The 98979-nt window shown below is 68.2% G+C and carries 88 protein-coding genes and 4 tRNA genes (1 of these 92 only partly in view); 57 read left to right on the top strand and 35 right to left on the bottom strand.

Annotated features, from left to right (window positions below):
* Positions 1-123: 123 nt before the first annotated feature.
* On the bottom strand, positions 124-756 hold the full coding sequence (locus AC5Y36_RS01600) for a hypothetical protein (protein ID WP_500039104.1): 633 nt from the start codon (positions 754-756) through the stop codon (positions 124-126).
* 54 nt (positions 757-810) lie between these two features.
* Here AC5Y36_RS01600 and AC5Y36_RS01595 point away from each other — a divergent pair, with 54 nt between their 5' ends.
* Both AC5Y36_RS01595 and AC5Y36_RS01590 read left to right on the top strand, forming a co-directional pair.
* Complete coding sequence (locus AC5Y36_RS01595; RefSeq protein WP_500039103.1) at positions 811-1701, top strand: phosphoribosylaminoimidazolesuccinocarboxamide synthase; 891 nt, start codon at positions 811-813, stop codon at positions 1699-1701.
* Positions 1698-3851, top strand: coding sequence for a S9 family peptidase (locus AC5Y36_RS01590; protein WP_500039102.1), 2154 nt, complete (start codon positions 1698-1700; stop codon positions 3849-3851). The genes AC5Y36_RS01595 and AC5Y36_RS01590 overlap by 4 nt, the downstream gene beginning before the upstream one ends.
* On the opposite strand, the gene AC5Y36_RS01585 is transcribed toward AC5Y36_RS01590, so the two are convergent.
* Together AC5Y36_RS01585 and AC5Y36_RS01580 are read right to left on the bottom strand one after the other, a co-directional pair.
* Positions 3780-4226: a DoxX family protein gene (locus AC5Y36_RS01585; RefSeq protein ID WP_500039101.1), complete on the bottom strand. Its 447-nt coding sequence runs from the start codon at positions 4224-4226 to the stop codon at positions 3780-3782. The two genes, AC5Y36_RS01590 and AC5Y36_RS01585, sit on opposite strands and share 72 nt — an antisense overlap.
* Positions 4227-4441: 215 nt before the next feature.
* Positions 4442-5989, bottom strand: a complete 1548-nt coding sequence (locus AC5Y36_RS01580; protein ID WP_500039100.1) for a DHA2 family efflux MFS transporter permease subunit — start codon at positions 5987-5989, stop codon at positions 4442-4444.
* Positions 5990-6075: 86 nt separating this feature from the next.
* Here AC5Y36_RS01580 and AC5Y36_RS01575 point away from each other — a divergent pair, with 86 nt between their 5' ends.
* Genes AC5Y36_RS01575 through AC5Y36_RS01565 form a run of 3 tightly spaced genes read left to right on the top strand, consistent with a single transcriptional unit; the run spans position 6076 to position 9006 of the window.
* The gene (locus AC5Y36_RS01575) at positions 6076-6573 is read left to right on the top strand and encodes a glutathione peroxidase (RefSeq protein ID WP_500039099.1); all 498 of its coding nucleotides are present in this window, start codon (positions 6076-6078) and stop codon (positions 6571-6573) included.
* Between the two features lie 59 nt (positions 6574-6632).
* Positions 6633-7337 carry a DUF2334 domain-containing protein gene (locus tag AC5Y36_RS01570; RefSeq protein WP_500039098.1) on the top strand — a complete coding sequence of 235 codons (705 nt, stop codon included), beginning with the start codon at positions 6633-6635 and terminating at the stop codon, positions 7335-7337.
* Between the two features lie 25 nt (positions 7338-7362).
* Positions 7363-9006, top strand: a complete 1644-nt coding sequence (locus AC5Y36_RS01565; protein WP_500039097.1) for an FAD-binding dehydrogenase — start codon at positions 7363-7365, stop codon at positions 9004-9006.
* A gap of 75 nt (positions 9007-9081) precedes the next feature.
* Here the strand turns inward: AC5Y36_RS01565 and AC5Y36_RS01560 are convergent, their stop codons facing one another.
* Entirely contained in the window at positions 9082-9720 is a 639-nt protein-coding gene (locus AC5Y36_RS01560; RefSeq protein ID WP_500039096.1) for an MBL fold metallo-hydrolase, read from the bottom strand.
* 29 nt (positions 9721-9749) lie between these two features.
* On the opposite strand from AC5Y36_RS01560, the gene AC5Y36_RS01555 reads away from it, so the two are divergent.
* The 5 genes from AC5Y36_RS01555 (at position 9750) to AC5Y36_RS01535 (ending at position 26988) form a co-directional block, all read left to right on the top strand.
* Positions 9750-10412, top strand: coding sequence for an ATPase (locus AC5Y36_RS01555; protein WP_500039095.1), 663 nt, complete (start codon positions 9750-9752; stop codon positions 10410-10412).
* Positions 10413-10454: 42 nt separating this feature from the next.
* Complete coding sequence (gene purS, locus AC5Y36_RS01550; RefSeq protein WP_500039094.1) at positions 10455-10694, top strand: phosphoribosylformylglycinamidine synthase subunit PurS; 240 nt, start codon at positions 10455-10457, stop codon at positions 10692-10694.
* On the top strand, positions 10691-11365 hold the full coding sequence (gene purQ, locus AC5Y36_RS01545) for a phosphoribosylformylglycinamidine synthase subunit PurQ (RefSeq protein ID WP_500039093.1): 675 nt from the start codon (positions 10691-10693) through the stop codon (positions 11363-11365). Before purS ends, purQ begins: the two co-directional genes overlap by 4 nt.
* Before the next feature lie 226 nt (positions 11366-11591).
* A complete protein-coding gene (locus AC5Y36_RS01540; RefSeq protein ID WP_500039092.1) occupies positions 11592-22598 on the top strand; it encodes a hypothetical protein in 11007 nt (3668 codons plus the stop codon).
* A 436-nt stretch (positions 22599-23034) separates the two neighbouring features.
* The gene (locus AC5Y36_RS01535) at positions 23035-26988 is read left to right on the top strand and encodes a PE family protein (RefSeq protein ID WP_500039091.1); all 3954 of its coding nucleotides are present in this window, start codon (positions 23035-23037) and stop codon (positions 26986-26988) included.
* Between the two features lie 17 nt (positions 26989-27005).
* Here AC5Y36_RS01535 and AC5Y36_RS01530 read toward each other — a convergent pair whose 3' ends face one another.
* The 4 genes from AC5Y36_RS01530 to AC5Y36_RS01515 are packed head-to-tail and all read right to left on the bottom strand — an operon-like array spanning position 27006 to position 31252.
* Positions 27006-27947 carry a catalase family peroxidase gene (locus AC5Y36_RS01530; protein WP_500039090.1) on the bottom strand — a complete coding sequence of 314 codons (942 nt, stop codon included), beginning with the start codon at positions 27945-27947 and terminating at the stop codon, positions 27006-27008.
* A 21-nt stretch (positions 27948-27968) separates the two neighbouring features.
* On the bottom strand, positions 27969-29429 hold the full coding sequence (locus tag AC5Y36_RS01525; RefSeq protein WP_500039089.1) for a dihydrolipoyl dehydrogenase family protein: 1461 nt from the start codon (positions 29427-29429) through the stop codon (positions 27969-27971).
* Positions 29430-29438: 9 nt separating this feature from the next.
* Positions 29439-30236, bottom strand: a complete 798-nt coding sequence (locus AC5Y36_RS01520) for a family 1 encapsulin nanocompartment shell protein (RefSeq protein WP_500039088.1) — start codon at positions 30234-30236, stop codon at positions 29439-29441.
* Positions 30233-31252 carry a Dyp-type peroxidase gene (locus AC5Y36_RS01515; protein WP_500039087.1) on the bottom strand — a complete coding sequence of 340 codons (1020 nt, stop codon included), beginning with the start codon at positions 31250-31252 and terminating at the stop codon, positions 30233-30235. Before AC5Y36_RS01515 ends, AC5Y36_RS01520 begins: the two co-directional genes overlap by 4 nt.
* Before the next feature lie 50 nt (positions 31253-31302).
* Here AC5Y36_RS01515 and AC5Y36_RS01510 point away from each other — a divergent pair, with 50 nt between their 5' ends.
* The 7 genes from AC5Y36_RS01510 to purM all read left to right on the top strand — a co-directional run bounded on the left by AC5Y36_RS01510 (position 31303) and on the right by purM (position 41239).
* Positions 31303-32550 (top strand): M18 family aminopeptidase, encoded by a 1248-nt coding sequence (locus tag AC5Y36_RS01510; RefSeq protein ID WP_500039086.1) that lies wholly within the window; start codon positions 31303-31305, stop codon positions 32548-32550.
* Between the two features lie 44 nt (positions 32551-32594).
* The gene (gene purL, locus AC5Y36_RS01505) at positions 32595-34865 is read left to right on the top strand and encodes a phosphoribosylformylglycinamidine synthase subunit PurL (RefSeq protein ID WP_500039130.1); all 2271 of its coding nucleotides are present in this window, start codon (positions 32595-32597) and stop codon (positions 34863-34865) included.
* On the top strand, positions 34862-36583 hold the full coding sequence (locus AC5Y36_RS01500; RefSeq protein WP_500039085.1) for an alpha/beta hydrolase: 1722 nt from the start codon (positions 34862-34864) through the stop codon (positions 36581-36583). The genes purL and AC5Y36_RS01500 overlap by 4 nt, the downstream gene beginning before the upstream one ends.
* Complete coding sequence (locus tag AC5Y36_RS01495; RefSeq protein ID WP_500039084.1) at positions 36580-36969, top strand: sterol carrier family protein; 390 nt, start codon at positions 36580-36582, stop codon at positions 36967-36969. Before AC5Y36_RS01500 ends, AC5Y36_RS01495 begins: the two co-directional genes overlap by 4 nt.
* Positions 36970-37047: 78 nt before the next feature.
* Positions 37048-38484 (top strand): HNH endonuclease signature motif containing protein, encoded by a 1437-nt coding sequence (locus AC5Y36_RS01490; RefSeq protein WP_500039083.1) that lies wholly within the window; start codon positions 37048-37050, stop codon positions 38482-38484.
* 108 nt (positions 38485-38592) lie between these two features.
* Positions 38593-40098, top strand: a complete 1506-nt coding sequence (purF, locus tag AC5Y36_RS01485; RefSeq protein WP_500039129.1) for an amidophosphoribosyltransferase — start codon at positions 38593-38595, stop codon at positions 40096-40098.
* A gap of 55 nt (positions 40099-40153) precedes the next feature.
* Positions 40154-41239: a phosphoribosylformylglycinamidine cyclo-ligase gene (gene purM / locus AC5Y36_RS01480; RefSeq protein ID WP_500039082.1), complete on the top strand. Its 1086-nt coding sequence runs from the start codon at positions 40154-40156 to the stop codon at positions 41237-41239.
* Between the two features lie 69 nt (positions 41240-41308).
* On the opposite strand, the gene AC5Y36_RS01475 is transcribed toward purM, so the two are convergent.
* The 4 genes from AC5Y36_RS01475 to AC5Y36_RS01460 all read right to left on the bottom strand — a co-directional run bounded on the left by AC5Y36_RS01475 (position 41309) and on the right by AC5Y36_RS01460 (position 45629).
* A complete protein-coding gene (locus AC5Y36_RS01475; RefSeq protein WP_500039081.1) occupies positions 41309-41491 on the bottom strand; it encodes a DUF3073 domain-containing protein in 183 nt (60 codons plus the stop codon).
* A gap of 146 nt (positions 41492-41637) precedes the next feature.
* Positions 41638-42735: a CAF17-like 4Fe-4S cluster assembly/insertion protein YgfZ gene (ygfZ, locus tag AC5Y36_RS01470; protein WP_500039080.1), complete on the bottom strand. Its 1098-nt coding sequence runs from the start codon at positions 42733-42735 to the stop codon at positions 41638-41640.
* Positions 42736-42814: 79 nt separating this feature from the next.
* On the bottom strand, positions 42815-44194 hold the full coding sequence (locus AC5Y36_RS01465) for a WS/DGAT/MGAT family O-acyltransferase (protein ID WP_500039079.1): 1380 nt from the start codon (positions 44192-44194) through the stop codon (positions 42815-42817).
* 181 nt (positions 44195-44375) lie between these two features.
* Positions 44376-45629, bottom strand: coding sequence for a PucR family transcriptional regulator (locus AC5Y36_RS01460; RefSeq protein WP_500039128.1), 1254 nt, complete (start codon positions 45627-45629; stop codon positions 44376-44378).
* 205 nt (positions 45630-45834) lie between these two features.
* Here AC5Y36_RS01460 and AC5Y36_RS01455 point away from each other — a divergent pair, with 205 nt between their 5' ends.
* The 6 genes from AC5Y36_RS01455 to AC5Y36_RS01430 all read left to right on the top strand — a co-directional run bounded on the left by AC5Y36_RS01455 (position 45835) and on the right by AC5Y36_RS01430 (position 53382).
* Positions 45835-47805, top strand: a complete 1971-nt coding sequence (locus tag AC5Y36_RS01455; RefSeq protein ID WP_500039078.1) for a hypothetical protein — start codon at positions 45835-45837, stop codon at positions 47803-47805.
* Between the two features lie 44 nt (positions 47806-47849).
* A complete protein-coding gene (locus AC5Y36_RS01450; RefSeq protein ID WP_500039077.1) occupies positions 47850-49346 on the top strand; it encodes a flavin-containing monooxygenase in 1497 nt (498 codons plus the stop codon).
* Between the two features lie 13 nt (positions 49347-49359).
* The gene (locus AC5Y36_RS01445) at positions 49360-50274 is read left to right on the top strand and encodes an alpha/beta hydrolase (protein ID WP_500039076.1); all 915 of its coding nucleotides are present in this window, start codon (positions 49360-49362) and stop codon (positions 50272-50274) included.
* Between the two features lie 47 nt (positions 50275-50321).
* Positions 50322-51365: an alcohol dehydrogenase catalytic domain-containing protein gene (locus AC5Y36_RS01440; protein ID WP_500039075.1), complete on the top strand. Its 1044-nt coding sequence runs from the start codon at positions 50322-50324 to the stop codon at positions 51363-51365.
* Positions 51366-51960: 595 nt separating this feature from the next.
* Positions 51961-52116: a hypothetical protein gene (locus AC5Y36_RS01435; RefSeq protein ID WP_500039074.1), complete on the top strand. Its 156-nt coding sequence runs from the start codon at positions 51961-51963 to the stop codon at positions 52114-52116.
* A gap of 405 nt (positions 52117-52521) precedes the next feature.
* Positions 52522-53382 (top strand): aminodeoxychorismate lyase, encoded by an 861-nt coding sequence (locus tag AC5Y36_RS01430; protein ID WP_500039127.1) that lies wholly within the window; start codon positions 52522-52524, stop codon positions 53380-53382.
* Positions 53383-53458: 76 nt separating this feature from the next.
* Here AC5Y36_RS01430 and AC5Y36_RS01425 read toward each other — a convergent pair whose 3' ends face one another.
* From AC5Y36_RS01425 to lmeA, 7 genes are all read right to left on the bottom strand, one after another.
* Positions 53459-54052, bottom strand: a complete 594-nt coding sequence (locus tag AC5Y36_RS01425) for a heme-binding beta-barrel domain-containing protein (RefSeq protein ID WP_500039073.1) — start codon at positions 54050-54052, stop codon at positions 53459-53461.
* A gap of 183 nt (positions 54053-54235) precedes the next feature.
* Complete coding sequence (locus AC5Y36_RS01420; protein ID WP_500039072.1) at positions 54236-54538, bottom strand: DUF1416 domain-containing protein; 303 nt, start codon at positions 54536-54538, stop codon at positions 54236-54238.
* 2 nt (positions 54539-54540) lie between these two features.
* Positions 54541-55374, bottom strand: a complete 834-nt coding sequence (locus AC5Y36_RS01415) for a sulfurtransferase (RefSeq protein ID WP_500039071.1) — start codon at positions 55372-55374, stop codon at positions 54541-54543.
* 40 nt (positions 55375-55414) lie between these two features.
* Entirely contained in the window at positions 55415-55870 is a 456-nt protein-coding gene (locus AC5Y36_RS01410) for a DUF4395 domain-containing protein (RefSeq protein ID WP_500039070.1), read from the bottom strand.
* A 113-nt stretch (positions 55871-55983) separates the two neighbouring features.
* A complete protein-coding gene (locus AC5Y36_RS01405; RefSeq protein ID WP_500039126.1) occupies positions 55984-56052 on the bottom strand; it encodes a putative leader peptide in 69 nt (22 codons plus the stop codon).
* Positions 56053-56102: 50 nt separating this feature from the next.
* Positions 56103-56513 (bottom strand): thioredoxin family protein, encoded by a 411-nt coding sequence (locus AC5Y36_RS01400; RefSeq protein ID WP_500039069.1) that lies wholly within the window; start codon positions 56511-56513, stop codon positions 56103-56105.
* A complete protein-coding gene (lmeA, locus tag AC5Y36_RS01395; RefSeq protein ID WP_500039125.1) occupies positions 56510-57313 on the bottom strand; it encodes a mannan chain length control protein LmeA in 804 nt (267 codons plus the stop codon). The genes AC5Y36_RS01400 and lmeA overlap by 4 nt, the downstream gene beginning before the upstream one ends.
* A 132-nt stretch (positions 57314-57445) precedes the next feature.
* Between lmeA and AC5Y36_RS01390 the strand changes: the two genes are divergently transcribed.
* Genes AC5Y36_RS01390 through pstB form a run of 3 tightly spaced genes read left to right on the top strand, consistent with a single transcriptional unit; the run spans position 57446 to position 59949 of the window.
* The gene (locus tag AC5Y36_RS01390; protein ID WP_500039068.1) at positions 57446-58228 is read left to right on the top strand and encodes a winged helix-turn-helix transcriptional regulator; all 783 of its coding nucleotides are present in this window, start codon (positions 57446-57448) and stop codon (positions 58226-58228) included.
* Positions 58225-59127, top strand: a complete 903-nt coding sequence (gene mshD / locus AC5Y36_RS01385; protein WP_500039067.1) for a mycothiol synthase — start codon at positions 58225-58227, stop codon at positions 59125-59127. Before AC5Y36_RS01390 ends, mshD begins: the two co-directional genes overlap by 4 nt.
* A gap of 45 nt (positions 59128-59172) precedes the next feature.
* Positions 59173-59949 carry a phosphate ABC transporter ATP-binding protein PstB gene (pstB, locus tag AC5Y36_RS01380; protein ID WP_500039066.1) on the top strand — a complete coding sequence of 259 codons (777 nt, stop codon included), beginning with the start codon at positions 59173-59175 and terminating at the stop codon, positions 59947-59949.
* Between the two features lie 111 nt (positions 59950-60060).
* Here the strand turns inward: pstB and phoU are convergent, their stop codons facing one another.
* The 5 genes from phoU to AC5Y36_RS01355 form a co-directional block, all read right to left on the bottom strand.
* Complete coding sequence (gene phoU, locus AC5Y36_RS01375) at positions 60061-60726, bottom strand: phosphate signaling complex protein PhoU (protein ID WP_500039065.1); 666 nt, start codon at positions 60724-60726, stop codon at positions 60061-60063.
* Positions 60727-60756: 30 nt separating this feature from the next.
* A complete protein-coding gene (locus AC5Y36_RS01370; protein ID WP_500039064.1) occupies positions 60757-62799 on the bottom strand; it encodes an LCP family protein in 2043 nt (680 codons plus the stop codon).
* Positions 62800-62994: 195 nt separating this feature from the next.
* Positions 62995-64158, bottom strand: coding sequence for a tRNA dihydrouridine synthase DusB (dusB, locus tag AC5Y36_RS01365; protein ID WP_500039124.1), 1164 nt, complete (start codon positions 64156-64158; stop codon positions 62995-62997).
* Positions 64155-65156, bottom strand: coding sequence for an acyl-ACP desaturase (locus AC5Y36_RS01360; RefSeq protein WP_500039063.1), 1002 nt, complete (start codon positions 65154-65156; stop codon positions 64155-64157). The genes dusB and AC5Y36_RS01360 overlap by 4 nt, the downstream gene beginning before the upstream one ends.
* A 62-nt stretch (positions 65157-65218) precedes the next feature.
* Positions 65219-65833 (bottom strand): TetR/AcrR family transcriptional regulator, encoded by a 615-nt coding sequence (locus AC5Y36_RS01355; protein WP_500039062.1) that lies wholly within the window; start codon positions 65831-65833, stop codon positions 65219-65221.
* A gap of 70 nt (positions 65834-65903) precedes the next feature.
* On the opposite strand from AC5Y36_RS01355, the gene AC5Y36_RS01350 reads away from it, so the two are divergent.
* Entirely contained in the window at positions 65904-66920 is a 1017-nt protein-coding gene (locus tag AC5Y36_RS01350) for an oxygenase MpaB family protein (protein ID WP_500039061.1), read from the top strand.
* 94 nt (positions 66921-67014) lie between these two features.
* Here the strand turns inward: AC5Y36_RS01350 and AC5Y36_RS01345 are convergent, their stop codons facing one another.
* Both AC5Y36_RS01345 and AC5Y36_RS01340 read right to left on the bottom strand, forming a co-directional pair.
* Positions 67015-67221 (bottom strand): zinc transporter Slc39a7, encoded by a 207-nt coding sequence (locus AC5Y36_RS01345; protein ID WP_500039060.1) that lies wholly within the window; start codon positions 67219-67221, stop codon positions 67015-67017.
* 5 nt (positions 67222-67226) lie between these two features.
* Positions 67227-67613 (bottom strand): ArsR/SmtB family transcription factor, encoded by a 387-nt coding sequence (locus AC5Y36_RS01340; RefSeq protein WP_500039059.1) that lies wholly within the window; start codon positions 67611-67613, stop codon positions 67227-67229.
* Positions 67614-67825: 212 nt separating this feature from the next.
* On the opposite strand from AC5Y36_RS01340, the gene AC5Y36_RS01335 reads away from it, so the two are divergent.
* Positions 67826-68026 (top strand): excalibur calcium-binding domain-containing protein, encoded by a 201-nt coding sequence (locus tag AC5Y36_RS01335; RefSeq protein WP_500039058.1) that lies wholly within the window; start codon positions 67826-67828, stop codon positions 68024-68026.
* A gap of 95 nt (positions 68027-68121) precedes the next feature.
* On the opposite strand, the gene AC5Y36_RS01330 is transcribed toward AC5Y36_RS01335, so the two are convergent.
* Positions 68122-68197: transfer RNA gene (locus AC5Y36_RS01330), tRNA-Lys, on the bottom strand.
* A 125-nt stretch (positions 68198-68322) separates the two neighbouring features.
* Here AC5Y36_RS01330 and AC5Y36_RS01325 point away from each other — a divergent pair.
* The 3 genes from AC5Y36_RS01325 (at position 68323) to AC5Y36_RS01315 (ending at position 68611) form a co-directional block, all read left to right on the top strand.
* Positions 68323-68395 (top strand) — tRNA-Glu (locus tag AC5Y36_RS01325).
* A 35-nt stretch (positions 68396-68430) separates the two neighbouring features.
* Positions 68431-68507 (top strand) — tRNA-Asp (locus AC5Y36_RS01320).
* 27 nt (positions 68508-68534) lie between these two features.
* Positions 68535-68611 (top strand) — tRNA-Phe (locus tag AC5Y36_RS01315).
* A 48-nt stretch (positions 68612-68659) separates the two neighbouring features.
* Here the strand turns inward: AC5Y36_RS01315 and AC5Y36_RS01310 are convergent.
* From AC5Y36_RS01310 to AC5Y36_RS01300, 3 genes are read right to left on the bottom strand one after another with little or no spacing between them, the layout of a single operon-like run.
* Entirely contained in the window at positions 68660-69094 is a 435-nt protein-coding gene (locus tag AC5Y36_RS01310) for a type II toxin-antitoxin system VapC family toxin (RefSeq protein ID WP_500039057.1), read from the bottom strand.
* Entirely contained in the window at positions 69091-69345 is a 255-nt protein-coding gene (locus tag AC5Y36_RS01305; protein WP_500039056.1) for an antitoxin, read from the bottom strand. The genes AC5Y36_RS01310 and AC5Y36_RS01305 overlap by 4 nt, the downstream gene beginning before the upstream one ends.
* A gap of 36 nt (positions 69346-69381) precedes the next feature.
* Complete coding sequence (locus AC5Y36_RS01300) at positions 69382-69804, bottom strand: WhiB family transcriptional regulator (protein WP_500039055.1); 423 nt, start codon at positions 69802-69804, stop codon at positions 69382-69384.
* A gap of 143 nt (positions 69805-69947) precedes the next feature.
* On the opposite strand from AC5Y36_RS01300, the gene AC5Y36_RS01295 reads away from it, so the two are divergent.
* The 6 genes from AC5Y36_RS01295 to AC5Y36_RS01270 all read left to right on the top strand — a co-directional run bounded on the left by AC5Y36_RS01295 (position 69948) and on the right by AC5Y36_RS01270 (position 74068).
* The gene (locus AC5Y36_RS01295; protein WP_500039054.1) at positions 69948-70709 is read left to right on the top strand and encodes a helix-turn-helix domain-containing protein; all 762 of its coding nucleotides are present in this window, start codon (positions 69948-69950) and stop codon (positions 70707-70709) included.
* Positions 70699-71523, top strand: a complete 825-nt coding sequence (locus AC5Y36_RS01290) for a C40 family peptidase (RefSeq protein WP_500039053.1) — start codon at positions 70699-70701, stop codon at positions 71521-71523. Before AC5Y36_RS01295 ends, AC5Y36_RS01290 begins: the two co-directional genes overlap by 11 nt.
* Positions 71524-71564: 41 nt before the next feature.
* Positions 71565-71912, top strand: a complete 348-nt coding sequence (locus tag AC5Y36_RS01285; RefSeq protein WP_500039052.1) for a DUF4226 domain-containing protein — start codon at positions 71565-71567, stop codon at positions 71910-71912.
* A gap of 78 nt (positions 71913-71990) precedes the next feature.
* A complete protein-coding gene (locus AC5Y36_RS01280; RefSeq protein ID WP_500039051.1) occupies positions 71991-73391 on the top strand; it encodes a DUF4226 domain-containing protein in 1401 nt (466 codons plus the stop codon).
* A 51-nt stretch (positions 73392-73442) separates the two neighbouring features.
* Positions 73443-73760: an ESX-1 secretion-associated protein gene (locus tag AC5Y36_RS01275; protein WP_500039050.1), complete on the top strand. Its 318-nt coding sequence runs from the start codon at positions 73443-73445 to the stop codon at positions 73758-73760.
* Positions 73757-74068, top strand: a complete 312-nt coding sequence (locus AC5Y36_RS01270; protein ID WP_500039049.1) for a DUF2694 family protein — start codon at positions 73757-73759, stop codon at positions 74066-74068. The genes AC5Y36_RS01275 and AC5Y36_RS01270 overlap by 4 nt, the downstream gene beginning before the upstream one ends.
* Positions 74069-74078: 10 nt before the next feature.
* Here the strand turns inward: AC5Y36_RS01270 and AC5Y36_RS01265 are convergent, their stop codons facing one another.
* Positions 74079-74222: a hypothetical protein gene (locus tag AC5Y36_RS01265; RefSeq protein ID WP_500039048.1), complete on the bottom strand. Its 144-nt coding sequence runs from the start codon at positions 74220-74222 to the stop codon at positions 74079-74081.
* A 376-nt stretch (positions 74223-74598) separates the two neighbouring features.
* Here AC5Y36_RS01265 and AC5Y36_RS01260 point away from each other — a divergent pair, with 376 nt between their 5' ends.
* The 7 genes from AC5Y36_RS01260 to AC5Y36_RS01230 all read left to right on the top strand — a co-directional run bounded on the left by AC5Y36_RS01260 (position 74599) and on the right by AC5Y36_RS01230 (position 84141).
* A complete protein-coding gene (locus tag AC5Y36_RS01260; protein WP_500039047.1) occupies positions 74599-75654 on the top strand; it encodes a DUF5631 domain-containing protein in 1056 nt (351 codons plus the stop codon).
* Between the two features lie 93 nt (positions 75655-75747).
* On the top strand, positions 75748-76068 hold the full coding sequence (locus AC5Y36_RS01255; RefSeq protein ID WP_500039046.1) for a DUF2710 family protein: 321 nt from the start codon (positions 75748-75750) through the stop codon (positions 76066-76068).
* Complete coding sequence (locus AC5Y36_RS01250) at positions 76068-76997, top strand: transglycosylase SLT domain-containing protein (RefSeq protein WP_500039045.1); 930 nt, start codon at positions 76068-76070, stop codon at positions 76995-76997. Before AC5Y36_RS01255 ends, AC5Y36_RS01250 begins: the two co-directional genes overlap by 1 nt.
* A gap of 2 nt (positions 76998-76999) precedes the next feature.
* The gene (gene eccB / locus AC5Y36_RS01245; RefSeq protein ID WP_500039044.1) at positions 77000-78481 is read left to right on the top strand and encodes a type VII secretion protein EccB; all 1482 of its coding nucleotides are present in this window, start codon (positions 77000-77002) and stop codon (positions 78479-78481) included.
* Positions 78482-78483: 2 nt separating this feature from the next.
* On the top strand, positions 78484-82560 hold the full coding sequence (gene eccCa / locus AC5Y36_RS01240; protein WP_500039043.1) for a type VII secretion protein EccCa: 4077 nt from the start codon (positions 78484-78486) through the stop codon (positions 82558-82560).
* Between the two features lie 99 nt (positions 82561-82659).
* Complete coding sequence (locus AC5Y36_RS01235) at positions 82660-82971, top strand: PE domain-containing protein (RefSeq protein WP_500039042.1); 312 nt, start codon at positions 82660-82662, stop codon at positions 82969-82971.
* Positions 82972-82980: 9 nt separating this feature from the next.
* The gene (locus AC5Y36_RS01230; RefSeq protein ID WP_500039041.1) at positions 82981-84141 is read left to right on the top strand and encodes a PPE domain-containing protein; all 1161 of its coding nucleotides are present in this window, start codon (positions 82981-82983) and stop codon (positions 84139-84141) included.
* A 63-nt stretch (positions 84142-84204) separates the two neighbouring features.
* Here AC5Y36_RS01230 and AC5Y36_RS01225 read toward each other — a convergent pair whose 3' ends face one another.
* Positions 84205-85035 carry an SDR family oxidoreductase gene (locus AC5Y36_RS01225; protein ID WP_500039040.1) on the bottom strand — a complete coding sequence of 277 codons (831 nt, stop codon included), beginning with the start codon at positions 85033-85035 and terminating at the stop codon, positions 84205-84207.
* A gap of 75 nt (positions 85036-85110) precedes the next feature.
* Here AC5Y36_RS01225 and AC5Y36_RS01220 point away from each other — a divergent pair, with 75 nt between their 5' ends.
* Positions 85111-86073, top strand: coding sequence for an LLM class F420-dependent oxidoreductase (locus AC5Y36_RS01220; protein ID WP_500039039.1), 963 nt, complete (start codon positions 85111-85113; stop codon positions 86071-86073).
* Positions 86074-86137: 64 nt separating this feature from the next.
* Here the strand turns inward: AC5Y36_RS01220 and AC5Y36_RS01215 are convergent, their stop codons facing one another.
* A complete protein-coding gene (locus tag AC5Y36_RS01215; protein WP_500039038.1) occupies positions 86138-87151 on the bottom strand; it encodes a 2Fe-2S iron-sulfur cluster-binding protein in 1014 nt (337 codons plus the stop codon).
* 75 nt (positions 87152-87226) lie between these two features.
* On the opposite strand from AC5Y36_RS01215, the gene AC5Y36_RS01210 reads away from it, so the two are divergent.
* The 10 genes from AC5Y36_RS01210 to AC5Y36_RS01165 all read left to right on the top strand — a co-directional run bounded on the left by AC5Y36_RS01210 (position 87227) and on the right by AC5Y36_RS01165 (position 94667).
* The gene (locus AC5Y36_RS01210; protein WP_500039037.1) at positions 87227-88648 is read left to right on the top strand and encodes a class I adenylate-forming enzyme family protein; all 1422 of its coding nucleotides are present in this window, start codon (positions 87227-87229) and stop codon (positions 88646-88648) included.
* Complete coding sequence (locus AC5Y36_RS01205) at positions 88626-89531, top strand: acyl-CoA dehydrogenase family protein (RefSeq protein WP_500039036.1); 906 nt, start codon at positions 88626-88628, stop codon at positions 89529-89531. The genes AC5Y36_RS01210 and AC5Y36_RS01205 overlap by 23 nt, the downstream gene beginning before the upstream one ends.
* Positions 89518-90609 (top strand): acyl-CoA dehydrogenase family protein, encoded by a 1092-nt coding sequence (locus AC5Y36_RS01200; protein WP_500039035.1) that lies wholly within the window; start codon positions 89518-89520, stop codon positions 90607-90609. The genes AC5Y36_RS01205 and AC5Y36_RS01200 overlap by 14 nt, the downstream gene beginning before the upstream one ends.
* Positions 90606-90827, top strand: a complete 222-nt coding sequence (locus AC5Y36_RS01195; protein WP_500039034.1) for a hypothetical protein — start codon at positions 90606-90608, stop codon at positions 90825-90827. The genes AC5Y36_RS01200 and AC5Y36_RS01195 overlap by 4 nt, the downstream gene beginning before the upstream one ends.
* 1 nt (position 90828) lies before the next feature.
* Positions 90829-91596 (top strand): enoyl-CoA hydratase/isomerase family protein, encoded by a 768-nt coding sequence (locus tag AC5Y36_RS01190; protein ID WP_500039033.1) that lies wholly within the window; start codon positions 90829-90831, stop codon positions 91594-91596.
* 56 nt (positions 91597-91652) lie between these two features.
* Positions 91653-92246, top strand: coding sequence for a TetR/AcrR family transcriptional regulator (locus tag AC5Y36_RS01185; RefSeq protein WP_500039032.1), 594 nt, complete (start codon positions 91653-91655; stop codon positions 92244-92246).
* 64 nt (positions 92247-92310) lie between these two features.
* On the top strand, positions 92311-93024 hold the full coding sequence (locus AC5Y36_RS01180) for a hypothetical protein (protein WP_500039031.1): 714 nt from the start codon (positions 92311-92313) through the stop codon (positions 93022-93024).
* Positions 93021-93806, top strand: a complete 786-nt coding sequence (locus tag AC5Y36_RS01175) for a hypothetical protein (RefSeq protein ID WP_500039030.1) — start codon at positions 93021-93023, stop codon at positions 93804-93806. Before AC5Y36_RS01180 ends, AC5Y36_RS01175 begins: the two co-directional genes overlap by 4 nt.
* A 38-nt stretch (positions 93807-93844) precedes the next feature.
* Positions 93845-94366, top strand: coding sequence for a cytochrome c oxidase subunit 3 (locus tag AC5Y36_RS01170; RefSeq protein WP_500039123.1), 522 nt, complete (start codon positions 93845-93847; stop codon positions 94364-94366).
* A 40-nt stretch (positions 94367-94406) separates the two neighbouring features.
* Entirely contained in the window at positions 94407-94667 is a 261-nt protein-coding gene (locus AC5Y36_RS01165; protein ID WP_500039122.1) for a cytochrome C oxidase subunit IV family protein, read from the top strand.
* Positions 94668-94753: 86 nt separating this feature from the next.
* Here AC5Y36_RS01165 and AC5Y36_RS01160 read toward each other — a convergent pair whose 3' ends face one another.
* Positions 94754-96349: an FAD-dependent oxidoreductase gene (locus AC5Y36_RS01160; protein ID WP_500039029.1), complete on the bottom strand. Its 1596-nt coding sequence runs from the start codon at positions 96347-96349 to the stop codon at positions 94754-94756.
* A 15-nt stretch (positions 96350-96364) separates the two neighbouring features.
* Complete coding sequence (locus AC5Y36_RS01155; protein WP_500039028.1) at positions 96365-97030, bottom strand: IclR family transcriptional regulator; 666 nt, start codon at positions 97028-97030, stop codon at positions 96365-96367.
* A gap of 143 nt (positions 97031-97173) precedes the next feature.
* On the opposite strand from AC5Y36_RS01155, the gene AC5Y36_RS01150 reads away from it, so the two are divergent.
* Together AC5Y36_RS01150 and AC5Y36_RS01145 are read left to right on the top strand one after the other, a co-directional pair.
* Positions 97174-98037: an alpha/beta fold hydrolase gene (locus AC5Y36_RS01150; RefSeq protein WP_500039027.1), complete on the top strand. Its 864-nt coding sequence runs from the start codon at positions 97174-97176 to the stop codon at positions 98035-98037.
* Positions 98037-98979, top strand: partial view of a bifunctional 3-(3-hydroxy-phenyl)propionate/3-hydroxycinnamic acid hydroxylase gene (locus AC5Y36_RS01145; RefSeq protein ID WP_500039026.1) — the 5' portion only. 743 nt of this gene lie beyond the right edge of the window; 943 of the gene's 1686 nt are visible here — the first part of the coding sequence; it begins with the start codon at positions 98037-98039; the stop codon falls past the right edge of the window. Before AC5Y36_RS01150 ends, AC5Y36_RS01145 begins: the two co-directional genes overlap by 1 nt.

The raw sequence follows: 98979 nt of genomic DNA, 5'->3' as shown, positions 1-98979 counted from the left end.
GGCTCGAACCGATAACGGCGGCATTGCCACACCGGCAGCTGATGCAGGACCGGGCGTTGCCCTGGGTCAGTGACGGGGTGCCCAAACGAAGTGACCTCCATCAGGCCAATGCGCAGACAGGCACTAGCCGGCGGCAGCGCGCCGAAAGCGCTGGATCCCGGCCGAGCGCAACTCCAGGGCGGCCAGTCCGCGGATCGTGGCGGGATCCTGGTGCCGCCACGCCCCGACCGGGTCGGGGTTGACGGCCGCGAGCCTACGCAGCGGCCGGTTCGTCAATGCCCGCAGGGCCAGCAACTCCTCGCCGGCCGGGGTGGCGGCCAGTGCGAGCACCATGCGCTTGCGGCGGAAGAAGCGCAGCCGCAGCACCAGCCACGGCATCGCGACCGCGGCGATCGGGGGAGCGGCCACCGCGATCGCCAGCACCACCGCCAGCCAGCTGGCCGTGGTGTCCAGGGTGTGGCCGGCCCCGGCAATGTCGAGGGCAGCCGAACTGGCCGCGGTCAGTGGTTTGGCGAGGGCGTCACCCACCAGTGGGATGTGGTCTGCGCTGTTGCCGGCCGACTCCAGATTCTCCGCGACGCCATCCGCGCCGCTTTTGACCTGGCTGCCGACGTCGGCGATGGTGGCGATGGCGCTGTGCACCGCCAACCCCACCAGCACCCACACAAAGCTCCACACCGCGACGGCGACATCGCTGAACAGTTGGGCCAGCAGCCGGCCCGGTGAGGTGGAGTAGGGCAAGAACCGCGATCTCATGTCCTTGATCCCAGCACACGGGAGGCCGTTCGGCTGGCCCGATAGGCTGGCCCGATGCCACGTCCCGCATTGTCTGACTACGAGCACATGGCCAGCGGCAAAGTACGTGAGCTCTATCGGGTCGATGACCAGCATCTTCTGTTCGTCGCCAGTGACCGGATCTCGGCGTACGACTACGTGCTGGACAGCCAGATTCCGGACAAGGGCCGCATCCTGACCGCGATGAGCGTGTTCTTCTTCGACCTCATCGACGCCCCGAACCATTTGGCCGGGCCACCGAACGACCCGCGGATCCCCGCCGATGTGCTGGGCCGCGCGCTGTTGGTGCGGCGCCTGGACATGCTGCCGGTCGAATGCGTAGCCCGTGGCTATTTGACCGGATCGGGTCTGCTGGACTACCAGGCCAGTGGCGCGGTGTGCGGTATCGGTCTGCCGCCCGGGCTGGTTGAGGCCAGCAAGTTCGATGCCCCGCTGTTCACCCCGGCCACCAAAGCAGATCTCGGCGACCACGACGAGAACATCTCCTTTGACCGGGTGGTCGAGTTGGTTGGCGCCACGCGGGCCGAGGAACTTCGCGAGCACACCCTGCGGACCTATGCGCAGGCCGCCGACCACGCATTGACGAAGGGAATCATCATCGCCGATACCAAATTCGAGTTCGGGATCGATCGAGCGGGCAACCTGGTGCTGGCCGATGAGATCTTCACCCCCGACTCGTCGCGGTACTGGCCTGCTGACGACTACCGGGAGGGGGTGGTGCAGAAGAGTTTCGACAAGCAGTTCGTCCGAAACTGGCTCACCAGTGCTGAATCCGGATGGGACCGTTCCGGCCCGGTGCCGCCACCGCCACTGCCGGCCGACGTCATCGAGGCGACCCGGGCCCGCTATATCGAGGCCTACGAACGGATTTCCGGTAAGCGTTTCGCAGACTGGATCGGCGCATGACGGACATCGCGGGCACGCCGCCGGCGGCCAAACGGGTCGACAGCGTCCGCACTCATCACGGCGACGCCTTCGTGGACCCGTACGAGTGGCTGCGCGACAAGTCCGACCCCGAGGTGATCGGATACCTGGAGGCCGAGAACACCTACGCCGATGCCGCTACGGCGCATCTGGAGCCGCTGCGCCAGAAGATCTTCGACGAGATCAAGTCGCGGACCAAGGAGACCGACCTGTCGGTGCCGACCCGCCGCGGCGACTGGTGGTACTACGGGCGCTCCTTCGAGGGCAAACAGTACGGGGTGCACTGCCGATGCCCGGTGGGTGACCCCGCCGACTGGAATCCGCCCGTCCTCGACGAACACACCGCCATTTCGGGCGAACAGGTGCTGCTCGACGAGAACGTGGAGGCCGACGGGCACGAGTTCTTCTCGCTCGGCGCGGCCAGTGTCAGCCCCGACGGGACGGTATTGGCCTACTCGGTCGACGTCGTGGGCGATGAACGGTACACCCTGCGGTTCAAAGACTTACGTACCGGTGACCGTTATGCCGATGAGATCGTCGGCATCGGCGCCGGAGTGACCTGGGCGACCGACAACCGCACGGTGTACTACCTGACCGTCGACGCGGCGTGGCGGCCGGACACGGTGTGGCGGCATCGTCTCGGCGCCGGACTGCCCGCGGAGAAGGTTCATCACGAAGCCGATGAGCGGTTCTGGCTGTCGGTGGGCCGCACCCGCAGCGACGCCTACGTGATGATCGCGGCGGGCTCGGCGATCACCACCGAGGTCCGATACGGTGATGCGGCCGACCCGGCGGCGCAATTCACCACGGTGTGGCCGCGTCGCGACGGCATCGAATACTCGGTGGAGCACGCCGTCGTCGGCGGCGAAGACCGGTTTCTGATCCTGCACAACGACGGTGCGGTGAACTTCACCCTGGTGGAGACGCCGGTCAGCGATCCGCTGCAGCAACGTACCCTGATCGCGCACCGCGATGACGTGCGCCTCGACGGTGTGGACGCCTTCGCCCGCCAACTGGTCATCAGCTACCGGGGTGAGGCGCTACCACGAATCCAGTTGTGGCCCATCGGCCCCGACGGCCGGTACGGCGCACCCGAGGAGTTGTCGTTCGACTCCGAGCTGATGTCCTCCGGCTTGGGCGCCAACCCGACCTGGGATGCGCCCAAACTGCGGATCGGTGCGACGTCGTTCATCACCCCGGTCCGGATCTACGACTTGGATCCGGTCACCGGGACACGCACCCTGCTGCGCGAGCAGCCGGTGCTGGGCGACTATCGGCGCGACGACTACGTCGAACGACGAGACTGGGCCCAGGCCGCCGACGGCACCCGCATCCCGATCTCGATCGTGCACCGCGCCGGCATCGAATTCCCTGCCCCGGCACTGCTGTACGGATACGGCGCCTACGAGATATGTCAGGATCCCCAGTTCTCCATCGCGCGACTCTCACTGTTGGACCGGGGCATGGTGTTCGCCATCGCACACGTACGCGGCGGTGGCGAGATGGGCCGGCTGTGGTACGAGAACGGCAAACTGCTGGAGAAGAAGAACTCGTTCACCGACTTCGTCGCGGTGGGGCAACATCTGATTGACACAGGGGTTTCCGGGTCAAAACAGCTGGTGGCCCTCGGCGGAAGCGCCGGCGGACTCTTGATGGGTGCGGTGGCCAACCTGGCTCCGGAGCTGTTCGCCGGGATCCTGGCACAGGTGCCGTTCGTCGACCCATTGACCACCATCCTGGATCCGTCGCTGCCGCTGACGGTGACCGAATGGGACGAGTGGGGAAACCCGTTGGCCGACAAAGAGGTGTACGACTACATGAAGTCGTACTCGCCCTATGAGAACGTCGCGGCTCGCGAGTACCCGCCGATTCTCGCTATGACATCGCTGAACGACACCCGGGTCTACTACGTTGAGCCGGCGAAATGGGTTGCCGCGCTGCGGCACATCAAAACCGACACGCATCCTGTGCTGTTGAAAACCCAGATGAGCGCGGGCCACGGCGGAATCAGCGGGCGCTACGAGCGTTGGAAGGAGACCGCCTTCCAGTACTCCTGGCTGCTAGCCGCCGCCGACGGCAACCACGACGGTCGCAGCCAGCAAGACGACCTCGATGGCGGTGCGCAGCCCTAGGTCCGTGGTCATCGAGTCGGGCGGGTTGGGCATCCGGCTCGCATAGACGTTGGCCGGGAACATCGACAGCATCAGCACCAGCAGGCACACCGCGGCCGCCACGCGGGTGGGCGGCAGCAGCAGTCCGACGGCGCCGAGGAGTTCCAGCATCCCGGTGACGGTGACCAGCAGCCCTGGGGCGGGCAGCGTCGGCGGCACGATCGCGACCAGGTCGGCCCGCAATGGCGGGGCGAAATGAGCCACCCCGGTGACGGCGAACATGACGGCCAATCCGACAGCGATCGCCGTGGTCCAGCCGTCGACGTAGTCGACGCCCAACCGGCCGGCGATCCACGCGGCGAGGCTGCCGACCAGCAGTGCGATCAGCGGAGCCATGGCACCCCCCATCTAGTCAGTGGCACGTTCTGCAGAGGAACGCTACGCCCGCGGCCGCACACCTGGTCGCCGAACGCGGCGTCGACCGGGGTGTGTCGCTGCGCGAACCGGCGCGCGAGCAGGGGTGTCGCATGCGGCTCCGGCGCATCACGTCACCGCGCGCCGCGCGATGATTTTAGCAGCTCATTGCCGCTGATACCGCTGCGGACGTGGAGCTAGCCGGCCGAGTTAGCACCCTGAACGACGCGCACGCGCTGGCCGACGCCGCCGGCGCCGAGTTGGCGGCCTGCTCGCTGGTGCGCGGATTTGCCATGCCCTGGCTCAGCGCCGCGGTCGCCCCGCGCGTCACGGCCGATGTTCCGACCCGGATGGCCGCGACGCCGTTCGACGGCAAGGTGAGCGGGCGACACCGCGACAGGTGTCCTCGGCAGGAGCATGGCGGGCAGACAGGCCAACGCCATCAGCGCCGCCGCCGCCGCGTACACCACCGGGTAAGCGTGGGAGACGTTGGCGATCACCGACATCAGGGCGGCGCCCAGGGAAGCGGCCACCTGCAGGTTGACGTTGAGCAGGGTTGCGCCGCGGGCCACCTGGTCGGGTCGCAGCGCCTGCATCGCTGCCGCCGGCAACGGCACCAGCGTGCAGCCGACGCCCATACCCATGATCAGCAGTGCGCTCAGCAGGGTCGGCTGGTAGGCCAGGTGGTTGGCCAGCCCGTAGCTCAACAGGCCCATGCCGAAGGTGGTCAACGCAATACCGATCAGCACCACCTTGGCCGGACTGCTCTTGTCGATAAGGTGTCCGGCGATCGGTACCACCAGCATTGCGCCCAGCCCCTGCGGAACCACGTGCAGCCCCGACTCCCCGGGCGTCTGGTGCAGCAGCTGCTGAAAACAGGTCGGTAGCAGCATGATCGCACCGAAGACAGCCGCCTCCGAAACCAGCATCGCTGAATTGGCCAGCACCACCACGCGGTTGGAGAACAGCCGAAGGTCGATCAACGGATACGCCGAGCCGGACAGCGCGTGGTGCACAAAGCCGGCGATCAGCACCAGGCCGACAGCCGCGGGCAGGTAGACCCGTGGGGTCGTCACCGTCCCGCACCCAGGAATCGACGAAGCCCCGAACAGGAACGCCGCCAAACCCGGTGACAACAGCAGCATTCCGGTGACATCCAGGGATCGGGGTTGGGCCGGGCGGTCGGTGGGGAACGCGATCGCCGCCAACGCGAACACCGCTACCCCGATCGGCACGTTGACCAAAAAGATCCACTGCCAACCCGCAGAATCAATCAGCCAGCCGCCGAAGACCGGTCCGCAGATCGGTCCGAGCAGCGCCGGTACGGCCAGTGCGCCCAGCATCCGGCCCAGCCGCTGCGGTCCGGCGGTGCGCGTCAGGATCGTGTGCTTGAGCGGCAACAGCATGCCGCCGCCCAGGCCCTCAATGACACGGAACACGATGAGCAGTGCGATATTCGGCGACATTGCGCACAGCAACGAGCCCACCGAGAAGCACATCGCAGAAGCCATGAAGACGCGTTTGGTGCCGAAACGCTCGGCTGCCCAACCGGCCATCGGGATGACGGTGGCCAGCGCCAGCGTGTAACCGGTCATGCTCCAGGCGGCAACCGCCAGGGTGGTGTGGAACGTTTCGACGAACGTGCGCTGGGCCACCGCCACGACAGCGATATCCAGGACCACCATCAGGCGGGCCAGCGCGCACACCCCGGTGATCCGCAGCAGATCGCCAGCACGCCGCGCCACACCGTCAGGCTAGGGATCGCTTCTGAGAGAAGGCCTTGAAGCCGTGCCCAGGTTGCTGGATGTTCATGCCCAGGTAACCTCGCGCTATGACCGACTCGCCGCTGACCACCATTCCGCTGACCACCCTGGACGGCACCGCGACCTCGCTGGCCGATTACGCCGACCGTGCCGTGCTGGTGGTCAACGTCGCTTCGAAATGTGGATTGACCCCTCAATACAGCGCCCTGGAACAGTTGGCGCAGGACTACGGCACCCGCGGACTGACGGTTATCGGAGTGCCGTGTAACCAGTTCATGGGACAAGAGCCCGGCACTGCCGATGAAATCGCAACCTTCTGCTCCACGACCTACGGCGTGACGTTTCCGCTGCTGGCCAAAACCGAGGTCAACGGTGACGGTCGTCACCCGTTGTACGCCGAGCTGACTCAAACCCAGGACGCGGACGGGCAAGCCGGCGACGTGCAGTGGAACTTCGAGAAGTTCCTGATCGCGCCGGGGGGAACGGTGGTGAACCGATTCCGGCCGACTACGGTGCCCGACGCGCCCGAGGTGGTCGCGGCGATCGAGGCGGTTCTGCCCAACTAGCCGCCCGCCGTCCGCCTGTACGTCACCATCTGGACATATGTGCTGATCAGACTGGTGTCGTGAGTGGACAACTGATCGTGTCGGTATCCGGGATCGGTGCGCGGACCTGCGCCGATGTGGATGACTTCTGCGCGCAGATGGATGCCCGGGGCGTCCCGGTGTCGCTGCTGGTCGCGCCGCGACTCAAAGGGGACTACCGGCTGGAGAGCGACCCGCGCACGGTGGCGTGGCTGAGCGGACGCCGCGCCGGCGGGGACGCGATCGTGTTGCACGGCTACGACGAAGCCGCCACCAAGAACCGCCGAAGCGAATTCGCGACGCTGCCCGCGCACGAAGCCAACCTGCGGCTGATCGGCGCCGACCGGGCGCTGGAACGCCTGGGGTTGCGCACCCGGCTGTTCGCGGCTCCCGGCTGGGCGGTCTCGCCGGGGACCGTCGATGCGTTGCCGCGTAACGGCTTCCGACTGCTGGCCGGGCTGCACGGCATCACCGACCTGGTGGCAGGCCGCACCGTTCGTGCCCGGGTCCTCGGCATCGGAGAAGGCTTCCTGACCGAACCCTGGTGGTGCCGGATGCTGGTGCGCTCGGCGGAACGCACCGCGCACCGCGGCGGGGTGGTGCGGGTCGCGGTCGCGGCGCCGCAACTTCGCAAACCCGGCCCGGTGCAGGCGATGCTGGACGCCGTGGACCTGGCGCTGCTGCACGGGTGTGAGCCGACCGTCTACCAATGGCGTTCCGGACCGGCGGCTCGCTCCGCGGCATAAATGGGGCTCGTTACTCTATGGCGTCATGGATGCTGACGCCATCATCGTCGGAGCCGGGCTGGCCGGCCTGGTGGCCGCGTGCGAACTGGTGGACCGGGGCAAGCGGGTACTGATCGTCGACCAGGAGAACGCCGCCAACCTGGGTGGGCAGGCGTTCTGGTCGTTCGGTGGGCTGTTCTTCGTCGACAGCCCGGAACAACGTCGGCTCGGGGTGCGCGACAGTCACGAACTCGCCCTGCAGGACTGGCTGGGCACCGCGGCGTTCGACCGACCCGAGGACCACTGGCCGCGCCAGTGGGCACACGCCTACGTCGACTTCGCGGCAGGGGAGAAGCGTAGCTGGCTGCGTGCCCGGGGGCTGAAGATCTTCCCGCTGGTCGGCTGGGCGGAACGCGGCGGCTATGACGCGCGCGGGCACGGCAACTCGGTGCCGCGGTTCCACATCACCTGGGGTACCGGACCGGCGCTGGTGGAAATCTTTGCGCGCCGGCTGCGGGGGCAGTCCAAGGTCCGTTTCGCGCACCGCCATCAGGTCGACGAGCTGATCCTCGAGGCGGGTGCGGTGACCGGCGTACGCGGCAGCCTGCTGGAGCCGTCAACCGAACCGCGTGGGGTGGCGTCGACGCGAAACATCGTTGGACAGTTCGAGTTCCGTGCCGCCGCGGTGATCGTGACCAGCGGCGGAATCGGTGGAAACCCGGATCTGGTGCGCAAGAACTGGCCCCAGCGGATGGGGCGGGTGCCCGAGCAGTTGCTGGTCGGAGTGCCCGCCCACGTCGACGGTCGGATGATCGGTATCGCCGAAAGCGCTGGCGCGCAGGTGATCAACCGGGACCGGATGTGGCACTACACCGAAGGCATCACCAACTACGATCCGATCTGGCCGAGCCACGGCATCCGGATCATCCCGGGCCCGTCGTCGCTGTGGCTGGATGCTGCCGGTGCCCGGCTGCCCGGCCCGCTGTATCCCGGCTTCGACACGCTGGGGACGTTGGAACATATCGCCCGCTCGGGCCATGACTACACCTGGTTCATCCTCAACGAGAGAATCATCGAGAAGGAGTTCGCGCTATCGGGTCAGGAGCAGAATCCCGACCTGACCGGACGCAGTCTGCGGCAGCTGGCGTCGTCGCGGGTGAAGTCCGGTCCGACGCCTCCGGTGCGGGCCTTCATCGACCGCGGCGTCGATTTCGTCTCCGCGAATTCGTTGCGCGAGCTGGTGACCGCGATGAATGGCTTGCCCGGCGTGGTGCCGCTGGATTACGCGACCGTGCAGGAGGAGGTCACCGCGCGTGACCGGGAGGTGGTTAATCGGTTCAGCAAGGACGGTCAGATCACCGCGATCCACGGCGCCCGCGCGTATCTGGGTGACCGGCTGGGCCGGGTGGTGGCGCCGCATCGGCTGACCGATCCCAAGGCCGGGCCGTTGATTGCGGTCAAGCTGCACATCCTGACCCGAAAAACGTTAGGCGGCTTGCATACCGATTTGGAGTCCCGGGTGCTCAAAGCCGACGGCACCGCATTTGCGGGGCTGTATGCGGCCGGTGAGGTCGCGGGGTTCGGGGGCGGCGGAGTGCACGGCTACCGCGCCCTGGAGGGCACCTTCCTGGGTGGCTGCATCTTCTCGGGCCGTGCAGCCGGTCGCGGTGCGGCCGCTGACATCGCCTAGCAGTGCTGTGGCGAACGTGAAGTTAGTTTCGTGTTCGTCGCCCGGTGTGAACCTACCTTCACGTTCGGCGGGTGCTCAGAAGGCGACCGAACTTTCCTGCGGCAGCACCCGGAAGTCGGTGTCGGTCATCTCGGCCAGTCGACCGTGGTAGATGCCGCGCGCGTCGGGGGCGATGATGCCCTGGTGGATGGGTACCGCGCTGCGCGGGGCCACCGCCCGCAGATAGTCGACCGCCTCGGAAATCTTCATCCACGGTGCCGCGGCCGGCGTGGCCAGCACATCGACCGCTTCGTCTGGAACGAACAGCGCGTCGCCGGGATGCATCAAACGGGCCGGGTGTTCGTTGTCACCCACCAGGTAGGAGATGTTGTCGATCAGCGGGATCTCCGGATGGATGACGGCGTGCCGACCGCCGACCCCGCGCACCCGCAGCCCACCGATACCGAACTCGTCGCCGGCGTGCACCGGCTGCCAGGGCGCACCCAGTTGTGCGGCGGTCTGCGGGTCGCAGTACAGCGCCGCACCCGGGTTGGCCTCCAGCAACGCCGGCAGCCGCGCGGTATCCACGTGATCAGGGTGCTGGTGGGTGATCAGGATCGCGGCCAGGCCGCTGATGCCCTCGAAGCCGTGGGAGAAATTGCCGGGATCAAAAAGCACGGTCGTGTCGTCGAAATCGGCAAGGATGCAGGAATGGCCGAAGTGCGTCAGTTGCATGCCTACGATTGTGCGCCCGGGGAGCGCGGATGCGGCTGACCATGGTGGCGGTGCTGGTCGCGGCGGGGTTGGCAGCGGCCGGGGCCGCGCACGCCGACCCGGAGACCTGCCCGACGACGTGCGATCGGATCCCCAACTCGGCCTGGATCGACCCGTCGGCCATACCGCTGAACGCGGCATACAACTGGCCGGCACCGGCGACGGTCGCCAGTGCGCTGACCGGATCGGCGGCACGGTTCCGGTTCGAGTCGTTGTGCGCAAGCCCGCCGACACCGCAGGATCCACGTGACTCCGCGCTTGCCGCGCGGGCCACCGTCACCAAGCCCGAAGGCCAGTGGCAGTTGCAGGTTCAGGTGCTGCATTGGCGCGGGGACGCCTGGCGCGGCGGCCAACTGGCCGCAACCGTGCTCGAGGCGGCCCGTACCGCGCTGCGTGGCTGTCAGCGTGGGGTGCCGTCGCAGTCGCCGTCGCTCACCACCGACGAGTCCAACCGGCTGGCCGCGGTGATCAGCGGGCCGGTGGTCATGCACACCTACCTCAATGTCCACCCGTGGAGCAGCACCGTCAGCGAACTCACCTTGTGGTCGTCGTCACCGGCGCAGGCGGACTGGCCGGTGCTCGCCGACACCGCGGTCTTCGACGCGCTGACCAGCCCGCTGTGCGTCGCTTACCTCGGTTCCTGCGACCGGTAGAGTTGGCGCCGACCGTTAGACAGTCAACAGCGAGGAGCGCCGGTGGCCCGGGTGGTGGTGCATGTAATGCCCAAGGCCGAGATTCTCGACCCGCAGGGTCAGGCCATTGTCGGCGCGTTGGCGCGCCTCGGCCATGGCGGAGTCTCAGATGTCCGGCAGGGTAAGCGGTTTGAGCTTGAGATCGACGACGCCGTCGACGACGCTGCGCTCGCCGAAATCGCCTCGTCGTTGCTGGCGAACACGGTGATCGAGGATTGGACCGTGACCCGGGAGGGCCAGTGACGGTTCGGGTCGGCGTCATCACCTTTCCGGGGACGCTCGACGACGTCGATGCCGCCCGCGCGGTGCGGTTGGCCGGTGCGGAGGCCGTCAGCCTGTGGCACGCCGACGCCGACCTGAAGGGTGTCGACGCCGTGGTGGTGCCCGGCGGCTTCTCCTACGGCGACTACCTGCGAGCCGGTGCGATCGCCCGGTTCGCCCCGGTGATGGGCGAGCTGGTCGCAGCCGCAGACCGCGGCATTCCGATTCTGGGTATTTGTAATGGCTTTCAGGTGTTGTGTGAGGCAGGGCTGCTGCCCGGCGCGCTGACCCGCAACGTGGGCCTGCATTTCGTGTGCCGCGACGTGTGGTTGCGGGTGGCATCCACCCAGACAGCGTGGACGTCGCGGTTCGAACAGGACGCCGACCTGTTGGTGCCGCTGAAATCCGGCGAGGGCCGCTACGTGGCCTCCGAGCGGGTGCTTGATGAGTTGGAGGGCGAGGGCCGGGTGGTCTTCCGCTATCTCGACAACGTCAACGGCTCGCAACGCGACATCGCCGGCATCAGTTCGGCCAACGGGCGCGTCGTCGGGCTGATGCCGCACCCCGAGCACGCCACCGAGGCGCTGACCGGTCCCTCCGATGACGGGCTCGGCCTGTTTTACTCCGCGCTGGACGCGGTGCTCGCCGCCTGACCCGTCGTTATTGACGGTCGTCAAATACTTACGAATTAACTGAGAATCCCCAAGCGCTAGCTGGTGCTTGCTAAAGCATGCACTTCTGCAGCTAGCCAGCGGTTTTTCCGGTTTGCGTTCGATTATCAATCTTGGAATATCCAACGCTACACTTAGCGGAATTTTAGGTCGCGCTCACTTTCAAGGTGGTGCCCGGCCGTGGTTTCTCGCCGCAGGAGGCTTTGGAATGGCAGGGAAGAAGCACGGTGCGAAGCCGCGTCGGTCGCGTGAGGGCATGGTCGCCCGGCGGCGGGCAGTGGGTGCTGCTTCCGCGGTGGGCGCCTTTCTTACCTTCGGGTTGTCGCCCCTGGCCAGTGCGCCGCCGGCGCACGCCGACGAACTCGACTTCGACTGGCTGATGGACCTCTTCACGCCGGCGGTCGACACCGGGGTCGACCCGACCGCTGGGCTGGATTGGACGGCGTGGGATGTCACGGGTGTCGACGAGGCTGCCGCGTGGGCGTTGCCGGCGGCCAGCGATCCGATCACCTTCGCGACCATCATGGACGACTGGGTTTACACACCGTGGCACAACCTCGCCGAATCGTGGATTCACGACCCGTTCGGTCAAGTGGTCAATGGCTTCATCAACACCATGTTCGGCCAGTACCTGATCGGTGACGGCGCCGACGGAACCGCGCTGCACCCAGACGGCGGCGCCGGCGGCGCATGGTTCGGTGACGGCGGCGCGGGTTACGACAGCTTGTTGCCGGGAGTCGCCGGCGGCAACGGCGGTGACGCCGGACTGTTCGGCAACGGCGGCGCGGGCGGCGACGGCTACGACAGCCTGCTGTCCAATGTCAACGGCACCGATGGTGGCGACGGTGGCGCGGGCGGGACCTTCATGGGTGTCGGCGGTGCCGGCGGCGCGGGCGGGGAGGGCTTCAACACCCTGACCACGCTGGGCGTTGCGAGCAACGCCGGCAACGGTGGTGACGGCGGCGCCGGCTTGGGCTGGATGTTCGGTAACGGCGGTGTCGGCGGCGCCGGTGGCGCCGGGGGCAACGGAGCTGATGGCCTGACCGCGTTGGGTCTCAGCGGCCCGTCCGGCGGCAACGGTGGCATTGGCGGAAATGGCGGTGCCGCCAAATCCTGGATCGGTGACGGTGCCCGCGGTGGTGCTGGCGGCGCCGGCGGATCCGGCGGTAACGGCGGGTCGGGTGTGCTGGGCGGCTTCGCCGGCGGCGAGGGCGGTGACGGGGGCATCGGCGGTGCCGGTGGCAACGGTGGTTCGACGGTTCTTGGTGTGGTCGGCGGCGGCGGCCAGGGTGGGGCCGCCGGATCGGGCGGCAACGGCGGCGACGGCTCGAGCGGCATCTCGTCGGTGCAGGCCGACGGCGGCGACGGTGGAGCGGGCGGTAATGCCGGCACGGCTGGTGTCGGCGGCTTCGACGGCGCCGGCCACAACCAGGCTGCGACCGGGGATGCGAGTGCGTCAGGTGGTCACGGCGGTAAGGGCGGGGACGGTTTCGGCACGCTGACGGCGATCGGCACCGCAGGCAATGGCGGTAATGGTGGTGCCGGCGGCAGCGGTGGTGCAGACGGCAATGGCGGCAATGGTGGCGCTGGCGGTAATGGTGGCAGTGGTGCCAATGGTCTTGCGGCGCTGGGTGAGAACGGTCCGGACGGCGGCAACGGCGGTGCCGGTGGTGCGGGCGGTGCGGGCGGCACGCATTCCGGTAATGGTGGCAATGGTGGTGCCGGCGGTGATGCCGGCGATGGTGGTTCCGGTGGCTCGGGTGTGCTCGGTGGCGGCCCGCTGGGCGCCGGCGGGGACGGCGGCAACGGCGGCACGGGTGGGACTGGCGGACAGGGTGGTGCATCGGCTCACGGCACGGTCGGTGTCGGTGGTGTTGGTGGTGCGGCCGGGTCCGGTGGCGATGGTGGTGATGGGTCGGATGGCAGTTCGTCGCTGATCGCTGACGGCGGTGCCGGCGGTGCGGGCGGTAACGCGGGGGCGGCCGGTGCCGGAGGGCTGAACGGTGCCGGCGTTAACCAGGCAGCGTCTGGTGACGCCACCGCCTCGGGTGGTAGTGGCGGCAACGGTGGTGACGGTTTCGGCACCATCACTGCGGTCGGCACGGCCGGTGACGGTGGTGCCGGTGGTGCCGGCGGCAGCGGCGGTGCGGACGGTAACGGCGGCAATGGTGGTGCCGGCGGTAATGGTGGCAGCGGTACCAATGGTCTTGCGGCGCTGGGTGAGAACGGTCCGGATGGCGGTAACGGTGGTGCCGGCGGCGCGGGCGGTGCGGGCGGCACGCATTCGGGCAATGGCGGTAACGGTGGTGCCGGTGGTGATGCCGGCGATGGTGGTTCCGGTGGCTCGGGTGTGCTCGGTGGCGGCCCGCTGGGCGGCGGCGGGGACGGCGGCAACGGCGGCACCGGTGGGACTGGCGGACAGGGTGGTGCGGCCACCAACGGCACGGTCGGTGCCGGCGGTGTTGGTGGTGCAGCCGGCTCCGGTGGTGATGGTGGTGACGGTTCGGATGGCAGTTCGTCGCTGATCGCTGACGGCGGTGCCGGCGGTGCGGGCGGTAACGCGGGGGCGGCCGGTGCGGGTGGGTTCGACGGCAATGGGGCTAACCAGGCAGCGTCTGGTGATGCGAGCGCCAATGGTGGTAATGGCGGTAAGGGTGGTGATGGTTTCGGCACCATCACTGCGGTCGGCACGGCCGGTGACGGTGGTGCCGGTGGCGCTGGCGGCAGCGGTGGCGCGGACGGTAACGGTGGCAGTGGTGGTGCTGGCGGTAATGGTGGCAGCGGCGCCAATGGTCTTGCGGCGCTGGGTGAGAACGGTCCGGACGGCGGCAACGGTGGTGCCGGTGGTGCGGGCGGTGCGGGCGGCACCCATTCCGGTAACGGTGGCAATGGTGGTGCCGGCGGTGATGCCGGCAATGGTGGTTCCGGTGGCTCGGGCGTGCTCGGTGGTGGGGCGCTCGGCGGTGGCGGTGACGGCGGTAACGGCGGCGCCGGTGGCGCCGGCGGCCAAGGTGGCACGGCCGCGCACGGCACGGTCGGGGTTGGTGGCGTTGGTGGTGCGGCTGGGTCCGGTGGTGATGGTGGCGCAGGCTCCGACGGCATCTCGTCGGTGCAGGCCGACGGCGGCGCGGGCGGTGTGGGCGGCAACGCAGGTGCGGCCGGTGCCGGAGGGCTGAACGGTGCCGGCGTTAACCAGGCAGCGTCTGGTGATGCGAGCGCCAATGGTGGCAATGGCGGCAAGGGTGGTGATGGCTTCGACACCATCACCGCCCTGGGCACCGCCGGCAATGGTGGCGCCGGCGGAGCGGGCGGCACCGGTGGGGCGGACGGCAACGGCGGCAACGGCGGTGCCGGTGGTGCAGGCGGTGACGGCGCCAACGGGTCTGCGGTCCTCGGCGAAGACGGCCCCTCCGGTGGCAATGGTGGTGCAGGCGGCGCTGGTGGTGCCGGCGGCACGCATTCCGGCAATGGTGGTAACGGTGGTGCCGGCGGCGACGCCGGCAACGGAGGCGACGGCAGTTCCGGCGTGCTGGGCGGCGGCCCGCTCGGTGGCGGCGGTGACGGCGGTAACGGCGGCACTGGTGGTGCCGGCGGCGATGGTGGTGCATCGGCTCACGGCACGGTCGGTGCGGGTGGTGTTGGTGGTGCGGCCGGCTCCGGTGGTGATGGTGGTGACGGTTCGGATGGCAGTTCGTCGCTGATCGCTGACGGCGGTGCCGGTGGTGCGGGCGGCAATGCGGGTGCGGCCGGTGCGGGTGGCTTCGACGGCAATGGGGCTAACCAGGCAGCGTCTGGTGACGCCACCGCCTCGGGTGGTAATGGCGGTAAGGGTGGCGACGGTTTCGGCACGCTGACCGCGGTGGGCACGGCCGGCGATGGCGGCAATGGTGGTGCCGGCGGCAGCGGTGGTGCAGACGGCAACGGCGGCAATGGTGGCGCTGGCGGCAATGGTGGCAGTGGTGCCAATGGTCTTGCGGCGCTGGGTGAGAACGGTCCAGACGGCGGCAACGGCGGTGCCGGCGGTGCTGGTGGCGCGGGCGGCAGCCACTCCGGCAACGGTGGTGCCGGAGGCAACGGTGGTAATGCCGGCAGCGGCGGTTCCGGTGGCTCGGGCGTGCTGGGCGGCGGCCCGCTGGGCGCCGGGGGCAACGGTGGCGACGGTGGCACCGGCGGCAATGGTGGGGCAGGCGGCGCCGCGACCAACGGAGTAGTCGGCGCAGACGGAAACGGCGGCGCTGGTGGCGCTGGCGGTGCCGGCGGCGACGGATCCAGCGGAGCCGACGTGTTGGGAACCAACGGAGCTACTGGCGGCAACGGCGGCGCCGGCGGCGCCGGTGGTGCGGGCGGCGGTAATTCCGGTAATGGCGGTGTCGGTGGCTCCGGCGGTGACGCAGGCTCCGGCGGTGACGGCGCATCAGGTGTCTTGGGCGGCGGCCCGCTCGGCGGCGGCGGTAACGGTGGGAACGGCGGCACGGGTGGGATTGGCGGACAGGGTGGTGCATCGGCTCACGGCACGGTCGGTGTCGGTGGTGTTGGTGGTGCGGCCGGGTCCGGTGGTGATGGTGGTGACGGCTCGGATGGCAGTTCGTCGCTGATCGCTGACGGCGGCGCCGGCGGTGCCGGTGGCAACGCCGGTGCGGCCGGTGCTGGTGGCTTCGACGGCAATGGCGTCAATCAGGCAGCGTCTGGTGACGCCACCGCCTCGGGTGGTAATGGCGGTAAGGGTGGTGATGGGTTTGGCACCATCACCGCGGTGGGCACGGCCGGTGACGGTGGTGCCGGTGGTGCCGGCGGCAGCGGTGGTGCGGACGGCAATGGCGGCAATGGTGGTGCCGGCGGTAATGGTGGCAGCGGCGCGAATGGTCTTGCGGCGCTGGGTGAGAACGGTCCGGACGGCGGCAACGGCGGTGCCGGCGGCGCGGGTGGCGCGGGCGGCACGCATTCGGGCAACGGCGGCGCCGGTGGTGCCGGTGGTGATGCCGGCAATGGTGGTTCCGGTGGCTCGGGTGTGCTCGGTGGCGGGGCGCTGGGCGGCGGCGGGGACGGCGGGCACGGCGGCACCGGCGGCAACGGCGGCCACGGTGGTGCGGCCGCGCACGGCACGGTCGGTGCCGGCGGTGTCGGTGGTGCAGCCGGCTCCGGTGGCGACGGGGGTGACGGCTCGGATGGCAGCTCGTCGCTGATCGCCGACGGCGGTGCCGGTGGCGCTGGCGGCAATGCCGGTGCGGCCGGTGCCGGTGGCCTCGACGGCAATGGCGCCAACCAGGCAGCGTCCGGCGACGCCAGCGCCAATGGTGGTAATGGCGGTAAGGGTGGTGACGGCTTCGACACCATCACCGCCCTGGGCACCGCAGGCAATGGTGGTGCCGGCGGTGCCGGCGGCAGCGGCGGCGCGGACGGCGACGGCGGCAACGGTGGCGCGGGCGGCGCCGGCGGTAACGGCGCCAGCGGCGCGGATCTGTTGGGTGCCAACGGTGCGTCCGGCGGCAACGGCGGCATCGGCGGCGCCGGTGGTGCCGGCGGCAGCCATTCCGGCAATGGCGGTAACGGCGGTCTCGGTGGCGACGCCGGCAACGGTGGCGACGGCGGCTCTGGCGTCGTAGGCGGGAACGCCGGCGGAGATGGAGGCAACGGCGGTGTTGGCGGTTCCGGTGGCCAAGGCGGCACGGCGGCTCACGGCACCGTGGGTGCCGGCGGTGTTGGTGGTGCGGCCGGGTCCGGCGGCAACGGTGGCGCAGGCTCCGACGGCATCTCATCGGTTCAGGCGGACGGCGGCAAGGGCGGTGCGGGCGGTAACGCCGGTGCGGCCGGTGCCGGCGGGCTGGATGGTGCCGGCGCGAACCAGGCGTCGTCCGGCGACGCGAGCGCCAATGGCGGCGATGGCGGTAACGGTGGTGACGGTTTCGGCACCATCACTGCGGTCGGCACGGCCGGTGACGGTGGTGCCGGCGGTGCCGGCGGCAGCGGTGGCGCGGATGGCAATGGCGGCGCTGGTGGTGCCGGCGGTAATGGTGGTAGTAGCGCGAATGGTCTTGCGGCGCTAGGTGAGAACGGTCCGGACGGCGGCAACGGTGGTGCCGGCGGTGCGGGTGGCGCAGGCGGCACGCATTCGGGCAATGGCGGCGCTGGTGGTGCCGGTGGTGATGCCGGCAATGGTGGTTCCGGTGGCTCGGGTGTGCTCGGCGGTGGTGCGCTCGGTGGTGGCGGGGACGGCGGTAACGGCGGCACCGGCGGCAACGGCGGCCACGGTGGTGCGGCCACCAACGGCACGGTCGGTGCGGGTGGCGTCGGTGGTGCAGCCGGCTCCGGTGGCGACGGGGGTGACGGCTCGGATGGCAGCTCGTCGCTGATCGCCGACGGCGGTGCTGGCGGCGCTGGCGGCAACGCGGGTACGGCCGGCTTCGGCGGACTGGACGGCAGCGGCGCCAACCAGGCAGCGTCCGGCGACGCCAGCGCCAATGGTGGTAACGGCGGTAAGGGTGGTGACGGCTTCGACACCATCACCGCACTCGGCTCGGCCGGCAATGGTGGCGCCGGCGGAGCGGGCGGCACAGGCGGCACGTACGGCAACGGCGGCAACGGCGGTGCCGGCGGCGCAGGTGGCAACGGCGCCAACGGGTCCGCGGTCCTCGGCGAAGACGGCCCCGCTGGCGGCAATGGCGGCGCCGGTGGTGCCGGTGGTATCGGCGGCACCCTTTCCGGTAACGGCGGTGCTGGCGGTATCGGTGGCGCCGGCGGCAACGGTGGCGACGGAAGCTCCGGTGTGCTGGGCGGCGGCGCCCTCGGCGGCGGCGGCGACGGCGGTGCCGGTGGACATGGCGGCACGGGCGGCGCTGGTGGCGCGGCGACCAACGGTCTCGTAGGCACCGATGGCGACGGCGGCGAAGGCGGCGACGGCGGCACCGGCGGCGACGGTTCCCACGGGACTGACCTGTTCGGTATCAACGGTGCATCCGGCGGCAACGGCGGTGCCGGAGGCACCGGCGGCGCCGGTGGCGGCAACTCCGGAAATGGCGGTGCCGGTGGTGTCGGCGGTGACGCCGGCAATGGTGGCGACGGCGGCTCAGGCGTCGCGGGCGGTAACTCCGGAGGCGACGGCGGCAATGGCGGCGTGGGTGGTGCCGGCGGTCAAGGCGGCACATCCATCAACGGCAGCGTCGGTGCTGGCGGCGTCGGAGGCGCGGCCGGCTCGGGCGGCAACGGCGGCGATGGCACCGACGGCATTTCGTCACTTCAGGCCGATGGGGGCACGGGCGGTGCTGGCGGTAACGCCGGTGCGGCCGGTGTCGGCGGCTTCGACGGGAACGGCGCCAACCAGGCGGCGTCGGGTAGCGGCACCGCGTCTGGTGGCAATGGCGGTCAGGGTGGCGATGGTTTCGGCACTCTGACCGCGGTGGGCACCGCGGGCGACGGTGGTGTCGGCGGTGCCGGCGGCAACGGTGGAACCGACGGCAACGGCGGCAACGGTGGTGCTGGTGGTGCTGGCGGCAGCGGCGCCAATGGCCTTGCGGCGCTCGGCGAAAGCGGTCCGGACGGCGGCAACGGCGGCGCCGGCGGTGCCGGTGGCGCGGGCGGCACGCATTCCGGTAACGGCGGCAACGGTGGCTCCGGTGGTGACGCCGGTGATGGTGGTTCCGGAGGTTCGGGTGTGCTGGGCGGTGGGGCGCTGGGCGGTGGCGGTTCCGGCGGCACCGGTGGCACCGGTGGTGTCGGCGGTAATGGCGGCGCGGCGATCAACGGCATCGTGGGTGCCGGTGGCCATGGCGGTGCGGCCGGATCCGGGGGCGACGGCGGTGACGGTTCCGATGGCAGCTCGTCGCTGATCGCCGACGGTGGTGCCGGGGGTGCCGGCGGCAACGCCGGCACGGCCGGTGCGGGTGGCTTCGATGGCAATGGCCAGAACCAGGCCGCCACCGGTGATGCAACGGCGTCCGGCGGTAACGGCGGCAAGGGTGGTGACGGGTTCGACACCATCACCTCACTGGGCACTGCCGGCAACGGTGGCGCCGGCGGGGCCGGCGGCTCGGGCGGCACCGACGGCGACGGCGGCAATGGTGGCGCCGGTGGTGCCGGTGGTGACGGCTCGAATGGTGCGGCGGCACTGGGCGCTAGCGGCCCGGCCGGCGGTAACGGCGGAGCCGGTGGCGATGGTGGTGCCGGCGGCAGCCACTCCGGTAACGGCGGCGCCGGCGGTGTCGGTGGGGCCGGCGGTGATGGCGGTTCCGGTGGCTCGGGTGTGCTGGGCGGCAACACCGGTGGTGCTGGTGGCGCCGGCGGCAATGGCGGTACCGGTGGTACCGGCGGAACGGCGACCAACGGGACGGTCGGTGCCGGCGGTCAGGGTGGCGCGGCCGGTAATGGTGGCACTGGTGGTGCCGGGTCTAACGGCATCTCCTCGGTGCAGGCCGATGGCGGCAAGGGCGGTGCCGGCGGTAACGCCGGGGTGACTGGTGCCGGTGGCTTTAACGGTGCGGGTACCAACGAGGCGGCCAGCGGCGCCAACGGCACCGGTGGCACCGGCGGCAAGGGCGGCGACGGGTTCGACACCCTGACGTCGCTGGGCTCTGCGGGCAACGGCGGCGCGGGCGGCGCCGGTGGTAGCGGTGGCGTCGACGGCAATGGTGGCGCCGGCGGTGCCGGTGGTACTGGCGGTAACGGTGCGGACGGGTTGGCGGCGCTGGGTGCCAGCGGCCCCAACGGTGGCAATGGCGGAGCCGGTGGTGCCGGCGGTGCCGGCGGCACCCACTCCGGTAACGGCGGCCACGGCGGCGTCGGCGGTGACGCCGGCGATGGCGGCACCGGTGGCTCGGGCGTCCTCGGCGGCAACACCGGTGGTGCCGGCGGCACCGGTGGTCACGGTGGCGTCGGCGGTAACGGCGGTGCGGCCACCAACGGCACCGTCGGTGCCGGCGGCCACGGTGGCGCGGCCGGGTCCGGCGGCAATGGCGGCGCCGGCTCGAATGGCATCTCCTCAGTCCAGGCAGACGGCGGCCAGGGCGGTAAGGGTGGCGACGCCGGTACGGCCGGCGCCGGCGGCTTCGACGGAAACGGCGCCAACCAGGCCGCGACCGGTGACGCGAGCGCCAACGGCGGTAACGGCGGCAAGGGTGGTGACGGGTTCGACACCATCACCTCGCTGGGCACCGCCGGCAACGGCGGCGCCGGTGGCGCCGGCGGTACCGGTGGCACCGACGGCAACGGCGGTAACGGTGGCGCGGGGGGTGCCGGTGGTGACGGCTCGAATGGTGCTGCGGCGCTGGGAGCCAGCGGGCCGGCCGGCGGAAGCGGCGGAGCCGGCGGTGCGGGTGGTGCCGGTGGCAGCCACTCCGGCAATGGCGGCAACGGTGGTATCGGTGGCGGCGGCGGTAACGGCGGTTCGGGTGGTTCCGGGGTCTTGGGCGGCAACACCGGTGGTTCCGGCGGTGCCGGCGGCAACGGTGGAGTCGGCGGCCAGGGCGGTGCGGCGACCAACGGCACCGTCGGCAACGGCGGTCAGGGTGGCGCCGCCGGTAACGGTGGTACCGGTGGTGCCGGGTCCAACGGCATCTCCTCCGTGCAGGCCGACGGCGGCAAGGGCGGCACCGGTGGTGCCGCGGGCGTGGTCGGTTCCGGCGGCCTCAACGGTGCCGGCGCCAGCCAGGCCGCCAGCGGTGCCAACGGCACCGGCGGCAACGGCGGCAAGGGCGGCGACGGCTTCGACACCCTCACCGGCGTCGGCACAGCCGGTAACGGCGGCGCGGGTGGCGCCGGCGGCAGCGGCGGCGTCGATGGCAACGGTGGGAACGGCGGCGACGGCGGTGCCGGCGGCACCGGTGCCGCGGGTGGTGCGGCATTGGGTACCAGCGGTGCGGCTGGAGCCAACGGTGGTGCCGGCGGTGCCGGCGGTGCCGGCGGCACGCACTCCGGCAACGGCGGCGATGGTGGTGATGGTGGTGCCGGCGGCAACGGTGGCACCGGCGGCTCCGGAGTCGTGGGCGGCAACACCGGTGGATCCGGCGGTGCCGGCGGCAGCGGCGGTGTCGGCGGCCAAGGCGGCACGGCCACCAACGGCTCCGTGGGCGCCGGAGGCCAGGGCGGCAATGCCGGCAACGGCGGCGCCGGGGGCGCCGGCTCCAACGGCATCTCGTCCGTCCAGGCCGGCGGCGGCAAGGGCGGCACCGGCGGTACCGCGGGTTCGGTCGGTGCCGGCGGCTTCGACGGCAACGGCGCCAACCAGGCCGGCAGCGGCGCGATCGGGACCGGCGGCACCGGTGGTCGCGGTGGCGATGGATTCGATGCCCTCACCACCGCCGGCACCGCCGGTAAGGGCGGCGACGGCGGCGCCGGCGGCTCAGGCGGCGTCTCCGGCAACGGCGGCGACGGCGGCGCCGGTGGCACCGGCGGTGACGGCGCCAACGGCACCGTCGGCGGATGGTTCGGCGCAACCGGCAACTCCGGCAGCAGCGGGGCTGCCGGCGGGAACGGTGGCGCGGGCGGTGCCGGCGGCACATTGGTGGGTAACGGCGGCAACGGCGGCACGGGTGGTTCCGGAGGCAATGGCGGGACGGGTGGGTCCGGCGCCGTTGCGGCCTGGGGCTCCTACAACGACGGTGGCCATAACGGCGGCGGAGGCTACGGCGGTAGCGGCGGTTCCGGTGGCGCTGCCGGCAACGGTGGTTCCGGCGGTACCGCTGCGAACGGCCTCGATGGCGCCGGCGGTAATGGCGGCACCGGCGGCAATGGCGGCAACGGTGGAACGGCCGCGGACGGCGCCGGCGGCATCCCCACCAACCAGACCGGCGGCACCGGCGGCATCGGCGGCCACGGTGGGAGCGCGGGTGCCGGCGGCATCGGCGGATCCTCCGGTGACAACGTCGGCGGCGTCGGCGGCGACGGCGGTCTCGGTGGCACCGGCGGGGCCGGCGGCGACGGAGGCAACGGGTACAACGACCACGTGTTGCTGCACGGCAGTGGCGGCGACGGTGGTGCCGGTGGCATCGGCGGCACCAGCGGCAACGGCGGTGCCGGCGGTTCGGGTATCACAACCGGCGCCGGCGGCGACGGACCCATTGGCGGCGCCGGCGGCACCGGGGGCTCCGGTGGCTCTAATGGGGGCGGCGGAACCCACAACGGCGCCGGCGCCAACGGCGGCACCGGTGGTACTGGCGGCATCGGTGGAGCCGGCGACCCGAGCGGCAGCACCGGCGGCATCGGGCCGACCGGCAGCCACGGATAGCTGACGCGGCGTGGCGAGGTACTGATCGATGGGTCGGTGCCTCGCCACGGCGTCGAAGGAGGCGTCCTTTAGCGAGCCGTCCATTCTTGACTGGCGTCGAAAACTTTGGAAAACCTGAGAGACTTCGGGAAGTGTCGGGTGCTAGCTATTGCTTGCAATCGCACGCACTTATACGTGGCCGCTCCCGAGGGCGGGAAACGTTGTCGGCGCAACCGAGTTCTCGGTGAAATACCTGTATGAAGGCATATTTACACTTCCGGCCGAGTTGTCACGCAATGGCGATGGGGGAGTCGCGGTGTCCGAGGGCCGGACAATTCGCCTTGTTTCGTTTTAAGTGTCGATCTTGAAAGTAATGACGCTACACTTAGCCGGATTTTAGGTAGTGCACACTTTAAATCAACCTTCACCACGCGTAATCACCGCAGGAGGCATTGGCATGGCTGGTAACAAGCGCAAGGTTGCTCGGCGCCGGGCGGTGGGTGCCGCTTCCGCGGTCGGTGCGTTCCTGACCTTCGGGTTGTCGCCGCTGGCCGGTGCCCCGACTGCGCGCGCCGACGGCTTGGACTTCGACTGGCTGATGGATCTGTTCACGCCTGCAGCCGACCCGACCGGTGGGCTGGAGTGGGCGGCGTGGATGGATCCGGCTTCCCTGGATGCCACCGACCCGTTGGCGGCGCTGCCGGCTGCCGGCGACCCGGTGACGATCTCCAGCCTCATGGACGACTGGTTCTACCAGCCCCTGCACACGATGGTGCAGGACTGGATCACCAGCCCGACGGGCCTGATCGTCGATACGTGGATCAACACGACGGCCGGCCAGTTTCTGATCGGCAATGGCTTGGACAGCATCTTGCCCGGAGTAGCCGGCGGCGACGGAGGACTGTGGCTGGGTGACGGTGGCCATGGCTACGACAGCCTGCTTCCCGGAGTCGATGGCACCGATGGCGGCGACGCCGGATGGTTCGGCGACGGCGGCGCTGGCGGACACGGCTACGACAGCATTCTGACCGGCCAAGACGGCACCGACGGTGGCGATGGCGGCGCCGGTGGCACCTGGATGGGTATCGGCGGTGATGGCGGCAGGGGCGGCGACGGCTACGACAACATCGTCCTCGGCCAACCCGGAACCGACGCCGGCAACGGCGGCAACGGCGGCGAGGGCCCGGGGTGGATCTTCGGTAATGGTGGCGCTGGCGGTGCGGGTGGCGCCGGTGGCCACGGCTTCAATGGACTGGCGGTACTGGGCGAGAACGGTACGAACGCCGGCAACGGCGGCAACGGCGGTGCCGGCGGGGCGAGCAAGAACTGGATCGGCGACGCCGGCCGCGGTGGTGCCGGTGGTGCCGGCGGCGACGGCGGAAACGGTGGCTCCGGTGTGTTGGGCGGCGGCGCGCTCGGCGGCGGTGGTGATGCCGGCAACGGTGGCATCGGCGGTACCGGTGGCAAAGGTGGGGCCGCAATCCTCGGCGTGACAGGCGCCGGTGGAGTCGGTGGTGCCGCGGGCAACGGCGGCGTGGGAGGCAACGGCTCCAACGGCAGCTCGTCGCTGATCGCCGACGGCAGCACGGGTGGCGCCGGCGGGAATGCCGGCGGCGCCGGAGTCGGTGGCCTCAATGGTGCCGGTGGTGGCCAGGCCGCTACGGGTGCCGTCGGTACCGGCGGTCACGGCGGTAAGGGCGGTGACGGTTTCAACACCATCACCGCGATCGGAACCGCGGGCAACGGCGGCGCGGGCGGCGCCGGCGGTACCGGTGGCCTCGACGGCAACGGTGGCACCGGTGGTGCCGGTGGGTCCGGTGGTGACGGCGCGAATGGGCTTGCGGCACTGGGCGAGAACGGTCCGGACGGCGGCAACGGCGGCGCCGGTGGCGCCGGTGGAGCCGGTGGCACCAACGCCGGCAACGGCGGCGTGGGCGGCGTCGGTGGTGACGCCGGTGACGGTGGTTCCGGTGGCTCGGGTGTGCTGGGTGGCGGTGCGCTCGGCGGGGGCGGCGACGGGGGTCACGGCGGTACCGGCGGCACCGGCGGTAACGGCGGTGCGGCCACCAACGGGACGGTGGGTGCCGGCGGGCAGGGTGGTGCGGCCGGCTCCGGTGGTGACGGCGGCAACGGCTCCAAGGGCAGCTCGTCGTTGATCGCCGACGGCGGCGCCGGTGGTGCCGGCGGGAACGCGGGCGCGGCCGGTTCCGGCGGCTTCGACGGCGCGGGAGCCAACCAGGCCGCGTCCGGCGACGCGACGGCCAATGGCGGCGATGGCGGCAAGGGTGGTGACGGTTTCAACACCATCACCGCGATCGGCACAGCCGGCAACGGAGGCGTCGGTGGCGCGGGCGGTACCGGCGGCACCGACGGCAACGGTGGCAACGGCGGCGCCGGTGGTGCCGGTGGTGACGGCGCGAATGGGCTTGCGGCACTGGGTGAGAACGGCCCCAATGGTGGCAACGGCGGCGCCGGCGGTGCCGGTGGCGCGGGCGGTACCCACTCGGGTAACGGCGGCAAGGGCGGTATCGGTGGTGACGCGGGCGACGGTGGTTCCGGTGGCTCCGGTGTGCTGGGTGGCGGCGCGCTCGGCGGCGGTGGCGACGGCGGTCACGGCGGTACCGGCGGCACCGGCGGTAACGGCGGTGCGGCCACCAACGGGACGGTGGGTGCCGGCGGGCAGGGTGGTGCGGCCGGCTCCGGTGGTGACGGCGGCAACGGCTCCAAGGGCAGCTCGTCGTTGATCGCCGACGGCGGCGCCGGTGGTGCCGGCGGGAACGCGGGCGCGGCCGGTTCCGGCGGCTTCGACGGCGCGGGAGCCAACCAGGCCGCGTCCGGCGACGCCACCGCGTCCGGTGGTAACGGCGGCAAGGGCGGCGACGGGTTCGACACCATCACGGCATTGGACACCGCCGGCAACGGCGGTACCGGTGGCGCCGGTGGTACGGGCGGCACCGACGGCAATGGCGGTCACGGCGGCGCCGGTGGCGCCGGGGGCGACGGTTCGAACGGCGCCGCGGCGCTGGGCAACGACGGAGCCTCCGGCGGAAACGGTGGCACCGGCGGTGCCGGCGGTGCGGGCGGCAGCCATTCCGGTAACGGCGGCGACGGTGGTACCGGCGGTACCGGCGGCACGGGCGGCAACGGCGGCTCGGGTGTCCTCGGCGGCAACACCGGCGGCGACGGCGGGCATGGCGGCACCGGCGGCAGCGGCGGCGAGGGTGGTGCGGCCACCAACGGCACGGTGGGTGCCGGCGGTCAGGGCGGCGATGCCGGTAACGGCGGCACCGGTGGCGCCGGCTCGAACGGCATCTCGTCGATCCAGCGCGACGGCGGCGCGGGCGGCACCGGTGGGACCGCGGGCTCGGCCGGTGCCGGCGGCTTCGACGGCGCGGGAGCCAACCAGGCCGATGGCGGCGCCGGAGGCACCGGTGGCGCCGGCGGTAAGGGCGGCGACGGCTTCGACTCCATCACGATCCTGGACACCGCCGGCCACGGTGGTCACGGCGGCACGGGTGGCTCGGGCGGCCTGACCGGCAATGGCGGCGCCGGCGGCGCCGGCGGCGCCGGCGGTGACGGCGGCGACGGGACGATCGGGCCCCTGATCGGCGCCACCGGCTTGAACGGCACCAGCGCTGGTGCCGGAGGTGACGGTGGTACCGGTGGTGCCGGCGGCACCCTGTCGGGCAATGGCGGCGCCGGCGGGACCGGTGGGTCTGGCGGGACCGGGGGCGACGGCGGCAGCGGTGGACTTCCGGCCTGGGGCACCTCCAACGCGGGCGGGGTGAACGGCGGCGGCGGATACGGCGGTGCCGCAGGCGCTGGTGGTGCCGGGGGTAACGGTGGCGCCGGCGGGACCGCGGTCAACGGACTCGATGGCGTCGGAGGCAACGGCGGCACCGGCGGCAACGGCGGCACCGGCGGGTCGGGTGCCACGGGCGCCGGCGGCATCCCATTCCTCCACAACAACGCCGGATCCACCGGCGGTGTCGGCGGCCACGGCGGCGCCGCGGGCGTCGGCGGCAACGGCGGAACCTCCGGCGACAACGTCGGTGGTGCCGGCGGTGACGGCGGTGTCGGCGGGACCGGAGGCCACGGCGGTGACGGCGGCAACGGCTACAACGACAACGTGACCCAATGGGGCAACGGTGGTGACGGCGGTGCCGGCGGCACTGGTGGCACGAGTGGTAATGGTGGCACCGGCGGTTCGGGTGCCACGACCGGTGCCGGCGGCGACGGTCCCAACGGCGGCACCGGCGGTGCCGGCGGATCCGGCGGCGCCAGCGGCGGCCATGGCACGAGCCCGGGCACCGGTGCCAGCGGCGGCAACGGTGGTGGTGGCGGCACCGGTGGCACCGGCAACCCGACCGGCAGCACCGGCGTCACCGGAGCTACCGGAACCCACGGATAGCGAGGACGCAGGCGCCGTCAGCCCGGCGGCGCCTGCGGGCCGCGATCCACGCCGGTGCGCAGCTTGACCGACGCCGAATAGGCCTGGCTGCGAAACCTCAGCACCGGGTCATCGGAGGGCTCGATGCCGTCGGTCACCCGCATCGGGTCGAACACGACAATGTCGTCCCCGTGCTCGCGGTCGGTGTCCAGGCCGGTGATGTCGAGGGTGCCCACCGTGACGTACTCCGTGCTCGCCCACGGCGCGGACGGATCGACGACCGAGTCCTTCGGTCCGGCGATCTGCACCCGGAATTCGAACTGCGCCGGACCGCCTTCCAGCCGGCCGTCGAGTTCCTCGGTGAGGAAATCGCTGCCCTTGGCCAGTGCGGACGACGCGGCCAGAAACTGCTCCCCGGCGGTCGGAGTCAGGTGGTAGCGCACGAACCGGGCCGTGCCGTCGGCGTCGACCCATCGGAAGGCATGCAGCCCGTGATACTCGACGGTGGCGTAGCTCGCCGGTACTCGGCTGGCCGCGCGCAGAATCGGTAATGCGCCCAGCAGCCGAGGATGGGTGGCCAGGTAGGCGGCCATCCGCAGCGGCGCCGTCAGTCCGGGCCGCATCGCCCGCAGCAACTCCACGAAGCCGTCCGGTGTGCTGGAGACGAACAATCGCGCCGTCTGGGTGGATACGTCGGTGGTGGACCCGTCGGGCAGGCTGAACTTCACCGCCATCCCGCGCACCCCCGGCGCCCCGTCCCGCTGCGCGGGGTTCCCTGATCCGTTGGAGAAGCGGATCAGCGCGGGAACCGGCGAGCCGTCGAGATATGTTGCGCGAGAAAGCTGTCGAGCTTCCGGGGTTGCGGTGAACGTGCCTCGGTACAGGACGCCTTTCGCGTGCAGCACCCGATAACCGGGCTGCGCGCCGCCGGTGTCACGGACAGCCGCAATGGCGTCGTCTGGCGAAACCTGGCCGCCCATGGCGCAATCCTAGCCCCGCGTTCAGTCGCTGCCCACGGAATCCCGGTAGGCCTCCAACAGCCGAAGCCACACCTCGCTGATGGTGGGGAAGCACGGCACGGCATGCCACAGCCGCTCGATCGGCACTTCGCCGGCCACCGCGACGGTCGCCGAATGCAGCAGCTCCGACACGCCCGGGCCCACGAACGTCACGCCGAGCAACCGGCCCTGATCGGCGTCGACCACCATCCGGGCCCGGCCGGTGTAGCCGTCGGCATGCAACTTGGCGCCCATGACGGCGCCGCCGATGTCGACGTCCACCACGTCGATCCGGTGACCGGCCTGCTCGGCTTGGGCCGCGGACAGGCCGACCGCGGCGGCCTCCGGGTCGGTGAAGAACACCTGCGGCACCGCGTGGTGATCCGCGGTGGCCGCATGCGGACCCCACGCCGTGGTGTCCACCGGCCGGCCCGATGCTCGGGCTGCGATCGCGGCGCCGGCGACGCGGGCCTGGTATTTGCCGGAATGGGTGAGCAGCGCTCGCCGGTTGACGTCGCCCGCCGCATACAGCCATCCCCCGGGGACCGCGCGCACTTGGCAGGTGTCGTCGACCTCCAGCCAGCTTCCCGGATCCAGTCCCACGGTCTCCAGGCCGATTTCGTCGGTGAGCGGGGCTCGGCCGGTCGCGAACAGGACTTCGTCGACGTCCAGCGTGCTTCCGTCGTCCAGGGTCAACTGCACCGGCCCCGCGGCCTCGGGCCTGGCCAGTCCGGTCACCGACACCCCGATACGGACGTCGACGCCCGCGTCGGTGAGTCCGCGGCCGACCAGGTCACCGACGAACGGCTCCATTCGCGCCAGGAGCCCGGAACGGCGCACCAGCAGCGTGACCGATGCCCCCAAACCCTGCCAGGCGGTGGCCAACTCGACGGCGACACCGCCACCACCGATCACCGCCAGACGGGTGGGCACCGCACTTGAGTCGGTGCCCTGCCGATTGGTCCATGGGCGCGCGTCGGCGATACCGGGCAGGTCGGGCAGTGCGGCCCGGCTACCCGTGCAGACCACGACGGCGTGCCGGGCGGTGAGGACCTCTTCGGCGCCGGCGGCGGTGGTGACCGCCACCCGTCGCGGACCCGCGATTCGGCCATGACCCCGGATCAGCGTCGCCCCGATACCGGCCACCCAGTCGACTTGGCCGGAGTCGTTCCAATGGCTCACATACCGGTCGCGGCGGTGAAAGACCCCGGCCGTGTCGAGCGGGCCGGTGACGGCGGCTCGCGCCCCTTCGACCCGGCCGGCGTCACCGACGGCGGCCACCGGGCGCAGCAGCGCCTTGCTGGGCACGCACGCCCAATACGAACATTCACCGCCGACGAGTTCACGCTCGACCACCGCGACGCTCAGACCGGCCGCCCGGACCCGGTCAGCAACGTTCTCCCCGACCGGCCCCGCTCCGAGCACGACGACGTCGTAGCTGGTTTCCCCTGAGTCCGTTGCCATTTCGGAACCTTAGGTGTTGAGTGCGACGGATGCTTCGGCGGTGTAGTTGAGGAAGGTGAGGGTTTCTTGGAGGTAGAGCTCGACGGTGTCGGTGTTGTGGGTCAAGTATCCGATGGTGACGTCGGTGCCCAGTTGGAGGTCGAAGTCGCCGCCGCGGGTGGTCAGGACGAAGGCGCCGTCGATGGCGGGGGCCCAGATGATGTCGCCGTCGACGAGGCGGTGCAGGTGTTCGCGGATGGGGTAGCCGTGTTGGGTGGTTTCGCTGACTTTGGTGTAGTTGTCGGCGGACAGCAGCACGTTGTAGGGGCCGTCGACGCCGGCCAGTCGCAGCCCGGACAGTGCTTGGCTGATGACGTCGGGGAAGTCGCGGGCGTCGGCGGGCAGCGTCAGGGCGGTGTTGGAACTGGTGGCGCGGATCCCCTCGATCTGGGCGGCCGGGTAGCCCTCGAAGATGGCCCGGTCTTCGACGAACGCCAGCTTCTTGGCGGCGGTCTTGACCGGGTCCCAGTCGGCGTCTTGGGCGCCGCGTTCCACGTCGTCGATTTCACTGCGCGACAACGTGAACGGAACCCGGAGCCGGACCAGTGGTTTGGCGGCCCGCAAGTGCGCGACGACGCCGTCGGAAGGTGCGTCGACGCCGAGCAGCCGACCGGTGCCCACCGCCGCGGCGGTCGGCCCGCCGGCGTCGGTGACGTCGACGACGCGGCGCCCGGCGATGTGGCGTTTGAAGGTGCGGGTGGCTTCCTGCTCGATTTCGGCCCAGGCGGCCTCGGTGACGGGGGCGAGCTCGCGGTAGAGGTTGTTCACTGCGGGATTCCTTTCAGGGAGCCGATGGCCAACGACGCGTCGGAAGCCGGGGGTGCTGGTGCGGCCGGTGGATCTGCCGGGTCGGGCAGGGGTGGGGGATCGTCCAGGAAATCGGCGGTGGGGGTGAAGAACAGGCCGCCGGTGTGTGCGGTGGAGAAGTCCAGGATGCGGTCGGTGACGCCGGGTGGATCGCCGAGGAACATGTTGGTCAGCATGCGTTCGGTGATGGCCGGAGAGCGGGCGTAGCCGATGTAGTAGGTACCCGACTCGCCGTCGCCGACGGTGCCGAACGGCATGTTGTGGCGCATGATGTCGAGTTCGTTTCCGTCGGCGTCTTCGATCACGTTCAGCTTGATGTGGGCGTTGGCGGGTTTGGCGTCGTCGTCGAATTCGATGTCCTCGAGTTTGGTGCGCCCGATCACCCGCTCTTGTTCGGTGACCGACAGCGCGTTCCAGGCCGCCATGTCGTGCAGGTACTTCTGCACATGCACATAGCAGCCGCCGGTGAAGTCGGGGTCTTCATCGCCGATCTGGGTGGCCACGGTCGCATCGAGCCCGTCGGGGTTCTCGGTGCCGTCGACGAAGCCCAGCAGGTCGCGGTTGTCGAAGAACCGGAAGCCGTGCACCTCGTCGACCACACGGATCGCGTCGCCCAAAGCGTTCACGATGCGCCCGGCCAGCTCGAAACACACGTCCATCGATTCGGCGCGGATATGAAACAGCAGATCACCTGCGGTGGCCGGTGCGGTGTGGCGCGGCCCGATCAACTCGACAAACGGATGCAGCTCGGCGGGCCGTGCACCGCTGAATAACCGATCCCAGGCCGCCGACCCGATCGAGGCCACCAGCGACAACCGCTTGCTCGGATCCCGAAACCCCACCGACCGCACCATGCCGGAAAGACCCGACAGCGCGTCGTGCACCGTGCCCTCGCCACCGTCCTCGATCGTGGCCACCAAAAAGATGGCCGCCGGCGTCAACGGAGCAAGAACGGGCTGCGGCTGCACAGTAGGCACGGTTTCGACCCTAACCGTCAGGCGGCGCCGGGATGATCGAAGATGGGATCATGCCTGCCAGCGCACCCGGTCTATGCGAGTTCATCGACGCCTCACCGTCGCCGTATCACGTCTGCGCGACGGTCGCCGACCGGCTGCGGGCCGCCGGATACACCGAACTCGCCGAAGCCGACGCCTGGCCGCAGCAGGGCCGCTTCTTCACCGTGCGGGCAGGTTCCCTGGTCGCCTGGGACAGCTCTGGGGATACCGACCGACCGTTTCGCATCGTCGGCGGCCACACCGACAGCCCCAACCTGCGGGTCAAACAACATCCAGACCGCGATGACGCCGGCTGGCAGATGGTGGCGCTGCAGCCCTACGGCGGCGCCTGGCTGAACTCGTGGCTGGACCGCGACCTGGGCATCAGCGGTCGGCTGTCGGTGCGCGACGGCGGCCACGTCACCCACTACCTGGTCCGGATCGACGAACCTCTGCTGCGGGTGCCGCAGCTGGCCATCCACCTGGCCGAGGACCGCACAGCGGTGTCGCTGAACCCGCAGCGCCACCTCAACGCAGTGTGGGGCGGTGCGCGGGGCTCCTTTTTGGAGTTTGTCGCCGAGCGGGCCGGAATCGAGGTCGACGTCCTCGGTTTCGACCTGATGACCCACGACCTGACCCCCTCGACGTTGGCCGGGGTCGATGGCGCGTTCGTCAGTGCGCCGCGGCTGGATAACCAGACGACCTGCTACGCGGGGCTGGAGGCGCTGCTGGCCGTCGAGCCCGGGCCGCAGCTGCCGGTGCTGGCGCTGTTCGATCACGAGGAGGTCGGCTCCACCTCCGATCACGGCGCGCAGTCGGATCTGCTGCTGACCACCTTGGAACGGATCGTGCTCGCCGACGGCGGAGGTCGCGAGGACTTCCTGCGTCGGCTCGCCGGCTCGGTGGTGGCGTCCGGGGACATGGCGCATGCCACCCACCCCAACTACCCGGACCGGCACGAACCGGGACATCAGATCGCGGTCAACGCCGGCCCGGTGCTCAAGGTCCAGCCGAACCTGCGCTACGCCACCGACGGCCGCACTGCTGCGGTGTTCGCGCTGGCCTGCCGGCAGGCCGGGGTGCCGCTGCAACGTTATGAGCACCGCGCCGACCTGCCCTGCGGGTCGACGATCGGGCCGATGACCTCCGCGCGCACCGGCATCCCCACCGTCGATGTCGGTGCCGCTCAGCTGGCCATGCACTCCGCGCGGGAACTGATGGGCGCGGCCGACGTCGCGATGTACGCGGCCGCGCTGCAGGCGTTCCTGTCGCCGTCGTGAGCGGCAACTAAGCTGTCGGGGTGACCTCTGGGCCCACTCCCGCGCTGGATACCGTCGAACACGCCGCAGCAACTCCCGATCAGCCGCAGCCGTACCGTGAGCTGGGTCTCAAGGACGACGAATACCAGCGGATCCGCGACATCCTGGGCCGCCGCCCCACCGACGCCGAGCTGGCGATGTACTCGGTGATGTGGAGCGAGCACTGCTCCTACAAATCCTCCAAGGTGCATCTGCGCTACTTCGGGGAGACCACCACCGACGCGATGCGGGCGTCCATGCTGGCCGGCATCGGCGAGAACGCCGGCGTGGTCGATATCGGCGACGGTTGGGCGGTCACCTTCAAGGTCGAGTCGCACAACCACCCCTCCTATGTGGAGCCCTACCAGGGTGCGGCCACCGGGGTGGGCGGCATCGTGCGCGACATCATGGCCATGGGGGCGCGTCCGGTCGCGGTGATGGACCAGCTGCGGTTCGGTGCCGCCGACGCCCCGGACACCCGCCGGGTGCTCGACGGCGTGGTGCGCGGCATCGGCGGCTACGGCAACTCCCTGGGGCTGCCCAACATCGGTGGCGAGACCGTGTTCGACGCCTGCTACGCCGGTAACCCGTTGGTCAACGCGCTGTGCGTCGGGGTGCTCCGCAAGGAGGACCTGCACCTGGCGTTCGCCTCCGGCGCCGGCAACAAGATCATCCTGTTCGGTGCGCGCACCGGCCTGGACGGTATCGGCGGGGTGTCGGTGCTGGCCTCGGACACCTTCGCCGGCGACGAATCCGGCGCCGGCAGAAAGAAACTGCCGTCGGTGCAGGTCGGTGACCCGTTCACCGAGAAGGTGCTGATCGAATGCTGCCTGGAGCTGTACGCGGCCAAGCTGGTGGTCGGTATCCAAGATCTCGGTGGCGCGGGGTTATCTTGCGCGACATCGGAATTGGCATCCGCCGGTGACGGCGGCATGGCGATCGAACTGGAACAGGTGCCGCTTCGCGCCACCAACATGACTCCCGCCGAGGTGCTCTCCAGCGAATCGCAGGAGCGGATGTGCGCGGTCGTCACGCCGGAGAACGTCGAGAAGTTCATGGCCGTGTGCCGCAAATGGGACGTCCTGGCCACCGTGATCGGCGAAGTGACCGACGGTGACCGGCTGCACATCACCTGGAACGGCGAGACCGTGGTCGACGTGCCACCGCGCACCGTGGCCCACGAGGGACCGGTGTACCAGCGCCCCTACTCGCGACCCGACACCCAGGATGCGCTCAACGCCGATACGTCGGCAGGACTGAAACGTCCGGTCACCGGCGATGAACTGCGCGCGACTTTGCTTGCGCTGCTGGGCAGTCCGCACCTGTGTAGCCGCGCATTCATCACCGAGCAGTACGACCGCTACGTGCGCGGCAACACCGTGCTGGCCGAACATGCCGATGGCGGTGTGCTGCGGATCGACGAATCCACCGGTCGCGGCGTCGCGGTGTCGACCGACGCGTCGGGTCGCTACACCCAGCTGGACCCCTACACCGGTGCGCAGTTGGCGCTGGCCGAGGCCTACCGCAACGTGGCGGTCACCGGCGCCACCCCGGCGGCGGTCACCAACTGCCTGAACTTCGGTTCCCCGGAGGATCCCGGGGTGATGTGGCAGTTCGCCGAGGCGGTCCGCGGGCTGGCGGACGGCTGTGCGGCCCTGGAGATTCCGGTCACCGGCGGTAACGTCAGCTTCTACAACCAGACCGGATCCACCCCGATCCTGCCCACGCCGGTGGTCGGCGTACTCGGCGTCATCGACGATGTCGCGCGCCGCATCCCCACCGGGCTGGGCGCTGAGCCGGGGGAGACCCTGATCCTGCTCGGCGACACCCACGACGAATTCGACGGCTCGATCTGGGCGCAAGTGACCGGCGATCACCTGGGCGGGCTGCCGCCGCGAGTGGATCTGGCACGGGAGAAGCTGCTGGCCGAGGTGCTGGTCGCCGCGTCCCGTGACGGTTTGGTCAGCGCCGCCCACGATCTGTCCGAGGGTGGCCTGGCTCAGGCGGTGGTGGAATCCGCGCTTGCCGGTGAGACCGGCTGCCGCATCCTGCTTCCCGAGGGGTCGGATCCGTTCGTGATGCTGTTCTCGGAATCGTCCGGACGGGCGCTGGTGGCGGTGCCGCGCACCGAGGAAAGCCGGTTCCGCGCCATGTGCGAGGCGCGTGGGCTGCCTGCCACCCGAATCGGTGTGGTCGACCAGGGTTCCACCGACGTCGAGGTGCAGGGGCAGTTCAGCATTCCGCTGGCGGAGCTAACCGCGACGCACAGCGGCGTGCTGCCGGGACTTTTCGGATGACCCCGGTCCGCACCGGCGAGCGGCACCCGCTGCTGGTGTGGGCCTGGAGCCTACTGCGGCTGAAGTTCATCGGGATCGGGTTCGCCGCCCTGTTCTTCTGCCTGGCGCTGACGCCGTCACTGTTGCCGCGCGATTGGCTGTTCCAGGGTTTGATCGGCGGCGTCAACGGGGCGTTCGGCTACGGCCTGGGCGTGGCGATCGGCGCGGTCATCCATCGGATGGTGCTGCGCACAGCGACGTGGTGGCCGCCGCCGCCGCGATTCCTGTTCGCGCTGAAGGCCGCTGTCGTGGTGCTCGCCCCGACGGTGTGTGTGCTGATGCTGATTCCGGCCGCGTCCTGGCAGCGCCAGGTGTCGGCACTGATGGGGATCCCCGGTCCCGGCACGTTGGGCTACCTGCGCACCCTGATCGTCGCGACCGGTGTCGCGGTACTGCTGGTCTCGGCCAGCCGAGTGGTGCTCGACGCGATCAAGTTATTGGCCCGCAGGCTGATCCGGCGCTGGCATGTGCACACCGAGGTGGCACTGTTCGTCGGGACGGCGATCGTCGTGGTGGTGCTGGTGACCCTGATCAACGGCGTGCTCGTTCGTGGATTCTTCGCCGGCGCCAATGCGCTCTTCGAGCCGCAGAACACCGCCACCCGCGACGGAGTGACCCAACCGCTGCAACCCGAGAAGTCCGGCAGCCCGGCGTCATTGGCGCCGTGGGACAGCCTGGGTTTCGAGGGCCGCAACTTCGTGGCCACCGGCCCGCACGCCGCCGAACTGACCCGGCTGTCCGGTCGTCCCGCCAAAGAACCCATCCGGGTGTATGCCGGTCTGCACAGCGCCGACACCGACACCGACCGGATGGCCCTGCTGGTCGAGGAACTGGAACGCACCGGGGCGTTCGAGCGCAAGGTGCTGGTCATCGTCCCCACCACCGGTACCGGGTGGATCAATCCGGTGGCCGCCCGCTCGGTGGAGATGCTCTACAACGGCGACACCGCGATGGTCGGCGTGCAGTATTCCTATCTGCCCAGCTGGATTTCGTTTCTGGCCGATCAGCAGAAGTCGCTGGACTCCGGCCGGCTGTTGATCGACACCATCCACCACCGTTGGCAGCAACTGTCCGTCGACCATCGGCCCAAACTCGTGCTCTACGGCGAAAGCCTGGGGTCGATGGCGGGGCAGGGCGCGTTCAGCTGGCTGCCGGACATCGCCGCGATGGGTTTCGACGCGGTGTTGTGGGTGGGACCCCCGCAGGCCAGCCCGCTGTGGCATGCGCTGGTGGTGCGGCGCGACCCGGGAACCACTGCCGAACAGCCGCGCTACGACAACGGGCGCACGGTGCGGTTCACCACGGCTGGGGATCCCGCCGAGGTTGCCCGGATCGCTGCGGCGCCATGGCAGGGCACCCGGGTGCTGTTCCTGCAGCACCCGTCCGATCCGGTGGTCTGGTGGTCGCCGGATCTGCTGTTCTCCGAACCGGACTGGTTGGACGAATCGCCGGGGCGGGATCGGTCGGCGTCGATGCGCTGGTATCCGGTGGTGACGTTCTGGCAGGTCACCGCCGATCTCACCAATGCGCTGTCGGTACCCGACGGGCACGGCCACAGCTACGGCGACATGGTGCTGGACGGATGGGTCGCGGTAATGCCACCGGAGGGCTGGACCGACGCCGACACCGAGCGGGTCCGGGCCGCGCTGAACCGTGACAGCACCGCGGACTACGAATGAGCAAGCACAGCACCGACCCGGCGCAGACCCGTGCCGCCGTCCTGGCGGTGGCGGACTGGCTGCATGACCCCGCCTGTGCCGACCCGGAGCGTGCGGACCTGGCGGCTGCGGTGCGGACGACGGCACGCACCCTGGCCGCGCTGGCGCCCGGCGCCAGCGTCGAGGTGCGCATCCCGCCGTTCGTCGCGGTGCAGTGCGTGGCCGGGCCGCGACACACCCGCGGCACCCCGCCCAACGTGGTCGAAACAGATCCGCGTACCTGGTTGCTACTGGCCACCGGGCTGCTGTCGCCGGCCGAGGCCGTGGCCGACGGGAGGCTGCGGCTGTCGGGTTCGCGATCCGGCGAGATCGATGCCTGGCTGCCGTTGGTGACGCTGGACCACTGAACCGGCACGCAGTTTGATTCATCCCCAGCCGGGCCCTGGCGATGGCAGGTTGTCGGGGACGAGAGTATAGTCGAACATATGTTCGAATTTGAGCAAGCTGCGGCGGAGTGTTTCGACCGCATGCGTGCGTCGATGCGGGCGGAGAATGCGGCGGCCGGGGCCCGGCTGCTGGCGGTCAGCGAGTTGGATCTGCTGGTGTTACGCAAGTTCGGGGAGAAGGAGACGTGGTGCAGTGACACCCAGTCGCTGATCTCGGTGGAGATCGCGGCGGCGTTGCGGATCAGTACGCATTGGGCGGCGTCCTATCTGTATTACGCCCGGGCGATGCGTAACCGGTTGCCGAAGGTGGGGGTGCTGCTGGCGGAGGGTGAAATCAGCTATGCAACGTTCAAGACGATCGTGTACCGCACCGATTTGATCGCCGATCCCGAGATCCTGGCTGCGGTGGATGCCACCCTGGCGGCCAAGGCGGGGCGCTGGCCGTCGATGACGACGGGCAGGTTGGCCGGCTACGTGGACAAGGTGGTGTGGCGCGCCGACCGGGATGCGGTGCGTCAGCGCCGGCAGCGCCACACCGACCGAGAGATCACCATCTGGGACAGCGGGAACGGGATGGCCGGGATCCAAGGCACGCTGATCAGCAGCGACGCCCAGGTACTCGAAGCCCGCCTCACCGCGTTGGCCGCCACCGTCTGCGCGGAGGATCCCCGCACCAAAGAGCAGTGCCACGCCGACGCGCTGGGGGCGCTGGCTGCCGGAGCGCAGCGGCTGCAATGCCGGTGCGGGCGCCCCGACTGTCCGAACGCGGCCGCGGTGCCGGTGCCGGTGCTCATTCACGTCGTTGCCGATCAGGCGTCGGTGACCGGCGGCGGGCAGACCCCGGGTGTGGTCCTGGGATCCGAGGAGTTGATCCCGCCCGAACTTCTGGCCCAGCTCGTCGAATCGGCGCGGCTGCAAGCCGTGGCGATGCCGATCGATGCACCCCCGGAACCCCGGTACACCCCGTCGCGTGCACTGGCCGATTTCATCCGCTGCCGCGATCTGACGTGTCGGGCCCCGGGCTGTGACCGGCCGGCCATCGAGTGCCAGATCGACCACACCACCCCGTTCAGCGCTGGTGGTCTCACGCATGCCTCGAACCTGAAACTGCTGTGCAGAGAACACCATTTGATGAAGACGTTCTGGAACTGGTCTGACCGCCAACTCCCGGACGGAACCGTGATCTGGACTTCGCCCACCGGGCAGACATACGTCACCACGCCGGGCAGCGCCTTGCTGTTCCCGATGTTGATGACCCCCACCGGCGACATCGGCGAACCCTCCCGCCGCGCCGCCGGCTGCACAGACCGCAGCATCGCGATGCCCCTCCGGCGCCGCACCCGAGCCGAGAGCCACGCCCGCTACGTCGCCGCCGAACGCTGCCGGAACCGGGCCAGGCGCCACGCCCGCCGGGCCGCCATGCTGGGTCCCGCGGTGGCCCGCAACGATCTCGGCGACGATCCGCCGCCGTTCTGACACCGGCGCGACTCGAATAGTGATCAGCCTCACGCGGATAGGACTTCTCGGCCCGCCGCCGTAGACTGGTCGGCGTCACCCACGCCGCCACGGGGAGCAGCCTTAGTGATCGACCAGCAGGTGGAAAACCCGCCGTCCGAGGAATGCGGTGTATTCGGTGTCTGGGCGCCCGGCGAGGACGTCGCCAAACTCACTTATTACGGCCTGTACGCACTGCAGCACCGCGGCCAGGAAGCCGCCGGTATCGCGGTCTCCGACGGATCGCAGGTGTTGGTTTTCAAGGACCTCGGCCTGGTCAGCCAGGTGTTCGACGAGCAGACGTTGGCCGCCATGCCGGGCCACATCGCCATCGGGCACTGTCGCTACTCCACCACCGGATCCACCACCTGGGAGAACGCCCAGCCGGTGTTCCGCACCACGGCGGCCGGCACCGGGGTGGCGCTGGGTCACAACGGCAACCTGGTCAACACCAGCGAGCTGATGGACCGTGCCCGTGCGGCCGGGCTGGTCAACACCCGGGGTGCGGCGGCAGCCACCACCGACTCCGACATCCTGGGCGCCCTGTTGGCCCACGGGTCAGCCGACGCCACCCTGGAGCAGGCCGCCATCGACCTGCTCGCCGATGTTCGCGGCGCGTTCTGCCTCACCTTCATGGACGAGAACACGCTCTACGCCGCCCGCGACCCGTGGGGGGTCCGGCCGCTGTCGCTGGGCCGGCTGGACCGCGGCTGGGTGGTGGCCTCCGAGACCGCCGCCCTCGACATCGTCGGCGCCTCCTTCGTTCGCGACATCGAGCCGGGCGAGCTGCTGGCCATCGACGCCGACGGGGTGCGCTCGACCCGGTTCGCCAACCCGACTCCCAAGGCGTGCGTGTTCGAGTACGTGTATCTGGCGCGCCCGGACAGCACCCTGGCCGGGCGGTCGGTGCACAAGACCCGCGTCGACATCGGCCGGGCGCTGGCCCGCGAATGCCCGACCGACGCCGACCTGGTGATCGGCGTCCCGGAGTCGGGCACCCCCGCCGCGGTCGGCTACGCCCAGGAGTCGGGGATCCCCTACGGGCAGGGGCTGACCAAGAACGCCTACGTGGGCCGCACGTTCATCCAGCCGTCGCAGACCATCCGCCAGCTCGGTATCCGGCTCAAGCTCAACCCGCTCAAAGAGGTGATCCGCGGCAAGCGCCTCATCGTCGTCGACGACTCGATCGTGCGGGGCAACACCCAACGTGCCCTGGTGCGGATGCTGCGTGAGGCCGGTGCGGTCGAGGTGCATGTCCGCATCGCCTCGCCGCCGGTGCGCTGGCCCTGCTTCTACGGCATCGACTTCGCTTCCCCGGCTGAGCTGATCGCCAACGCCGTCGAGAACGAGAGCGAGATGCTCGAGGCGGTCCGGCACGCGATCGGCGCAGACACCCTGGGCTACATCTCCCAGAAGGGCATGATCGCCGCCACCGAGCAGCCCGCCAGCCGGCTGTGCGCGGCCTGCTTCGACGGCCACTACCCGATCGAGCTGCCCGAGGAAACCGCGCTGGGCAAGAACGTGGTCGAGTACATGCTCGCCAACGCCGCGCTGGCTGCCGAGAACGACAACGCGTCGGCGCTACGCCGGCCATGACCCAGCGCCAAGGTGCGAGCCCGCCCGTCGGCGCCGACCGGTAGCCTTTACCGCGATGACGGATCGCGCAGCAGACCTATCTTCGGGGCAAAGCATCACCTACGCGTCGGCGGGAGTCGACATCGAGGCCGGTGACCGGGCCGTCGAGTTGATCGCCCCGCTGGCGGGCAAGGCCACCAGACCGGAGGTGCGGGGCGGCATCGGCGGCTTCGCCGGGCTGTTCGCCCTGCGCAGCGGGTACCGCGAACCGGTGCTGGCGGCGTCCAGCGACGGGGTGGGCACCAAGCTGGCGATCGCCCAGGCGATGGACAAGCACGACACCGTCGGCCTCGATCTGGTGGCCATGGTGGTCGACGACCTGGTGTGCTGCGGGGCCGAGCCGCTGTTCCTGCAGGACTACATCGCCGTCGGTCGGGTTGTTCCCGAGCGGGTCAGCGCGATCGTCGCCGGCATCGCCGAGGGCTGCGTGCAGGCCGGCTGCGCGCTGCTGGGCGGGGAGACCGCCGAACACCCGGGGCTGATGGAACCGGACCACTACGACGTCTCGGCCACCGGAGTCGGGGTCGTGGAGGCCGACGACGTGCTGGGGCCCGACCGGGTCAAGCCCGGCGATGTGCTGATCGCGATGGGTTCCTCGGGCCTGCACTCCAATGGCTACTCACTGGCCCGTGCCGTGCTGCTGGACATCGATCGGATGAATCTGGCCGGTCACGTCGAGGAGTTCGGCCGCACGCTCGGCGAGGAGTTGCTGGAACCAACCCGGATCTACGCCAAGGACTGTCTGGCGCTGGCCGCCGAAACCCAGGTCCGCACCTTCTGCCACATCACCGGCGGCGGCCTGGCCGGCAACCTGCAACGGGTCGTGCCGCACGGCCTGGTGGCCGAGGTGGACCGCGGAACGTGGACTCCCGCGCCGGTGTTCGCGATGATCGCGCAGCGGGGCCGCATCGCGCGTGCCGAGATGGAGAAGACGTTCAACATGGGCGTCGGCATGGTCGCCGTCGTCGCACCCGAGGACACCGACCGTGCACTGGCCATCCTGACCGCTCGCCACCTGAACTGCTGGGTCCTGGGAACCGTCGACAAGGGCGCGAAGTCTGCTGCCCGCGCCAAGTTGGTGGGGCAGCATCCGAGGTTTTAGAACCTCGGCAACTTCAACGGGGGCCGCCGGCGCACCGGAGTGTGCCCGCCGCGGGTCGTCGCCGCCAGATCAGCGGCGCCAGTCGTCCTCGCCGGTCCAGGAACCGGGGTCCTCGTCACCGTCCAGGTCGGCTTCGTCAACGGTCGACCCGGACAGCTCGCGCTGAAGCCGCTCAAAATCCGTTTGGGGGGAGCTGTACTTCAGGTCTCGAGCAACCTTGGTCTGCTTCGCCTTAGCCCGGCCGCGGCCCATGGGGGAACCCCCTCGCGCAATAGCGGAGCGGCCCACCAAGTAGGCGGCTCCGATCTGTGTTTCATATTGTCCTGCCCAGTAGCTTACCGTGCCCTGCGGACGGGTGCGGGCATGCCCTGCCGTGCCGAGACGGAGCTCACGCTGTGCTATTGCGTTCCGCTCCGTAGCCGCTCCACCGCTGCGCGTCCGGCACCGGCGACATCGGGCGGCGGCATCGAGTCGGCGTCGATCACGGCCGCGACCTCCGCATCCCCGCCGGTGGTCAGTTGCGTGTCGGCCGGCACCCCGCGCTTGACCAACGCCAGCGCCACCGGACCCAACTCGGCGTGGTCGACGACCGTTCCCAGCCGGCCCACGCTGCGACCGGCGGCCAGGACCGGGTCACCGGTGGACGGCCGATCCGATGAGCCGTCGAGGTGCAATAACACCAGCATGCGCGGTGGCTTGCCGAGGTTGTGGACGCGCGCGACGGTCTCCTGGCCCCGATAGCAGCCCTTGTCCAGGTGCACGGCGCCCTCGCCGGGGCCGCCGATCCAGCCCACCTCGTGCGGGATCGTGCGGTCGTCGGTGTCGACACCCAGCCGCGGGCGCAGCGCCGCCACCCGGTGCGCCTCGTAGGCCCACACTCCGGCTGGGCGCAACCCGGCCTGGGTGAGCCGGCGGCGCCAGTCGGCGACCCCGCCGCGCGGCACCACCAGATCCAGCTCGAGGCGGCCGTCGACGCCGGGCACCCGGCGGGCGAACCCCGCACCGGCCAGCGGCGCCACCCGCTCCGCCGGCAGCGCGTCGATACCCAGCGCAGCCAGCACCGCGGGGTCGCTCAGCCGGGGTCCGAGCAAGGACAGCACCGCGAAATCTCCGGCTTCCGGGGTCACCTGGGACCAGAACACCATCTTGCGTAGGTAGTCGAGCAGCGGCTCGCCCCGCCACGGTTCGGTGTCCAGGTAGGTGACACCGTCCAGCTCGGTTTGGATCCAGTGATCCTCGACGTGGCCCTTGCCATCCAGGGACAGGTTCTGGGTGCTGGCGCCGTCGGCGAGTTCGCTGACGTGCTGACTGGAGATGCTGTGCAGCCAGGTTTGACGGTCGGGACCGGCCAGCGTGAGCACTGCCCGGTGGGAACGGTCTACCAGTACCGCATCGACCTCGGCGGCGCGCTGCTCACCGAACGGGTCGCCGTAGTGCCATACCGCGCCGGCGTCGGGTCCGGAATCAGGGGCGGCGATGGCGTGCGGGGCGGTCACATCACAACTGTAGTACCGGCGTGCCAGTCCGCCCTGGTGGCGACCCGCTGCGCCCGGCTTCGCCGCGCTCGGACGGTTGTTATCTGCCACCAGGGCCGATCGGCTGGCTCACCTCTAAGGCCGCAAGGTTGTTTTCCAGGAATGTCAACAGTCGCTGCAGGTGAGCAACATTACGGCGGCAGCCGATGAGCCCGAATCCGAGGTTGTCGCCGTAACTAAGAACCGTGATGTTCAACGATTGCCCCTCGATGGGCATCGACACCGGGTACCAGCCCTCCTGCTCGGCATTGTGCCAGTACAGCCGATCGCGCGGACCGGGCACATTCGAGATCACGACGTTGTACGGCGGTGACGCGACCTTACTGAATCCGGGAATCGCAGCAAGGCTGCTCGGACCAATCGACGTCAACATGCCGATCGCGGACAGCTGCAAGGGACTCCGTCGCAGCAGACTGGCCTTGGCCGCCTGCATCGAGGCCTGAATGCGTCGGAGCCGTTCGACCGGATCGGCGACGTCGGTGGCCAGCCGACACAACGTCATCGTCACGGCATTCCCGTCGGCGTCGGTGCGGGGAAGCGCGACCGGAACAGCGGCCACCAGCGACTTTGCCGGAAGCTGGTCCCCGGTTCGTAGGTAGTCGCGTAGCGCGCCCGAACACATTGCTAGTACGACGTCGTTGAGTGTGGCGTCGTACCTTTTGGCGACCGTTTTTATCCGCCTGATCGACCAAGACTGCGCCGCGAACCGGCGTGCACCGGTCAGCGGCCGGTTCAGCACAGTCTTGGGCGCGTCGAATGGCAGCGCGGCCTCGGGGTTCCGCAGCCCTTGGGCCGCTACGTGCACGACGGCCGGCAGCAGCCCGGCGACGCTCCTTACCCCAGCCCCGGCCCTATCCAACGGTGGAGCGGACGGGCTGGCGGGTGTGTCAAGCGGCAGGGTGGGACGCGGACTCGGTGCCCACAAAGCCCGCAACTCGCCGGTCGGCTCCGTCGATAGCATGCGCATGGTGGCGCGGACGGCGTTGACCCCGTCGGTCAGCGCATGGTGCACCTTCACGTACACCGCAAACCGGTTGCCGGCCAGTCCCTCGATCAGGTGGAACTCCCATAACGGGCGATGTCGATCGAGTAGGCCGCCATGTAGCCGGGAGATCAGGGCTAACAGTTCCCGAACTCGACTTGGCCGTGGTAGCGCGGAGAGCCGCACGTGGTATTCGAGGTCGACGTCCTGCTCGTCAATCCAGCGCACCGCGCCCAGCAATGGCCCGGGCCATGCTGGTCTGCGCCGGTACATGGGCGCCAGTTCGGTGTACTCGAGCAACTGCTGGTAAAGCGTCTGCATGAAGTCGGGCGCAGCTTCGTTAGGCAGGCGAAAGATGTACAAGCCACCGACATGCATCGGATGCTCACGAGTCTCGGATGCCAGAAACAGCGCATCCAGGGGTGCGATCAGCGTCATGGTCGTGATGTCGCAGTGCTTGCGTGTGCCACGAAAGTGATGCTCCTGCAGGTGGGCTGGTAGCGGTGAGACAAGTTTCGCGGCGGAAAGTTCGGTTAGCCAAGGTCGAATCGTCCAATTTCGAGCGATCCACCGATGCAATCTGCACAGCGGTTACCCGCTGAGCTGGGCGATCTCGCGTCTATTTGGTGGCTCTGCTGTTCGCGGACAGAGCCCCGCCACGCCAGCGGAGTGCTTCCAATGCCACTGCAACGTGTGCGCTGGCATCCTCCAGCGGTCTTGGCATCAGCTCGTTGGCACGAGCAAGTCTGTGCAGCAATGTGTTTCGATGAATGAACAAACTCGCGGCGGTGCGCGAAGCGTTGCACTGTTCGCGGACGAAGGTGAGAACGGTGCGTTGCAGCTCCGCGTCGGCGGACTCGAGGTCGCCAAGGGTGTGCTTGATGAATCGATCCGCGCGGACGGGATCGGCGGTGATCAGCGCAAGGAGTTCGACGTCAGTGAAGCTGGCGATCTGCTGGGTGGCGCGGAGACGTGCCATCATTTGCTGAGTGGTGATGGCGTCGAAGTGGCTGCGCCGGAAGCCCTCGATTCCGTCTTCGGTGGACCCGACCGCGATCCGCACGTGGGGCAGTTGATTCAGTGCAGCGGTGACGCCGGTCAGGTCCGGAACATCGCCGCCAGGCAACCACACCCATCGGGTGGCGGCACCGGCTGGGACCGATAGCGCCCTGGAGCCGTCGACGATTTGTATCAACGCCTCGGCAGTGCGGTCCAGGTCGGACTGGTCGGTGTCTGGCTCGTTACCCCAGATCACAGCGGCAGTGTGGCTCTGCCCGAGGTTGTAGCCGAGCCGTTTCTCGGCGCGCTCCCGCGTGATCGGAGCGCCGTCTAATATCAGTGCCACGATCGCCCGGCGTTCGGCGTGCGTTTCCCCGATGAGTTCGTCGCGTTCGATCTGAATCTGGTGATGAATCCCGGCGATCGTGGCGTCGGCGAACGACGTCATCGACCGCGCCGATACGTCGAGAAAGTCGCGCAGTTCTTGGGGGTCTGAGGTCAACTCGAACGCGATCTGCATCCACAACCGCCAGTACACATTCTGCGCGAGCCGGTACGCATCCACCGCTGCCGCCTCGCCCAGGCCGCGGCGAATCAGGTCACGGGCAAAGGTGAGCGACTCGGCGCCCACGTTGGCTGGTACCAACTCGCCGGGATGACTGATGTTGGCGGCCGCCCAGTGCAGCCGATTTGACCGATTGCTCTGCCGGACCGCTTCGGCGAGCACCGGATCACCGGCGATGGTCTGCATGAACTCGGATGCGAGCGTGGCCTCGTGTAGCTCGTCGAGCCACTCTTGGGGAAGATTGACGCTCATCTCAGCGCCCCAGCGCATCAGCTCACAGATCCGCTCCGGCGGCCGCTCCCAGCCCACCCGCTGAGCGTAGCTGCGGGTATCGACTTTGCACACTCAAATAGGTGTTCTCGGTGCGAAATGACCTTGCTTGCAGCGTCCGGCCTGCAGACGATGAGAACCCGGCGGAATTGCTCAGCCGTCACAGCATTTCTTCACAGGAGGACCTGACATGTCGCAGAATCGTTCTCGGCGTCGTGTGCGTCGGTTTGTTCGGGTGGCCAGTATGGCGACGAGCTTCGCGACTGGCGCATTGGCGGTGGTGTTGGTGGTCCCGCAAAGCGCTGCGGCTGGACCGGTCTCATCGGGTTCGGTGCAGCTCTTGAACGGGTCGAGCCCCCTGCAATCGGTGATCGACCAGATTCTCGATGCGCAACAACAAATCATGGCCACGAACAGCGCCTACTCGTTCGTCACCCCGTTTGATCTGACCACGCTGCACGCATATGTCCAAAATATGTCGGTGGGTATGCTTACCAGCGGCATCGAAACGCACAATTTAAACAATTACCTGGATTTGAATGGGGGATACTTCCCGGCATCGTGGGGCGCCCCCGCTGCGGATCCACAGCCATTAGTCAACAGTCCGAACCCGGATGATCAATACACCTTCCCGATCATCGATAATCAGAATTTTTCGATCACGATCGACCCAGGACCGGGCACTAAAGACGTCACCTTCACGCTACAGGCCGGCAATGGCGCGTCGAGTGGCTTCATGGCTCTTCGCACCTACGATTTGTCAGAATTTACGCCCAATGCCAACGGCACCTACACCCTCACGATGAGTCCCACGGAGCATTCGGGTAACTGGGTCGATAGCTCCGGGGCCGAGACGTTGCTGCTGCGGGACACCGTCGATCACTGGGGGCTGCTGCACGACGATATCACCATTCATGCGGACGACGCCCCCTCAGGATTTACCCTGCCGGTGCTTTCCAACGCCCAGATTTCGTCGTGGCTGCAGGACGTCGCCACCTACTTGCCATTCCAGAACGGCAGCTGGACCAATGCTGGACTGCAGCACCTGTGGAACTCGGTACCAGATAACACGTTCACCGCAATACGGCCGAGTGGTACCGGTATCCCGGGCGGGCCAATACTGCTGAATCAAGAAAGCGCTTTCGGGCATTGGTCACTTCAGCCAGACCAGGCGCTGATCGTCAAGGTGCCCAGTGTCGACGCCGGATACTTCAACTTCCAGTCCAGCAACGCGTGGGCCAACGACCTTCCGTTTGTGACCGGGACAGGTTCTCTCAACAACACCGAGGTCTTCCAGGACACTGACGGGTTCACCTACTATGTCATCAGCAGCCAGAATCCGGGCGTCGCGAATTGGATTAATACCGACGGCAACCCCGATGGAAACATCTTTGCACGGTTCCAAGATGTCCACGGCGCCATTCCCACGACTCCCATTACGACCCAGGTCGTGAACGTCGCCGATGTCCGCGATTATCTGCCTGCTGACACACCGACGGTCACCCCCGAGCAGTATGCTGCGCTGCTCCAGGAGCGCCTGTTCGAATACGACTATGTTCGCGACCAGATGCAAGGGGCCGGTTGGGTGACCACCCAGCTCGAAATCGACCAGGTCAAGGCGGCGATGGGAGCCGACCAATTCACCGCGGTGTTCGGCGGTCAAACCGACGTGCCGTCGGTGCTGGATCGGATGACGGACGCGGCGCTGATTCCCAACATGGCGACTCTCAGCAGCGACTTCTTCGCCAACCCGACCGAAAGCTGGTCCGCGATCGTACAAAATCTTCCGCTGGCGGCCCAGGATATCCTGATGCCCGCGGTGTTGGCCCAGTTGCGGCTGGACTTGCTCGGGGTACAAACCATCCAAGCGATTTCCAACGACATCTCTTCAGGCGACTGGTCGCAGGCGCTGAGTTCATTGGGCATCGGTCTGCAAGGACTCGGAACGGTTTTCGTCCAAACGTTCACCGACCCGGCTACCAGCATTGCCGCCGGTCTCCTCAATGCGCGCGACGATCTGGCCGTCGCGCTGATGAACGCGGGCAGCTACTCGGCCCTGACATCGAATGACTTGTCGTCCGTCTTCGATCAGTTCTCACAGCTTGGGCAATCGGTGTCAGAGATGTTGACGGGCGGATGGAACGCCCTGAGCGCCGCGCTGTTTGATCCGGTGGACGTCGCTGCAGCGAGCCTGCCGTTGGATCTGCTGCCCTGACTCGTGCTCAAACCAGATTCACCCTCAATCGGGAGAGGCACCAAGTGAGCGCTGCAATCAAGAGTGCCGACGACCTGGCCACCGACTTCGATGTACTGATCGTGGGCGCCGGAATCTCAGGCATCGCCGCGGCTTACCATCTCAAGACCCGTTTTCCGCGTAGATCCTTCGCTATCCTCGAAGGGCGGCGTGCCGTCGGTGGAACGTGGGATCTGTTCCGTTACCCGGGGATTCGCTCGGACTCGGACATGCCCAGCTTCGGCTTCGGATTCAAGCCGTGGCCGCACAAGAAGTCCATTGCCGACGGATACCACATTCGGGATTACCTGCGCGAGACCGTCGCCGAAAACGGTATCGATCAGCACATCCGGTTCGGGTACAGGGTGCTCGCCGCGGACTTCTCCTGGTCGACGAGTCGCTGGACACTGACGGCCCGGCGCGACGTCACCGATGAGACCGTGCAGTTCAGCGCGCGGCTTCTGTTCTCCGGCACGGGTTACTACGACTACGACGCCGGGCATATGCCGGAGTTCGCGGGTATCGAGTCCTTCGAGGGGCAGGTCATCCACCCGCAGCACTGGCCGGAGGATCTTGACTATTCGGGGAAGCGCGTCGTGGTGATCGGAAGCGGCGCGACCGCTGTCACGCTGATCCCGTCGATGACAGGTACCGCCAAGCATGTCACGATGTTGCAGCGCTCGCCGAGCTACGTGCTGTCGCTGCCGGCGGTAGACCCGGTCGGGACGGTGCTAAACCGGCTGATCGGGCACCAGCGCGCGTACCCGATCCTCCGGCGCAAGAACATCATGATGAACCGCGGCATCTTCAAAGCCTGCCAGCGCTACCCGAAGCTGATGCGCAAATTGTTGATCGCCAACGTGCGTCGGCGGCTGCCCCACAACTTCGATGTCGGCACCCATTTCACCCCGCGGTATGACCCGTGGGACCAGCGGTTATGCATGGTTCCCGACGGCGACCTGTTCCGTGCGCTGTCCAGCGGGCAGGCTTCGGTGGTGACCGACCGGATCGAGCGCTTCATCTCCTCCGGGATCCGGCTCGAATCGGGAACCCAGATTGACGCCGACATCGTCGTCAGCGCAACAGGCTTGAACATGCTGCCGTTCGGCGGCGTTGTGTTCAGCGTCGACGGGAAGTCGGTGAACCTCCCTGACACCACCGTGTTCAAATCGATGATGCTGTCCGGGGTGCCGAATTTCGTGTTCGGGATGGGCTACACGAACATCTCGTGGACGCTGCGGATCGACCTGGTCTGCGAGCACTTCTGCCGGCTTCTCGAGCAGATGGACACCCACGGCCACGCGACCGTGGTGCCCGTCCTCGACGACCTCGACATGGAACGAGTTCCGATGATGGAGCTGAGCTCGGGTTACGTGCAGCGTGCGATTGCTCGATTCCCTCGCGCCGGCACCCGGGGGCCGTGGATTTCGAAGATGGCGTACGAAGAGGATGTGGCACGGTTACGCGACGGGCCGGTGGTGGATTCGGCGTTGCGGTTCGCGGCCGCCGTGCCAGCCGCGTGAGGGGGCGCGGCAGATGAACGAGATCACGTTTCCCAGCGGCGGCACCACCTGCGCTGGCTGGCATCTGCCTGCCACGGCAGACGAGTTCACCGGTGAGCGTGGCCGCCCGTGCGTCGTCATGGCGCACGGATTCGGTGGTACCCGGGACACTAATCTGGCGGCCTACGCTGAGGCGTTCGCCAAGGCCGGTATCGATGCTCTGGTGTTTGACTATCGGTGCTTCGGCGACTCCGAGGGTGCACCGCGACAACTCATATCGTTCCGTCGCCAGCGCCAGGATTACCACTCGGCGATCGCCACCGCACGGCGGTTGCCCGGTGTGGACCCGGACCGCATTGTGTTATGGGGGACCTCCTACTCGGGTGGGCATGTCATCGCAGTCGCCGCCCAGGACGATCGGGTCGTCGCGGTGGTTTCCATGACTCCGGCCACGGATGGCCGGGCCGCGGTGGCGCAGATTGTGCGTTCGGCTGGCCCGTTCCAGTTGCTGCGTCTGCTTGGCCACGGCGTGCGCGACGTGGTCGGAGCGCTGGCCGGGCGTGCCCCCCACTACATCCCAATTGTGGGTCCACCGGGTGCGGCGGCGATTATTAGCACTCCGGGCGCCGAGGCCGCATACACGGCGATGGCAGGACCGACGTGGCGCAATGAGGTCGGTGCACGCGCGGGCCTGGAGGTGGCACTCAACCGGCCGATCACGGCGGCCAAGCGCCTCACCTGCCCGATCTTGATCCAAGCCGGTGCCCACGACAATGTCGTGCCGGCCAAGGCCGCACGCCGAACCGTTGCAAGGGCAGGGCATCTGGCGCATCTACGCGAATATCCCGTCGATCACTTCGATGTCTACGAGGGCCCTTGGCAACAGCGAACATTGGCTGACCAGTTGAGCTTCTTAGCGCACGTGCTGAGCCGGCCACGCGAAGGTTAATGTGTACAGCTTTTTGAAGCCCGTCGAACAGTAGGAGGAGAAGTACCATGATGCGCGCAGTCAAGCTCGTTTCGCCCGCGACTTTGAGCCTGCAGGAGGTAGATATTCCCCAACCGGGCCCGGGTGAAGTCAGGGTGAAGATTGCCGGCGCGGGCTTGTGTCATTCGGATCTGCACGTTCTGCACCTTGGTGATATGTGGCCGTTCTATGGGGGCACACTAGGTCACGAGGGGGCGGGCTGGGTGGACGCGGTGGGCACCGGGGTGGAGGGATTTTCCCCCGGAGAAGCTGTGATCGTGATGGTGCTCTGGGGCTGCGGCTATTGCCGTGCCTGCGTGGAAGGCCGGGAGAACGCATGCGAGGTGGCAGGGACCCGCACCATGTTCCCGACGACGGCGGGGCTCGGGCCGGACGGTGCGATGGCCGACTACATGATCGTCCGGGCGCAATACCTCTGTAGGCTAGGTGATCTGGACCCGGTGAAGTTCGCTCCACTCGGGGATGCGGGCGCTACGCCGATGCACGCAGTCAATTCGGCGCGTCATCGTCTTACGCCGGGCTCTACGGTCGTCGTGATCGGAATCGGTGGGCTCGGGCACCTTGGCCTGCAGATTCTCAAATCCACCACGGCCGCCCGGGTCATCGCCCTCGATACCGACGAGCGGAAGCTCACCGCCGCGGGTGAACTGGGCGCCGACCTGACGCTGATGAGTGATACGGACGCTGTACCGCGAATTCTTGACGAGACGGGCGGCTACGGTGCTGACGTGGTCATCGACTTCGTCGGTGTACAACCGACGGTGGATCTGGCGATCAAAGTGGTTGCACCCGAAGGACTTATCCGATTCGTCGGCCTCGGCGGTGGGCAGTTCACCTTTGCCGCAAACCTTGACGGGGAGGCGTTGCCGTGGGGCGTGAATGTGCAGCGCTCGTACGGTGGCACCCGCGAGGACCTGCTCCAGGTCATTGAATTGGCGCAACGCGGGGAGGTGAAGGTCGAGACTGTGACCTACCCACTTGGTGACTACCAGCGGGCTTTCGATGAGTTGGCGGACGGTAAGCTGCCCGGCCGGGCAGTGCTCGTCCCCTAAGCGTCGTACCCTCGGTCACGGCTGGGCTGGTCGGGATGTAACCGGCGTTGAGTTGGGCTCGGTCCAGCGCGAAAAGTTCTGATCCTTCTCGACGGTCCTGTCGACAAGTATTGCCCGGCAGGTGCCGCGTGCATACGGGCGTGGGACGTGTCTGCGGAGTGCCAATGCGCCTTCCAAGGCGGTGCCACAAGGTGCCAGGTTGATCGTGGCGCTCCGTCCCGACAGTAGTGAAAGTCACTGTTGCTGAACCATAATCACGTCGTGGTGGGACAGAGGTGCGGTAGCCGGTGAAGAGCTCCAGGTGGATAGGTTCCTTGTCGAGGCCGTGTTGGCCAGTGCGTCGCGGGCGGAGTTATATCTCGAGTGGGCCACACATGAACGGCGCGTCGACAGTATCAGGGCACAGGGCGCGTCGATCGGCCTGCGCAATTCGGGAGGCGCTTGTATCGCTTCGCTGGAGAGCAGCGCATGAGGATCTCTGGCCGGTCGGAGCATCGGGCGATTCCATCCGGCCGAGTTCGAGTCGAAAAGTCGTCGATCACTTGGTTGTGGTTGCCATCGACCAGGTGAACCGGCTCTTGGTTTCGACTTCCGGTTGCAGTACAACACCGCGGCCACAGCCCAGCGGAGCGGTGCCTGCCATGCCGGGCTGTGCGAGGCGAACGATCTGAATGAGATGACCGGCGTGAAGAACACCCAGGCCAGGCAGCCGACCGCACCGTTCACCCGGCGTGCGGGGCTGATCGCGTAGTGGATGGCGTCATGCACCACGGTGAACATCATGAAGGTCACCGTCGCATTTGATTGGAATCGTGATCCAGACCGGACGACAGCCTCGGGCATATTCGACCGTCGATACCACGAATGAACCAGCCCACCGGCGAAAACCCCAAGTTCATCAGGTAGGCCGGGTTGCCGCCTCCCCGGGATCGGGTAGCGCTTGCCGGACGCCGGATCGGATACCGGGTGCTTGGTGGTATCGATTGCGGGCATCCAGATCCACTCGATTGGTGGGCTGTGGCGGGAAAGCTACTTGCGAACCGGCTACTTGCAATGGTGTTGGATCATGACGTCTGGACGGCTGCTCATGATCGGGTGATCAGCTTTCGGCAACGGAATGGATGTATGTGAAATGGACCTGGCTCGCCACGAAGGTGTGATCGTCACGCTCGACGGCGTCGTCCACCCGGCGGCCGCGCCGCTGCTGCACGCCGACGACCTGGCGGTGCTACGCGGTGACGGGGTCTTCGAGACGCTGTTGGTCCGCGACGGCCGGGGCTGCCTGGTGGAGTCGCACCTGCGTCGGCTCACCCATTCGGCCAGACAATTGGAGCTGCCCGAGCCGGACCTGGTGAAGTGGCGCGCCGCGATTGAGATGGCTGCCCGACAGTGGGCCGCGACGACCACCCACGAGGGGGCGATGCGGCTGATCTACAGCCGCGGCCGGGAGACGGGTTCGGAGTCAACCGCCTTCGTGATGGTCACCGGGCTGGCCGGGCGGGTCGCCGACGTCCGCGAACACGGGCTGGCGGCGGTGACGCTGGACCGTGCCCTTCCCGCCGATGGCACCGACGCGATGCCGTGGCTGCTGGCCGGCGCCAAGACCCTGTCATACGCGGTGAACATGGCAGCGCTGCGGCATGCGGCGACCCGCGGGGCCGATGACGTGATCTTCCTCAGCTCCGACGGCCACATCCTGGAGGGTCCCCGATCGACGGTGGTGATCGCGACCCGGACCGCCGATGGCCCCTGCCTGCTCACCCCGCCGCCCTGGTACCCGATCCTGCGCGGCACCACCCAGCACGCGTTGTTCGAGGTGGCCCGCGGCAAGGGCTATGACTGCGATTACCGCGCCCTGCAACCGGCGGACCTGTTCGCGGCCGAGGGCGTCTGGCTGATCTCGAGCATCACGCTGGCGGCCCGGGTGCATACCCTGGACGACACGCCCCTGCCACCGGCGCCGATGGCAGCCGAGTTTGCCGAGCTGATCGACGCCGCCGTCGTCAGCGACCGCTAGCCCCATTGATGACTCTGCGCTCACCAGACAAAAGTGCGACCAACGTGTCTGCTGGACGCAGGATCAACGCCAGAAGTTAACCCGCGAAGCGCGCCAGCCGGGCCGACAGGTGCGGCACCAGTTCGCCGTCGGCGTCCACCCGCTCCTCGACGTAGGCCAGATCGCCGCCCTCGATGATGCCGTACAGCCGCTTGGCGCCACCGACGAGCACACCGGACTTGCTGCGCGCCAGGGCATCGGTGACCAGCTCCCAGGAGGCCTGGTTGAGCGGCGAACCGTAGAACAACTCGACGTAACCCTGCGCGTGAGCCAGCAGCACCTCGATCGCCTGCGATTCTCCGGGATCCGTCGGATCCACCACGAACCGCCAGAACCCTGTCTCCCGCAGCGAGGGGCCGACATACTCGCCCTCGACGGTCAGCCGCCAGGAGCGGGCCTCCCAGTTCAGGTACTCGCCGCCGTCGTGCGACACCACGATCTGTTGGCCGAACCGGTAGTCGCCGCCCGCATCGCGGCCCTCACCCTCACCACGCCACACCCCGACCAGCGGCAGCAAGGCCAGCAGCGCATCGTCCAGATCAGCACCGTGGCGCAGGTTGGCCGTGTCGGCGGGCAGTGGAAGATCCCCAGAGACGGGGAAGACCGGAATATTGCGGTCGGCGGGTGTCACGACTCGTCGGTGACGAGCCGATACAACGCGTACAGCGCGAACCAGGTAATCACCAAAGTGGCCGCGACCAGCATGAACTCGAAGAACAGCACCACGGCGTGAAGTCTAGTTGGCGACGGGCCCCGAACCCAAACAGGCCGAGGCGCGGGGACGTGCCCCCGGGCCCCGGCCTGCGGCAGGGATTCAGGCGACCTTGATGTCGACTTCGTGGATACCGGCACCGGACGGCGCGACGACGGCGTCGCCGTTGCCGACCGACGACAGCGCGCGCACCGTCCACGAACCCGGAGCGGCGAAGAACCGGAAGTCACCGGTCGCCGACGCCACCACCTCGGCGGTGAACTCGTCGGAGGAATCGAGCAGCCGCACAAACGCGCCACCGACCGACTGGCCCGAGCTGTCCACCACCCGCCCGGTGATCACCGTCTCCTTCTCGAGATCGACGCCAGCCGGCAACGTTTGTCCTTGTTTAGGCGCAGAGCACATAATCAGCTTCCCAACTCGATCGGGACCCCCACCAGGGAGCCGTATTCCATCCAACTGCCGTCGTAGTTCTTAACGTTCGGCTGTCCGAGCAATTCCTGCAGCACGAACCAGGTGTGCGACGAACGCTCACCGATCCGGCAGTACGCGATGGTCTCCTTCTGCCCGTCCAGGCCGGCGGCGGCGTACAGCTTGGCCAGTTCGTCGTCGGACTTGAAGGTGCCGTCCTCGTTGGCTGCCCGGCTCCACGGCACGTTGATCGCGCTGGGCACATGCCCACGCCGCTGGCTCTGTTCCTGCGGCAGGTGCGCCGGCGCCAGGATCTTGCCGGAGAACTCTTCGGGGGAGCGCACGTCGACCAGGTTCTTGGTGCCGATCGCGGCGAGCACGTCGTCGCGGTACGCACGAATCGAGTTGTCCTGCGGCTTGGCGACATACGAGGTGGCCGGACGGCTCACGCTGTCGGTGGACAGCGGGCGGCCATCCAGTTCCCACTTCTTGCGGCCGCCGTCGAGCAGCTTGACGGCGGCGTGCCCGTACAGCTTGAAGTACCAGTACGCGTAGGCGGCGAACCAGTTGTTGTTGCCGCCGTAGAGGATCACGGTGTCGTCGTTGCCGATGCCGCGGTCGCTCAACAGTTTGCCGAACTGCGCGGCGTCGACCACGTCGCGCTTGACCGCATCCTGCAGGTCCTGGCGCCAGTCCAGCTTGACCGCACCGGGGATGTGGCCGTCGTCGTAGGCGCTGACATCCTCGTCGACTTCGACGAACACGGTGTTGGGGGCATTGAGATTGCTCTCGGCCCAGTCAGTGGTGACCAGGACGTCGGAGCGGGCCATGTGGTGGATCCTTTCGCTTGCTCAGGTAAAAACAGTCAGCTCAGGTAGCCGAAGTGTGCCGCAGGTGGATGACCAGCGGGTAAAGCTGGCAGCCCAGGCAGATGCCGAAGGCCGCATTGAGGAATGCCGCGCCGAGCGCGAACGCGGTCGCGACGATACCCAGTGTCGGGGCCCCGCCGGCGAACCCCACCACCCCGACGGCCGCGAACAGCAGGCCGACCAGCTGGGCGAACTTCAGCGGCGGGATCGGTTCCCATTCGGTCGCCGGCGCCAAACGCGGCGCCACCAGGGTGGCGAACACCACACCGTAGGGGTGCTTGCGGGGTCCGGCGCTGGCGCCGATCGCGAAGACCACAGCCTGGGCGGTCAGCAGGGCCGCGGCGGCCGGTGCACTGATGCCCGCGAGGATCAGGGTGGCGATCAGAACCGCGGTGGTCACCCAGGCGACGAACCGGGGTCCCCGGACGTCCACCTGAGTGGGATTGGTAGTCGGCACAGTCTTGCTCCTGTTGTTGGGATTGCTTCCTTGCTGCGGAGGCGGAGGCAGGCAGAGGTGCTTGTTTCTCTGCGGCTGGCTCCGGATGCGGCGTGAACGAAGGACGCGGCGAATCAGCTACAACAACAACAGCGACAACCCGCGGTGCGGCACAGATCGACTGCGCGACGCTTGGTGAGCACAAGCTCAAGACGGGTCAACACGTCGGACAGCTTACCTAATAACACGGTGCTCAAGCCAACAGCGGCTGCAGCGCTGCACGCAGATCGGCGACGGCGGGAACCCCGGACGCCCGATACCGCTGCCGCCCGTCGGCATCGAAGATGAACGTGGTCGGCAGCGACAGCACGGAAAGTGCGCGCGCGGCCTCCGGGTTGGTGTCGAGATCGATCTCCACATGCGCGACGTCGCCGTCGAATTCGGCGCAGACCTGGTCGACGACCCGGCGCACGGCCGCGCACGGCCCGCACCAGTCGGCGGAGAAGTGCAAGACGGTGGGGGCGGTGTCGGACAAGCCCAGGGTGCTGGTGTCGACGGTGTCCGCCCCTGTTTCGACCAGCACCCCGGCACGTCGCCGAAGCAGCCAGCCGACGATGGCGGCCAGCGCCAAGCCGGCGGCGATCGCGATCCACGCGGTAATCACGACTGGTTAAACCGGTCGAGGGAGACCGTTACTCCCTCGGTGATGCCCTCGATGATCACATCCGACCCGCGGGCGCCCTGGCTGGTCGGCAGTACCCCGAACGGAAGCTTCTGATCGGGCAGCCGGCCCCCGAACGCGGCCAGCACCGCGGTGCGCTTGTCGTCGGGAACCGGCTGGTCGGCGGTGTCCGGGCCGGTCAGGATCTCGGTCGGGGTGAACACCACCGTGGTGGGGTTGTCGGGCGCGATCGACAAGTCCACCGCGACACTGACTTTCTTGGTGAAGCCCGCCGATTTCGGGGTGCCGGTGAACACCAGACCGTGGTTGCTGGAGATCCCGGATTCGGTGGTGCCGCCGGTCGCGTCGTTGCTCTCGGCCCGCGGTGCCTCCACCATCAAGTCGCGGACCTGCAGGAACTGGCCCAGCCGCATCGAGTTGATGATGATGCGGCTTTCCAGTTTGCGCACCGCCATGCTCGCCCCCGGCTTGACCAGCCACGACGCTTGGGACAGGTCCACCGAATGCATGGTGGCCTCCAGCGTCGCCTTGCCGACCTGCGGATGGTCGACGCCGCTGGCCTTGATCTCGAGCTCGTCGTAGTGGTCGCGTGCAGCTTGCGGGATGAACGGGAAGCCCAGGATCGCGACGAAGGGATCGGAGCCCAGATGCGCGGCTTGGCGCACCGCGCGAGACAGCCGGTACTCGGCGTAGATCGACGTCCCGAAGTCGACGCCGGCCGCGATGATCAGCACCACCCCGATGACGGCGGCCATACCGATCAGCACCTTGCGCACCTGCACATTCTTACCCACCGTGTCGAAGCGCCGGTTCGGCACGGCGAAAGAGCAGGTCGCACGCTATCGTTGAGTACCTTAGGCGCGGACGCTTGCGGTGAATAGGGAGATTTCTTCCCCCGACGATGGAGGGGCTCGTTGGATCTGCTGCTGCTGACCGCTGACCCGCAGCCCGAAGCTGTGCTGCCTGCGTTGCCGCTGCTGCCGCACGTCGTGCGGGTGGCACCGATGGAGGCGTCGTCGTTGCTGGAAGCGGGGTCGGCGGATGTGGCCGTCGTCGATGCGCGCACCGACCTGGCGGCCGCGCGGGGGCTGTGCCGGCTGCTCAGCGCCACCGGTAACGCCATCCCGGTGGTCGCCGTCGTCACCGAAGGCGGTTTGGTCGCGGTCAGCGCCGAGTGGGGGATCGACGAGATTCTGCTGCCGGGCACCGGCCCGGCCGAGGTGGACGCCCGGCTGCGGCTGCTGGTGGGACGCAGCGGCAGCACCGCCACCGAGGACAGCGGCGGCCAGATCGTCCTCGGTGAGCTGCTCATCGACGAAAGCACCTACACGGCACGGCTGCGCGGAAAACCGCTGGACCTCACCTACAAAGAGTTCGAGCTACTGAAATACCTGGTTCAACACGTCGGCCGGGTGTTCACCCGGGCCCAGCTGCTGCAAGAGGTGTGGGGGTACGACTTCTTCGGCGGCACCCGCACCGTCGACGTCCACGTCCGGCGGCTGCGGGCCAAACTGGGTCCCGAATACGAATCGCTGATCGGCACCGTCCGCAACGTCGGCTACAAGGCGGTCAAACCCGCGCGCGGCCGGGCGCCCGAAGCCGAGATCAGCGACGGCGAGGCCGACGACGCCGACGGCGCAGACGACCAGGTGGCATCGGAATCGGATCTCGCGGCAGATTCTCTGGCCGGTCAGTGAGCTCGGCGGACTGGCGCACCGAACTGTCGGAGCAGCAACGCCGGCAGGTTCGCGCCCTGATCACCGCCGCCCGCGACGCCGACGGTGTCGCGCCGGTGGGGGAGCAGGTGCTGCGGGAACTGTCCGGTCGGCGCACCGCGCATCTGCTGGCCGTCGACCCCGACGACGACGACGCCGTGGTCGGCTATCTCAACCTCACCGACGACGCTGACCCGATGGCCGAACTGGTCGTGCATCCCGCGTCTAGGCGGCGCGGCGTCGGCGCGGCGCTGGTGCGTGCCGCGCTGGCCCGTAGCGGCGGGCGCACCCAATTCTGGGCGCACGGCACCCTGCCCGCTGCCCGGGCGACCGCTGCGGCGTTGGGTCTGGTCGCGGTGCGGGAGCTGCTGCAGATGCGCCGCTCGCTGCGCGACGTGCCGGAGCCGGAGCTGCCCGCCGGCGTCCGCATCCGCAGCTACGCCGGCAGCGCCGACGACACCGAGCTGCTGCGGGTCAACAACGCCGCCTTCTCCTGGCATCCCGAGCAGGGCGGCTGGACACAGCAGCAGCTCGCCGAACGTCGCGCCGAGCCCTGGTTCGACCCGCAGGGACTGTTCCTGGCGATCGACGACGCCACCGGCGCCCTGCTGGGATTTCACTGGACCAAGGTGCACCTCGGGCAGCCCGGCCTGGGCGAGGTATATGTGGTCGGCGTGGATCCGGCCGCGCAGGGACGCGGCCTGGGTGGCGTACTGACTTCGGTCGGGATGGCCTCGCTGGCGCGCCGGCTGGCCGACAGTAACGTCGAGCCGGTGGTGATGCTCTACACCGAAGCGGACAACCACGCCGCGGTACGCACCTACCAGCGGTTGGGATTCGCGGTACACAGCATTGACACAGCATTCGCGATCGGCCGCTGAGCCGGTTGCTACAGTGTGCACTTTGGAGCGGTTGAGGAGTCGTTGGTGGCCAAGCGGTTAGACCTCAAAGATGTCAACATCTACTACGGGGCGTTTCACGCGGTGGCTGACGTGTCGCTGCCGGTGCCGCCGCGCAGCGTGACCGCGTTCATCGGGCCGTCGGGGTGCGGCAAGACCACCGTGCTGCGCACGCTCAACCGGATGCACGAGGAAGTCGACGGCGCCCGGGTGGTGGGCTCGGTGCTGCTGGACAACGAAGACATCTACGGTTCCGGAGTCGACCCGGTCGGGGTGCGGCGGGCCATCGGGATGGTGTTCCAGCGGCCCAACCCGTTCCCCACCATGTCGATCCGCGACAACGTGGTGGCCGGCCTGAAGCTGCAGGGCGTGCGGAACAAGCAGGTGCTCAACGAGACCGCCGAGCGCGCCCTCAAAGGCGCGAACCTCTGGAATGAGGTCAAAGACCGGCTGGACCGGCCCGGTGGCGGCCTCTCCGGCGGTCAGCAGCAGCGGTTGTGTATCGCGCGCGCCATCGCCGTTCAACCCGACGTGTTGTTGATGGACGAGCCGTGTTCGGCGCTGGACCCGATCTCGACGATGGCGATCGAGGATCTGATCGCGCAGCTCAAGCAGGACTACACCATCGTCATCGTCACCCACAACATGCAGCAGGCGGCACGGGTCAGCGACCAGACCGCGTTCTTCAACCTGGAGGCGGTCGGCAAGCCCGGGCAGTTGGTCGAGATCGACGAAACCGAGAAGATCTTCTCCAACCCGTCGCGCAAAGAGACCGAGGACTACATCTCCGGTCGGTTCGGCTGACGGTCAGCACCGGCCGCGGCCGGTGCTGCATCGAGACTAAAACCTCTGCGGTTGGTTGCGGCGTGTCGTCGCAACCGGTCAGTGTCGCGGGCTCGGGAGCGGCTGCAGCGACTACGGGCCGGCGAGGGTTTCCTCTTCGGGGAATTTCCCGGTCGCTTGGAAGATCACCCGACGCGCCACCTCGACGGCATGGTCGGCGAAACGCTCGTAGAAACGGCCCAACAGCGTCACATCAACCGCGGACGCCACCCCGTGCTTCCATTCCTTGTCCATCATGACGCTGAACAGGTGCCGGTGCAGATCGTCCATCGCGTCGTCTTCTTCGCGGATGCGGGCCGCTTGCTCCGGATCGCGGGTGTGCAGCACCTCTTGGGCGCTGTTGCCCAATTCGACAGCGAGCCTGCCCATTTCGGCGAAGTACCCGTTGACCTCCTCGGGCAGCACGTGCTGCGGGTGGCGCCGGCGGGCGATCTTCGCGACGTGCAGGGCCAGTGCCCCCATCCGGTCGATGTCGGCGACCATCTGAATGGCGGACACGATTGCGCGCAGATCCCCGGCGACCGGAGCCTGCAGGGCCAGGAGCACGAACGCGTTCTCCTCGGCGCGCTTGGACAGCACCGCGATCTTCTCGTGGTCGCCGATCACCTGCTCGGCCAGCACCAGATCGGCCTGCAGCAGCGCCTGTGTCGCGCGATCCATCGCGGCTCCAGCCAGGCCGCACATTTCGCCGAGCTGCTCGGTGAGCTCGGAAAGTTGTTCATGGTAGGCGGTCCGCATACCCTCCAGCCTACGTCTTGTGTACTGCGGTTACTCGCAGGTGGTGTCGGCTGCGTTGGTAACCGTCAGGTCTTCGGGCAGCTCGGTGGCCGGGGTGGCGGGACCGCGGCTCATCTGCACGCTGACCGAGGAACCACTGGGCGCCGGGCTGCTGACCTCACGGAAGTCGGGGCCGAGAACCACCTGCACCACTTGGCCCTTGCCGGTGGTGCGTTGGATCGGGGCGTTGGCGAACGCGGACGCCACGGTGGCGGCGGCCTGTTCGTTTCCGGGTGAGAAAAACACCGTGGTGGACTTCAGCGAGTTCGGATAGTCGTTGGGTTCCATCACGTTGAAGCCGCGCTGCTGCAGTTCGTCGCTGGCGTTGGCGGCCAGCCCCGACTCGCCGGTGGCGTTGGACACCTGCACGGTGATGTCCTGCGGGGCGGTCGTCACCTCCTGCACCATCTGCTCGTTCTGCGGACGGGCCGGCTGGCTGGGCCGGGCGGTGGTGGCCTGGCTGGCCGAGACCGTGGTGGCGTTCTGATCGTTCTCGCCGGGCAGCGGGTCGTCGTTGATGATGGCGTCGAACAGGGCCCGCACGTCCGACATGCGCGGCGGCTCGTCACCGTTCTCGTCGGTCTCGCCGGTCGGAATCGTCACGAAGGTGATGTGCCCGGCCGCCAGCCCCTGCAACGACTGGCCGAGGGTCACCAGATCCTTGGTCTTGACGTTGTCCACCGAGGTGTTGCCGATGAACATGTTGACGACGTTGTTCAGCTTGCCCAGCGAGAAGAACGTGTCGGTGGAGATCAGCGAGCGCAGCAGCGACGACAGGAAGCGCTGTTGCCGCTTGATCCGGCCGTAGTCGCCGTTGTATTCGGTGGTGACGTTGCGGGCACGCACATAGTTCAGCGCGGTGGTGCTGTCGATGACCTGGCGCCCGGACTGGTCGAGCACGGTGCCCAACTCGTTGTCGTAGAGCGGGGTGGTACTGCAGACCTCCACGCCGCCCAGGGTGTCGACCATCTTGGTGAAGCCGAAGAAGTCGACGGCCATGAACCGGTTGATACTCAACCCGGACAGCTTTTGGATCTCCTTGACCAGGCATTTCGGCCCGCCATAGGAGTACGTCGAATTCAGCTTCGTCGCGGTGTACACCATGTCGTCGCCGTAGGTGCCGCTCTTCTCGTCGTAGAGCGGACCGTAGGCGCCGGTATCGGGGTTCCACGCCTGGCAGTACAGCGGCGTGATGGCCAGGTCGCGGGGGAACGACACCACCACCACCCGTTGGCGGTTGGCCGGGATGTTCACCAGCATGATGGTGTCCGACCGGGCACCGCCGGCATCTTCGGTGTCGCCGGCACCCATCTCGCCGTTCGCCCCGGCCCGGGTGTCGGCGCCGACGATCAGGAAGTTCTCGTCGCCGTACTGGGCGTGCGGGTCGAGGATGTCGTGCGAATCCGGGTCGAGCGCGCTGACGGTGTTGAGCTTGTTGTTCTTCGACGCGCTCCACTGGTAGGCACCACCGGTCAGCACCAGCGACAGCACCGCCAGCAGCGCGGCCGCCGCGCGTGCGGCCAGCAGCATCGGTCGGCGACCGGAGTGCGACTTCTCCTCGTCATCCGCCGGCGATTCCGCCGGCAGCTCACCGATGCGCGCCGGGGTCGCCCGGCTCGGTGTTTCGGGCTCCGGTGCGCGAGCGGCCGCCAGCCTGTCCAGGTCGGGGATTTCCGAGGCGTACGCCGCGGGCAGGCCGTGCACGCTGTACCAGGTCTTGGGCCGCTGGGGCTCCGGCTCGAACTCGGGCTCGGGGTCGACGTCGGGGGCGGCATGGCGGCGGCCGGGCCCGCTGGGGGCACCGACCTTGGCGATCAGGTCGGCGACGGTGACCGCGCCGCCGGCGTGGGAGCGGCTTGCCGCGCGGGCCGGTGCGGACGGCGCAGAGCGGCGGCCCACCGCGTTGGCGGCCTGCCAACGCTCCCACGGCGCGGCGCCTGGCGCCGACGATTCCGGTGCGGTAAGCCGGTTGATGTCGCCGTCGGCATCGGGTCGGCGCCGACGACCAGGAGTGGCGCAATCGCCGTCACTCATGTCGTCGTGGCCTCCGAATGTAGGTGCCGCCGTGTCGGTGCCCGTAGGTCACCGCGGTGCTAACGGTGTGGCACTGCTCTAGCCGACGCTGCCCGTCGCGGGTCGCGCAGGAGTCGCGCCCGCCCTCGTGCGGTGCAACAAGTTCTAGATTCTACTAAGAACCCCCGGTCGGCGCGATGTCGACTAGGTCTCAGTTCAGCCGCCGGAATGCATGACGTCGGCGCCTGCCGGCACCGTGCAGTCGTCGGGGTCGGTCAGCCAGCCGTCGGGCAGGGCCACCGAGGCGGGCGAGCCTTGCCGGCCCCGCGGGCCGGCGCCGGCCGCCGGGAACGGCACCTCCGGGTCGAGTTCGCCGACCAGCGCGTCCAGCTCCGCCAGGGTTTTGACCAGCGCCAATGCCCGTCGAAGGTCGGCGCCGGCGGGAAAGCCGTGTAGATACCAGGCGACGTGTTTGCGGATATCGCGCATGCCCTTGTCTTCGCCGAAGTGCTCGGCGAGCAGGGCGCCGTGCCGGCGGATGATGCCAGCGACCTCGCCCAGAGTGGGCGGTGTGGGCGCCGGTCGGCCGGTGAACGCCGCCGACAGCTCGGCGAACAGCCAGGGCCGCCCCAGGCAGCCGCGGCCGATCACCACACCGTCGCAGCCGGTGGCGGCCATCATCGCCAGCGCGTCGCTGGCGTCGAAGATGTCGCCGTTGCCGAGCACCGGAATAGACGTGACGTGGGCTTTGAGCGCCGCGATCTGGTCCCAGTCGGCGGTGCCGGAGTAGCGCTGCGCGGCGGTGCGGGCATGCAGCGCCACGGCGGCCGCCCCTTCGGCTTCGGCGATACGGCCGGCGTCGAGGTGGGTGCGGTGGGCGTCGTCGATGCCGATCCGGAACTTCACCGTCACGGGAATGTCGGTGCCCTCGGTGGCGCGTACTGCGGCCGCGACGATCTGGCCGAACAGCCGCCGCTTGTACGGCAGCGCGGCCCCCCCGCCGCGGCGGGTCACCTTGGGCACCGGGCAGCCGAAGTTCATGTCGATGTGGTCGGCGAGGCCTTCGTCGGCGATCATCTTCGCCGCGGCGTAGGTGGTGTCCGGGTCCACGGTGTAGAGCTGCAGCGACCGCGGCGACTCGTCCGGCGCGAACGTCGTCATGTGCAGGGTCACCGGATGGCGTTCCACCAGGGCACGTGCGGTGACCATCTCACAGACGTAGAGCCCGCTGACCGTACCGGCCCGGGCCTGCTCCAGCTCGCGGCACAGGGTGCGGAACGCGACGTTGGTCACACCCGCCATCGGCGCCAGCACCACCGGGCTGGCCAGCGTGATGGGGCCGATCTGCAGTGCGGAGCGTTGGTCTAGATCAACGCTTATGACGCCAGCACCTTCTTGCCGCGGGCGGCCAGCCGCTCGGCCTTGCGGGCTTCGCGCTCCAGGTAGCGCTGCTTGGAGATCTCGAACTTCTCGCAGGCCGCCTCGAGTTCCTCGATCAGCAGGGCCAGATCGTCGCGCTGCTCGGCGGCTTTGCCGGTGAAGTCGTCGCGCTCGAAGATGCGCCACTTCTTCAGCACCGGCATCACCACGTCGTCGAGGTGGATGCGCGGGTCGTAGACGCCGCCGGCGGCGATGATGACCGCCTTGCGGCGGAATTCGGGCACCACGTAGCCCGGCATCTGGAAGTTGCGCAGCACCCGGTGCAGCGAGCGCATCGCCTGGTTGGGGGCGATGTCGAAGCCGGCTTCGCTGATGTCGCGGTAGAAGATCATGTGCAGGTTCTCGTCGGCGGAGATCTTGGCCATCAGCTTGTCGGCGACGGTCTCCTCGCACGCCTTACCGGTGTTGCGGTGCGAGATCCGGGTCGCCAGCTCCTGGAAGGTGACGTAGATGACCGAGTCGAACAGGCTCTCGGCGAACAGGTCGTCCTGCACCTGGTGGTTCTGTCCGGGGCTGAAGCCGCGGTTGACGGTCTCCATCCGCAGAGTTTCCAGCTCCACCGGGTCGACGTTGCGGGTGACCACCAGGTAGTCGCGCAGCGCGATGCCGTGCCGGTTCTCCTCGGCGGTCCAGCGGTTGACCCAGGTGCCCCACGGGGCGTCCATGGTGAAGTTCATCGCGATCTCGCGGTGATACGACGGCAGGTTGTCCTCGGTCAGCAGGTTCTGCAGCATCGCGACCTGGGCGACCTCGGACAGCTTGGCCTGCTCGGGATCCCAGTCCTGCCCGCCCAGCGCGTAGTAGTTCTTGCCGTCCGACCACGGGATGTAGTCGTGCGGGTTCCAGTCCTTGTGCATGCTGAAGTGCCGGTTGACGTTTGCCTCGACAACAGGCTCGAGTTCGTGCAGCAGTTGCAGGTCGGTCAGGTTTTCCGACATGGGCCCTCCCGGTTATCTGTATCCGACGGTTGCAGGAAGAATATCTGTGTATGTCAGTATCATCAAGTTGGCTCGCTGGCCGCGCGGCCGGCTTTAGCGACTTGTGACCTGCTGAGCAGCATCTCGACGCAGTAGTCGATGAATTGTGCGCGGGTGACCGGCAGGCGGCCGTTGAGGTATTCGGTGAACAGCGCGGTCAGGCCGCCGATCAGGCTGGTGGCGACCATGGTCTGGCGGGCCTGGTCGCCGATGCGGGTCAGCTTTCCCTGCAGCAACTCGATGAAGTTGGGCATCCACTCCGCGCCCGACACCGTCAGCACCGGTTCCACCTGCGGCGCCAGCAGCAGCACCCGCCCGCGCACCGGGTCGTCGACCATCAGGGCCACGAACTGCTCTACCGCCTCGCGCGGTGTGGTCGCCGACATCAACGCCGCCATGGCGCGGGCGCAGACGTCGTCGTAGACGGCGCGGACGAAGACGTCGCGGTCGGCGAAGCTTTCGTAGAAGTAGCGCTCGGTCAGCCCGGCCTGACGGCACACCGCGCGCACCGTCAGCGCCGGCCCGCATTCGTTGCCGAGCAGATGCACCCCGGCGGCGATCAGTTCGTCGTACCGCAGCGCCGCGCGATCTTCCAAGGGGACACCGGACCAGCGGGCCCGTCGTTGACCGGACGGCACGTCTCTCCTAGGCTCGCGATGACAACGCATGTAGTCAAAAATGCCCTGAACCCGACAGGAACACTGACCAGTGACTCAAGATACGTCTGAGGCGTGCCCGATGACCAGCCGTGACGCGCTTTCCGAGGGCGCGACGGGCGGCTGCCCGGTCTCGCCGCTGGGCTACGACGCGCCGCCGGCGCCGCTCGGCCCGGACTCGCTGACGTGGCGCTACTTCGGTGACTGGCGCGGCATGCTGCAGGGCCCGTGGGCGGGATCGATGCAGAACATGCATCCGCAGCTGGGGGCGGCGGTCGAGGAGCACTCGACGTTCTTCCGGGAGCGCTGGCCGCGGCTGATGCGCTCGCTGTACCCGATCGGTGGGGTGGTGTTCGACGGTGACCGCGCCCCGGTGACCGGCGCCGAGGTGCGCGATTACCACGTCAACATCAAGGGGGTGGATGCGGCGGGCCGGCGGTATCACGCGCTGAATCCCGACGTCTTCTACTGGGCGCACGCCACCTTCTTCGTCGGCACGATGATCGTCGCGGACTGGCTGTGCGGCGGCATCGGCGACGCCGAGAAGCGCCGGCTCTTCGACGAGCACAAGACCTGGTACGCGATGTACGGCATGAGCATGCGGCCGGTGCCGGAGACCTGGGAGGACTTTCAGGCCTACTGGGACTACATGTGCCGCGAGGTGCTCGAGGACAACAAGGCCACCCGCGACGTGCTGGACCTGTCCACCCTGCCGAAACCTCCGTTCGCGCAGGCCATGCCGGACTGGATGTGGGCCGCGCAACGCACCCTGGTGGCGCGGTTCTTCCTCTGGCTGACCGTCGGGCTCTACGACCAGCCGGTGCGGGATCTGTTGGGCTACAGCTGGTCGCAGCGTGACGCCCGCCGGCACCGGCGGTTCGGGAAACTGGTCGGACTGGTGTTCACCGTGGTGCCGCGGCGTTACCGGCGGCATCCGCGGGCACGCGCCGGCTGGGACCGGGCCACCGGGCGCCTGCCGGCCGATGCGCCGCTGGTGCACACCCCGGCCCGCAACCTGCCCCCGCTCGACGAGCGGGACAACCCGATGCACTACTGCCCGAAGGTCTGATCCGGCCGTCCGGCCCCTCATCACCCGTCGAGTGTCGGGTTATGGCACGCCTGCGGCGAAATCGCGTGACACAACCCAACACTCGACGCTGGCCTCAGGCGTGGGCGTGGTCGTGGAGCTCTTCTAGGCCGACCTGATGCACGTGGCGATGGGTGTGCTCCGAGCCGTCGTCGTGAATATGGGTATGTTCGTGCTCGACGTGGTCGTGCTCGTGCGAGGTGTGCGGGTGGGTGTGGGTCAGCTCGCCGTGGCTGTGCTCGTGGGAATGCGGCGCCTCGTGCGCATGGTCGTGGTGGCTCATGTCGTTCATCTCCTTTGGGTGGTGGGGTCGGTGACCATCTGCAGCCCGGCGTCGGCGCGGTGGTGCGGTGGCACCCCCGGACCGGCGTGCTCGGCGTTGAACACGGCGTCGGTCACCAGTTGGCGGACGTGTTCGTTCTCCAGGCTGTAGAAAATCGTGGTGCCGGCCCGCCGGGTGCGGACCAGTCGGGCCATCCGCAGCTTCGCCAGGTGCTGGGACACCGACGGCGCCGGTTTGCCGACCTGTTCGGCGAGTTCGTTGACCGAGCGTTCGCGATCGGCCAGCGCCCACAGCACCTGCACCCGGGTGGCGTCGGCCAGCATCCGGAACACCTCGACCATCAGGGCGACCTGATCGTCGGGCAGCCGCTCTGCAGATTTATCTGCATTCATACGCAGATAATAGTTCTCGTGGTGGCGGTGTCAACCCCGGCGGCGCTTCTGGGTGAGAGTGCATCCAGGTAGGCCGTCACTCGACCTTTTCGTACCTGACGGCAATCTCGGTAATCGGCGTTGCGCAGCAAACCCCTGCGGTCATCCACGACTCCCGATTAGTCTCCGATCGTCCACCAGCGTGGACTTGGTGTCTCGGAAAGGTTCGGACCATGGTTTTGCGTGCATGCGTGATCGCGCTCGGTTTGTCGGTCGTCGGTGGATTGGCCGGTGCCGGGACTGCGATCGCGGATCCCCCGTACAGCAGTTGTAAAGACGCACGTGCCGACGGCCGGCACGACATTCCGCGCGACGACCCGGCTTATTCACCAGGTCTGGACCGCGACGACGATGGGATCGCGTGCGAGTCCTAGCGGAGCCGCCCCAGTGATTCAGATCACGTAGGCGACGCGGCGCATCCAGCGGGTGCCGGCCAGACGCGGACGCTCGATGACTCTCCGGCCCCTCGTGGTGCCCCCAGCAGGGCTCGAACCTGCGACCTGCGGATTAAAAGTCCGTAGCTCTACCAACTGAGCTATAGGGGCGTGCGGGGAACACAATACTGCGTGCCCGAACCGCGCTGCGTTTGAGGATTGGGCGTTCGGTACCCTAAGCTAGCGAGGCTCCCAACGTGATCACGTTGCGAACACCCCGGAGAGATTCGGTTCTGGCCCCCTTCGTCTAGCGGCCTAGGACGCCGCCCTTTCAAGGCGGTAGCGCGGGTTCGAATCCCGTAGGGGGTACGCAATGCGGCAACGCGGAGCACGTAGTACAGCAAGGCCCTGTGGCGCAGTTGGTTAGCGCGCCGCCCTGTCACGGCGGAGGTCGCGGGTTCAAGTCCCGTCAGGGTCGCCAATACGGCGAGGCACTCGATGCCATCCCGGCCAGGTAGCTCAGTTGGTACGAGCGTCCGCCTGAAAAGCGGAAGGTCGCCGGTTCGATCCCGGCCTTGGCCACCACGATTCATACGTCATGTCGGGGCTCGCCGGCGCCAGCCCCTCAGATGGTCAGGATTCAGCCAGCAGCCCCGCGACCCCGGGCCCGTCTGGCATTACGTGAGCAATGCCCGGGATGCCGGTGAATGCGGCGTCGGCCGAGACCACAGCGACGGCGCCGGCCGCGGCAGCCGCGGCGGTAAGCACCGCGTCGAAGGCGCCCAACCCCGGCGTTGTCTCGAACAGCGTCAAGCCTCGTTGCAGGTGCTCGGTGGTCACGCTGAGAAGCGGCGAGAGCAATTCCGCGTAGTCCCGGCCAAGTGCTGCGGCATCGCTGCGGTCTCGGCGGCGGGCACGCACGTGGACAAACTCCTGAATCACTTCGGCCGTGGTGGTGGCCTCGATGCGCTCCTCGGCGATCGCGGAGATCAGTGCACGACACGGTGAGCGCAGCGGGTGATCGGCCCCCTTGGCGTAGACCAGGACCGTGGTGTCCAACACGATCATCGGCGGTGCGAACGCAACGTGTCGAGTTCCTCGCGGAGTTGGCCGGGATCGGGAACGGGCATGTCCGGGGCATCGAGGAGGCGCCGGCCGGCCGACTTCCGGCGATCGCTGGGGCTTGCGACCCCGCGGTCGATGGCTTCACGCACGACCGTTGCCACCGATACCCCTCGCTCGCGGGCTATCGCGGTAATTCGCCGATGGCGTTCGCCGTCGAGCAAGATCTGAAGCCGATGTTCCAGCGGCATACACATACATTAGCATGCTGTGGTTTTGTTCGGTTCATGCCGTCACGCCGCCGACGACGGGCCCGCCGATCCGGGCAACAGGTGAAACACCGTCGTCCGTACCGGGATCCTGTCGTGTTCGCGATGCGTGAGCAGGGCCGCGTTCTCCGGCAGCTGCCGCGCAGTGATCTCCCCGGAGGCGATCCGACGTAGGGCGTTGTGAGCTCGGGCCAACTCGGCGCGTTTGCGGTACTGCCCGCCGGGAAGCTTCACCCCGGCCCATACGCCATACTCCTCGCCATGCTCGAGTGCGTGGTACGCGCAGCGGCGTTGCTGCGCCAGCGGGCAGCGTCGCAGGCACAGTAGGCGCGCTTCGATCGCGGACTGTTCGTAGACCCGGGCTTTGGCAGCGCCGTCCGCGTCATCGTCGTCGGCGTAGCCGAACCACAGATCCGGGTTGGCCGCGCATGGGCTGGGCTTGGCCATCTCTCCACCTCCGTATAATGAAACATATACGAAAGCGTATACACAAGTGGGCCGTCAACGCAAGCAACACGGATACAAAAACAGATATACAGAGCAGTCGAGTGCAGCGTGTGTACTATTTCGATCATGTCCGGAGCGCGACGGTGAGCCGCGAGTCGGCGGGTGCCGCCCTCCGGTCGCTGCGCGAATCGCGTGACCTGTCGCTGGCTGACTTGGCGGCGGCCACCGGTGTCAGCATCATGGGTCTGAGCTACCTGGAACGCGGTGCCCGCAAACCTCACCGAGGCACAGTTCAGAAGGTAGAGAACGGACTTGGCCTACCATCCGGCACTTACGCGCGCCTGGCGCTCGCCGAGGACGCCGACCGCGAACTCCGCCAGGTGTTGTCTGCGACGGCGCCCGCGGCTACTCCGGACAGGGCCGCTGATCCGGTGGTTGTGGACCGACACGGTGACACCGACGTGCTCGAAGGGTACGCCGAGGCGCAGATCGAGGCGCTTCGTTCGGTGATCGAGAGGCTGCCTGAACAGACATCAGACGAATACGAGACGTATATTCACTCTGTGATCGCGCAGTGCGTGAAAGCGGAGATGCTGGCTGCCAACTCCTGGCGAGTGGCGGTCAATGCGGGCGGAGACTCGGCTGGCCGGCTCATGCAACACCTGCATGACCTCGATGGGATCCGCCGTAGCTTGCTGGCCCGACTGTCGGCCAGCCTCGGTGCGCGGCTGGATCGGGCCTGCGTCCAGTCGCCGCTACCGGAAACGGTTATCGCCACCTTGCTCGGCATCACCGGCGAGCAGATGTGGGACATTCGCAACCGAGGCGTCGTCCCGCCGGGAGCGCTGCCACGGATCCGGGCCTTCGTCGACGCATTCGATCGTGGAGACGCGCATGATCGGTAGTGAAGTCGAGGTCTTGAGCCGCGCCCATCGGCTTTTTTCCACTGACATCCACGAGGCGACGCCCTCCGATGCAGGTACAGCGTTCTATGACCGGTTGTTGGAGCGAACGGCCGCACTGAATGTCGATGCGAGACACCAGCACTATCGGCGGGCGGCAACTCTCGCCCGCGCCACCTTGCTGTCAGCCGCTCAAGCCGACGCCGAGGCCGCGCGCATCCTCGCCGCAGCCCACCTCGACCACGCCGCCGCGCGGGAACGCACCGGGCATCTCGTGGCGGAGGCCCGCGCCGATGCGGCCACCACACCCGATACGCCACTGGCTCAACGGGAGTTGATGCGTAGGCGCGCGGCGCGACTTCGCGCACAACGTGACCATGTGCAGACCGCGCGGCAACGGGCGCGACGCCACCGGCATGGGATGCGTCGCTTGCGATACCCGATGGTTCGCCGCCGCGGTTTACGGTCGCCGGCGCCGAACGGCCGCGCTGCGCGCGCGGTGCGCGCGGCGCTGTCGCGGGTCGGCCGGCCATACATGTGGGGGGCAACCGGACCCAACCGGTTCGACTGCTCGGGCCTGACCCAATGGTCGTATCAGCAAGCCGGCGTGCACCTGGACCGGACCACGTATCAGCAGATACATCAAGGGATTCCGGTGCCGCGCGGGTACGTCCGCCCCGGGGATCTGGTCTTTCCCAGCCCAGGGCACGTGCAGTTGGCGATCGGCCACGACCTGGTTGTCGAGGCTCCGCATCCCGGTGCGTCGGTGCGGGTCAGCCCGTTGGGCATGCATGTGCAGATTCGGCGCCCGGTCTGAGTGGGCATTGACCGTCGGGGGTGTCTGAGTACCGTTGAATGATGGCCGAGCAGACCGGACCGGCGATAGTTGCCCTCGAAGCCGTCCAGGGCGCGTTGATGGCACGCCGCGCCGGCGCGGCCGACAGTGACCAGGTGCTGGCCGAGATCGCTTCCGGTGCACACGCGGCGACAGTTCGGGGTATCGAGCGGTTGTCCTCGATCGCCCGCGAGATCGACAATGCGCTGCGCGGTCCAGGGCGATACGCCGCCGATAATTCCCTGGCGGCACGTGAGTTTCAGAAATTTCTGATCGCCAAGAACCGCGAGATCCTCGCCGTCGTCGCCGAGGCGAACCGGATCGACGCGGTGGGCGGCGCGCGTCTGAAGTCGCTGACCTACCCCGGGTGAATTGTTGCGCGGCGTGCGCATGGGTAGCGTCCTCGCGATGGAGGCGCGTGTCGCGCGGCCCGGCGCGCTGGTGTAGCGATGGCGACGCTCAGGGATGTGCTCGCCGCGATGGCGCATGTCCGCGATTGCAACGGAGACCCGTTGGCGTGGCGGGCCGGCCTCAGTCCCGAACAGGTGAATATCGTTTTGGCGCCGCTGAAAGGTTTCTCGGCAAACCCGGCTCAACTCGACGCGATCCTATCCGTGATCCGCCGAAGTCACCCCGCCCTGTTCAATCCCGCGACCGGTGCACCGATCGCTCCGCCGCCCGCGCCGCCACCGGGCCCGACGACATCCGACGGCCCAAATGACCAGACGCAGAGCGGTGCGGCAGTCGCAAGCATGAAGGAAGCGGAAGCCGCTCTTGCGCTGCAGAATTCAGATGTGGCCGAGTTCGACCGGCTCATGCTTGAGGCGATCGTGACCGCGCACAAGACGACCGAGGAAGGCCAGCGCAAGCTCAACCAGCTCGAGGCGGACCTTGAGACGGCCGTGCGGTCGCGGAAGTTGGATACCCCGCTGGGTGCCCGCGAATTCCAGCGCTACCTGATCGGCAGACTCAAAGACATTCTTGCGGTGGTGGCCGAGGCGAACGACAGCGACGCGTCGCACAAGGCGCTGCTGGCGGCCTTGGTTGCACTGTATGCGCCCGGCGCCGGCGACTCGGGCGGGCCCGCGTCGACGGGTCGCTTCGATGGACCTGCTGAGCCTCCGGACGTCGACGCAGCCCGCTACCTCGACGCGGTCCCCGACGTCGAGGATGGCGCCTTCGAGCCTGTCGCGTCGCCGCCCGGACAACCGGCTCCGACACCCGGCGCGCTCCCCGCTCCGAGCGTCGGCGTACCGGCCGGCGGTCTGCCGCTCGGGCTGCCGTTCTCCGGCGCTCCCGCGGCGGCCGGGCCCTACCGGAGCCCGGAGGACCTCGACGAGGCAACGCTGCCCCCTGAGGACCTGATCAGCGAGGATGAGGGAGAGTCGGCCGAGCCGGTTGACCAGCGGACGGAGGAAGACGAAGGCTCGTCGGAGCCTGCCGAGGGCCCGACCACGGTGACCCTGCCCAACGGTGAGACGGTGACCGCCGGAAGTCCGCAGTTGGCCGCCGTCATCAAGTCCGCCGCCGAGGGGACACCTATCGCAGATGCCTTCCGCCAACAAGGAATCACCATCCCACCACCTGGTACCGCGGTCAGCGAGCCGATTGAGGTGTCGCAGGTGAGCGCAGGTGATATCGGGATGTTCAGCGACCGCCACGCCCTGGCTATCGGCAACGAGAAGGCGTTGCTCGACGGTCAGATTCAGCACATCGCCAACGTGAGCGGGCCGAGTTTCTTAGGCTGGCAGCATCCGCCGCCATCCGCCTCGCCCGCGCCGACGACGACGGACCAGGCTGTGACGGAGGCGCCCGCCCCCACCAGGCCATCGGCGAAGGTCACCGCTTAACGACAGGCGGCCGGCCGGGCTACCGCGTCGGCCACGGCAGAGGAGGTAGGAATGGCAGAGCGAACGCATGTGGTGCCGGAGAACCTGAGCGCCGCGGCCGCCCATCACCAGCAGACGTCGGAATACCTGCGCACCGTCCCGTCGACGCATGCCGCCATCGAGGACAGTCTGACCTCGCTGGGACCCATCTTCAGCGGGCTGGCGCACGCCGGACAAGAATTGCTCGAGCGGCGTCGGCAGTGCTACGAGCAGCAGGCCGACGCACACGCTGAAACCGCCGAAAAGTTGCGTGAATCGCTGCGCCTCTGGCAGCAACAGCAGCAGGATGCGGGCGAGAAGTTCAGCAACGTCATCGATGAGCAGACATGAGCCACGCCAACCCTGACTTCGACACCTTCCACCCGAGCGGGCACATCCTGTTCCGCTCGTGTCGCGGTGGATGTATGCACAGCGTGGCCCTGAGCGAGGAGGCAATGGACACCGACGCCGAGGCGTTGGCGACAGGAATCCTGCTGACCGCAGACGTGTCCTACCTCAAGGCGGCCCTGGAGGTGCGGGGCGAGATAGTCGCCGCCGGCCACACCCCATCCGCAGCGGTTCCCACCGCCGACGATCTTGGTGTCGCAACCGAGAAACTGCTGGCGCATCAATTGCCGCCGCGGGGTGGAAAGCAGTGAGGCTCAGCGCCTAGCGCACCTGAGGCTCGACAGCGTCGGGGTCGGGGAGGATCTGTGTCGGTGGCGGCACCGGCTCGGGGCCAAAGAGTTCGCGGGCGCGTTGCAGCAGGCTGCGGACCTCATCCAACTGCTGTTGCAGCGCACTGTCAGCCATGGCGATCACGTTACCCACGCCACATCAGCCCCACAATTCGCCGACCGAGGTATCAAGCCGACACAGTAGATCCGAGGGCTACCGGTACGCTGATGCGGTGGGGTTCTTAGGTCGGTGGGCTGCCCGCCAGCGTCTCCGAAGGACGGCCCGTCGATCCCGCTCCACCGCCCCTATCGGCCCGTCAGTTGACTGCACACCATGGGTACTCGGTGGCCTTTGGCCCGCCGAATTGACCCGAATCACCGCTCAAACTGCAACGCTCGCAGAGTATTTGAACGCCGATCTGCAACGCATCGCGTATTCGGCGAACCGGCGGCTGCAGATGCTCCGGGAGGCGAACCTGCCCGCGCCGGCTCGACAGGCAGAGGAACAACAGGTGATCAAACTCGCTCGCGAAGCCGCGTCGCTGAGGGTCGAATCGACGGTCCGACAGATTCGCAACCGTCCGTTGGAACAACGGTTGCAGGCGCTGGACACTGCCGAGCGGACCACAGCGGCGTTGCGCTGGCCCACCCAAGCGCGCACCGGGGAGCTGACCACCACGACGCTCAGGGAGGGCTCGACCGAGGAGCTCGTCACCAAGCCGCTGAAGGAGAAGACCGAGGAGGTGGCCACCAGCCCGTTGACGGCGGCCACCGACCGGACCACCGAGGTGCCGACCGAGGCGCTCGCTGCGGAGCTCACCGATGCACTGGATGCCACAGATAGAACGGAGACGCCGCAACGCGAGGACGGCACAGCGGAGTTGACCGCGCAAACGGACAGCATCACGGCGGCCATGGCGACCGAGTCCGACGACGACCGCTTGGGGCTGTTCCTCGCGTTCGTCGCTCGCCAACAACCGGAATTGCGCTGGGCCATCGGTGACACCACGGCTGGGGAGACGTTTTTGGTCACCGATCTGGCGCACGGATGGATCCCGCCGGGAATCAACGTGCCCGCCGGGGTACGGCTGCTGGAGCCCGGGCGACGTGACGGCGGCCTGGCGGAACTGCTCGGTCCGACGACACGATCGCAGACCTATGCACCGGGGGATCGGCTCGGCTGGTCCGTCGATGTCGACGCCGTCGAATCGTCGGCGCGGGCCCGCGAGTTACCCGCCGTCGAGGATCTCGGCTGGCTGCTGAGCGCTGCCACCCACTGGCGTGACGGGTTGCCGAGGCTGGCGCACACCATGGTCAAAGCGGGCGCCGCTGGAACCGGTGTGGCAGACAGCGAGATGGACCTGCTGCGTGTGCACCTGGACACCGCTCGCTACCAACTGCTGGCGCAGTATCCGAACATCGACACCACGGTGCTGATGAACTGCCTGTTGTTGGCCGCGGCCGAGGGCATCGCCACTGGTGACCTGCTGTCGACGAACTACCACTTCGCGTGGTTTCAGGCGCTGAACGCCCCTCCGGCGACCAACTGGGAAACCAACCCGGACTAGCCGCGGAATTCTAGTTCGTTCACCCCTCGCCGAGCGTAGTGTGCGAACCACGGACGATGAATTGACGCTGGTCAAAGGGGGCCAGATACTACTGTGATGTCCGGGCCGGGCAGTCGCTCGGAGCTGAGCGACAAGGATCTAGTCGAATCAGTTCTGCGTGAACTGAGCGAGGCGGCTGACAAGTGGGAGGCACTCGTCGCCGAGGCCGAGACCGTCACCTACAGCGTCGATCTGGGCGACATCCACGCCGTGGCCAATGTGGACGGAAGACTGATCGAGCTCACCCTGCATCCCGGCGTCGTCACCGACTACACCCACGACGAGTTGGCCGAACGGCTGAATCTGGCCATCGCGGCACTCCGCGACGAGGCGGAGTCGGACTACCAGGTCCGCTATGGCGGGGGCGCGAGCTGATGACCGACCCGCTGACTCAACATGCGCTGGAACTGCTGACCCGCGGTCACCATCTGTACGCCGGGGCGGCCATCGCTGCCGAACCTGGCGACGTCCCCATCCTGCTGCGAGGTCACGCCGACGGGCTCGCACGCCTCATCGACCGCGGCGGCGTGGCATCGGCGCAACCGGTCAGCGATCGGTTAGCGGCCGCATTGGGGGCGACGGCCGCGACCGAAGCGGATTTGGTGCGGTTGCTCATCGACGCGCGGACAGACCGGGAGCTCGGCCGCCGAGCAACGCGGGCGGTTCTCGATGACGCGCGGGCCGAAACACTACCGGCGATCGACACCGCACTGGGGAGGCGGGAAACACAGCGACGCATGGTGTCTCGGCTACGTGCCCAACATCGCAACATACGCGGTTCGAGACGACGCGCGCGGTTGCTCGCCCGGCGGATGCGGCAGCTGGCCTACCCCCACCGACGCGCACGACGAATGGCCGAGCACGCCATAGGGCTGCCAACGGTGCGTTACGACAAATCGCGGGTGGCGGGGCGGGTCAGGGAGCGGATCGCCGAGGCGCTGGACCGTCGGGGCATCGTGGACCCGGTTGCGCGGCACAACTGGTTGCGTGGCTACGAAACTCTGATCGCCCGGGAGTCGGGCGGGCGAGCATGGGCGATCGCCTCCGAACCGGCCACCACACCCGGGCCGCTGCAGCCCGACGGCCATCGTCTGGGCTACGCCCGCGGGATCACCCAGACACTGCCGACCACATTCGCGCAGTATCACCAACCCGGAACCTCGAGGAGCATCTACGACCCGGTCGCCAACATCTGCGCTTCGATGAACTATGTGATCCGCCGCTACGGCGTAGCCGCAGACGGATCGAATCTTGTTGCGTTGGTGCAACAAGCGGATAGGAGTCGTCCGCCGAAAGGGTATTGACCGTGCCGCTGAACCTGTCGAATCGAGACCAGAACTCAGGCCATCTGTTCTATAACCGACGGCTGCGGGCGGCGGTCACCCGCTTTTCGGTCCGCATGAAGCATGACGACCGGAAACAGCACGCCGCGCTCGCACTATCAGTGGTTTTTGTCGTGATCGGCATCGGGTGGATGGCGTTGCTGCACGTGATGAAGCCCGGCGGGATGGTCGGCGAGTCCGCGATCGTGGGAAATCGCGACACCGGTGCGGTGTACGCGAAGATCGGTGGGCGGCTGTACCCGGCGCTCAATCTGACCTCGGCGCGGCTGGCGGTGGGCACCGCGTCCGGCCCGGTGTGGGTCACTGCGCGCGAGATCGCCAAGTACCCAACGGGTCCGATGATCGGTGTTCCCGGCCTGCCAGACGATCTCGCCGTCACCTCGGCTGCACTGTCCGCCTGGTCGGTGTGTGACACCGCAGTCGTCCGCGGCGGCCCGCGCCCGCCGGCGGTCACGTCGATCGCCGGGGAGCTGTCGCTGTTCGGCAGGGCTGCTCCGGTGGGGCCGATGCAGGCGATTCTGGCAACCCACAAAGACGCAACCGTCGTCATCTGGGGTGGGCACCGCTCGGCGATCGATCCGACTGACCGGTCGGTGACCTTCAACCTCGGCCTTGACCCCGGCGCGACTCATCCGGTCGTGATCTCCAATTCCCTCTTCGACGCTCTCCCGGCAACCGAACCGTTGGTCGTCCCGCAGATCCCGGACAGGGGAGCCCCGTCGGCGTGGCTCCCGAATGCATCGGTCGGGACCGTGCTGCAAACGCGTGACGCCAACGGCGCGGTGACCGGCCTGTATGTGTTGTTGCCCGGCGGCGTGCAGAAGATCACCGGATTCGTCGCTGACCTACTGCGTACCGCTGATGCGCAGGGCTCGACCGTGCCCCGGCTGATCGGACCGGACCGGCTGATCAGCATCCCGGTCGTCGACGTGCTGAATGTCGACTACTATCCGCCGGGCCGACTGGAATTCGTCGACACGACAGCGAACCCCGTGACCTGCCTCGGGTGGGAGAAGCAAGTCGGTGACCCCCAGGCCAGGATTGCCGTTCTGAGCGGGCGAGGCTTGCCGACACCGCCGAACACGGATCCGCGGATAGTGGCATTGGTGCGCGACGACCGCACGGCCGATTCGGTCGAGGCCGACCAGACCTTGGTACTGCCCGGCGCCGCCACCCTGGTCGCCACCACCAGCAGCGCGCTGAGCTCAGACAGCCGTGAAAGCCTGTATTGGCTTTCCCCGCAGGGTGTTCGGTACGGAATCCAGTGGGACCAACAGACACTGCAGGCGCTGGCTTTGGATCCCCGCAAAGCGGTGCAAGCCCCGTGGCCCATCGTGCGGACCTTCGCCGCCGGCCCGGCGATCAGCCGCGACACAGCGCTGGTGGCACACGACACCATCAACGGCGCGGTAGCGGCGGTCCCATCGGACAACCCGGGACCGTAGCCGTGTCCAAACGTGGGTTCGTCCGAGGCACGCGCACACCGGTGCCGATCGTGCCCCCCGCCCGGGTGGCCGTCGCAGCACCACTGGCTCTACCCGAACGCGAGCCGCGCAACATCATGCTGATGATCGCCATCCCCGCGCTGCTGGTCGGAATCATCGGCACCCTGGTCGTGATGTACACGTCAGGGGTCCGGTCGTTGCAGTCCGGATTCTTTCCGATGATGGGGCTGGCCGGGTTCGGTGCATTGATGTTCAGTGGCCGCTTCGGCCGGACCCGTCGAATCAGTTGGGGCGAACAGGAGAAGCAGCGACGCCTCTACCTTCGTCAACTCGACGAGGACCGCGACGAGGTCCAGCGCGCCGGGCAACAACAGCGCCGGAGCCAACTCTTCGTGCACGCCGATCCGCAACATTTGGACACGGTGATCGGAGGCCCGCGGATGTGGGAACGCCGGCCCGCCGACCCCGACTTCCTCGACGTCCGAGTGGGCACCGGGGTGCAGGCGGCCAGCGACTCGGCCGTGTCGCTGCAATGGCCGGAAATCCCGATCGGCGAAGAGCTTGAACCTGTCACCGGGGGTGCGTTACGGGATTTCATCCTGGAACAAAGCAAGATCCGCGACATCGGCAAAGTGCTGAGCCTGCGGTCGCGTCCCGGCTTCAGTTTCATCGCCGCCGAACCGGATGAGCTGCAGCGTCTGATGCGCTCGGTGTTGTGCTCGCTTGCGGTGTACCACAGCCCCCAGGACCTGAAACTCATTGTGGTCAGCCGCCATCCGGAACGTTGGTCGTGGCTGGTCTGGCTGCCCCACAACCAGCACGACGAGATGTTCGACGCGTGCGGGATGCGACGACTGGTGTTCACCGGACCGACCGAACTCGAGGAAGCGCTGGACGCAGAATTGCATCGAAAGGGGCGTGGCCCGTGGAGCCCCCCGACCGGGACCAGCCCGACCTCGATGCCATCGCCGATGGAGTCAGTTACGGGCCCGTCGCTCGGCCCGCACTGGGTGATCGTCGACGACCACGTCGGGACTCCCGAACAGTGGGAGGGAATCACCGGGCAGAAGGGAATGGCCGGTATCACCATGCTGCGGTTGGCGGACCGGCCGGGCGTCGGGGTCGGATTCAGTGACGCAGACCAGTGCTTCGAGCTTGCCGACGGACGTCTTTCGCATCGCGACGCGTTCTATGCGGTGGCGGACACGCTCGCCGAGAGCACCGCGAGCCGCTACGCCCGGGCCCTGGCGCGCTGGTCGCCGACGGCCGGGGGTGAACTGTCGGCTACCGAGAGCCAGGGCGGCGAACTGCTGCGTGCCCTGGGTGTCAGCGATCCACGTCAGCTTGATGTCGGCCGGCTGTGGGCTGACAGCCGTGGCCGCGGAGACCCGAAATGGGCGATGGTTCCGGTCGGGGTCCGGCCCGGCGGTGAGTTGCAGTACGTGATCCTGCGGGCAAAAGACTTCGGTGGGTACGGATTTCACTCGGTGGTGATCGGTACATCGGGATCGGGAAAATCCGAATACTTCCTGTCACTGTGCAGCGGGATCGCGCTGACCCACTCGCCGGAGACGTTCATCGTCATCTTCGTCGACATGAAATTCGAATCGGCGGCCCAAGACCTCGCCGGGTTCCCGCACGTGGCCGCCTCCCTGTCCAACCTGGGCAAAGATGACCGGCATCTGGCGGATCGCATGCGCAAGGCGATCAACGGCGAAATCGCCCGACGCTATCGGTTATTCAAAGATGCCGGTGCTCGGGACGCCAACGAGTATGAAGAAATGCGGTTGGCGGGCCGTGATCTGGAACCGGTGCCGATCCTGCTTGTCATCATCGACGAGTACCTGGAACTTTTCATCCACCATCAGGAATGGATCGACCTGGTGATCCACATCGGTCAGGAGGGGCGCGGCTGCAACGTCTTCTTCACCCTCGGTGGCCAGCGACTGGACTTGTCGTCGCTGAGCAAGGCGAAGAGCAACATCGCATTCCGGGTGGCCCTGCGGGCCGAGACCGCCGAAGACTCCCGCGACGTGATCGGCAGTGACGCGGCGTTGCATCTGCCGTCTCGGGAGAATGGGTATGCCCTACTCAAGGTCGGTCCCCGCGATCTGGAGCAGTTCCGATGCTTCTACGTGTCCGGCCCCTTCGTCCTGCCTAAACGGACCGTGGACGTGAACCAGACCGTCGCGGTGAGCTTCTCCCAGCCGCGCCCCCTGACCTGGCAATACCAGCCGCTGAGTGAGACGGACAGTGCGGCGCTGGTAACTGCCGACGAACCGGCGGAGCCGGATGAATTCCTGTTTCATCCCGACGGATTCCGGAAGAAGAAGATCGTCGACGTCATCAGGGAATCGCTGCTCGCACATCCCATCCGACCGCCGCACCAGATCTGGCTGCCGCCGCTGGAAATCAGCGAACCAGTGGATGAACTCGTTGCGCGCTGGCGTGGCAAACCGTGGCACGTCGACTACGGGAACAACGCGGGACTGACAGTCCCGCTGGGCATCGCCGACATTCCGGACGAGCATGCACAGCGGGTACACGCCGCCGACGCCGAACTCGACAACGTGATGGTGGTGGCGACTGCCCAGCGCGGCAAGTCGACCGCGCTGATGACGTTGATGATGTCAGCGGCGCTGATGTACGTACCGGGACGGGTGACCTTCTTCTGCGTGGGTGCGGCGCTGTATCCGGTGGAGGATCTGCCCCATGTCGCCGGCGTGGTCAGCTTGGCCGACAGCGAGGGGGTCTCCCGCACCATCGCGACGGTGGAGGGGCTGATCCGGGCGCGCGAGGCATCGTTCAAGCACTACCAAATCGATGTCGCCGAATTCCGGGAACGCCGGTTCGGATCCGGCGGCGGCGCGACCGATCCGACGGACAAGTTCGGAGACGTCTTCCTGGTCATCGACAACTTCGGCGACCTCTTCGAGAAGGATCCCGCCATGGGTGACCGCGCCATCGCGGTGGCCCGGCAAGGCCTTTCCTACGGGATTCATGTCGCTACCAGTGCCACCGCCTGGTTCGTCGGACAGAAGCAGGCGCTGCTCAACGTATCGAACGTGCGGATCCAGCTGCGGCTGTCCAACCCGGATGAGTCGCAGATGGGGACCTCGATGGAGCTGCGCAGGACAGCCCGCAACACGCTGGATCGGCCCGGATTCGGACTGACCAAGGACGGCTACGAACTACTGGTCGGGGTGCCGGAGCTGACGGGCACCGACGGGCGCCGGGTCACCACGCGCGAGGCGGCTGCTGTCATCGGTGCGGTCGCCGGAACCGGGAAAGTTGAACCGCTGGCGAGGCTTCCCGAACGGGTCCCGCTGGCACATATCGAGGCGGCCTATGCCGACACCGCATCCGCAGCGGACCCGTTGAACATCCCCTTCGCGATCGGGGAGCGCGCGCTGCAACCGGTCGCGTTGCCCGCACGATCGGTGCCCAACCTGTTGGTGATGGGTCGTCAAGCGTGTGGCAAGACCACGGCGTTGGCGGCGTTCGGGCAGGCGGTGCTACGCCGCTTCACCGCTGAGCAGGCTCAGATCACCATCATCGATCCCAAGACCTCGCTGATCGGGAGAATTCAGGGGCCCCATGTGCGCGCCTACGCCTACACCGCCGACGAGATCGACCAGGTGATCGCTGCAGTGGTGACGTTGCTGCGGGATCGACTGCCGCCGGCCGGGCTGACGCAGGATGAGCTGCTGCATCGGCCGGCGTGGCAGGGGGCGCGACATTTTCTGCTGATCGACGACGAACAGGAATTGCGACCGCACGGCGGTATCGGGAAGCCGGCCGCGACCGCGCCCCTGTGGGCGCTGATCGAGCGTAGCCGCGAAGTCGGGCTGCACGTCATCACCGCACGACTGCCCGGCAACTGGGCGGCGGTATCGGTGATGAACCCGTTTCTGCAGCGCCTGACCGCGTCACGCTCACCCACCTTGTTCATGGACAACGACCCGATCAATGTCAAGGTTTTCGGCCGGGTGAGTGCCCAACAACTACCGCCGGGTCGCGGGCTGTTGGTCAGCAGCGACGGTGAGATCGAGGGCGTCCTGGTCGGGGATCCGGCATGACGATCGCACGTTCCACACCGGCAAAAAAGTGAATCGACATGCGGTGACCAGACGGCCTAGACTCTTCAGAATTCCGGGTGCTCGACCTGGGGAGGCACGATGTCGTTGCTGGATGTGAATACCGCGGCCGTCGACATGTCGGCGTTGACCGAAACGATTCTCGGCGGGGAGATGGCTGCGGGCACAGCAGCCGGAGCCGCAGCGCTGACCGGGGTGATTCCCCTGGCGGCGGACGCGGATTCGGCGGCCTTCGCCGCAGCGCTCAACGCCGCGGGCACCGCCTATTTGGGCGCGTCCGCCGAGCACGTTGGTCAGCGCGCGGCGTTCGCGGGTGGTCAAAGCCTGTCGTCCATCAGCTATCTGCTGAACGAACTGGCCAGCGCCGCCAACTTGTCGAACTTCCTGCCGTAGTGAGACAGGGTGGCGCTTGATCCCCGGTGGATGGGTCCACCGGAAATCGTGGCCGCGATACTCGAGGCCGGTCCAGGCCCGGGTCCGACGATCGCCAACCAATTGGTCTGGATCACCGAAACCATCAGCCACGAACTGATCATGGGCTTGTCGTCGATGAACACGACCGCGACCGCCGCCCAATGGATCGGGCTGGGTGGCGGTGCCTCGGCGGTCAACGCCACTGGACTCAACGCCGGACTACAGACGATGGTCGGCTGGACCACACACAAGGTCTCGGTGGTGCAAGCAGCTTTGGAGGCCTACGCGTGCGCTCGCCCGGCGGTGATCCCGTCGATTGTGTGCCAGACCAACCGCGACGAGTGGGCCGCGTTGAATGCCAGCAACATTCTCGGGCAGAACACCCCGGCCATCATCGAACGAGACATCGAGTACTTCGGCGAGCACTGGCCGCACAATTCCAGTGTGGGGCTGACGTATTCGGCCGCGTTGAGCGCGCTGAGCGCGGCACTGGCGGTGCCGCCGCCGCTGGCCCCGATGGGCGCATCACCGGCTGCCCCGGCTGCTGCGGCGACCGCGGTGGCACAGGCCGCCGCGAATCCGGGCGACGCGGTCGCCGCCCCGGCTCAGGCGGCGGTGCAAGCGGCATCGTCGCCGGGGGAAGTTGGGGGCTCGCTCAGTTCTGTGCTGCAGCAGGGCACGCAATTGGTGTCGGGTGCAACCGAGCCAGTGAATGCGCTGGGGAAGACCTCAGGTCAGGTGGTGCAGGGCTTCTCCAGCATGCCGCAATCGCTGCTGGGCAGTTTCGCGTCGATGCGCCCGACCTCCGTGGCGGCCGAGGACGCCGAGGTGGTCGCCGAACCGTGGCGGGCGGGAGTGGCCGGCGGGATGAGTGCCGGCTCTGGCGGTGGCGCGGGCGTCATGGGTGGCGGATATCCCGGCGCGGCGCTGACCAGCTTCACCCGGCCGGCGAGCACCTTCACCCCTGAGGAAGGTGGCCGACCGCTCGGCCGGGCCGGGGTGCTCAACGCCGCCGAGCTGCGGAGCCCGACGACGACGGCGGGCGGCGCACTGCCGGTGGCACCGGGGGGCATGTTGGGGAGGGCGTCGGACAGCCACGGCAAGGACGGTCCACGCGCCCGCATCGTCGTCCCCCGCGAACCGCGTTGACTCTGCGTCCAGGGCGCGAAACGCCGAGTGGACTGCGCCGTAGACGCAGAGTGAACGGGGGAATCAGTCCAAAAAAAGGTCCCGGATCGGCGCATCCCCGCCGCCGTAGGACGCCAGGTCATAGCCACCGGCCGCCAGTAGCACGTCGGCGTCGATGTAGCACTGCCCGGTTGCTTGCCGTGACGGCTGCGACAGGATCTCCACCGCCGCGTCACCCATGATCTCCGGGTTGCGTGAGGACGCCGCCAGCGTGTCCCCATCGGCCAGGTTGGTCACCGCCGACGTCGCGATATAGGTCTGCGGCCACAGGCAATTCGACGCGACCCCGGCGTCGGCGTACTCGGCCGCCCAACCCAGCGCCAGCAGCGTCATCGCGTACTTCGACAGCGTGTAGGACGGGTGCGCACCCAGCCAGTACGGGTTCATGTTGATCGGCGGCGCGATCGTCAGCACATGACCGTTGGCCGAGCGACGCAGATGCGGCAGACAGGCCTTGGTCAACAGAAACGTGCCGCGGGAATTGATGTTCTGCATCAGGTCGAACTTCTTGGCGGACAGGGCCTCGGTGGGTTCGGTGGCGATGGCGCTGGCGTTGTTGACGCAGACATCCACCCCGCCGAACCGGGCCACCGCCGCGTCCACCGCACGCTGCACGTCCTCTTCACTGCGCACGTCGCCGACCACCGCCAACGCCTTGCCGCCGGCACCCTCGATCTCGGCGGCCGCGGTGTGCACGGTGCCGGGCAGCTTGGGATGCGGGTTGTCGGTCTTGGCCATCAGCACCACGTTGGCGCCGTGCCGGGCGGCGGCGATGCCGATCGCGAGGCCGATCCCGCGACTGGCGCCCGAGATCACCAGGGTGCGGTCGGCAAAGGTCATCGCGGTCGTGGCCATGGGTTCTCCTGAACTGCGGTATTGGCATTCTCTTTTTTTGCAAGTACGTTATCAGTTGAGGAAAAGGAGGGAACCGTGCGCCTGGGAGTGATGATCGGTGCCGAGCGCGGCGACTCGGCCCGCAAGGTCGCCAAGCTGCTCGACGACATCGAATGGGCCGAGGCCGCCGGGCTGGACACCGCCTGGATCCCGCAGGTGCCCACCGACTTCGACGCGCTGACCGCGGTGGCGCTGATGGCCACCCGCACCACCCGCATCGAACTGGGAACCGCCGTCGTCCCGCTGCAGACCCAGCACCCGATCGCCCTGGCGCGCCAGGCGCTCTCGGTGCACGCCGCCGCCGCGGGGCGGCTGGCGCTGGGCGTGGGGCCCTCGCACCACTGGATCATCGGTGACATGCTCGGCCTGCCCTATGAGCGCCCGGCCGCCTACACCCGCGACTACCTGCAGGTGCTGGGCGCCGCGCTGACCGGGCCCGGTCCGGTGGACGTCGAGAACGACACCTTCACCGTGCACAACCCGCTGGACCTCTCGCCGGTGGCGCCGCTGCCGGTGCTGGTCGCCGCGCTGGGTCCGGTGATGCTGGGCATCGCCGGCGAACTGACCGACGGCACCGTGCTGTGGATGGCCGACGAGCGGGCCATCGGCGACCACATCGCCCCGCGCATCACCAAGGCCGCCGACAACGCCGGACGGCCGGCGCCGCGGATCATCGCCGGCATTCCGGTATGCCTTTGTGGGCCAACCGAAGTCGACGCGGCCCGGGAACGGGCCAACCGCATCCTCGGAGAGGCCGAGGTCTCCCCGAACTATCAGCGGCTGCTGGAGCGCGGCGATGCCCAAGACGTCGGCGACCTGTGCGCGGCCGGCGATGAGGAGGCCATCCTGGCCCGGTTCCGCCGCTTCGCCGACGCCGGGGTGACCGACCTGTCGGTGCGGCTGCTGCCGATCGGCGACAACCGCGACGAGCTGATCGCCTCGAAGCGGCGCACCCGCGAGATGATCGCCGAGCTGGCCCGCGAGGTGCAGCTCCCCTGACGCTGACTCGGCGTGCACCAGGCGAAAGTGCGAGTGCGGTGTCTGGTGGGCGCACAGTCAGCGGCTATTCGTAGTGCACGGTGATCGACCCGGGGTCCGGGACACCCTGGCAGGTCAGGATGTAGCCGTCATCCACCTCGTCGGGGTCCAGCGCGTCGTTGGCCAGCATGGTGGCGCTGCCCTCGGTGATCCGGGCGATGCAGGTGCCGCAGTTGCCGGCCTCGCAGGAGAACGGCGGCGTCAACCCCGCCCGTCGCGCGCTTTGCAGCAGCGTCTCCCCGGCCACCCGCGGCACCGACACCTTCTTGCGTTCCAGGTGAATGGTCACCGTGCCCAGGTCCTCGCCGGTGTCGGCGGGCGCCGCCGGCACTGCGCTGTCCGGCGCCGTGGGGGCTATGTCGAAGTCCTCGACGAAAACCCGCCCCGGGCCTGGCAACGCCGCGTGCACCACGGTCATGAATCCTTCCGGCCCGCACACGTAGCAGTCCGCGTCGGAGTCGCCGGCCACGAAATCGCGCACCGCCTCGGCGTCCAGCAGGCCGCGCTCGGCATCCAGGTGGCGCAGCACCGACAGTCGACCGGGGTAGCGCTCGGCGAGTTCGGCCAGGACGGTCTCGAACATCACCGAGGCCGCGTCGCGGTCGGCGCACAGCAGTCGCACGCTGCGCTCGGTCTTGGCCAGCGCGCTTTTAGCCAGCGACAACACCGGGGTGATGCCGCTGCCGCCGGCGAAGCCCAGCAGCGGCGCCGGGCTGGAGTCCAGGCAGAACGCCCCCGCCGCGCGCGTCATGGTCAGCTCGTCGCCCTCGACCACGTTGTCCAGCATCCAGTTCGAGACCTTGCCGCCGGCAACCCGTTTGACCGTGGTCATCAGCTCGCCGTCGGTCTCCGGGGCGCTGGACATCGAATAGGAGCGGTAGAGGTCTTCACCGTCCACCCGGACCCGGAAGGTGCTGTACTGGCCGGCGCGGTACTCGAACGGCGCCTCGTGCGGGGCCAGCACGAAGGTGCGGGCGTCGGCGGTCTCTTTGACGATCCGTGTCACTGTCGCCCGCTGGAACACGTGACTGATCGCCATGACCCGCCTCCTTCCGCGCTTGCGTTCTTCGTAACAGAGAATACTATTCTCTCAAAACGATAGGATGTTCTCAAGATGTTGGCCTGGACCGGATCGCCTGACGCGGTGCTCGTGTTCGAGGACCGGTGCTTCGGCCTGCCGGAACTCGACGCGATGGCCGACTCGCTGGCGGGCGCCCTGGCCGCCGACGGGGTCCGCGCCGGCGCCCGGGTGGCGCTGATGTGCTCGAACCGGCCGGAGTTCGTCGCCGCCCTGCGGTCCATCTGGCGCCTGGGTGCCGCGGTGGTCCTGATCAGCCCGGCCTACAAGCGGGCCGAAGTCGAGCATGCTCTGGCGTTGACCCGGCCCAGTCACGCTGTGGGCGATCATCCGGTGCTGGCTGAGCTGATGCCGATGCGGCAGCTGGACACGGTGGCCGGGCCGGTCGCACCCGTCACGTGCGTCTCATCGTCAGCGCCGGACACCGAGGCGCTGCTGGTGTTCAGCTCCGGCACCACCGGGCGGCCCAAGGCGGTGCGCCACACCCACGCCTCCCTGGCCGCGGGTGTGCGGGATTGGCGCGACGCCCTCGCGCTGACCAAGACCGACCGGATTCAGGTGCTCACCCCGCCGTCGCACATTCTCGGGCTGCTCAACATCCTCACCGCCCTGGACACCGGGATGTGGCTGCGGCTGCACCGCCGCTTCGACGTCGACGCGATGCTGCGCTACATCGAGACCGACCGGATCACCGTGGAGATGGTGGTGGCGCCGATCGCGCTGGCCATCGCCGCGCACCCCGATCTGGAGTCCTTCGACCTGTCCTCGCTGCGGTATCTGATGTGGGGCGCCACCCCGGTCACCGCAAGCGTCGCCGACACCGTCACCCGGCGCACCGGGGTGCGCTGGGTCCCCGCCTACGGCACCAGCGAGCTGCCGGTCATCGCCTGCAATCCGCACAGCGGTGCGCGGCTGGACAGCGTCGGGCACCCGGTGCCCGGCGTGCAGGTACGGATAGCTGCGCTGGACAGCGGGGATGTGTTGGGGCCCGGCCAGGTTGGCGAGATCCAGGCCCGCGCGGAGTCCTTGATGACCGGCTACCTGCCGGACGAAGCGACCGCCGAGGTGCTGCACGACGGCTGGTACCGCACCGGCGACGTCGGCTACCTCGACGCCGACGGCTGGCTGCGGATCACCGACCGGTGCAAAGAGATGATCAAGGTGCGCGGTTTTCAGGTCGCACCCGCCGAAATCGAGGCGGTGCTGCACCGCCATCCTGCGGTCACCGACTGCGCCGTGTTCGGCGTTCCGGCTGTCGACGGCGAGGCCGTCATCGCCGCCGTCGCCACCAGCGCGCCGGTCACCGACACCGAGCTGATGGAGCTGGTGGGGCAATGGCTGGCGTCCTACAAACGACCGAGCCGCGTGGTGTTCGTCTCCGACATTCCCCGGCTGCCGTCCGGAAAACTGTTACGCCGAGTGCTAAAGGAGCGGTATGGATGTCCGGCTGAACGCTGAACAGCGGCAATTACGCGACGCTGCAGCCAAACTCGCCGATGATCTGGGGCCCGGATCGATCGCCGACCTCGACGACGCCGACCGGTCGGCGCGATTGGAAAAGGCCGTCGCCCAGACGGGGTGGCGCTCACTGCGCTCCGACGGTGCGTCCGGTGTCGAGGTCGCGATCGTGGCCGAGGAATTCGGCCGCGGCCTGGTCGACGCGCCGTTCCTCGGTCCGGTGCTGGCCGACGACCTGACCCGGCGCCTCGACGCCGACCCGCAGGGGGCCACCATCGCGGTGGGCGACATCGCGTTCGACGCGCGCGGGGCCGGGCGGGCCGTGCTGCTGCGCCACGACACGGTGATGAGCGTCGACCTCGGCGCGCAGCGACCGGGCACCGACCTGACCAGAACCAGTGCCGAGCTGGCCGGTGAGCCGGCCCCGCTGGGGTCCATCAGCACCGAAAACGCGCTGTCCTGGCAGGCTTTGGCGCTGGTCGGCACCTGCGCCGATTTGGTCGGCACCGCGCGCGGCGCGCACGCGCTGGCCTGTGACTACGCCAAGATCCGCGAACAGTACGGCAAATCGATCGGCTCCTATCAGGCCATTGCGCATTTGCTGGCCGAAGGGCTGGCGCTGATCGAGGGCTCAATCAGCGTGCTGCGCCACGCCGCCTGGGCAGTCGACGAACTGGATGCGGATGAGGCGATCCAGGCCGCGCGGGTGGCGAAGCTCTATTGTGCCCGCGCCGCCAGGACCGTCTGCGAGACCGCCATCCAGGTGCACGGCGGCATCGGCAACACCTGGGAATGCCTGGCCCACGCCTACCTGCGGCGCGCACTGGTCTCCACCGGACAGTGGCCCGTGACGTTAAGGGAGATCGCCCATGGACTTTCGTGATTCACCCGAGGAAGCCGCCTTCCGGGAGCGGCTGCGCAGCTGGCTGCAGGAACGGGCCGGAGCCTTCCCGGCCGCCGGCGGCGACGAGTACTGGGCGCTGCAGGGGGATTGGCATCAGGCGCTGTACGGCGCCGGGTTCTTCGGGTTGTCCTGGCCGCGCGAATTCGGCGGCCACGAGCTTCCCCCGGTCTACGACGTCATCGTCGACGAGGAACTGGCGCGTGCGGGCGCTCCGCCGCGGCCCAGCCTCGGCTATCTCGTGGTCGGGTTGGGTCGGCACGCGAGTCCCGAACTGCAGCAGCGTTTTCTGCCCGGGATGATCAACGGCACCCAGCGGTGGTGCCAGGGCTTCTCCGAACCCGGAGCCGGCTCGGACCTGGCGTCGTTGACCACCACCGCGACCCGCGAGGGCGACAGCTACATCATCAACGGTCACAAGATCTGGACCAGCTACTCCGACGTCGCCGACTGGTGTCTGCTGCTGGCCCGCACCGACAAGGACGCCCCGCGGCACCGCGGCATCTCGGCGTTCATCATCTCCATGCACCAAGCCGGCATCGAGCAGCGCCCGCTGCGGATGATCAACGGTGTCACCACCGAGTTCGGCCAGGTCATCTTCGACGGCGCAACCGTTCCGGCCAGCCAGATGATCGGGCAGCCGGGGGAGGGCTGGGCGCTGGCGATGACGGTGGTCGGTCACGAACGCGAGCCGTCGACGCTGGGCTACTCGGCCCGGTACGGCAAGCTGGTGACCCAGATGACGCGCCGGGTGAACGGCGACATCGGCGAAGATCTGGCCTGGGCGGCGGTGCAGACCGAGATGCTGCGGCTGCACGTGCGACGTCGGCTGTCCGAACAACTCGACGGCCTCTCACACGGGCCGGAGGGCTCACTGGACAAGCTGCTGATGACCTGGGTGGAGCAGTCGGTCGGTCACGCCGCGCTGGCGGTCGGGGGCGCCGACGACGCCGAACTGCTCAGCGCCTACCTCTACAGCCGCGCTCAGAGCGTGATGGGCGGCACCTCGCAGATTCAGAAGAACATCATCGCCTCACGAATCCTGGGATTGACGGAGTGATCGCGAACGCGGGCGAAGCCCGGGTGAAGCGGGTCACGACTATTGCCGGAGTGATCGCGAACGCGGGCGAAGCCCGGGTGAAGCGGGTCACGACTATTGCCGGAGTGATCGCGAACGCGGGCGAAGCCCGGGTGAAGCGGGTCACGACTATTGCCGGAGTGATCGCGAACGCGGGCGAAGCCCGGGTGAAGCGGGTCACGACTAGTGAAGGAGCCTGAAATGTACGACATGCCCGACGAAATCGACGTTCGCGCCGAAGGCCCGCTTCGGATCATCACGCTGAACCGGCCCGATGCGCTCAACGCCGTGAACGACGAGCTGCATACCGGGTTGGCCCATCTCTGGTCGAGGCTCGGCGAGGATCATGACGTCCGCGCCGCGGTGATCACCGGCGCCGGCCGGGCGTTCTCCGCCGGCGGTGACTTCGCCTACCTCGATGAGCTGCGTCGTGACGATGCGTTGCGCGCCAAAACGATTCTGCATGGACGCGAGATCGTGCTGGGCATGGCACGGTGCCGCATACCGGTGGTGGCCGCCGTCAACGGTCCCGCGGTGGGCCTGGGCTGCAGCCTGGTCGCGTTGAGTGACATCGTCTATATGGCCGAGACCGCCTATTTGGCCGACCCGCACGTGCAGGTGGGTCTGGTCGCCGCCGACGGGGGCCCGCTGACCTGGCCCCTGCAGATGAGCCTGCTGCTGGCCAAGGAATACGCACTGACCGGCGCCCGCATCGGTGCCGAGCGCGCGGCGCAGCTCGGCCTGGCCAACCATGTGGTGGCCGATCCGCTCGCCGAGGCGATCGCGTGCGCCGAACGGATCGCCACCCTGCCGCGGCAGGCGGTGGAGAGCACCAAGCGGCTGCTCAACATCCATCTGGAGCGCGCGGTGCTGGCCACCCTGGATTTCGCGAACATGGCCGAGGACCAGTCATTTCGGACCGAGGACTTCGCCACCATCGTCACCAGGCTCAACGCCGCCAAGAACTGACCGCGTGTTCCGCTGACCCAGGTGCCCGGCGCTAGCCGTTCGGCTACTCTAGGCCGATGGTGTCCCCTTCGGCCGGGTTTCGGTTCATCGTGCGCAGCCCCGCCCAGACCCGGGTGCTGGACGCGGCGCTGCAGCTGATCGGCGAAAACGGGGTCGGCGGCACCTCGCTGCAGATGATCGCCGACGAGATCGGGGTGACCAAGGCGGCGGTCTACCACCAGTTCAAAACCAAGGAAGAGATCGTCATCGCCCTGACCGAGCGGGAACTCGGCCAGCTGGAGGAAGCGCTGGAAGCCGCCGAGTCCGAGGCCAGTCCGCCGCGGGCCCGCGAGGTGCTGCTCGACGGCGTCATCGATCTGGCGGTGGCGCGACGCGGTGCGGCCAGCACCCTGCAGTTCGACCCGGTGATCGTCCGACTCCTGGCTGAACACAAGCCGTTTGGGCAGTTCATCGAACGCCTCTACCGGGTGCTGGTCGGTGACGCCGGCGACGACGCCCGGGTCTCGGCCGCCATGCTCTCGGGTGCTATCGCCGTCGGGGTCGTGCACCCGTTGGTGGAGGGAATCGACGACGACACGCTGCGCGCCCAGTTGCTGCGCCTTACCAGCCGATTCCTGGAAGCTCCCGGCGGTGCAGGGCGCCGCCGTTGACCATTAGCTAGCCGATCGGCTACTTTGCACGTAGCCGATCGGCTAGCGGCGATGGGAGTCATCGATGAGACGAACTGATGGTGAGCTGATCCTGTTCTGGACGCTGCCGGCGCTGGCGTTCATCTGGATCTCGGCGTTCTTCTTGTTTCCCGGCTTCACACCGCCGATGTCGCCGACGCTGTCGGCGCAGCAAGTCGCCGACTTCTACCGCGATCCCACCAACATGTCCCGGGTCCGCTACAGCATGATCCTGTTCAACTGGTTCTGCGTGGCCCTGATCCCGCTACTCATGCTGCTGGTCATGCAGATTCGCCGGATGGCGCATCGCACCCCGATCCTGTCGTACTGCATGCTGGCCTGCGCGGCCGGCGGCCCCACCCTGTTTCTCATCGCCAACATCTTCTGGCTACTGGCCGCGTTCCGCCCCGAGCGTGATCCGATGCTGACCCAGATGTTCAACGACCTCGCATGGGTCACCTTCACCACCGGCGTGCCCTACCTCATCGCGCAGTGTCTGGTGGTGGCCCTGGCGATCCGCTTCGACGACCAGCCCCAACCGGTGCTGCGGCCGTGGGTGGGGTACTTCAACGTGCTGATCGCGGCGGCGCTGGTCCCGGCCGCGTTCGTGGGTCTGGCGCAGGATGGGCCGATCGCCTGGGACGGCGCATTGTCGTTCTGGGGCAAGAACATCGCGATCGCGGTGTGGATCATCGTGATGAGCATCGTGTTGGGCCGGGCCATCTATCGGGAGCGGGCCCTAACTGGGGCCGCCGCGTGACCGCGGCACCGGCAGCAACATTGGCGCCGGGCTCGCCGCTGCGCCGCGTCGGATGGCACTGGCGGCACAACCCCAAGCGCGAACTGTGGTTCGCCTGGTGGACGGTCGTCGTCTTCTACCAACTGTTCTTCATCGTGTTCTTCATCCTGACCCGAACCGAGCCTCCACCCAGCCCGGCCTGGGATGTGCCGCGAATCATGCGGTGGCTCAACGACAACCACTACGGACTGCTGGTCGGCTTCGCGATCATGTTCGTGATCACCGGCATGACGGCACCGCAGAACGCGCTGATCGCCTACTCGATGCGGCGGATGTCGGTCAGCCCCGCCTTCGGGTACGCCTACCTGGTGCTGTACTCGCTGAGCGCGGTGCCCGGCATGTTGGTGATGTGCATCGTGCTGACCGTCGCCGCGATGCGGCCCGACCGCGACCCCCAGCTGATCGCCTTCCTTTACGATTTCGCCTTCATGTCGTTCGTCGGGACCCTGGGCGTGTTCCTGATCGGCTCGCTGGTCTGGATGGTGGCGATCCTGATCGACAAGAACGGGGTGTTCCCCAAATGGTTCGGCTACCTCAACTTGTGCAACGCGCTCACCGAGGTCGTCGTCTCACCGGCCTGGATTTTCAAACAGGGCGCCTGGGCCTGGGACGGTGTGATCGCCTGGTGGGTCGACATGGTGGTGTTCGGCATCTACACCGGTGCGTTCATCACCCTGTTGCGGCAGTTGATCCGGCGGGAGGACTTCGGGACCGGGGTCCTACCGAAAGCGGTGACGCGGTGACCGGCCGGCCCGCCAAGGCGGTGCCCGGGCAGCCGGACATGTGGGCGTTCGTGCTCTTCGAGGCCCTGGTCTTCACCGCCTACTTCGTCGTCTATCTGACGTTTCGGACCCACAGCCCGCAGCTCTATCTACAGTCGCAGGCGCATCTGGACCTGCGGGTCGGTGTGGTCAACCCGATTGTCCTGCTGGCGAGTTCGTGGGCAGTGGCGCGCTGCGTGCAGGACGCCGCGGCAGGGCAGTACGGCGGGGCGCTGCGCAACGCCTACCTCACCGCATCCCTCGGCGCCGCTTTCCTGGTGCTCAAGGTGTTCGAATGGGTCCGGTTGATCCGCTCCGGGTACGGGTTCTCCAGCAACGAGTTCTTCCAGCATTACTTCTTTTTGACCGCGATCCACTGTCTGCACCTGCTGATCGGCTTCGTCGCCATCGGCGTCGTCGTCTATCAGCTACGCAGTCCGCAGCGGCGCTCCCAAGAGTTGGTCGAAACGGGGGCCACCTACTGGCACACCGTCGACCTGCTGTGGGTGCTGATCTTCGCCATGCTCTACGTCGTGAGGTGATCGTTTGAGACTCCGGTACTCCCCCAAGAAGCGGTTGCTGATGGTGTGGTTGCTGCTGTCGGCGATGACCATGGCCTACGTGTGGATCGACCACTCCGACGATCACGGCGGGATCGGCAAAGCCAGCGCCGTCGTCACGTCGGCGGCGATCGTGATCGCACTGATCAAGGTGCGCATCATCTTCCGGGAGTTCATGGACGTCCGGCATGCTCCGGTACTGCTGTGCCGCCTCACCGACGCCTGGGTGGTGCTCATCGGCGCATGCCTGCTGGGCAGCTACTTCATCGGGATCGCGGCGTAGCCGCTTTAAACGCCGAGAGTGCACCCACGCAGGGGTCTAGTCGATCTTTGTCTGCGTGGGTGCACCCTCGCGGCTTGGGAATCCCGTTAGTCCACCGGCTGCCCGGTCGCCGCTGTGTAACCCGCCCGGTAGCCGAACACCATTGCCGGCCCGATGGTTCCACCGGCGCCCCCGTAAGCCCGGCCGGTAACCCCGGCCATCGCGTTGCCGGCGGCGAACAGGCCCGGAATCGCAGCACCGGTGACGTGCAGGACGCGGCCGTCGCGGTCGGTGCGCGGCCCGCCCTTGGTGCCCATCGACCCCACGGAGATCGGGACGGCGTAGTAGGGGCCGGTGTCGATCGGGCCCAGCGTCGCACCGTCGTCACCCCAGTAGCCGTCGTAGGCGCTGCTGCCGCGGCCGAAGTCGGGATCGGCGCCGGCGGCAACGTTGCGGTTCCAGGCGGCCAGCGTCTCGCCCAGGCCGTCGGCGTCGATGCCGGTCTTGGCGGCCAACTCGGCCAGATCGCCCGACGGGCAGTACCAATCCGGAACCTGTTCTCCCGGAGCCACACCCAAGAATCCGTAGCGTTTGAGGTGCTCGGAGTCGAACACCATCCAGGCCGGATCGTTGACGTAGCCGCCGCGCGGGTCGAGGTAGTGGAATGCCCCCGCCATCGAGTTGTAGTCGCAGGCTTCGTTGACGAACCGGCGTCCGGCGCGGTTGACGATGATGCTGCGCGGGCGGGTGCGTTCCAGTCGTACACTGCGGCTGCGCTGCTTGCCGTCGATGGTGTCGCCGGGGATGCGCACGATCGGTACCCACCACGCCTCACCCATGTTGGCCAGATCGGCGCCGCAGGCCATCGCCATCCGCAACCCGTCGCCGGTGTTGTTGGGCGGTGACACCGCGCCGTGCATCGGGCCGCGCAGGAACGCCTCGACCAGCGCGGTGTCCCATTCGAATCCGCCGTTGGCCAACACGACGCCGCGGCGGGCGCGGACGTGCTGCGTCGTGCCGTCGGCCTCGACGCGGGCACCGATCACCGCACCGTCGGTGGTGAGCAGTTCGACGACGCGGCAGCCCGTTTGCGGCTCCACCCCCGCATCCAGCAGGCCGCGGAGCAGGCCGGCGATCAGCGCGGTTCCGGCCACGCAGATCTCGCCGGAGCCTGCGTCGACGTCGGCGTGCAGGCGGGCCCGTGTCTCGGCGTCAAAGCCGACGTTGGACCAGTCGGCGGGAAAGGTCGTGATCCGCTGGGCCCATCCCCCGAGGCGGCTGATGTCGTAGGGGACGGCGTTCAGTGAGCGGCCGCCACCGGGTTGTCCGCCGGGCAGTTCCGGTTTGTAATCCGGGAATCCGGTGGCGATTTCGAACCTCAGGTCGCTGTGCGCTTCCACGAAGTCCAGCATCGGGGCCCCGGTGCGCACAAACGTGTCGATCAACTCCTCGTCCATGGCGCCCAGCGACTGTGCCCGCAGATAGGCGAGCGCGTCCGCGACGGGCAGCGTGGCGCCGGGTGCTCGTTGATGGGCGGGAATCCAGGCGATGCCCCCCGATACCGCCGTGGTGCCACCGACGGTGGCGGCGCGCTCGTAGAGCGCGACATCGGCACCGCTGGCCGCGGCGGTCAGGGCAGCGGTCAGACCCGCGGCACCGGTCCCGCACACGACGACATCGACTTCGCTATCCCAAGACGGCATGTGAAAGCGGCCCTTTCAGCTCAATACGGCGGACAACTGTGCGGCGGCGTCGAGTACCGCGTCCTTGCCGCGCAGCACCACGTCCTCCCGGTGCGAGATCAGGTTGATACAGGTCGGCGGCGACGGCGCCGGACGGTGCACCGGTACGGCCAAACCGAAGGTGTTCGGTTCGATCTCACCGTGGGTGACCACCCAGCCCTGCTCGCGGGTGCGGGTGACCAGGTCACGCTCGCGGGGTCGCGCCGGCATGCTGGCCAACAGGGCCACCCCGGCCGCGCCCCGATCCAGCGGATGTCGGCTGCCTTCATGGAAGGCCAACTGGTAGGCGACCTGGGTGGGCACGATCACCGCTATCGCAACCTGCTGGTCACCCTCGGCCACCAGCAGCGACACCGTGGTGCCGAGTTCGTCGGCGAGGTTCTGCAGGATCGGCTGGCTCAGCTGGCGCAGGTTGCGGTCGAAGGAGGCGCCGAGCACGGCCAGGCCCGCTGCCGGCCGGTACCGGCCGTCCTCGCCCTTGGCGACGAACTTGTGCTCGGCCAGCGTGGTCAGCAACCGGTAGGCGATCGTGCGGTGCACACCGACCTGATCGGCGACCTGCTGCGCGGTAAGGCCACCCGGCGCCGCGGCGACGAGTTGCAGTGCGGTCAGGCCTCGGGCCAGGGTCTGCGATCCGTTCACGGCCGGGCCGGATGCCTTGACAGAAGCCGAACTGAGAGTGATGCTCTATACATAGTGCACATCAGTGTGCGATTTTAGCACACACGGTTGGCTGAAAACGAGAGTGATATTTCCGCGGGCGAGTCAAGGCGAGCGAGGAATCGGTGCCGGAGTACGAGAGCATCTGGAGCGATCTGCAGGGTGTCCCGTTTGACCAGGGCTACCTCGACGCCGGCGGCGTCCGGACCCGCTATCTGCGCGCCGGCGATCCGAGTAGCCCACTGCTGTTGCTGCTGCACGGATCCGGCGGCCACGCCGAGGCCTACGTCCGCAACCTGGCCGCGCACGCCGAACACTTCTGGACCTGGTCGATCGACATGCTGGGCCACGGCTACACCGACAAGCCCGGCCACCCGCTGGAGGTCGCGCACTACGTCGATCACCTGATGGCGGTGATGGACACCCTGGGCGCGCAGCGAGCCAGCGTGTCCGGGGAATCGCTGGGCGGGTGGGTGGCCGCGCGGGCCGCGGTCGACCACCCGGACCGCATCGAGAAGTTGGTGCTCAACACCGCCGGTGGCTCCCAGGCCGATCCGGTGGTGATGCAGCGGATCATCACCCTGTCGATGGCGGCGGCGCAGAGCCCCACCTGGGACACGGTGCAGGCGCGAATCAAATGGCTGATGGCCGACAAGTCGAAGGACTACGACGATCTGGTCGCCAGCCGCCAGAACGTCTACCGGCAGCCCGGATTCGTCGACGCGATGAGCGACATCATGGCGCTGCAGGATCCGGAGATCCGGGCCCGCAACATCCTCGGTCCGGACGCGTACGGCGCAATCACCGCGCCGACGCTGGTGCTGTGGACCAGCGACGACCCGACCGCCGACGTCACCGAGGGCCGCCGCATCGCGTCGATGATCCCGGGTGCCCGATTCGAGGTGATGTCCGGGTGCGGGCATTGGCCACAGTACGAGGACGCGTCCACCTTCAACCGGCTGCATCTCGACTTCCTGCTGGGACGTTGATGGTGACCGAGCGCCCCGATGTCGACGTCGTCATCGTCGGCGCCGGCCCGGTCGGCTTGACCCTGGCCAACATTCTCGGGCTGCAGGGCGTTCGGACCCTGGTCGTCGAGGAACGCGACTGTTTGATCGACTACCCGCGCGGCGTCGGGTTGGACGACGAGTCGCTGCGCACCTTCCAGGGGATCGGTGTGGTGGAACACGTGCTGCCGCACACCGTCCCGAACCAGATCCTACGATTCATCGACGGCAAACGCCGACTGCTGGCCGAGATGGCGCCGGTGGGCGCACCGTTCGGCTGGCCGCGCCGCAACGGTTTCGTTCAGCCATTGGTCGACGCCGAATTGCTGGCCGGTCTGGACCGATTCGAACATGTCGAGGTGCGCTGGAACCAGGCGATGACCGCATGCACCCAAACCGACGAGGCGGTCACCGTGCACGTCGGTGACGCTGACGTGACAGCGCGCTACCTGGTGGGCTGCGACGGCGGGCGCAGCGCCACCCGGCGATTGATGGGAGTGTCATTCGACGGCACCACGTCGGCGACCCGCTGGCTGGTCGTCGACCTTGCGACCGACCCGCTCGGCCACCCCAACAGCGAGGTCGGCGCCGACCCACAGCGGCCCTACGCCTCGATCTCCATCGCGCACGGAATCCGGCGCTTCGAGTTCATGATTCACGACAACGAAACCGACGAGCAGGTGCAGCAGCCGGAGTTCCTGGCCCGCATGCTTGCCTCGTTCGTGCCGAACCCGCAGCAGGTCAACGTGATCCGGCACCGGATCTACACCCACCATTCGCGGATCGCGGGCGCATTCCGCAGCGGACGGCTGATGCTGGCCGGTGACGCCGCGCATCTGATGCCGGTCTGGCAGGGCCAGGGCTACAACAGCGGTATCCGCGATGCCGCGAACCTGGGCTGGAAACTGGCCGCGGTCGTCACCG

The sequence above is a fragment of the Mycobacterium sp. NGS50 genome, from assembly GCF_059812545.1.
The sequence above is the reverse complement of the archived record's forward strand: the minus strand, read 5'-3'. Positions and strand labels throughout refer to the sequence as shown.

Excerpts from the sequence above, each read along its gene's own strand:
- AC5Y36_RS01370 (WP_500039064.1), bottom strand. The coding sequence starts at position 62,799 with ATGAGTGACGGCGATTGCGCCACTCCTGGTCGTCGGCGCCGACCCGAT.
- AC5Y36_RS01475 (WP_500039081.1), bottom strand. The coding sequence starts at position 41,491 with ATGGGCCGCGGCCGGGCTAAGGCGAAGCAGACCAAGGTTGCTCGAGAC.
- AC5Y36_RS01525 (WP_500039089.1), bottom strand. The coding sequence starts at position 29,429 with ATGGCAACGGACTCAGGGGAAACCAGCTACGACGTCGTCGTGCTCGGA.
- AC5Y36_RS01285 (WP_500039052.1), top strand. The coding sequence starts at position 71,565 with ATGGCCGAGCAGACCGGACCGGCGATAGTTGCCCTCGAAGCCGTCCAG.
- AC5Y36_RS01190 (WP_500039033.1), top strand. The coding sequence starts at position 90,829 with ATGTACGACATGCCCGACGAAATCGACGTTCGCGCCGAAGGCCCGCTT.
- AC5Y36_RS01345 (WP_500039060.1), bottom strand. The coding sequence starts at position 67,221 with ATGAGCCACCACGACCATGCGCACGAGGCGCCGCATTCCCACGAGCAC.
- AC5Y36_RS01415 (WP_500039071.1), bottom strand. The coding sequence starts at position 55,374 with ATGGCCCGCTCCGACGTCCTGGTCACCACTGACTGGGCCGAGAGCAAT.
- AC5Y36_RS01250 (WP_500039045.1), top strand. The coding sequence starts at position 76,068 with ATGACCGACCCGCTGACTCAACATGCGCTGGAACTGCTGACCCGCGGT.
- AC5Y36_RS01300 (WP_500039055.1), bottom strand. The coding sequence starts at position 69,804 with ATGGCCAAGCCCAGCCCATGCGCGGCCAACCCGGATCTGTGGTTCGGC.
- AC5Y36_RS01495 (WP_500039084.1), top strand. The coding sequence starts at position 36,580 with ATGAGCAAGCACAGCACCGACCCGGCGCAGACCCGTGCCGCCGTCCTG.
- AC5Y36_RS01340 (WP_500039059.1), bottom strand. The coding sequence starts at position 67,613 with ATGAATGCAGATAAATCTGCAGAGCGGCTGCCCGACGATCAGGTCGCC.
- AC5Y36_RS01445 (WP_500039076.1), top strand. The coding sequence starts at position 49,360 with ATGAACGAGATCACGTTTCCCAGCGGCGGCACCACCTGCGCTGGCTGG.
- AC5Y36_RS01205 (WP_500039036.1), top strand. The coding sequence starts at position 88,626 with ATGGATGTCCGGCTGAACGCTGAACAGCGGCAATTACGCGACGCTGCA.
- AC5Y36_RS01455 (WP_500039078.1), top strand. The coding sequence starts at position 45,835 with ATGGCGACGAGCTTCGCGACTGGCGCATTGGCGGTGGTGTTGGTGGTC.
- AC5Y36_RS01600 (WP_500039104.1), bottom strand. The coding sequence starts at position 756 with ATGAGATCGCGGTTCTTGCCCTACTCCACCTCACCGGGCCGGCTGCTG.
- AC5Y36_RS01335 (WP_500039058.1), top strand. The coding sequence starts at position 67,826 with ATGGTTTTGCGTGCATGCGTGATCGCGCTCGGTTTGTCGGTCGTCGGT.
- AC5Y36_RS01465 (WP_500039079.1), bottom strand. The coding sequence starts at position 44,194 with ATGACGCTGATCGCACCCCTGGATGCGCTGTTTCTGGCATCCGAGACT.
- AC5Y36_RS01200 (WP_500039035.1), top strand. The coding sequence starts at position 89,518 with ATGGACTTTCGTGATTCACCCGAGGAAGCCGCCTTCCGGGAGCGGCTG.
- AC5Y36_RS01310 (WP_500039057.1), bottom strand. The coding sequence starts at position 69,094 with ATGATCGTGTTGGACACCACGGTCCTGGTCTACGCCAAGGGGGCCGAT.
- AC5Y36_RS01280 (WP_500039051.1), top strand. The coding sequence starts at position 71,991 with ATGGCGACGCTCAGGGATGTGCTCGCCGCGATGGCGCATGTCCGCGAT.
- AC5Y36_RS01225 (WP_500039040.1), bottom strand. The coding sequence starts at position 85,035 with ATGGCCACGACCGCGATGACCTTTGCCGACCGCACCCTGGTGATCTCG.
- AC5Y36_RS01440 (WP_500039075.1), top strand. The coding sequence starts at position 50,322 with ATGATGCGCGCAGTCAAGCTCGTTTCGCCCGCGACTTTGAGCCTGCAG.
- AC5Y36_RS01540 (WP_500039092.1), top strand. The coding sequence starts at position 11,592 with ATGGCAGGGAAGAAGCACGGTGCGAAGCCGCGTCGGTCGCGTGAGGGC.
- AC5Y36_RS01210 (WP_500039037.1), top strand. The coding sequence starts at position 87,227 with ATGTTGGCCTGGACCGGATCGCCTGACGCGGTGCTCGTGTTCGAGGAC.
- AC5Y36_RS01215 (WP_500039038.1), bottom strand. The coding sequence starts at position 87,151 with ATGGCGATCAGTCACGTGTTCCAGCGGGCGACAGTGACACGGATCGTC.
- AC5Y36_RS01555 (WP_500039095.1), top strand. The coding sequence starts at position 9,750 with ATGCGGCTGACCATGGTGGCGGTGCTGGTCGCGGCGGGGTTGGCAGCG.
- AC5Y36_RS01235 (WP_500039042.1), top strand. The coding sequence starts at position 82,660 with ATGTCGTTGCTGGATGTGAATACCGCGGCCGTCGACATGTCGGCGTTG.
- AC5Y36_RS01565 (WP_500039097.1), top strand. The coding sequence starts at position 7,363 with ATGGATGCTGACGCCATCATCGTCGGAGCCGGGCTGGCCGGCCTGGTG.
- AC5Y36_RS01595 (WP_500039103.1), top strand. The coding sequence starts at position 811 with ATGCCACGTCCCGCATTGTCTGACTACGAGCACATGGCCAGCGGCAAA.
- AC5Y36_RS01360 (WP_500039063.1), bottom strand. The coding sequence starts at position 65,156 with ATGTCGGAAAACCTGACCGACCTGCAACTGCTGCACGAACTCGAGCCT.
- AC5Y36_RS01290 (WP_500039053.1), top strand. The coding sequence starts at position 70,699 with ATGATCGGTAGTGAAGTCGAGGTCTTGAGCCGCGCCCATCGGCTTTTT.
- AC5Y36_RS01275 (WP_500039050.1), top strand. The coding sequence starts at position 73,443 with ATGGCAGAGCGAACGCATGTGGTGCCGGAGAACCTGAGCGCCGCGGCC.
- AC5Y36_RS01170 (WP_500039123.1), top strand. The coding sequence starts at position 93,845 with ATGTGGGCGTTCGTGCTCTTCGAGGCCCTGGTCTTCACCGCCTACTTC.
- AC5Y36_RS01265 (WP_500039048.1), bottom strand. The coding sequence starts at position 74,222 with ATGGCTGACAGTGCGCTGCAACAGCAGTTGGATGAGGTCCGCAGCCTG.
- AC5Y36_RS01180 (WP_500039031.1), top strand. The coding sequence starts at position 92,311 with ATGAGACGAACTGATGGTGAGCTGATCCTGTTCTGGACGCTGCCGGCG.
- AC5Y36_RS01165 (WP_500039122.1), top strand. The coding sequence starts at position 94,407 with ATGGTGTGGTTGCTGCTGTCGGCGATGACCATGGCCTACGTGTGGATC.
- AC5Y36_RS01560 (WP_500039096.1), bottom strand. The coding sequence starts at position 9,720 with ATGCAACTGACGCACTTCGGCCATTCCTGCATCCTTGCCGATTTCGAC.
- AC5Y36_RS01185 (WP_500039032.1), top strand. The coding sequence starts at position 91,653 with ATGGTGTCCCCTTCGGCCGGGTTTCGGTTCATCGTGCGCAGCCCCGCC.
- purM (WP_500039082.1), top strand. The coding sequence starts at position 40,154 with ATGACGGATCGCGCAGCAGACCTATCTTCGGGGCAAAGCATCACCTAC.
- AC5Y36_RS01490 (WP_500039083.1), top strand. The coding sequence starts at position 37,048 with ATGTTCGAATTTGAGCAAGCTGCGGCGGAGTGTTTCGACCGCATGCGT.
- AC5Y36_RS01575 (WP_500039099.1), top strand. The coding sequence starts at position 6,076 with ATGACCGACTCGCCGCTGACCACCATTCCGCTGACCACCCTGGACGGC.
- AC5Y36_RS01500 (WP_500039085.1), top strand. The coding sequence starts at position 34,862 with ATGACCCCGGTCCGCACCGGCGAGCGGCACCCGCTGCTGGTGTGGGCC.
- AC5Y36_RS01530 (WP_500039090.1), bottom strand. The coding sequence starts at position 27,947 with ATGGGCGGCCAGGTTTCGCCAGACGACGCCATTGCGGCTGTCCGTGAC.
- AC5Y36_RS01585 (WP_500039101.1), bottom strand. The coding sequence starts at position 4,226 with ATGGCTCCGCTGATCGCACTGCTGGTCGGCAGCCTCGCCGCGTGGATC.
- AC5Y36_RS01535 (WP_500039091.1), top strand. The coding sequence starts at position 23,035 with ATGGCTGGTAACAAGCGCAAGGTTGCTCGGCGCCGGGCGGTGGGTGCC.
- AC5Y36_RS01160 (WP_500039029.1), bottom strand. The coding sequence starts at position 96,349 with ATGCCGTCTTGGGATAGCGAAGTCGATGTCGTCGTGTGCGGGACCGGT.
- AC5Y36_RS01420 (WP_500039072.1), bottom strand. The coding sequence starts at position 54,538 with ATGTGCTCTGCGCCTAAACAAGGACAAACGTTGCCGGCTGGCGTCGAT.
- AC5Y36_RS01590 (WP_500039102.1), top strand. The coding sequence starts at position 1,698 with ATGACGGACATCGCGGGCACGCCGCCGGCGGCCAAACGGGTCGACAGC.
- phoU (WP_500039065.1), bottom strand. The coding sequence starts at position 60,726 with ATGCGGACCGCCTACCATGAACAACTTTCCGAGCTCACCGAGCAGCTC.
- AC5Y36_RS01305 (WP_500039056.1), bottom strand. The coding sequence starts at position 69,345 with ATGTGTATGCCGCTGGAACATCGGCTTCAGATCTTGCTCGACGGCGAA.
- AC5Y36_RS01510 (WP_500039086.1), top strand. The coding sequence starts at position 31,303 with ATGCCTGCCAGCGCACCCGGTCTATGCGAGTTCATCGACGCCTCACCG.
- AC5Y36_RS01270 (WP_500039049.1), top strand. The coding sequence starts at position 73,757 with ATGAGCCACGCCAACCCTGACTTCGACACCTTCCACCCGAGCGGGCAC.